Origin of the sequence: Haloarcula vallismortis ATCC 29715 (assembly GCF_000337775.1) — an archaeon.
In the GTDB taxonomy this organism is placed as follows: domain Archaea; phylum Halobacteriota; class Halobacteria; order Halobacteriales; family Haloarculaceae; genus Haloarcula; species Haloarcula vallismortis.
The window spans coordinates 55,246-170,588 of record NZ_AOLQ01000038.1 but is presented as its reverse complement, the minus strand read 5'-3'; the positions used below and the strand labels follow the sequence as shown (position 1 = coordinate 170,588).

At 63.9% G+C, this 115,343-nt stretch carries 105 protein-coding genes and 3 pseudogenes (2 of these 108 only partly in view); 47 read left to right on the top strand and 61 right to left on the bottom strand.

All coding sequences use genetic code 11. The features are described from left to right. Window positions 1–1,135: the 3' portion of a thiamine pyrophosphate-binding protein gene (locus tag C437_RS09550; protein ID WP_004516740.1), read on the top strand. The gene continues 515 nt to the left of window position 1, outside the view; 1,135 of the gene's 1,650 nt are visible here — the last part of the coding sequence; its start codon lies off the left edge, out of view; its stop codon occupies window positions 1,133–1,135. Between the two features lie 34 nt (window positions 1,136–1,169). Continuing rightward, entirely contained in the window at window positions 1,170–1,871 is a 702-nt protein-coding gene (locus tag C437_RS09545) for an SOS response-associated peptidase (protein ID WP_004516739.1), read from the top strand. Between the two features lie 19 nt (window positions 1,872–1,890). Here the strand turns inward: C437_RS09545 and C437_RS21095 are convergent, their stop codons facing one another. Then, window positions 1,891–2,016, bottom strand: coding sequence for a hypothetical protein (locus C437_RS21095; protein WP_004516738.1), 126 nt, complete (start codon window positions 2,014–2,016; stop codon window positions 1,891–1,893). A gap of 119 nt (window positions 2,017–2,135) precedes the next feature. On the opposite strand from C437_RS21095, the gene cysK reads away from it, so the two are divergent. Then, complete coding sequence (gene cysK, locus C437_RS09540; protein WP_004516737.1) at window positions 2,136–3,062, top strand: cysteine synthase A; 927 nt, start codon at window positions 2,136–2,138, stop codon at window positions 3,060–3,062. Window positions 3,063–3,096: 34 nt separating this feature from the next. On the opposite strand, the gene C437_RS09535 is transcribed toward cysK, so the two are convergent. After that, window positions 3,097–3,708, bottom strand: coding sequence for a translation initiation factor IF-2 subunit beta (locus C437_RS09535; protein WP_004516736.1), 612 nt, complete (start codon window positions 3,706–3,708; stop codon window positions 3,097–3,099). Window positions 3,709–3,805: 97 nt separating this feature from the next. On the opposite strand from C437_RS09535, the gene C437_RS09530 reads away from it, so the two are divergent. Then, on the top strand, window positions 3,806–4,177 hold the full coding sequence (locus C437_RS09530; RefSeq protein WP_004516735.1) for a DUF7344 domain-containing protein: 372 nt from the start codon (window positions 3,806–3,808) through the stop codon (window positions 4,175–4,177). A 10-nt stretch (window positions 4,178–4,187) separates the two neighbouring features. Next, the gene (locus tag C437_RS09525) at window positions 4,188–4,907 is read left to right on the top strand and encodes a DICT sensory domain-containing protein (RefSeq protein ID WP_004516734.1); all 720 of its coding nucleotides are present in this window, start codon (window positions 4,188–4,190) and stop codon (window positions 4,905–4,907) included. 41 nt (window positions 4,908–4,948) lie between these two features. Here the strand turns inward: C437_RS09525 and C437_RS09520 are convergent, their stop codons facing one another. Further along, a complete protein-coding gene (locus C437_RS09520) occupies window positions 4,949–6,076 on the bottom strand; it encodes a CapA family protein (protein ID WP_004516733.1) in 1,128 nt (375 codons plus the stop codon). Between the two features lie 120 nt (window positions 6,077–6,196). On the opposite strand from C437_RS09520, the gene C437_RS09515 reads away from it, so the two are divergent. Next, the gene (locus tag C437_RS09515) at window positions 6,197–6,568 is read left to right on the top strand and encodes a hypothetical protein (protein ID WP_004516732.1); all 372 of its coding nucleotides are present in this window, start codon (window positions 6,197–6,199) and stop codon (window positions 6,566–6,568) included. A 36-nt stretch (window positions 6,569–6,604) separates the two neighbouring features. On the opposite strand, the gene C437_RS09510 is transcribed toward C437_RS09515, so the two are convergent. From C437_RS09510 to C437_RS09485, 6 genes are all read right to left on the bottom strand, one after another. Continuing rightward, window positions 6,605–8,431 (bottom strand): L-aspartate oxidase, encoded by a 1,827-nt coding sequence (locus C437_RS09510; protein ID WP_049919720.1) that lies wholly within the window; start codon window positions 8,429–8,431, stop codon window positions 6,605–6,607. A gap of 107 nt (window positions 8,432–8,538) precedes the next feature. Then, complete coding sequence (gene arcD, locus C437_RS09505; RefSeq protein ID WP_004516730.1) at window positions 8,539–10,014, bottom strand: arginine/ornithine antiporter ArcD; 1,476 nt, start codon at window positions 10,012–10,014, stop codon at window positions 8,539–8,541. 202 nt (window positions 10,015–10,216) lie between these two features. Further along, window positions 10,217–11,329, bottom strand: a complete 1,113-nt coding sequence (locus tag C437_RS09500) for an ABC transporter ATP-binding protein (RefSeq protein ID WP_049919715.1) — start codon at window positions 11,327–11,329, stop codon at window positions 10,217–10,219. 25 nt (window positions 11,330–11,354) lie between these two features. Continuing rightward, complete coding sequence (locus C437_RS09495) at window positions 11,355–13,211, bottom strand: ABC transporter permease (protein WP_004516728.1); 1,857 nt, start codon at window positions 13,209–13,211, stop codon at window positions 11,355–11,357. A gap of 12 nt (window positions 13,212–13,223) precedes the next feature. Beyond that, complete coding sequence (locus C437_RS09490; protein WP_004516727.1) at window positions 13,224–14,348, bottom strand: thiamine ABC transporter substrate-binding protein; 1,125 nt, start codon at window positions 14,346–14,348, stop codon at window positions 13,224–13,226. A gap of 64 nt (window positions 14,349–14,412) precedes the next feature. Next, entirely contained in the window at window positions 14,413–14,805 is a 393-nt protein-coding gene (locus C437_RS09485; protein WP_049919714.1) for a hypothetical protein, read from the bottom strand. Between the two features lie 122 nt (window positions 14,806–14,927). On the opposite strand from C437_RS09485, the gene pdhA reads away from it, so the two are divergent. From pdhA to C437_RS09465, 4 genes are all read left to right on the top strand, one after another. Next, entirely contained in the window at window positions 14,928–16,040 is a 1,113-nt protein-coding gene (pdhA, locus tag C437_RS09480; RefSeq protein ID WP_004516725.1) for a pyruvate dehydrogenase (acetyl-transferring) E1 component subunit alpha, read from the top strand. Between the two features lie 42 nt (window positions 16,041–16,082). Next, on the top strand, window positions 16,083–16,805 hold the full coding sequence (locus tag C437_RS09475) for a hypothetical protein (RefSeq protein WP_004516724.1): 723 nt from the start codon (window positions 16,083–16,085) through the stop codon (window positions 16,803–16,805). Window positions 16,806–16,979: 174 nt separating this feature from the next. Continuing rightward, entirely contained in the window at window positions 16,980–18,305 is a 1,326-nt protein-coding gene (locus C437_RS09470) for a divalent metal cation transporter (RefSeq protein WP_004516723.1), read from the top strand. Further along, on the top strand, window positions 18,302–18,856 hold the full coding sequence (locus C437_RS09465) for a hypothetical protein (protein WP_004516722.1): 555 nt from the start codon (window positions 18,302–18,304) through the stop codon (window positions 18,854–18,856). The genes C437_RS09470 and C437_RS09465 overlap by 4 nt, the downstream gene beginning before the upstream one ends. Before the next feature lie 37 nt (window positions 18,857–18,893). On the opposite strand, the gene C437_RS09460 is transcribed toward C437_RS09465, so the two are convergent. The 3 genes from C437_RS09460 to C437_RS09455 form a co-directional block, all read right to left on the bottom strand. Then, window positions 18,894–19,142 carry a DUF7861 family protein gene (locus C437_RS09460; protein ID WP_004516721.1) on the bottom strand — a complete coding sequence of 83 codons (249 nt, stop codon included), beginning with the start codon at window positions 19,140–19,142 and terminating at the stop codon, window positions 18,894–18,896. Between the two features lie 19 nt (window positions 19,143–19,161). After that, the gene (locus C437_RS20610) at window positions 19,162–19,317 is read right to left on the bottom strand and encodes a hypothetical protein (RefSeq protein WP_004516720.1); all 156 of its coding nucleotides are present in this window, start codon (window positions 19,315–19,317) and stop codon (window positions 19,162–19,164) included. 77 nt (window positions 19,318–19,394) lie between these two features. Then, window positions 19,395–21,311 carry a beta-CASP ribonuclease aCPSF1 gene (locus tag C437_RS09455; protein ID WP_004516719.1) on the bottom strand — a complete coding sequence of 639 codons (1,917 nt, stop codon included), beginning with the start codon at window positions 21,309–21,311 and terminating at the stop codon, window positions 19,395–19,397. 268 nt (window positions 21,312–21,579) lie between these two features. Here C437_RS09455 and C437_RS09450 point away from each other — a divergent pair, with 268 nt between their 5' ends. Next, window positions 21,580–22,062, top strand: coding sequence for a hypothetical protein (locus C437_RS09450; protein WP_004516718.1), 483 nt, complete (start codon window positions 21,580–21,582; stop codon window positions 22,060–22,062). Between the two features lie 475 nt (window positions 22,063–22,537). Here C437_RS09450 and C437_RS09445 read toward each other — a convergent pair whose 3' ends face one another. Next, window positions 22,538–23,596, bottom strand: coding sequence for a twin-arginine translocation signal domain-containing protein (locus C437_RS09445; RefSeq protein ID WP_004516717.1), 1,059 nt, complete (start codon window positions 23,594–23,596; stop codon window positions 22,538–22,540). A 110-nt stretch (window positions 23,597–23,706) separates the two neighbouring features. Between C437_RS09445 and C437_RS09440 the strand changes: the two genes are divergently transcribed. Beyond that, complete coding sequence (locus C437_RS09440; protein WP_004516716.1) at window positions 23,707–24,189, top strand: hypothetical protein; 483 nt, start codon at window positions 23,707–23,709, stop codon at window positions 24,187–24,189. Between the two features lie 9 nt (window positions 24,190–24,198). On the opposite strand, the gene C437_RS09435 is transcribed toward C437_RS09440, so the two are convergent. From C437_RS09435 to C437_RS09425, 3 genes are all read right to left on the bottom strand, one after another. Beyond that, window positions 24,199–25,464, bottom strand: a complete 1,266-nt coding sequence (locus C437_RS09435) for a DUF7405 family protein (protein WP_004516715.1) — start codon at window positions 25,462–25,464, stop codon at window positions 24,199–24,201. An 81-nt stretch (window positions 25,465–25,545) separates the two neighbouring features. Continuing rightward, window positions 25,546–26,049, bottom strand: coding sequence for a winged helix-turn-helix transcriptional regulator (locus tag C437_RS09430; RefSeq protein WP_004516714.1), 504 nt, complete (start codon window positions 26,047–26,049; stop codon window positions 25,546–25,548). Continuing rightward, window positions 26,046–26,381, bottom strand: a complete 336-nt coding sequence (locus C437_RS09425) for a DUF7471 family protein (RefSeq protein WP_004516713.1) — start codon at window positions 26,379–26,381, stop codon at window positions 26,046–26,048. The genes C437_RS09430 and C437_RS09425 overlap by 4 nt, the downstream gene beginning before the upstream one ends. A gap of 81 nt (window positions 26,382–26,462) precedes the next feature. Here C437_RS09425 and C437_RS09420 point away from each other — a divergent pair, with 81 nt between their 5' ends. The 3 genes from C437_RS09420 (at window position 26,463) to proS (ending at window position 29,599) form a co-directional block, all read left to right on the top strand. Beyond that, on the top strand, window positions 26,463–27,185 hold the full coding sequence (locus C437_RS09420) for a hypothetical protein (protein ID WP_004516712.1): 723 nt from the start codon (window positions 26,463–26,465) through the stop codon (window positions 27,183–27,185). A gap of 96 nt (window positions 27,186–27,281) precedes the next feature. Further along, window positions 27,282–28,058, top strand: coding sequence for an SAM hydroxide adenosyltransferase (locus tag C437_RS09415; RefSeq protein ID WP_004516711.1), 777 nt, complete (start codon window positions 27,282–27,284; stop codon window positions 28,056–28,058). Window positions 28,059–28,144: 86 nt separating this feature from the next. Beyond that, a complete protein-coding gene (gene proS, locus C437_RS09410; RefSeq protein ID WP_004516710.1) occupies window positions 28,145–29,599 on the top strand; it encodes a proline--tRNA ligase in 1,455 nt (484 codons plus the stop codon). A gap of 6 nt (window positions 29,600–29,605) precedes the next feature. Here the strand turns inward: proS and C437_RS09405 are convergent. After that, a pseudogene (locus C437_RS09405) lies at window positions 29,606–30,565 on the bottom strand (patatin-like phospholipase family protein). A gap of 481 nt (window positions 30,566–31,046) precedes the next feature. Between C437_RS09405 and C437_RS09400 the strand changes: the two are divergent. The 3 genes from C437_RS09400 (at window position 31,047) to C437_RS09390 (ending at window position 37,320) form a co-directional block, all read left to right on the top strand. Next, window positions 31,047–31,460, top strand: a complete 414-nt coding sequence (locus C437_RS09400) for a CBS domain-containing protein (RefSeq protein ID WP_004516708.1) — start codon at window positions 31,047–31,049, stop codon at window positions 31,458–31,460. 154 nt (window positions 31,461–31,614) lie between these two features. Continuing rightward, on the top strand, window positions 31,615–36,162 hold the full coding sequence (gltB, locus tag C437_RS09395) for a glutamate synthase large subunit (RefSeq protein ID WP_049919713.1): 4,548 nt from the start codon (window positions 31,615–31,617) through the stop codon (window positions 36,160–36,162). A gap of 183 nt (window positions 36,163–36,345) precedes the next feature. Then, window positions 36,346–37,320 (top strand): prohibitin family protein, encoded by a 975-nt coding sequence (locus tag C437_RS09390; protein ID WP_004516706.1) that lies wholly within the window; start codon window positions 36,346–36,348, stop codon window positions 37,318–37,320. A gap of 123 nt (window positions 37,321–37,443) precedes the next feature. On the opposite strand, the gene C437_RS09385 is transcribed toward C437_RS09390, so the two are convergent. Then, on the bottom strand, window positions 37,444–38,004 hold the full coding sequence (locus C437_RS09385; protein WP_074654899.1) for a type IV pilin: 561 nt from the start codon (window positions 38,002–38,004) through the stop codon (window positions 37,444–37,446). Window positions 38,005–38,215: 211 nt separating this feature from the next. Between C437_RS09385 and C437_RS09380 the strand changes: the two genes are divergently transcribed. Beyond that, entirely contained in the window at window positions 38,216–39,199 is a 984-nt protein-coding gene (locus C437_RS09380; protein WP_004516704.1) for an NAD-dependent epimerase/dehydratase family protein, read from the top strand. A 3-nt stretch (window positions 39,200–39,202) separates the two neighbouring features. Here C437_RS09380 and C437_RS09375 read toward each other — a convergent pair whose 3' ends face one another. Both C437_RS09375 and C437_RS21225 read right to left on the bottom strand, forming a co-directional pair. Then, window positions 39,203–40,273, bottom strand: coding sequence for a TrmB family transcriptional regulator (locus C437_RS09375; protein WP_004516703.1), 1,071 nt, complete (start codon window positions 40,271–40,273; stop codon window positions 39,203–39,205). Between the two features lie 182 nt (window positions 40,274–40,455). Then, window positions 40,456–43,029 (bottom strand): annotated as a pseudogene (locus tag C437_RS21225) (beta-glucosidase). Between the two features lie 143 nt (window positions 43,030–43,172). Between C437_RS21225 and C437_RS09365 the strand changes: the two are divergent. Continuing rightward, complete coding sequence (locus C437_RS09365; RefSeq protein WP_004516702.1) at window positions 43,173–44,231, top strand: NAD(P)-dependent glycerol-1-phosphate dehydrogenase; 1,059 nt, start codon at window positions 43,173–43,175, stop codon at window positions 44,229–44,231. Here the strand turns inward: C437_RS09365 and C437_RS09360 are convergent. The 3 genes from C437_RS09360 to C437_RS09350 form a co-directional block, all read right to left on the bottom strand. Further along, window positions 44,228–44,746, bottom strand: a complete 519-nt coding sequence (locus C437_RS09360; protein WP_004516701.1) for an NUDIX hydrolase — start codon at window positions 44,744–44,746, stop codon at window positions 44,228–44,230. The two genes, C437_RS09365 and C437_RS09360, sit on opposite strands and share 4 nt — an antisense overlap. 116 nt (window positions 44,747–44,862) lie before the next feature. Further along, window positions 44,863–46,674 carry a S9 family peptidase gene (locus C437_RS09355; protein ID WP_004516700.1) on the bottom strand — a complete coding sequence of 604 codons (1,812 nt, stop codon included), beginning with the start codon at window positions 46,672–46,674 and terminating at the stop codon, window positions 44,863–44,865. An 83-nt stretch (window positions 46,675–46,757) separates the two neighbouring features. After that, entirely contained in the window at window positions 46,758–48,548 is a 1,791-nt protein-coding gene (locus C437_RS09350; RefSeq protein ID WP_004516699.1) for a DUF2339 domain-containing protein, read from the bottom strand. Window positions 48,549–48,665: 117 nt separating this feature from the next. On the opposite strand from C437_RS09350, the gene C437_RS09345 reads away from it, so the two are divergent. Beyond that, the gene (locus tag C437_RS09345; protein ID WP_004516698.1) at window positions 48,666–49,724 is read left to right on the top strand and encodes a glycosyltransferase; all 1,059 of its coding nucleotides are present in this window, start codon (window positions 48,666–48,668) and stop codon (window positions 49,722–49,724) included. Between the two features lie 48 nt (window positions 49,725–49,772). Here the strand turns inward: C437_RS09345 and C437_RS09340 are convergent, their stop codons facing one another. Then, complete coding sequence (locus C437_RS09340) at window positions 49,773–51,512, bottom strand: Na+/H+ antiporter NhaC family protein (protein WP_004516697.1); 1,740 nt, start codon at window positions 51,510–51,512, stop codon at window positions 49,773–49,775. Window positions 51,513–51,614: 102 nt separating this feature from the next. Here C437_RS09340 and C437_RS09335 point away from each other — a divergent pair, with 102 nt between their 5' ends. Further along, complete coding sequence (locus tag C437_RS09335) at window positions 51,615–53,480, top strand: DEAD/DEAH box helicase (RefSeq protein WP_004516696.1); 1,866 nt, start codon at window positions 51,615–51,617, stop codon at window positions 53,478–53,480. 13 nt (window positions 53,481–53,493) lie between these two features. Here C437_RS09335 and C437_RS09330 read toward each other — a convergent pair whose 3' ends face one another. From C437_RS09330 to purH, 7 genes are all read right to left on the bottom strand, one after another. After that, entirely contained in the window at window positions 53,494–54,102 is a 609-nt protein-coding gene (locus C437_RS09330) for a class I SAM-dependent methyltransferase (RefSeq protein ID WP_004516695.1), read from the bottom strand. 96 nt (window positions 54,103–54,198) lie between these two features. Next, window positions 54,199–55,692 (bottom strand): globin-coupled sensor protein, encoded by a 1,494-nt coding sequence (locus C437_RS09325; RefSeq protein WP_004516694.1) that lies wholly within the window; start codon window positions 55,690–55,692, stop codon window positions 54,199–54,201. 127 nt (window positions 55,693–55,819) lie between these two features. Next, entirely contained in the window at window positions 55,820–58,273 is a 2,454-nt protein-coding gene (gene folP / locus C437_RS09320; protein ID WP_004516693.1) for a dihydropteroate synthase, read from the bottom strand. 114 nt (window positions 58,274–58,387) lie between these two features. Next, on the bottom strand, window positions 58,388–59,098 hold the full coding sequence (locus C437_RS09315) for a hypothetical protein (RefSeq protein ID WP_004516692.1): 711 nt from the start codon (window positions 59,096–59,098) through the stop codon (window positions 58,388–58,390). Between the two features lie 42 nt (window positions 59,099–59,140). After that, window positions 59,141–59,680, bottom strand: coding sequence for a hypothetical protein (locus C437_RS09310; protein ID WP_049919711.1), 540 nt, complete (start codon window positions 59,678–59,680; stop codon window positions 59,141–59,143). Window positions 59,681–59,716: 36 nt separating this feature from the next. Beyond that, window positions 59,717–60,703 (bottom strand): formate/nitrite transporter family protein, encoded by a 987-nt coding sequence (locus C437_RS09305; protein ID WP_004516690.1) that lies wholly within the window; start codon window positions 60,701–60,703, stop codon window positions 59,717–59,719. Window positions 60,704–60,844: 141 nt separating this feature from the next. After that, window positions 60,845–62,425, bottom strand: coding sequence for a bifunctional phosphoribosylaminoimidazolecarboxamide formyltransferase/IMP cyclohydrolase (purH, locus tag C437_RS09300; protein ID WP_004516689.1), 1,581 nt, complete (start codon window positions 62,423–62,425; stop codon window positions 60,845–60,847). Window positions 62,426–62,570: 145 nt separating this feature from the next. Here purH and C437_RS09295 point away from each other — a divergent pair, with 145 nt between their 5' ends. From C437_RS09295 to C437_RS09275, 5 genes are all read left to right on the top strand, one after another. Further along, window positions 62,571–63,125, top strand: coding sequence for a hypothetical protein (locus tag C437_RS09295; protein WP_004516688.1), 555 nt, complete (start codon window positions 62,571–62,573; stop codon window positions 63,123–63,125). A gap of 250 nt (window positions 63,126–63,375) precedes the next feature. Beyond that, window positions 63,376–64,443 carry a zinc-dependent alcohol dehydrogenase family protein gene (locus C437_RS09290; RefSeq protein ID WP_004516687.1) on the top strand — a complete coding sequence of 356 codons (1,068 nt, stop codon included), beginning with the start codon at window positions 63,376–63,378 and terminating at the stop codon, window positions 64,441–64,443. 167 nt (window positions 64,444–64,610) lie between these two features. Further along, window positions 64,611–65,993, top strand: a complete 1,383-nt coding sequence (purB, locus tag C437_RS09285; RefSeq protein ID WP_004516686.1) for an adenylosuccinate lyase — start codon at window positions 64,611–64,613, stop codon at window positions 65,991–65,993. Between the two features lie 90 nt (window positions 65,994–66,083). Further along, complete coding sequence (locus C437_RS09280; protein ID WP_004516685.1) at window positions 66,084–67,391, top strand: MFS transporter; 1,308 nt, start codon at window positions 66,084–66,086, stop codon at window positions 67,389–67,391. Window positions 67,392–67,483: 92 nt separating this feature from the next. Beyond that, complete coding sequence (locus C437_RS09275; RefSeq protein ID WP_049919710.1) at window positions 67,484–68,128, top strand: phosphoribosyltransferase; 645 nt, start codon at window positions 67,484–67,486, stop codon at window positions 68,126–68,128. Between the two features lie 16 nt (window positions 68,129–68,144). Here C437_RS09275 and C437_RS09270 read toward each other — a convergent pair whose 3' ends face one another. Together C437_RS09270 and lysA are read right to left on the bottom strand one after the other, a co-directional pair. Continuing rightward, entirely contained in the window at window positions 68,145–69,272 is a 1,128-nt protein-coding gene (locus C437_RS09270; protein ID WP_004516683.1) for a M20 family metallopeptidase, read from the bottom strand. Continuing rightward, a complete protein-coding gene (gene lysA / locus C437_RS09265) occupies window positions 69,272–70,507 on the bottom strand; it encodes a diaminopimelate decarboxylase (RefSeq protein WP_004516682.1) in 1,236 nt (411 codons plus the stop codon). The genes C437_RS09270 and lysA overlap by 1 nt, the downstream gene beginning before the upstream one ends. A gap of 195 nt (window positions 70,508–70,702) precedes the next feature. Between lysA and C437_RS09260 the strand changes: the two genes are divergently transcribed. Beyond that, window positions 70,703–71,821 carry a bactofilin family protein gene (locus C437_RS09260; RefSeq protein ID WP_004516681.1) on the top strand — a complete coding sequence of 373 codons (1,119 nt, stop codon included), beginning with the start codon at window positions 70,703–70,705 and terminating at the stop codon, window positions 71,819–71,821. A 24-nt stretch (window positions 71,822–71,845) separates the two neighbouring features. On the opposite strand, the gene C437_RS09255 is transcribed toward C437_RS09260, so the two are convergent. Further along, the gene (locus C437_RS09255) at window positions 71,846–72,373 is read right to left on the bottom strand and encodes a hypothetical protein (protein WP_004516680.1); all 528 of its coding nucleotides are present in this window, start codon (window positions 72,371–72,373) and stop codon (window positions 71,846–71,848) included. A gap of 235 nt (window positions 72,374–72,608) precedes the next feature. After that, on the bottom strand, window positions 72,609–73,439 hold the full coding sequence (locus C437_RS09250; protein ID WP_004516679.1) for a 2,3,4,5-tetrahydropyridine-2,6-dicarboxylate N-succinyltransferase: 831 nt from the start codon (window positions 73,437–73,439) through the stop codon (window positions 72,609–72,611). A gap of 179 nt (window positions 73,440–73,618) precedes the next feature. Here C437_RS09250 and C437_RS09245 point away from each other — a divergent pair, with 179 nt between their 5' ends. Continuing rightward, on the top strand, window positions 73,619–76,840 hold the full coding sequence (locus tag C437_RS09245) for a glycoside hydrolase family 97 catalytic domain-containing protein (protein WP_004516678.1): 3,222 nt from the start codon (window positions 73,619–73,621) through the stop codon (window positions 76,838–76,840). 363 nt (window positions 76,841–77,203) lie between these two features. On the opposite strand, the gene dapB is transcribed toward C437_RS09245, so the two are convergent. The 3 genes from dapB to C437_RS20165 all read right to left on the bottom strand — a co-directional run bounded on the left by dapB (window position 77,204) and on the right by C437_RS20165 (window position 79,197). Further along, window positions 77,204–77,953 carry a 4-hydroxy-tetrahydrodipicolinate reductase gene (gene dapB, locus C437_RS09240; RefSeq protein WP_004516677.1) on the bottom strand — a complete coding sequence of 250 codons (750 nt, stop codon included), beginning with the start codon at window positions 77,951–77,953 and terminating at the stop codon, window positions 77,204–77,206. Continuing rightward, the gene (gene dapA / locus C437_RS09235) at window positions 77,950–78,870 is read right to left on the bottom strand and encodes a 4-hydroxy-tetrahydrodipicolinate synthase (RefSeq protein WP_004516676.1); all 921 of its coding nucleotides are present in this window, start codon (window positions 78,868–78,870) and stop codon (window positions 77,950–77,952) included. The genes dapB and dapA overlap by 4 nt, the downstream gene beginning before the upstream one ends. A gap of 129 nt (window positions 78,871–78,999) precedes the next feature. Next, a complete protein-coding gene (locus tag C437_RS20165; RefSeq protein ID WP_139175302.1) occupies window positions 79,000–79,197 on the bottom strand; it encodes a hypothetical protein in 198 nt (65 codons plus the stop codon). 551 nt (window positions 79,198–79,748) lie between these two features. Between C437_RS20165 and C437_RS09230 the strand changes: the two genes are divergently transcribed. Further along, the gene (locus C437_RS09230; RefSeq protein WP_004516675.1) at window positions 79,749–80,246 is read left to right on the top strand and encodes a LabA-like NYN domain-containing protein; all 498 of its coding nucleotides are present in this window, start codon (window positions 79,749–79,751) and stop codon (window positions 80,244–80,246) included. Window positions 80,247–80,396: 150 nt separating this feature from the next. On the opposite strand, the gene C437_RS09225 is transcribed toward C437_RS09230, so the two are convergent. Further along, window positions 80,397–80,579 carry a hypothetical protein gene (locus C437_RS09225; protein ID WP_049919709.1) on the bottom strand — a complete coding sequence of 61 codons (183 nt, stop codon included), beginning with the start codon at window positions 80,577–80,579 and terminating at the stop codon, window positions 80,397–80,399. A gap of 581 nt (window positions 80,580–81,160) precedes the next feature. Here C437_RS09225 and C437_RS09220 point away from each other — a divergent pair. Beyond that, a complete protein-coding gene (locus tag C437_RS09220; protein WP_004516673.1) occupies window positions 81,161–81,628 on the top strand; it encodes a PUA domain-containing protein in 468 nt (155 codons plus the stop codon). 36 nt (window positions 81,629–81,664) lie between these two features. After that, window positions 81,665–82,150 carry a hypothetical protein gene (locus C437_RS09215; protein ID WP_004516672.1) on the top strand — a complete coding sequence of 162 codons (486 nt, stop codon included), beginning with the start codon at window positions 81,665–81,667 and terminating at the stop codon, window positions 82,148–82,150. Here the strand turns inward: C437_RS09215 and C437_RS09210 are convergent. Then, window positions 82,151–83,097, bottom strand: a pseudogene (locus C437_RS09210) (AEC family transporter). It lies immediately after the preceding gene. 146 nt (window positions 83,098–83,243) lie between these two features. Here C437_RS09210 and C437_RS09205 point away from each other — a divergent pair. The 4 genes from C437_RS09205 (at window position 83,244) to C437_RS09190 (ending at window position 85,025) form a co-directional block, all read left to right on the top strand. After that, a complete protein-coding gene (locus tag C437_RS09205; protein ID WP_004516671.1) occupies window positions 83,244–83,633 on the top strand; it encodes a nascent polypeptide-associated complex protein in 390 nt (129 codons plus the stop codon). Window position 83,634: 1 nt separating this feature from the next. Beyond that, window positions 83,635–84,357 carry a methyltransferase domain-containing protein gene (locus tag C437_RS09200; RefSeq protein WP_004516670.1) on the top strand — a complete coding sequence of 241 codons (723 nt, stop codon included), beginning with the start codon at window positions 83,635–83,637 and terminating at the stop codon, window positions 84,355–84,357. 75 nt (window positions 84,358–84,432) lie between these two features. Continuing rightward, a complete protein-coding gene (locus C437_RS09195) occupies window positions 84,433–84,642 on the top strand; it encodes a hypothetical protein (protein ID WP_004516669.1) in 210 nt (69 codons plus the stop codon). Window positions 84,643–84,644: 2 nt separating this feature from the next. Then, a complete protein-coding gene (locus C437_RS09190; RefSeq protein WP_004516668.1) occupies window positions 84,645–85,025 on the top strand; it encodes a hypothetical protein in 381 nt (126 codons plus the stop codon). On the opposite strand, the gene C437_RS09185 is transcribed toward C437_RS09190, so the two are convergent. The 3 genes from C437_RS09185 to C437_RS09175 form a co-directional block, all read right to left on the bottom strand. Then, window positions 85,006–85,617 carry a hypothetical protein gene (locus C437_RS09185; protein WP_004516667.1) on the bottom strand — a complete coding sequence of 204 codons (612 nt, stop codon included), beginning with the start codon at window positions 85,615–85,617 and terminating at the stop codon, window positions 85,006–85,008. The genes C437_RS09190 and C437_RS09185 overlap by 20 nt on opposite strands. A gap of 9 nt (window positions 85,618–85,626) precedes the next feature. Beyond that, window positions 85,627–85,953, bottom strand: a complete 327-nt coding sequence (locus C437_RS09180; RefSeq protein WP_005535365.1) for a transcription factor S — start codon at window positions 85,951–85,953, stop codon at window positions 85,627–85,629. Between the two features lie 118 nt (window positions 85,954–86,071). Beyond that, window positions 86,072–87,109: a DUF7139 domain-containing protein gene (locus C437_RS09175; RefSeq protein WP_004516665.1), complete on the bottom strand. Its 1,038-nt coding sequence runs from the start codon at window positions 87,107–87,109 to the stop codon at window positions 86,072–86,074. A gap of 133 nt (window positions 87,110–87,242) precedes the next feature. Between C437_RS09175 and C437_RS09170 the strand changes: the two genes are divergently transcribed. Both C437_RS09170 and C437_RS09165 read left to right on the top strand, forming a co-directional pair. Then, window positions 87,243–87,530 (top strand): DUF5789 family protein, encoded by a 288-nt coding sequence (locus C437_RS09170; protein WP_004516664.1) that lies wholly within the window; start codon window positions 87,243–87,245, stop codon window positions 87,528–87,530. A gap of 159 nt (window positions 87,531–87,689) precedes the next feature. Continuing rightward, window positions 87,690–87,890, top strand: a complete 201-nt coding sequence (locus C437_RS09165) for a hypothetical protein (RefSeq protein ID WP_004516663.1) — start codon at window positions 87,690–87,692, stop codon at window positions 87,888–87,890. A gap of 93 nt (window positions 87,891–87,983) precedes the next feature. Here C437_RS09165 and C437_RS20605 read toward each other — a convergent pair whose 3' ends face one another. The 10 genes from C437_RS20605 to C437_RS09125 form a co-directional block, all read right to left on the bottom strand. Next, on the bottom strand, window positions 87,984–88,148 hold the full coding sequence (locus C437_RS20605) for a hypothetical protein (protein ID WP_004516662.1): 165 nt from the start codon (window positions 88,146–88,148) through the stop codon (window positions 87,984–87,986). Window positions 88,149–88,237: 89 nt separating this feature from the next. Next, on the bottom strand, window positions 88,238–88,402 hold the full coding sequence (locus C437_RS20600) for a hypothetical protein (protein WP_004516661.1): 165 nt from the start codon (window positions 88,400–88,402) through the stop codon (window positions 88,238–88,240). A 75-nt stretch (window positions 88,403–88,477) separates the two neighbouring features. Beyond that, window positions 88,478–89,248, bottom strand: coding sequence for a creatininase family protein (locus C437_RS09160; protein ID WP_004516660.1), 771 nt, complete (start codon window positions 89,246–89,248; stop codon window positions 88,478–88,480). Window positions 89,249–89,327: 79 nt separating this feature from the next. Continuing rightward, window positions 89,328–91,052 carry a glycoside hydrolase family 13 protein gene (locus C437_RS09155; protein WP_004516659.1) on the bottom strand — a complete coding sequence of 575 codons (1,725 nt, stop codon included), beginning with the start codon at window positions 91,050–91,052 and terminating at the stop codon, window positions 89,328–89,330. Then, window positions 91,049–92,758 carry a glycoside hydrolase family 13 protein gene (locus C437_RS09150; RefSeq protein WP_004516658.1) on the bottom strand — a complete coding sequence of 570 codons (1,710 nt, stop codon included), beginning with the start codon at window positions 92,756–92,758 and terminating at the stop codon, window positions 91,049–91,051. The genes C437_RS09155 and C437_RS09150 overlap by 4 nt, the downstream gene beginning before the upstream one ends. A gap of 96 nt (window positions 92,759–92,854) precedes the next feature. Beyond that, complete coding sequence (locus tag C437_RS09145; RefSeq protein ID WP_004516657.1) at window positions 92,855–93,937, bottom strand: M24 family metallopeptidase; 1,083 nt, start codon at window positions 93,935–93,937, stop codon at window positions 92,855–92,857. Window positions 93,938–94,067: 130 nt separating this feature from the next. Next, window positions 94,068–95,027, bottom strand: a complete 960-nt coding sequence (locus C437_RS09140) for a nucleoside hydrolase (RefSeq protein WP_004516656.1) — start codon at window positions 95,025–95,027, stop codon at window positions 94,068–94,070. A 117-nt stretch (window positions 95,028–95,144) separates the two neighbouring features. After that, window positions 95,145–96,158, bottom strand: a complete 1,014-nt coding sequence (locus C437_RS09135; RefSeq protein ID WP_004516655.1) for an alanine dehydrogenase — start codon at window positions 96,156–96,158, stop codon at window positions 95,145–95,147. Window positions 96,159–96,237: 79 nt separating this feature from the next. Next, window positions 96,238–96,510: a DUF7513 family protein gene (locus tag C437_RS09130; protein ID WP_049919708.1), complete on the bottom strand. Its 273-nt coding sequence runs from the start codon at window positions 96,508–96,510 to the stop codon at window positions 96,238–96,240. After that, window positions 96,507–98,060, bottom strand: a complete 1,554-nt coding sequence (locus tag C437_RS09125; protein WP_004516653.1) for a Na+/H+ antiporter NhaC family protein — start codon at window positions 98,058–98,060, stop codon at window positions 96,507–96,509. Before C437_RS09125 ends, C437_RS09130 begins: the two co-directional genes overlap by 4 nt. 330 nt (window positions 98,061–98,390) lie before the next feature. Between C437_RS09125 and C437_RS09120 the strand changes: the two genes are divergently transcribed. Continuing rightward, complete coding sequence (locus C437_RS09120) at window positions 98,391–99,143, top strand: IclR family transcriptional regulator (protein WP_004516652.1); 753 nt, start codon at window positions 98,391–98,393, stop codon at window positions 99,141–99,143. Window positions 99,144–99,248: 105 nt separating this feature from the next. Here C437_RS09120 and C437_RS09115 read toward each other — a convergent pair whose 3' ends face one another. Continuing rightward, complete coding sequence (locus C437_RS09115) at window positions 99,249–99,995, bottom strand: helix-turn-helix domain-containing protein (protein WP_004516651.1); 747 nt, start codon at window positions 99,993–99,995, stop codon at window positions 99,249–99,251. 135 nt (window positions 99,996–100,130) lie between these two features. On the opposite strand from C437_RS09115, the gene C437_RS09110 reads away from it, so the two are divergent. Continuing rightward, complete coding sequence (locus tag C437_RS09110; protein WP_004516650.1) at window positions 100,131–101,174, top strand: DUF1611 domain-containing protein; 1,044 nt, start codon at window positions 100,131–100,133, stop codon at window positions 101,172–101,174. Beyond that, on the top strand, window positions 101,171–102,250 hold the full coding sequence (locus C437_RS09105; RefSeq protein WP_004516649.1) for a dipeptide epimerase: 1,080 nt from the start codon (window positions 101,171–101,173) through the stop codon (window positions 102,248–102,250). The genes C437_RS09110 and C437_RS09105 overlap by 4 nt, the downstream gene beginning before the upstream one ends. 42 nt (window positions 102,251–102,292) lie before the next feature. On the opposite strand, the gene C437_RS09100 is transcribed toward C437_RS09105, so the two are convergent. Further along, window positions 102,293–103,393: a polymer-forming cytoskeletal protein gene (locus C437_RS09100; RefSeq protein ID WP_004516648.1), complete on the bottom strand. Its 1,101-nt coding sequence runs from the start codon at window positions 103,391–103,393 to the stop codon at window positions 102,293–102,295. 202 nt (window positions 103,394–103,595) lie between these two features. Here C437_RS09100 and C437_RS09095 point away from each other — a divergent pair, with 202 nt between their 5' ends. Beyond that, window positions 103,596–104,441: a DUF7537 family lipoprotein gene (locus tag C437_RS09095; RefSeq protein ID WP_004516647.1), complete on the top strand. Its 846-nt coding sequence runs from the start codon at window positions 103,596–103,598 to the stop codon at window positions 104,439–104,441. Between the two features lie 19 nt (window positions 104,442–104,460). Here the strand turns inward: C437_RS09095 and C437_RS09090 are convergent, their stop codons facing one another. Beyond that, window positions 104,461–105,921: an alpha,alpha-trehalose-phosphate synthase (UDP-forming) gene (locus C437_RS09090; RefSeq protein WP_004516646.1), complete on the bottom strand. Its 1,461-nt coding sequence runs from the start codon at window positions 105,919–105,921 to the stop codon at window positions 104,461–104,463. Between the two features lie 329 nt (window positions 105,922–106,250). On the opposite strand from C437_RS09090, the gene C437_RS09085 reads away from it, so the two are divergent. After that, window positions 106,251–106,943, top strand: coding sequence for a 6-hydroxymethylpterin diphosphokinase MptE-like protein (locus C437_RS09085; protein ID WP_004516645.1), 693 nt, complete (start codon window positions 106,251–106,253; stop codon window positions 106,941–106,943). A gap of 15 nt (window positions 106,944–106,958) precedes the next feature. Here C437_RS09085 and C437_RS09080 read toward each other — a convergent pair whose 3' ends face one another. Further along, the gene (locus C437_RS09080) at window positions 106,959–107,957 is read right to left on the bottom strand and encodes a TIGR04024 family LLM class F420-dependent oxidoreductase (RefSeq protein WP_004516644.1); all 999 of its coding nucleotides are present in this window, start codon (window positions 107,955–107,957) and stop codon (window positions 106,959–106,961) included. Window positions 107,958–108,207: 250 nt separating this feature from the next. Here C437_RS09080 and C437_RS09075 point away from each other — a divergent pair, with 250 nt between their 5' ends. Beyond that, on the top strand, window positions 108,208–108,540 hold the full coding sequence (locus C437_RS09075) for a DMT family transporter (RefSeq protein WP_004516643.1): 333 nt from the start codon (window positions 108,208–108,210) through the stop codon (window positions 108,538–108,540). Between the two features lie 108 nt (window positions 108,541–108,648). Further along, window positions 108,649–109,329, top strand: coding sequence for a haloacid dehalogenase type II (locus tag C437_RS09070; RefSeq protein WP_004516642.1), 681 nt, complete (start codon window positions 108,649–108,651; stop codon window positions 109,327–109,329). 95 nt (window positions 109,330–109,424) lie between these two features. Here the strand turns inward: C437_RS09070 and C437_RS09065 are convergent, their stop codons facing one another. From C437_RS09065 to C437_RS09055, 3 genes are all read right to left on the bottom strand, one after another. Further along, window positions 109,425–111,662: an amino acid permease gene (locus C437_RS09065; RefSeq protein ID WP_004516641.1), complete on the bottom strand. Its 2,238-nt coding sequence runs from the start codon at window positions 111,660–111,662 to the stop codon at window positions 109,425–109,427. Continuing rightward, window positions 111,659–112,090: a universal stress protein gene (locus C437_RS09060; protein WP_004516640.1), complete on the bottom strand. Its 432-nt coding sequence runs from the start codon at window positions 112,088–112,090 to the stop codon at window positions 111,659–111,661. The genes C437_RS09065 and C437_RS09060 overlap by 4 nt, the downstream gene beginning before the upstream one ends. A gap of 101 nt (window positions 112,091–112,191) precedes the next feature. Continuing rightward, the gene (locus C437_RS09055) at window positions 112,192–112,845 is read right to left on the bottom strand and encodes a potassium channel family protein (protein WP_004516639.1); all 654 of its coding nucleotides are present in this window, start codon (window positions 112,843–112,845) and stop codon (window positions 112,192–112,194) included. A 212-nt stretch (window positions 112,846–113,057) separates the two neighbouring features. On the opposite strand from C437_RS09055, the gene C437_RS09050 reads away from it, so the two are divergent. Continuing rightward, complete coding sequence (locus C437_RS09050; protein WP_004516638.1) at window positions 113,058–114,512, top strand: APC family permease; 1,455 nt, start codon at window positions 113,058–113,060, stop codon at window positions 114,510–114,512. 3 nt (window positions 114,513–114,515) lie between these two features. Then, window positions 114,516–115,169 carry a potassium channel family protein gene (locus C437_RS09045; RefSeq protein ID WP_004516637.1) on the top strand — a complete coding sequence of 218 codons (654 nt, stop codon included), beginning with the start codon at window positions 114,516–114,518 and terminating at the stop codon, window positions 115,167–115,169. A gap of 124 nt (window positions 115,170–115,293) precedes the next feature. Here C437_RS09045 and C437_RS09040 read toward each other — a convergent pair whose 3' ends face one another. Further along, window positions 115,294–115,343, bottom strand: partial view of a dihydropteroate synthase gene (locus tag C437_RS09040; RefSeq protein ID WP_004516636.1) — the 3' portion only. Its footprint extends 1,108 nt past the window's final position; the window shows 50 of its 1,158 coding nt (coding positions 1,109–1,158); its start codon lies beyond the right edge, outside the window — the gene reads right to left on this strand; it ends in the stop codon at window positions 115,294–115,296.

The window sequence follows — 115,343 nt, the reverse complement described above, 5'->3', positions numbered from 1 at the left end:
TACACCCGCACCGCCGTCTCCCAGCGAGGTCCCAGAGCAGGAGGTCACAGCCGCCGCCGAGCACCTTCTCGCGGCCGAGCGGCCGCTTATCTTGGCTGGCGGTGGTGTTCGAGCATCGGACGGGACAGCGGCGCTCCGAAGCCTTGCCGAGCGACTTGACGCGCCCGTCGTGACGACGTACAAAGGCAAAGGTGTGCTCCCGGAGGACCACGACCTCAGTGCCGGCGTCCTGAGTGGGAGTGCAAGCCCCGAACTACTCGACTGTCTCGCCGACTCCGATGCTGTGCTCGCTGTCGGCTCCGACCTCGACGCACACGGGACACGCGGGTGGTCCGTGGAACTGCCTGAAACGCTCGTTCACGTCACGATTGACGCTGACGACCTTGGCACGGGCTATGACCCGACCGTCGGCATCCTCGCAGATGCCGCGGACGCGATGACGGCAATCGAGAACAAAATCGCGGCTGCTGATACCGCTCCCGTCTCGAAGATGGACGGCACCGAACGCGCACAGGCTGTCCGTGCTGCCACTGCACGTCGTATCGAACCGCTCGTCGATTCGGAACCACCGCTTACCTCTGTCCACGTGTTACAACTCCTCCGGGACGCAGTCCCTTCGGATGCTATCACGGCTGTCGACGCCGGGGGATTCCGCGTCTGGGCGCTGAATACGTTCGAGGCATACGGACCACGCAGCTATGTCAATCCCGGGTCGTGGGCGACGATGGGAACCGGACTGCCGTCGGCGATTGGGGCACAGTTGGCGAACCCGGACACGCCTGTCGTCGCGTTGACTGGCGACGGCGGCCTCATGATGTGCGTGCACGAGCTCCATACTGCGGCCGCCGAGGACCTCCCGATCACCGTCGTCGTCCTCAACAACGACGATTACGCAATTATCAGCGAGGAGGCCGGCCGGAGTTACGACCTCGGTCACCAGGCGTACGGATGGGACACGACGCCGATTGACTTCGGCACCGTCGCCGCCGGAATGGGGATGGAAGCCGTGCAAGCCGACACGCCGTCTGAAATCCACACAGCGGTCCGCGAGGCGGTTCAGACCGACGCGCCGACACTCGTCGAGGTCAGAACCGACCCGACGGAGCCACAGGCAAGTGAGTGGATGCGCGAGTAGTGGATTTATCCACCGGCGACGACAAACGGAGGCTATGTGTGGCCGCTACAGTCTGTTTTCACCCCGCGAAGACATCGAGGCGCGGTTCGACGCCAAGTTCGCCTTCGCCTACGAATCGCGATACAACGCCGCTCCAAGTCAGAACCTGCCGGTCATCACCGACGAGTCGTCCGGCACAATCCAGCGGATGGAGTGGGGGCTGATCCCGTCCTGGGCTGACAACCGCACGGACCACGGCCACATCAACGCCCGCGCCGAGACCCTGACCGAGAAACGCTCGTTCGCCGAGGCATACGAGTCCCGGCGCTGTCTGGTCCCGGCTGACGGGTTCTACGAGTGGGTCGAAACGAGCGACGGCAAGCAGCCGTACCGCGTGGCCCTGCCGGACGACGACCTGTTCGCGATGGCAGGGCTGTACGAGCGGTGGGAGCCGCCACAGCGCCAGACCGGGCTGGGGGAGTTCGGCGGGAGCGGCGGCGATTCGGGCGGAGAGGACGAGGTCATCGAGTCATTCACGATTGTGACGACCGAACCGAACGACGCCGTCGCCGACCTCCATCATCGGATGGCCGTCATCCTCGACCCGTCGGAGGAGTCGACGTGGCTACGCGGGAACGCCGATGACGCGACTGCACTGCTCGATCCGTACGACGGACCGATGCAGACCTATCCGGTTTCGTCAGCGGTCAACAGCCCTGCCAACGACTCGCCGGAGTTGGTCGAGCCGGTCAAATAACGACGACTGTGCCGCGGCGTTACTCGCTGGCGGCGTGTTGTCGCTTGAACTGGTGCAGCATCTTCCAGAGCGTATCTTCGTCGACCTGGTTTTCGGCGGCGGATAGCTGGCGGTACAGGCCCTCAGAGACGGTAATCTCGGGCATTACTGGAACGCTCGTACGGAGACAATATAAGCTTCTGGAGACTCGGAACCGAGTGAATGTATTCGACCCGCAGTATTCTGGGTACTCCGTTAGGGGGACCACTCGTCTTTTCCCGATGTATGCAGTCGTACGCACAGCGAGACGACGGCACTGTCGCAGCCAGCGTGACTGAGCTCATCGGTGACACGCCGCTGGTTTGTCTCGACAGCTTCGCGGACAATCTACTCGGCAAGATCGAAGCGGCAAACCCCTACTCGGTCAAGGACCGCATCGCGCTGTACATGGTCGAGGCGGCCGCCGAGTCCGGTGACCTCCCCGACAACGGGACGGTTGTGGAAGCGACCAGCGGCAACACCGGCATCGGGCTGGCCGCTGTCTGTGCCGCACGGGGGTACGACTGCGTGCTGACGATGCCCGAATCGATGAGCGAGGAGCGCCGGCAGTTGTTGTCGGGACTCGGGGCGGAGCTCGAACTCACGCCGGCCGACGGCGGTATGAGCGGCGCAATCGAGCGCGCGAACGAACTCGCGGACGCACCCGGCACCGTCCGCGCCCGGCAGTTCGAGAACAAGGCGAACCCGCGGGCCCACCGCGAAACGACCGGCCCGGAAATCTGGGCGGACACCGACGGCGACGTAGACGCCGTCGTCGCCGGTGTCGGGACCGGCGGGACGATTACCGGCATCTCGGAGTACATCGAAGAGGAGGTCGGCGCGGACCTCACCTCCGTCGCCGTTGAACCGGACCAGTCCAAACTGCTTTCGGCGGATGACCCGGACAGTCACGACATTCAGGGTATCGGTCCCGGTTTCGTTCCGGACATCCTTCGGCGCGACCTCGTCGACGAAGTGCGGACCGCGAGCAAGGCGGAATCGATGGAGGCGTCCCATCGCCTTGCCAGCGAGGAAGGGATTATGGTCGGCATCTCATCGGGCGCGGCGCTGCACGCGGCGACGGAGTACGCTGCCGAGAATCCCGAAGAAACTGTCGTCGTCGTCCTGCCGGACACCGGCGAACGGTATCTCTCGACGGATCTCTGGGAATAAACGAGAAACGCAGGTATACGGCGGAAAACAGCCTTCAGGCGACGCGACCGAACGCCAGCGTACCGCTGATGCTCTCGATGTAGGCCTCGACGACCTGTCCTTCGCGTGCGCCGGAGACGAAGATGGTGTACTTCCCCTTTTCGGCGACACCGTCGCCCTCGCGGCCGGTGCCGGTGATCTTGACCTCGTATGTCTCACCCTCTTCGAGCGTCGGTCGATCCTGCTGCGTGTTCGAACTCGCGCCCTTGGCGACCGGGCGGAACGCACCACAGGCCTGACAGCGCAGCATGTCGACGCCGTCCTCGTTTTTGAGGACGGTGTCGGGCAGGCCACACTCGGAACAGGTGACGTACTCGGCGACGTACGCGTCGATGGCGGCTCCGAAGTCAGCGGTGTCGAACGAGCCGTTGTAGCGGGCTTCGCCGCCGTCAAACTGGCCGTTGGTCCCGAACTCGCGCTGGATGGCCCGGTGGAGGTGCTGGGCGTCCCGCGAGACGGCGTCAGCGATTGCTTCCAAGTTTGTCAGGCGTGTGAATGCCCCGTCGGTCTGGCCTTCGGGGTCCGGAATCGAGAGCCGTTCACCGGCTTCCCGAGGCTGGTCTGGTAGCACGTCGTACGCACGCTGTAGGGCGGACTCGTAGTTCATACGATTTAGACGGCGCTGACACGTAAATGGATTCCGTCACATCTGTGACTAGTTCTCGACAAATGATATTAATACTGAGAGTGGATAATTGAGTAGTATGAACCAGTACGAACAGCCTGCAGAGACGCCGGAACTCTCGTCCGAGCGACTCGATACGCTGTTACGCGCGCTGGCAGCCGAGCCTCGACGGATGATATACACCTACCTCGCCGAACACGATTCGGCCACACTCACGGACCTCACCGATGTGGTCGAAGGCTGGACCAGGGCGCGTGGGCGCGCCACCGATGCCGACAACTGGGACGATACCCGCACTGCGCTCCACCACCGGCACCTTCCCGTTCTCGACGACGCTGGCATTGTTCGCTACGATGTTGCTCAGCAGACTGCGACGCTGGCACCGCTGCCGCCGTCAACGACCCAGGTTCTTGCAACGATAATCGATCTTGAGATAGATTACGGGGACTGACGAGCGGCCGATGACAGTCAGCACGCTTCTCCGACGCTTCGAGAGCGCGGAGGTAGCGATGACTGTGTACGGCCCGTCCGAAGCGACGGCTGTGGTTGAGCGTCTGGCAAACCAGGGCATCGATGCCACGTGGCGAAAGCTCCCGACCGGCGAGCAAGATGCGTTTGTGGTCGTCCGTCGAGACGGTGTGTTCGCCGGGACCATCCCGCTCACCGCGCTGCAGGCGTTCCTGTGCAAACCGACAGTGGGCTCCACAGACAGCGGACCGCCTGACAGTGATCCGAGCAGGCAGCTTCTCTCCTCGGCGCTTGCGAACACGCTTCTGTCATCGCTCACGCCGGCACAGCTGCTCGCAACGTCCCACGAGTTCGAGGATAGAGCCTACCGAGTCGGAGAGGGGACCCTTCGAGTGAGCTTCCAGTCGCTGTCGATTTTCCGCTCTCAGCGCAATCGGTACGAGACGCTTGCCCGCGACACGGCCCTCGACATCCATGTGTACGGACGGGCCGACTGGGAGCCGCCGACGATATCCGGAATCACGTTCCATCCGCTCACGGACGAGGCTCTCGAACAGGTGTGGCTGCTGGCGTTCGACGCCGCCGGGGACGACCAGAACAAGTGCGCGCTCGTCGCCGAGGAAACGGAAGATGGCCCGTTTCGGGGCCTCTGGACCTACAACCCACGGCTAGTAGACGAAATCATGGCGACGGTTGCGGCAGTCGACGAGTAGCGGCCGAAATCGTGGCGGTCTGCAAGAACACACGGCGGCTGCTACTGCTGACACGTCAGCGGCACTCGAAGCCCCAGTCCGTCACGCTCGATAGCCGTTCCGAAGGGCCGAGAGCGCGCTCGCAGTGTTTCTCGGAGCCACTCCGCCTCCGCTCCGTCGGCGCGTCTGACCTCGGTGTACGCGTTCTCGACCGGCGTGAGTTCGAGCGCGGCCAGCCGTCCGTTCTCGACTCGGAGTTCGAACAGGAAGCTCCGGTCGTTGCGGTAGCCGTCCTTGATCGCGTAGTCGTCGACGAAGTTGCCGGTGTCGTACATGATAGGGCGACCGCGATACACCTCAATGCCCTGGATGACGTGGGCGCTGTGGCCGTGAACTACGTCGGCCCCGTTGTCCACCAGCCAGCGAGCGAAGGCCTGCTGTGTCTCGTCGGGCTCCGTCACCCAGTTCGGCCCCCAGTGGGCGGTGACGACGAGCAGGTCTGGGTCGGCGTCGCGGGCCGCCGCCAGCGCGCCCCCGACGCGGCGACGGGTCAGCGGATGGTTCGGGTCCAGTGGGGCGTAGGCCGTGCCGGGGTTATCATCGTCAGCCGCGTAGCTCGGCGACTGGTCGGTCACCGAAACGACGGCGACCGAGAGCCCCGCGATGTCGACCAACGCTGGCTCGAATGCTGTCGCTCTATCGACGCCGGCCCCGGCTGCGGCGATGCCGCTGTCGGCGAGATGCGCCGGCGTGTCCGTAAGCGCCGCCGGTCCAAAATCGAGCAGGTGGTTGTTCGCCAGCCCCACACAGGAGACGCCAGCGCGGTTCAGTGCGGGGACGGCCCATCCGGGACTCGCACGGAAGTGGAACGTACGGCCGGGTCGTGGCTCGCCGCGGTCCGAGAGGCAGCATTCGAGGTTCACGACCAGCCCGTCGAGTGGCTGGAGTCGGTCGAGCATCGACCCCCAGACGGCCGTCGGCCCGTTTGGGTCGTCGCGCCAGCGCTCGTCGACGCTCCGACCCAGCATCACGTCGCCGACGAAGCCGATTCCGAGCGCCTCGTCGGTCGGGACTGACGGCGGGCACGACACGTCTGCGTCGCCAGCGGTACCCAGACACCCCGAAACGGCGGTGAGGCTCCCAAGTGCGGGGCCGCCGCTGGCGAGGACGGTTCGACGAGTTGGTGCCACAATAGTACACTGTCGGCTGGGGCCGTGTTGAATCTCGGTGACTCAAAAAAGTATCTGGGGTGTGTTGTATCGAGACACACTCCGGATGGTTACTTTTAGTTACCTACCGTCTGTCCAGACATGTCAAGTGATACCACGAATGACGACGACACGGATGAAGAGTGTACGACCACGGAATCGTTCGCCGACCACGGCCTCGACGACGGGAGCGTCCTCATTAGCCGGACGTACAACCGAATCGCGGCGGATGGCGAACCAACGTTCGAACCGACCGCGGCGTTCTTCGACACGCTGGAGGCGGCGTTCATCTGGGCCTACATCGGCACGATCGACGAGCCCGGCGTTCCGCCCCACGTCGAAGCGGCCATCGAAGACGCGCGGGCGTTCACGCGTCGGGAGTTCGCGAACGATCCCGATGCGGACCTCCGAACGGACGTGATTCCGACCTTCTATCAGCAGGTCGCCGGCTTCCATTGCGCCTATCGAGACTGAGAAACCGGGCGAGTCCGGACCACACCACAGGAAACGTTATTCGAGGTGGTGGTAGTCGAGTTCGTATCCCACGTCGACTGCCTCGCTGACGGCCTCGCTCGGTTCAGCGACGCCGCGGGTCGTCAGTTCGAGTCCGGTGTCGCCGCGGTCGGCAAGGATGTTCCGCCGCCAGTCCGGGTCCACGTCGGGCGCGTCGGTGCGGTAGTGTGCGCCGCGGGACTCGTCCCGTTTGCGCGCGCTCAGCAGCAGTGCCTCGGCGACCGTGAGGCTGAAGAACAGATCGACAGCGAGTTCGAACGATAGGCTGGTGCGGTCACCGTCGACGCCGATGTCCCCCGTCCGCTCACGGAGTTGCCGGAGCTTTTCCAGCCCGTCCGACATCGACTCCTCCGTGCGGAGGATGCCGGCGTGCTCCCACAGCAGGTCGCCGAGGTCCGCAAGGAGCCCTTCGGGTGTTTCGTCGCCGTCCGACGCTTCCAGTTCTATCAGCGACCGGAACTCACGCTCGGCGATGGCACGCTGGCCGTCCGGTAGGCTGTCGCCGCCGCGGTCGTCGCCTGTCACCTGCGCCGCGACGTGGTCGCCGACGAGCGCGCCGATGGCGACTGTCTCCGCAAGGGAGTTTCCGCCCAGCCGGTTCGCGCCGTGAACCCCTGCGACCGTCTCGCCGACGGCGTAGAGTCCACCGACGCCGGTTTCGCCGGTCTCGAAGTCGATGTCGACGCCGCCCATCGAGTAGTGGGCGGTCGGCGCGACTTCCATCGGCTGCTCCGTGATGTCGACGCCGAGGTCCATGAACCGCTCGTACATCCGCGGGAGCCGCGATTTGATGTACTCATCGTCGCGGTGGGAGATGTCCAGATAGACGCCGCCGTTCTCGGTCCCACGGCCCTCGCGGAGCTCCTGTGCGATGGCGCGGGCCACCACGTCTCGCGCGTCGAGTTCCATCTGGTCCGGCGAGTACTCTTCCATGAATCGCTCGCCATCGGCATTGAGCAGCCGACCGCCTTCCCCGCGGACCGCTTCGGTGACGAGGCGACCATCCCAGTCCTCGCCGTAGCGGTCGCCGACCATCCCCGTCGGGTGGAACTGGACGAACTCCATGTCCATCAGCGACGCGCCGGCGTCGAGCGCCAGCGCCGGGCCGTCGCCGTTGTTCTCCTCGTCGCGCGAGGAATGGCGGTTGTACAGCGCGGAGGACCCCCCGGCCGCGAGGACGACGTGGTCCGACTCGAAGAGGATGAACTCGCCGCTCTCCATGTCGTAGCCGGCCGCGCCGTAGACGCGCTCGCCGTCCGAGAGCAGCCGCGTAATCATCACGTTGTCGCGGTAGGGGATTTCGAGCGACTGGGCCTTGTCGACGAGCGTGTCCAGCATCGCCTCGCCCGTGCGGTCGCCGACGAAGCAGGTCCGCCGGAACGACTGCGCGCCGAAGTACCGCTGATTGATTTTCCCGTCGTCGGTGCGGTCAAAGGGCATCCCCCAGTCGTCGAGTTCCCGGATGCGGTCGGGCATGTGCTTGGCCGTTAGCTCGACCGCTTTCGGGTCGTTGATGAAGTGCCCCTCGTCCAGTGTATCCGCGGCGTGGATGGTCCAGTCGTCCTCGGGGTCAAGCGACCCAAGCGAGGCGTTGATGCCGCCCGCCGCCCACGTCGTGTGGGCGTCGCCGTGGTCGCGCTTGCCGATGACCAGCGGTTCGACACCGTTCTCGGCAAGTCCGATAGCGACTCGCGCCCCGGCAGCGCCAGCGCCGACGACCAGCGCGGGTACCGACACCGTTTCGTAGTCGACCGCCGGGCCTGCATCGGCTGCCCGACCGTCAACAGCCTGCTCGCCGTCAGCGGATGGCTTCTGTGGTGTCATCATGTACTGTAGGCGCTGCGGACTTATGAGGGCTTCGCGCGCACGCGCACGCACACGAGCGCTCGCGAAAGTCTGGCCAACCACCACGGTCAGTGGTGCTGGGCGAATCAGTCCTCGCCTGCTGTCACTGACCCGACACCACCGGACTGTGCAGCCGTATCTTCCGCGTCAGCGCGGTCCGCATAGACGATCTGCCAGCCGGTGACGCCCATGAACAGCAACACGAGCGGCGAGAGAAAGCCGAAGAAGTAGTACGGCGCGTATTCCAGCGTCGGGACGCCGAGCGTTCCGGCCATGAACAGTCCGCCGCTGCTCCACGGAATAAGCGCACTCGTGGTCGTTCCCGACGCTTCGATAGCCCGGGAGAGATTCTGACTCTTGAGTCCCTGTTCGTTGTACAGATTCCCGAGTGTCATCCCCGGCACGACAATACTCACGTACTGTTCCGCCGCGAGAATATTCATCGAGACAGCGGACACAGCGGTCACGCCAGTCAGGCTCGCGACGCTGTGGCAGAGTCGCCCGAGATGGTGGGAGAGCACCGCGAGCACACCAGCACGTTCAAGCAGTCCGCCCAGCGCGAGCGCGGCAATCGCGATGGTCACAATCCACGCGCCGCCGGTCAGCCCGCCGCTCTCTAAGAGTCCGTTCACGAGCTCCATGCCCGTCTCCGGCGCTGTCCCGGACTGTGCCGCAGACCAGGCAGCGCCGAATCCGGTTCCCTGTACGAGCATCGCAGTTCCGACGCCCGCGAAGACGCCTGTCCCGAGGGTCGGCAGTGCAGGGATGCCGCGCAGCGCAAGTCCGAATGTCACAACGACCGGCAGAAACACGAGCGGCGAGACGACGTACGTACTCTCGATTGCTGCCTGGATGGACGCAACGCGGTCAGCAGGAATAGTCCCGGCGGCTTGTAGCCCGAGGCCGGCGTACAGGAGGACGGCAATCGTGAACGCGGCGAGCGTGCCGGCCCGCATCGCGTTGATGTGCTCGTACAGGTCCGTGTCCGTCACCGCGGCGGCGAGGTTCGTCGTATCCGAAAGCGGGGATTGTTTGTCTCCCGTGTAGGCCCCGCTGAGAATCGCGCCGGCAGTCATCGGCTCCGAAATCCCCAGTCCGGAACCGATACCGATGAGCGCCACTCCGAGCGTCCCGGCTGTCGTCCACGAGGACCCAACGGCGAAGGAGATTATGGCAGCGAGAATCGCCGCCACCGGGAGAAACACCATCGGCGTGAACAGCTCTAAACCGAAGTACATCAGGCTGGGAATCGTGCCCGCCTGAATCCACGACGCGATGAGCGCGTAGACGGTGAACATGATGAGAATCACCCGCATCCCCATGAGCAGGCTGCTGGCGATGCCGTCGTACAGGTCCTCCCACGACAGCCCGAGGTGATACCGTGCGAACAGGCCGGTGAACGCAATCCCCCAGAACAGCGGGAACTGCGGGTCCAGATCGAAGGCAATGAGGCCCACACTGAGAAACACGATCATTCCCGCGATTGGGACGAGCGCGGCACCCAGCGACGGCCGCTCAGATGGGTCAATATCGTCGAACAGTCGGGGTTCGAACTCGACCATCACCGCACCCCGTCGCGCTTCTCCGGCAGGACGCCGGCATGGCTCTGGTCTGGACCCAGTGGTTCCCGCCAGCGCTGTCGACACGCTCCGATACGCCTGTTTCGAACAGTTGCGACGGCCCCGCGTGTCATACTGATATCGGCGATAGCCACAGGTGACTTAAATCAGACTCCATTCCGGCGTCGACGTGGGGGTTGGTAGCTTACGACTGTCTGTCGACGATGTGTGCGTCCGTCGGGGCAAAGCCGACTGTCACGGTGCCAGTCGGCGGGTCCTCTGCTCGTAACAGGAGTTCTCGGCCCGCCCAGTCGAGATGCACGCGCGTAGTCTCTCCGAGGAACTCCGCGCTCGTGACTGCCGCCGTCAGCGCGTTCGGGTCGCCGTCGACGGAGAGTCGCTCCGGCCGCACACAGAACGTGAGTCGGTCCCCGGGCGAGACAGCGGCCGGGTCGCTGTCACCACCCAAGGCAACTGAGAGCGTGGTGTCGTCGATGGTCACGTTCGCGGTGGACTGGCCACTCTCGTCGCCGGAGTCATTGGCATCATCGGTCGACTGTACCGCTGTCACTTCGCCACTGAGAACGTTGTTGTCGCCGACGAAGGTGGCGACGAACTCCGTCGCCGGCTCGCGGTAGATGGTTCGCGGCGGCGCGACCTGTTCCGGCGTCCCGTCGCGCATGACAGCCACGCGGTCTGAGACAGCTAAGGCCTCCTCTTGATCGTGGGTGACGTAAATCGTCGTAATGCCCAGTTCCTGCTGTATCTCGCGGACCTGCACACGCAACCGCTCCCGGAGCTTCGCGTCCAGCGCGCTCATCGGCTCGTCGAGCAAGAGCACGTCGGGACCGGGAGCCAGCGCACGGGCCATCGCTACCCGCTGCTGTTGGCCGCCAGAGAGTGTGTCGGGGTCGCGGTCCGCCATGCCACCGAGGTCGACCAGCTCCAGCAGGTCACGGACCCGCGACTCGTCGCTGTCGCCGTCGGGTGGGTCGGAGAACTGGAGCCCGTAGGCGACGTTCTCCCCGACGGTCATGTGGGGGAACAGCGCGTAGTTCTGGAAGACGACGCCCACGTCGCGGTCCTCCGGCGGGACGCCGGTGACGGACTCGCCGCCAAACCGGACTTCGCCCCGCGTGGGGTCCTCAAAGCCGGCGATGAGCCGGAGCGTCGTCGTCTTCCCACAGCCGGAGGGACCGACCAGCGTAAAGAATTCGCCTTCGTGTACAGAGAGAGACAGGTCCTCCACGGCGGTCGTCTCGCCGTAGCGTCTGGTGACGCCGTCGAGTTCGACGGCCAGCGGGGCTGTCCGGTTCACGGCAGCACCGTCCGACGGCGGTTCCTTAGAACCCAACGTCGTCACCTCCCAGTCGGTCGATGAGCAGGAAGCTCGCGCTGGTGACCACGAGCAAGACGACGCCCATCGCTGTCGCGGGGCCGAGCCGTCGGCCGATGAACCGCTCGATGGCGATTGGCATCGTGAACTGGTTCGTCCCGGAAGCAAGTACAATCGTCGCCGAGAACTCCCCGATAGAGATGGCGAACGCGAAGGCGGCCCCGGCGACGACGGCCGGCCACACCAGCGGGAGTTCAATGTCGAGAAGCACTCTGGCGCGCGGCGCGCCGAGCGCGCGGGCTGACTCGACGAGCGTGTGGTCGATACTTTCGAGGCCGGGCGCGACGGTGCGGACGACGAACGGGTAGCCAGCGACGGCGTGGGCGGCGATGATAGCGAGGCCGCCGCCGACGGCGAGGCGGGACCCGCCGATTTCGACGCCGAAGACGAGGCCCCGAAGGAGGCCGAGGCCGACGACGATGCCCGACACGGCCAGCGGGGCCATCGCGACGGCGTCGACGAGCTTTCGGCCGCGGTAGTCTCTGGTGGTGAGGACGGCCACGACGACGCCCATCGGCAGGGCAACGGCGAGCGAGGCGACGCCGAACAAAAGCGAGTTCCTGACCGCGTCCCACGGCTGGACCTGAAACGACGCGCCGGTCGTCTGTCGGTCGATGAGGAACTGGTAGTTCGCCAGCGTCAGCCCCTCTGGCCCGCTGAGGCTGGCCAGAACCATGCTCGCTATCGGGGCAACGAACACCGCCAGTGCGACGACAGCGTAGACGGCAAGCCCCATTCTGGGGAGCAGTTCACGAACCGAGAGCGATGGCGGCGTCAGCGGCCTACGCGGGAGCGGCCGAATCCCCCGTGACTGAACGGTGTGGCGCGCTTCGTACCGGAGATACGCGTACAGCAGCCCCAGCGAGATGCCGAGCTCAATCAGCGCGAGGGCGGCCGCCTCGGCGTACTCCAGGTCGCGGATGAGCCGATAGACGAACACCTCGACGGTCGCTAGCTGGAACCCGCCCAGAGCGAGGACAATTGGGAACGTGCTGAAGGTGAACACGAAGGTCAGGGCTGCGCCCATCAGCACCGACGGGTACAGTTGCGGGGCGACCACATCACGGAACGCCCGGAACGGGCTCGCGCCGAGGCTCCGCGCCGTCTCGACAGCGCTGGCGTCGACGGACTCCCAGGCGGCGGTGGTCACCCGGGCAACGAGCGGGGCGTTGTAGAACGCGTGAGCGATGACGACGGCCTCCAGCGTGAACAGCAGATTGACCTGGCCGAGACCGAGCGCGCCGAGCACGGCGTTCAACGTTCCGTTCCGGCCGAACGTGGCGACGAAGCCCACCCCGACCATTATTGACGGCAAGACGAAGGGGAGAATCGTCAGCGACCGGAGTGTGCGTCGTCCCGGGAATTCGAACCGGGCCAGCAGATACGCCGCTGGCAGGCCGAGCGCAACGCTGGCGACGGTCGAGAGGGCCGCCTGATACGTCGTGAAGCCGATGACGCCCAGCCGCCGGTCCGGCGAGCGGATGCTTTCGATGACAGCTCCCACTGGTTCGCCGGAGAGCAACCGGGCCAGTTCGCCGAAGTAGAACGGGTCCTGCAGTATCGAGACGAACACCTGGGCAGTCCAGCGGCCGTCGACGAGCACGCTGTCGATAAAGACTGTCGCCACCGGGTAGTAGAAGATGCCGAGCAACAGCGCGATAGTGGCGACTGCGAGTCCGACAATCCCCCGGCGTTCGATAGTGTTTCGAACGGTCCGGCCCTGTTCGCGGGACGGACCACTCGCTGTCTCTGTCGCCGTTTCGCTGTCGGCACCGTCCGTGTCGCCGTCGAAATCTCGGGCCACAGTCGGTCGTGGTCAGTTCGAGGCGAACTGCCGTTCCCAGTCGGAGATCCAGCCCGAGACAGAGCCCTTGAGTTCGTCGTAGCCGAAGGTGACTGGCTCCGGTGGCTCCTGAGCCAGTTCGGCGTAGTCCTCGGGGAGGTCGGCGGATTCGGTCGCCGGGAACTGAACGTTTCGGACGGCGATTTCTCCCTGAATCTCCGGGCGCAGCAGGAAGCTCATGAACTCTCGGGCGAGGGCAGGCGTGTCCGCGCCTTCGAACACCGCCATCCCCTCCGGGTTGGCGTAACCCTGGTCGTTCAGGAAGCGAATCTGGTGTTCCGCCATGTTCGCGTCGTTCTGGTCGGCGAACACCTGGTCGGTGGAGTAGGAGACGACCATCGGCGCTTCCCCGCCCGACCACGCGCCGTAGGCGTCACTCCAGGAGCCAAGCACCCGAACGTCGTTGTCCTGCAGGTCGCTCCAGTAGTCCAGATAGCCGTCCGGGCCGAACTGCTTGACCGTGTGCAACAGGAACGCCCGCCCGGTTGCCGAGCTGGCTGGGTTCTGCGTGATGAGGTCGCCAGCGTGCTCCTCGGCCAACAGGCCGTCGAAGGTCTCCGGCGCTGTGGTCGCCGTCCCGTCGAACACCAGGCTGATGTAACCGGTGTCGTAGGGGATCGCCCGACCGTCGGGGTCGAACTGCAGACCCGGCTTGATGTCGTCCTGTCCGGCCACGTCGCCGACATCGGCGAACAGACCGTCGTCGAGATTCTCGTCGACTCGGACGAGATGGTCCGTGTTCAGCCCGAGGTACATGTCGGCCTCGATGTCGACGCCGGCGTTCCGGCGTTCGATGTAGTGGTTGACCTCGTTGCTCGGCGTCTGCCAGATCAGGCGGGCGTCGAACTCCTCCTCGAAGCGCTGTTTCACCCACGCGCCGGGGCTCGTCGACGGCGAGTCGACGAACGCGCTGTAGGTCCCAACGACCAGCGTCTCGTCGGCACTGCCGGCGTCGCCGGTACTCGTTCCGTCCGCAGTCGACTCGTCCGTACTCGACGCTCCGGTGCTCGCTTCGTCGTTGCCGCCCAGCCCGGCACAGCCGGCAACGGAGACGGACACCGTCGCGCCGGCCGCTGTCAGGAAGGAACGTCTATCCATTACTCCGTGGTCACACCCAGTGGTACTTAACCCCGGTGTTCCCGAGTCCTAACGCGTCAGCCCCTCAAAGCACCGCAATAGCCGTTATTACTCCACGGTACTGCAAGATGGTGACTGAGTTGTAGGCGACGACTGCGAGTGTGACCACGGCGAACAGGGCAAGAAAGACCGTCGCGTTGCGCTCGGAGAGCAGTCGCCACCCGGCGACCAGCCACAGCATCGCCCCGAACTTCACCAGCCAGAGCCCAGCCAGCCCGAACTCCGCAAGCATCGTGCTGACGACGACGTTCCCCTCCTGCAGTCCGACCGTGAGCCTGGTCATCGTCAGGAGGATGTCACCCACTGTTGCGACGAGGATGACAATCCAGAGCACCGCATGAGTGGGCGACAGGTGGTGTTCCAGCCAGACCGTCACCCGCTCACTGTCTGCCTCTGGGCTCTCTTTGCCGAGCATCATGGATACGTTGGGCGGAAACGGCATGAATACTCGGGCCAGAATGTCGGTGTGTGCTGGAGTGGCTCGACTGACCCAAGCTGAACACAGCTTTTTGACGGTCCTCTCCGAGTGTAGGGTAGGAAATGACTCAGGACGTTCTCAATCGGGCGCCCGACGACCGCATACAGGCGCTCGATTCTGACGGTGAGATCGTCGACCCGGATCTTATCCCTGACCTCTCTGACGAGGCGCTGGTGTCGATGTACCGGGATATGCGCTTTGCTCGCAAGTTCGACGAGCGGATGATAAGCCTCCAGCGGCAGGGCCGACTCGGTACCTACGCCTCGCTCGCCGGTCAAGAGGGGTCACAGATCGGGTCGACGTACGCGCTGGCCGACGAGGACACGGTCTTCTATCAGTACCGTGAACACGGCGCGCTCGTCGCTCGCGGGCTCCCCTGGGAGTACGTCCTCTACTGGATGGGCCACGAAGCGGGCAACGCTGCCATCGGCGATGTGAACGTGTTCCCGCTGAACATCTCCATCGGCGCGCACCTGCCCCACGCCGTCGGGTGGTCGTGGGCGGCAAAGCGAAAGGGCGACCAACGGGCGGGTGTTGTCCACTTCGGCGACGGGGCCACCAGCGAAGGGGACTTCCACGAGGCGATGAACTTCGCCGGCGTGTTCGAGACGCCGACAGTGTTTTTCTGCAACAACAACCAGTGGGCCATCTCTGTGCCGCGGGAGCGCCAGACCGCCAGCCAGACGCTGGCACAGAAAGCCAACGCGTACGGCTTCGACGGTGTGCAGGTCGACGGCATGGACCCGCTGGCAACCTACACGGTCACCGAGGCCGCAAGAGAGCGGGCTGTGGGTGCAAACGGCGAAGCTCAGCAACCAATGTTCATCGAGGCCCTCCAGTACCGCTTCGGCGCGCACACGACCGCCGACGACCCGGACGTGTACCGGGACGACGCAGAGGTCGAGCAGTGGCGCGAGCGCGACCCGCTGGACCGTATGGAGGCGTTCCTTCGGAACTGCAATCTACTGGACGACGGAAAAATCGAGGTGATGGATGACATTATCGACGAGCGACTCGGCGAGATTATCGACAACGCCGAGGGTCACGCCGCCGAGCCGACGGACCTCTTTGCTGACGTGTACGCGGAGTCGACCCAGAACATCGACGAGCAGCGCGAGTACTTCGAGGACCTCCGCGAGCGCCACGGCGACGACGCATTGCTTGAGTCCGAGTAGCCGACCGAGCCTGTTATTGCTGTCCCGTCGCTTCCGTCTACTGTGACAGAGTGGCCACCGGTCGACCCCGCCGACGCAACGGCCGTTGCACAGCAGCGCGACGAACTGGTCGCGGCGGTCCGGGACCACGCCGGACAGGTCGCCTACCAGCTCGCCCGGCTGGAGGGCGGCGACTACGGACAGGCGGACATCGAGACCGACCGCGGCGAGTGGACGGTAAAATACGAGGGCGGCGATCTGGAGTACCTCCGGTTCTCGCCCTCGCGTGGCTCCGATGTGTACGTCATCTCGACCAAACAGCCGCCGGAGCCCGAACCGCTGGCCGACGCGCTGGCCGACTACGACGCCTTCGTCGAAGGGTTCAACGCCTACGTCGGGTCGCTTGACGGCGTGCTCGACGATGTATCGACCGAGTTCCCGGACATTGCGACGACTGACGGCGTCGTGGCCGAGCGCGACCGCGTCTTGGGCCGCATCCGAGAGATCTGCGACCAGATCGCCCGGGAACTCCAGCGCTACGAGGGCGGCGACTACGGCACTTTTACCGAACGGATCAGCGGGACGCGGTGGGAACTGAAGTGGGACACCGACGGCGCGTCGTATCTCCGCGTCGGCGGGAGCAACGGCCTCTATCTCCTCTCGCAGTACGAACCGCCCTCCGCGGCCGACATCCGCGAGTACGCTCCGCAGTTCGCGGATTTCGTCGACGCGTACAACGACCACGTCGACGAACTGGAGTCGGACCTCGGAACCGTCAAACTCTGAGTTGGGCAGTCCGTACCGATTCTGGTAGCGTTTCCCTTCAGTCAGCGGAGAGTCTGTCAATCAAGGCAGCGGCGCTATTTCTTGATAACCGCAGTACAGCAGTCGAATTACTGTAGAATACCACCGAAAGATATGTCGGCAGGGTTTTCAGGTGGCCTCACCCAAGCCGGAGGTATGAGTTCAACCGAAACCGTCGACAGTTCGGCTGTTAGCAAGGGGACAATCGGTGACTACGTCGAAGCGATGGGGCCGTCCTGGATCGCGGGCGCAATCGCCGCCGGCCCGGCGACGATTGCCAGCCTCGTCACCGCGGGCGGCGCGTTCGGCTACAGCCTCCTGTGGGTTGTCGTCCTCTCCGCGGGAGCGGGAGCGCTGGCCCAGTATCTCGCGATGCGGCTGGGACTGCTGACCGAGCGGGGTATCGTCGCCGTCGTCGAAGACCACCTCGGCGACACGTGGGCGTGGCTGCTTGTCGGCGACGCCGTGCTTGCGGCCGGGGTGGCACAGCTGGTAATCATGAAAACTGTCGCCACGGTTTCGGCGACGGTGACGGGCATCGACGCGCGAATTTGGGGCGTCGCTTGGGCGCTCATCCTCGCGGCGGGCTTGGCCGGCGGCGGCTACCGGTTCCTCGAACTGGCAGCGAAAGTCCTCGTCTTGCTCGTGGTCGTCGCGTTCGTCGCCAGCCTGTTCGTCGTCCCCATCGACGCTGGCGCGGCGGTGACCGGACTGGTTCCGTCCGTTCCGTCCGGGAGCGCGCTGGTCGCCGCCGGCATCCTCGGCGGTGCGGTCCATATCACGCTCATCACGATGCACTCCTACACGATGCGTGCTCGGGGCTGGACCCGCGATGACTACGACCTCGCGACGGTCGACGTCGGAGCGTCGATGCTGGTGGCTTTCGGGGTCTACAGCCTCGCAATCTTTCTCGTGACGGCGAGCGTGCTCACCTCCGGCGACCTCACGACGGTCGGCGCTGCGGAGGCGCTTGGTCCACTGGTCGGTGACAGCGCCCGCTGGCTGTTCCTGCTCGGCCTCTGGGGCGCTGCCGTGTCGACGCTCGGGGGCAACACCATCGTCCCGCCGTTCCTGCTCGCCGACAAGCTCGGCTGGGGCACCACCATCGAGGACAGCCGCTACCGCGGACTGCTCGTCGCCGTCGCGCTTTTGTCCGCGCCGGGCGCGTTCATCGGCGGCAACGTGCTCGGCCAGCTCGTCCTCGTGCTTGCGCTTGGCACCGTCGGCACGCCTTTCGTCATCGCGCTCGTCCTCTACCTCCTGAACTCCGACGCGGTGCCGGAGTCGAACTCACTGCTGGCTAATATCGGCGGCCTAGCCCTCATCGCCGTGTCGGGTGGACTGGCCGCGAACTTCGTCGTCGAACAGCTCGGCGGCGGTGTCGGTCCGCTCTCCGGGTTCGTGCTGGCCTTCGCCGTCGCGCTCGGACTCGCCATGGCCGGCCTCGGCGGGAAGTTCTTGCGGGAGGAACTCCTCGCGTGACCGGCGTTGAGTTCCCGCTGTCCGGGTCGACACTCGTCACCGGTCCCTCGAATGCCGGCAAGACGCGGACGACCGCGGCCGCCATCGACGCCTGGCTCGATCGCGAGGGAACAGCGGGCGTCGTCGTTCTCGATTTCGCGCCCGAACTCGAACGGGACGGAACCGTTCTGGGCGGTCGCCTCGACCGGTTCATCACTGTGCCGGAGACGGTCTGGGCTGGCCGAATCGATGCCAGCGCACCGCGCGCCGAGAGCGGGACTGACGAGCAGGCTGTCGCACTCGCTCAGGAGAACGCCCGTCTGGCCCAGCGCGAGATGGACCGCCTTCCGCCGAATCCCCGGGCGGTGTTCGTCAACGACGCGACGATACCGTTCCAGTACGATTCCGTTGCAGTCTGCCGGCTCACCGAATACTGTGACGGGGCGGACGTGGCCGTCCTCAATGCCTTCGACAGTGACGAACTGGGCCTCGATAACCCCGTGTCTCGGACCGAGCGGGACGCCGTCGACCGGCTTCGGGCCTGGGCCGACCGGACCGTCGACCTGTCGTAGCGACAGTCAAACCCGGACCGAACGCGTTAGCGGCTCGTTACTGCCCGCCGCGTTGGCGGAACCAGACGCGCTCGCCGACCGGACTTTCATCGTCACCGATGTCCAGCCGACTGATGAACAGGTCGCGAATGGCCATGGTGACGACGAGTTCAGTTGACTCGCCGGACTCGTCTTCGACAGTGACGACACAGTGACCGTCTCGCCCCGTTATCCCGGTGATTGTGCCGACGGTCCAGCGGTCGCGGTGGTGTGACGGTTCCTGTGCGTGAATGCGGTCGTGGTTCATAGATACTGCTGTCCGTGTCTCACCGGTTCCACTCGTAGAACCACCACGCCCCGCCCAGTACCATCAAGCCGATTCCGAGCGTCGAGGTTGCGGGCTCCGGGATGATGAACAGTACGAGTCCAATGAGTACCATCCCAACCGGTTCGAGTTCGTCGAGATACCGGATGATGTCCATATCTGGCCCTTCACCCGCCTGCCGTATAGAGGTTTGTTCGGCTATCGGTGGATAATAGACCGAGAACAGCGACCGGATCAGCGAAAGCGGAACGTTTCGAGGTTCTCCGGCGCGAAGGTCCGGATGTTCTGGTCGTGGTACAGCGACGAGGAGAGGTCCTGTGTCGCGGATTCGTCGCCGTGGACACAGAGAATTTTCTCCGGTCGGGGGTTCATCGTCTTCACGAAGTTCTCAAGCCCCTGTCGGTCGGCGTGGCCCGAGAAGCCGTCGACCGTCTCGACGGTCATCTCCAGTGGGACCGTCTCGCTACGCCCGCTGCCGCCGACGGGCACCTCGTCGATGCCGCGCTGGATTCGCTTCCCGAGCGTTCCCTGCGCCTGATAGCCGACGAACGTGAGCGTCGAGTCCGGGTCGGGGCCGAGGTCTTCGAGCCAGGACATCACGGGGCCCCCGGTGAGCATCCCGGACGTAGAGAGGATGATGGCAGAGTCGCCGGCAGCGATTGCTTCCCGTTCCTCGTCGCCGCCGTCGATAGGGTTGAACTGGTCGGCCAGGAACGGATTCTCCTCTTCGTCGAAGATGCGGTCCTGCAGGCCGTCGCGGAGGTACTCGGGATAGGTCGTGTGAACGGCCGTTGCCTCCCAGATCATCCCGTCGAGGTGGACCGGCATCTCGGGGATGTCGCCCTCCCGCATCGCCTCTTCGAGGACGAGCATGAGCTCCTGTGACCGCCCGGCGGCGAAGGTCGGAATGAGCACCTTCCCGTCGCGGTCGTAGGCGTTCTGGATGATCTGCTTGAGCTTTCGCTCGGAGTCTTCCTGATCGGTCTGGTAGTCGTTGCGGCCACCGTAGGTCGACTCCAGCACGAGCGTCTCCACCCGCGGGAAGTCATTGACCGCGCCGTCGAACAGGCGCGTGTCGTCGTAGTGGATGTCCCCGGAGAAGGCGACGTTGTACAGCCCGTCGCCGACGTGGAAGTGACACACCGACGAGCCCAGAATGTGGCCGGCGTTGTGCAGTGTGAGCTTGATATCGGGCGCGATGTCGGTCACGTCGCCGTACTCGAGCGGGATGGTGTGTTTGATCGCCTCGCGAACCATCTCGGAGTCGTACGGCGGGGTCCGGCCGTCGTCCGCGGCGGTGTCGAGGTAATCGAGCGTCAGCAGACCCATGAGGTCCCGCGTCGGCTCGGTGCAGTAGATGGGGCCGTCGTAGCCGTACTCGAACAGGAGCGGGACCAGCGCGGAGTGGTCCAGATGCGCGTGGGTCAGGACGACGGCGTCGATACCGTTCGTCCCGGCTCCGAACGCCTCCGGGATGTCGAGATACGGCTGTTCGCCGTTCGCGCCGGGCTTGTTGCCACAGTCGATTAGGATCCGCGTGTCCGGCGTCGAGAGAATAAACGCGGAGCGGCCGACCTCCCGACAGGCCCCCAGGGTCGTGATGCGGACGTACTCGTCGTCGGACATTGGCTCGCGGTGGATCTGTCGGCCGACGCGTTCGAGGATGTCACGACGGTCCTCCCGTTCCTGTTTGAGGAAGTTCCGGACGTTTTCGACCGTCGAGGACTCGATGGGGGGCGTCCGAACGACTTCGGGTGTCCAGCCGACCTCTTGCGTGATCTCACGCAGCGTCTCGCCGCGTCGTCCGATGACGACGCCGGGCTTCTGTGCCTGGACGACGACTTCGCCGGTGTCGGCGTGGAAATTCAGGTCCATGACGCCGGCTTCCTCGGGGATGAGTTCCCGAATCGCCGCCTCGGCCTCGGCCGGCGGGGACAGAACATCCGGGTCCGGGCGAACCGTGATACGTTTACGGAGTTTCGATGCGAGCCGGCGAACGAGGTCGCTGTTCGCGGCGAACTCTTTCGGGTCTCGCGTGTATATGACGAGTTCCGGTCCCTCGTACGTGACATCCGAGACGGAGATACGGCGCGGGACTTCCTCGTCAATCGTTGCCTTCACGTCTTCGAGTTGCTTGTCTACAGTGCTCATAGCTCAAAACGGGGTGTCATCCCAGTAGCGGGGCCGTCCACGGCTAGTGCGGACTGGCCTGATGCCGCGGGATGTACGCTCTCTAATAAAGTCATCAGTTATCGGTGAGTTGCCTCCGGACGTGGAGAACTGTCCGGAAAACCGTCCTCTATTTCTCAGTATCCCCCTCGTGTTATAAAAGCCTTCGCAATACGGCGGTCCGAACTGTCCTGCAGTCGCCGTTGCGTGTGTCCACAAGCGGTAAGCGGCCTCCACGTGAGACGACGGCATGCGACTGACACCTGAAACCGTCGACGAGGAGTACGAGTGGGTGCAGGACCGAGTGAGCGATGTCGTCCCGCTAATAAACGAGACGCGAGCCCACCTCGGGTCTCAGTTCGGCGTGGATGTCGACACCCTCACAGATGAGGCCTACACGGCTGCTATCGACGAGGTGTTCGCCGACGGCGACCGCGCGGTCAACGTGGCTGCGCTCGTTCGACTCCTGCGTGAACTCGATGTCGAGGACGATTACCCCGGCTTCGTCGTTGACGAACTGCTGGGCCGTGAGCTGGCAGCCATGATCGCTGGCGAGCAACCGCTCCGTCTGCTCGCAGAAGCCACCTTTCACGTCGCGGACGTGCGAGCTCACGGGAACGACACGGACACCGCCGGCGCTGACGATCTCGACGCCGCGCTGGCGGCCGGAGTTCAGACCCGGGTCCCGGGCTGGCCGTGGCAACAGGCGGCGAGTCCGTTCGCTGTGGAGTAACACCGCTGGGGAGTACAGTATCGGACTCGTTGCCAGGCTCAGCCGCTGCGTCTCACCCGGAAATACGTTATATTATGTGCTTTGGGAAACAAATATTATGGCAGAAGGTCAATCTGGCAACTACACGGATGGCACTCATACATGTTTGATGAGCAAGTTCCGAGCCAGTGTCCAGAATGTGGGTCGGTGGACGTCCGGATAAATAGGGTGGCACCCTCTTCGCACGAGCGCGGAGACGAATGGAGTATCCGTGCTGAGTGCCGCAGCTGCGACGAGTACACCGAGTGGTTCGACTAGGGACCGCGGCGGTACGGGAGGTGATCAGAGGTGGTACACAGGCCATCGGCGTCACGTCATCTCTAACAGGTGACGCCGAGTCTCCGGAGCCCCAACTGCTCTCGGCGAGGAGCTCCGAGGGAGTGTCCGGAGCGACGGCCAAGCGAGTCACATTAAGGGTCCGGTGCCCTTGGGCGGCTCAGTTGCCCCCAAACGAGAACGACGGCGTCGTCAGGAACGCCGTCTCATACCCCTCGTGACGAGACACCTGTGGTGGGGCAACGACGTCGATACCGACAGACGGCTCCTGCGCTGTTGTCTCGACGATGGCCCCGTAGTGATATCCGAGTTCAGAGTGGACCGCGGCGGTCAGCGCGTCATCAAACACCGTTTCGCCGTCGGACTCTACGGTGCCGTCGAGCGACATCATCGGCAGGGGAACGCGGTTGTACGGCGTCCGAGCAGACACAGCGAGATACGACTCGCTCTCGGCGAGGAACCCGGCGTCCTGTAGCCACGTGACGGCGTAGACACCGTCGCTTCCCTTGTCCGTCCCAAGGACTGTCCCGGGCAGCGCAGACACCTCCGGGACTTGCGAGGTCGGCACCATGTCCATGTTCATCAGGTCGACTGCCGCGCGTTCGCCCTGTGTCTCGGGAAACTCCTCGAAGGAGAGCTGGTCGCGGGTGTTCCGTGCGAAGTCGAATTCGACCGTGGCCTCCCCGGCCTCGCCGAACCGCCCCTCGAAAGCCCCCAGTCGGCGTTCGCCCATCCCGTTGACGCGGACCGAGAGCTGGTAGACGCCGTCGCCGTCGAGCGCGTAGTTGTCGCCGTAGTGAAAGCCCATGTTTTGTGATATCATTGGCCACGGAGACTTGTCGGCGACCGTCTCGCCGTCGCGCTCGACGGTAATCGAGAGTCCGGCCGAGACCGGGAGGACCATCTCGGTCTCGGGGTCCCAGACAGTCGCCATCAGGTGGACGCTGTCTTCGCTCCGGATGTCGACCTTCTCGGCCGTCGTCCCGGTGACCGTCCAGAAGCGGTGAGGAAAGGAGTAGCTCAGCCCGACCATGTACTCGCCGGCCTGTGCCATCCCGGCCATTCCCATCCCCTCGGCGTGGGTGGGACGGTACGTGGCGTCGGGGCGGTCCTCGACCAGCGGGGGTGCGCGCGTCGACTGGGAGCTCAGAGAGCCACATCCTGCCAGGACTGTCGCGCCAGCGAGGCCGGCCCCGGCGAGGAACTGTCGGCGATTCATGGACCGGCTTTAGGCCCTCGTCTGAAAGACCGTTCTGGTACGATAGCCGAATCCCGCGGCGGGAACTGTGCGGCACAAAACACTTGCCACCGGTCGGTGCATTCACGGGCGTGCCCGCCAGAACTGCCCGCATTGCAGTCCTCGGTTTCGTAATCCTGACCGCAGGCTGCTTCGGTGCGCCGTCGCCGGGGTCACCTCCATCGTCAGAAACAGCAACGACCGCTTCGCCCCCAACAGGAACAATCGAGTTTCATGACGGTCCGAAAGACCGACCCGACCAGCCCGCGACGCTGACCGAGTCATCGGTCAGTGAGTTCGTGTACGAGTACGAATACCGACACGTCTACAACGGTCTCTGGCAGGGCGAGCATACCCAGATGACGCTCGCTTGCCGCATCGACGCTGTCACAGACCAGTCGTGGGGATACGACGTCATCGTCACCTGTACTGGGTCATCAACGACTGACCCGCCGGCCGGTTCGACGGCGACTGAAGGCCCGATAGCCGACTACTTCACCCAGTCGTACCGCTACAGTGTCAGCGCCGACGCGCTCGAACGCGAGTCAGTTGAGAACCGCGAGCCGGTGTCCTGACCAGACCGGTCAGGCCGGGTCGGCCGGCGGCAGCGCCCGCAGCGAACGCGGCGGGAGCAGGTAGTTCCCGCGTCGCGTGACCGTCATGTACTGGAGGATGCCGTTGTTCACCCGCTGGCCGACGGCGGAGTCGTTGGCGACGTCCGTCCCGTTCATCGCCTGTTTCGTCGCGACGAAGTCGGCGATAGAGCGCTGCAATGAGAGGAAGTGCAGCCCTGCCTCGCCGCCGTCGGTCGAACTGAAGTCCCGGCGGAGAATGGTCGGCGTTCCGTCTTCCCTGACGCGAGACATCTTCTGTGCGTGCCCGACGACGCCCTCTCGCCGACCGCTGTCAACCACGTCTTCGGGACACTCGCCAGCACCGTTGTCCGTGCCGAGGTTCTCGCCGACACCTTCGACCTTATCTTCGGCAGCGTGGGCCGGACAGAACATCTTCGAGACACGCTGGTCCCGTGAATCCTGTTCGTACCACTGCTGGAGTTGCAGTCGGATCTTCGACAGGTGCTGTGTCGCGCCGCCGGCGAACGGCCCCGAGTCGACCGTCACACGGTCCTCGGAGGCCTGATTCTCCTTGAAACCGGACTTGAACCCCATGAACAGCGGGGCCTCCTCTGGAACCGGCTCGGAGTCCGGAACGCCGTCGACGTCTTGATTCTCGGCGGGCAGGCCGGCCCCGACGAATCCCGTCCGGCGCTCTGCCTCCTGTAGGACGCCCTCGAAAGTAGCGCTCATTTCGTGCTCGTTCGCAGTGTCCCGATTGCCCTTCAGCGCTTCTTCGGCCTCAATGACGGCGCGCTCGTCGTCACTGGCGAGGTGAAGCAGGGCGTCGGGCGTGTCGAGTTCGGGGTCTTCGAAGGGGGCAAGCGCCATTGGTTCGGGCAGGTCGACGCCGGCGATGTCGGCCTCGAAGCGGTCGAAGTAGGCCGGACTGTACCCGAGCGTGAACAGCAACCCTTCGTTGCTCCACTCGTATGCCTGTTCTAGGTCCTGAAGCGCCGTCTCGACCTGCTCGCGGTCGGCGTCCGTCGGCGTCCCGTCGCCGGCGTAATCCAGTAGCAAGAGGACGTGGTGGCGCGACAGTCGGTGGTTCCCCGCGTCGTCGGTCGCCAGCGACGCGTCCCAGGCGTGCTGGCGCTCCGGGAGCGACGCGGGGTCGTCGGTTCCTTCGGGTACTGCTCCCGACCCGCGGTCGAGACACGCGGCCAGCGCCGCGGTGCCGCCGATGGCGACGGCGCTCTTGGCGAACTCGCGTCGGGAAATCCCGCGTTCAGTCATCACCTACTCTATGGACTGCCCGTGCAATTGGGTTGTGGTACGGGACTCGAAATCGGCGGGGCTGCCGTGCCAGTCATCGGGCTACCCACTCTCGAAGAGTCGGTCGAGCAACCGGGTGAAGCGGTCCGACAGGCGCTCGGAGGCCGTGGGGTCGACCGCTGTGAGCAGTTCGACAGTCAACTCCGGCCGGCAGAGCGCCAGCGTCACCTGTCCCTCGCTCCGGCGCTTCTCGACGATATCGTGTTCAACCAAGCCGCTGAGGTGGTGTTCGAGCGTACTCCGGGCGATGTCGAGGTGGTCGGCCACCTCGTCGGGGCGGGCTGGCTCGCACTCTATCAGCGTCACGAGGATATCTCTCGCTGTCTCTCGGCGGAGGAAAGCGATGGTGCGGCGTTCCCAGGAATCGAACGACGCCGCATAGTAGTGTGTGCGCCCGTTGACCGACTCGCTGTGCACGCGGTCGAGTCGAGCCAGATGGTACTGGACCTGTCCTGTTGCGAGGTCCAGCGCCCGCGTTAGCTCTCGGAAGTGGACGCCTGGATTGGACTCGATATGGCGGTAAATCCGCGCTCTGGTGTCGTTCATACTCCCTCCTCGTCGAGGCGCTTCTCGACTGTTCGCGCGTAGTACACTGCGCCGAGGACGAGGACGACAAAGAGGGTATCGAGCGCGTGTTCGAGTAGGTGGTGTGTCGGTCCCGAGACTACGGAAAAGCCCGACAGCACTGCGACGAGTGGACGGACAAACAGCGCGGTGAGCGCGAGCGCAATCAGCAGATATGCACGAGTCCCGCGCTGTCGGTACGCGGCCAGGGCGAGCCCACACAGAACTGCTCCGGCCACAGCAGAGAGGACAACAACGGCGGCGATGTCCCAGCCCCCGGTGCCGAGGTGGCTCCCAATACTGAGCGGTGTCATCAGACATCAACTTCGGAATCACGATGCCTCAGTCGTTCGGTTTTGCGCGACTTTTTTATCGGCCCGCTGAGACGTGGCGGTATGGACTGCATCGGCTTCATCTGCGAGCCTGAACACCCGGTGTTCGGTGCCGTCGCAGAGCGGCTCTCCGCACGGGGGTTCGACGTCCAGTTTCTCCGCCCCGGAAACCCGGTGGCCAAAGCCGATATCGACGACCTGGCTGCACTTGTCAACACGACGCTCCGCCCCGAGTCGTTTAGTGCACTGTGGTACGCTGACAGGGCTGGCATCGAGACGTGGAACGGATTCCTGCCGACGACGGCGCTTGCCTGCCGGCTCGTCGCCTTACACGGGCTGGAGCAGGTCGGTTGTCAGGTCCCGACCGTCTGGTTCGAGAAGCCGGACTGTGACTACGTTGCCCGGACTCGCTACTCGTGGGACGGTGTGCCAGCGGATAGCGACGAGGGCGATTTCTATCAGGCTCGGGTTCGTGAGGAGCCGGTGGAATACAAGTACTTCGCCGTCAACGACGGCCGTGAGACCCATCTGCGAGCGATTCAGGTCCGGTCGGAGGTCACCGGGCTGGACCACGTCATCAGCGAGGAGACCGTCGAGGTGACGCTCGCGGCTCGCGTCCGGGAGTTACTGGACCGCTTCGGTGCGCGCGCACTTTGTGTCGAGTTCGTCGAAGACGAATCGGAGTTTTACGCACAGGCCGTCGACCCTGCGCCGGGATTTACCGGGACTGGGATGCAACGCCGCGTCGCCGACTCAATCGCCTCACTGACGACGATTGGGGCCTGAGAGAGCGGCCCCGCTGAATCCGGCCGATACCGCGTCCTTGTCACCGAGGCACAAGATTATACAGGCGCACCGACGTGGTAGCGACCAGAGCTTCACATGAGCACGTTCGTCCATCTTATCGCGGATTACGGTCCGGCCGACCCGGCCTTCTCGGAGGTCGTCCACCGCCTCACCGCCGCCGACCCGACGATGACCGTCCAGTCGACCGAGGTCAAGCCGTTCTCGACGGTCGCCACGGGCTTTTGGATCGCACAGCTCGGGATCCACAACCCCTCGTTCGACGACCTGCTGATTTACTCTAACACCGCGCCACGAACCACGGAGTCGACGCCTGAGCGGGCCGACACCGGCGGACCTTTGTGCTATCTCGAACTGGACAACGGCGTCCCCGTCGTCGCTGTCGACGCCGGCTACAACCTCTCGTTTATCGCCGACCACGCCACGACCTTCCGCGAGGTCGAACTGCCGGCCGACACCGGCCAGTTCCGCTCGCGGGACGTGTTCCCGCGCCGAGTTGCCGAGGTCGCAAACGGCAACCGCGCCGCACTTGGGTCGGAGCGGTCGCTTGACGACGTGCCCACCCCGCCCGAGTCCGTCGTCTGTCACGTCGACGGGTACGGGAACGTCAAGACCTCGATTCGAACCTCGGAGTTCAATCCGGCGGGGGAGACGGCGACCGTCGAACTCAACGACGAGTCCCGGGATGTAGTTGTCAGAAACGCTGTGTCGGACGTTCCCGAGGGCTCTCTCGCCATCGTGCCCGGCTCCGCAGGCGGCGGGGACCCCTATCAAGAACTGTTCCTGCGCGGCGGCTCTGCAGCGGCGGCCTTCGGCCGGCCGGAGCCGGGCAACGAACTCACGGTCCGGGTATAACAGTGCTCACGCCGGCTCCAGTCGGCGTGCCAGCGACTCACCACCCTTCGGGGAGTTTATTAGCGCCGTGGGCCACGACACACCTAATGAGTAGCGAGCAGGAACTCGGCATCACCGAGAGCAAGGAGCATTCACCCGGCGAGTGGTACGCCGAGGTCGTCCAGAAGGCCGGCCTCGCGGACTACGCCCCTATGGGCGGGTTCATCGTCACGCGTCCACGCGGCTACGCTATCTGGGAGCGTATCCAGAACAACCTCGACGGCTGGTTCAAGGACACCGGCGTCCAGAACGCCTACTTCCCGCTGTTTATTCCCGAGAGCTATCTGGAGAAGGAGAAAGATGTCGTCGAGGGGTTCGACCCCGAGGTCGCGTGGGTGACACACGGCGGCCACAACGAACTCGAGGAGCGCCTCGCCGTCCGGCCAACCAGCGAGTCCATTATCGCTCCGTTCATGGCCCAGTGGACCCGCTCACACCGGGACCTCCCGATGCGACTGAACCAGTGGTGTTCGGTCGTCCGGTGGGAGGCCACCGAGACAAAGCCGTTCTTCCGCACGAAGGAGTTCCTCTGGCAGGAGGGCCACACCGCCCACGCCGACGAGGACGGCGCGTGGGAGGAGACGATGACCCGTCTGGACCAGTACGCCCGCCTCTACGAGGAGGTCATGGCGATGCCGCCGCTGAAGGGCCGCAAGCCCGAACACGACAAGTTCCCCGGCGCACACACCACGACCACCATCGAGACGCTGATGCCCGACGGCAAGACCGTCCAGGCCGCCACCTCTCACTACCTCGGGACCTCCTTCGGCGAGGCGTTCGATATCACCTACGCCGACGCCGACGAGGAAGAGAACACGGCCCACACGACCTCCTGGGGGCTGTCCTGGCGTGCGATGGGCGCGCTCATCATGACTCACTCCGACGACCAGGGGCTCGTGCTCCCGCCTGCACTCGCACCAGACCAGGTCGTCGTCGTCCCCATCTGGCAGGAAGACAACAAGGACGAGGTTGTCGACTACGCCGCCGACCTTGCCGCCGAACTCGACGAGGCCGGCGTCCGCGTCGAACTCGACGACCGCGAACACCGCAATCCCGGCTTCAAGTACAACGAACACGAACTCCACGGCGTGCCGCTCCGTGTCGAAATCGGCCCTCACGAGGTCGAGGACGGCGAGGCGACGCTCGTCCACCGGCCCGACGGCGAGACCGAGACGGTCGACCGCGATGGCATCGCTGACACCGTCACCGACCACCTTGACACCGTCCACGCCAAGCTGTACGCCGAGGCCGAAGAGACGCTGGAGGGCGAAATCCGCGAGGCCGAGTCCCGCGAAGAGATTCTAGGTACTATCGGCCAACACGGCGGCTACGTGAAGTGTGGCTGGTGTGGCGACGAGGACTGCGAGGAACCGATCAAGGACGCTATCGCGGCCGAGATTGTGATGGTCCCGCTGGACCGCGACGAGGAGCCGATTCACGACGACTGCGCTATCTGCGGCGAGGACGCCGAGGAGACGGCGTACTTCGCAAAGAGCTACTGAGGGCCGTTACCCCGGCAACTGATCCAGAAACGCGTCGGCTTCAGCTCGACCCGTTTCGATAAGGGCCTCGATGAATTGGGGGTCGCGGTCACGTTTCGAGGCTGCTGTCAGCTTCTCATCGAGGGTCAGTCGCCGAATCTCTACGTGCTTGAACTCATCGGGGAGATACCCTTTTTCGACCCACTCGTTGACTTTCCGGACGAAGAACAGCTCCTGGTTCAGCGAGAGATTCCCGGACAGTTCCTGCCGACGGTCGGTGATCTCTGCCAACGATGTCGGCCGGTCCTCCCGGGTCTGTGGTTCAATCTGAATAATCCACATTTCGTCTGGTTTCGGCCGGTCGCTGGTCAGGAACTCCCGAATCGGCGGATTCTGTGAGAACAGGCCGTCCCAGTGCCAGTGGCCGTTCAGTTCGACGGCCTTGTACAGCAGCGGGAACGCAGCCGATGCCAGAACGGTGTTTGCTGTAATGGCGTTGTCGGTGAACGTCTCGAACACGCCGCTGTTGACGTTGACTGTGCCGACAGTCACGTGTGGCGGTGCCTCGTCGGCGAGGCTGTCGAACTCCTCGAACGCGATGTGGCGGTCAAGCAGCGATAGGTACCAGTCGTGGCTGACGGCGCTTGGCGTCGCGTAGGGCGAGATATCGGCCGCGGGGAGCATTCGGTTCTGCAGTCGCTTGTGCCACACGAGAGATTCGTTCAGCAGGAATGAGGGCGGCGTCGTCGCGGCGACATCATACCAGACGTCCTCCAGTAGCTCCCCGGCATAGTCGGGGCCTTCGCTGAGCAGGCCGTACTAGGCGGTGACCGCACACAGAGCGCCACCGGAGGTGCCACTCAATCCCACGAGATTGTGCTCGGCGTCGACCGCCGGCAGGAGTCGCTGCAGCGCACCGGCGGTAAACGCACTGTGGCTGCCGCCACCCTGACAGGCGATGGCGACGCTGGGACCCTGAGTAGACATGATTTAATTCATATACGAGGGGCTTGCACAGATAACTGCCGGGCCGCTGCTACTGCCGGCTGTGCTCGCATGAAACATGTTGTCACCTACAGGTGATACATATATTCACGACGCAGGCAGTATGAAGGAAGGATGGGGTCGGGGAGCGTGTGACATTTTCCTCCGTGCCCCCAATGACTACTGCTGTCCCTATGTATATAAATCGCCGTCAGACTAGGGTCATACAAACGCCAAACGGCGAACAGATACCCTCGTGAGTACTATGTCTCATCGGGCAGCTCGCATCAGCAAAAAGACATAAACAGTCTTGTGATTTCTGACTGGTCGAGGTAGATTACCTGAGATAGCGGGCGACTGTTCGAGCGAATGAATACATCACAGCGAGAGCAGAATATTAACACCTTATATATTTCTCAGTTGGTGAGATGTGTCGATATCCGGAACCAACACGGTTATATGCCGTCCTATGTTACCGAATGTCATGGACGACGTATTTGTCGGACGAATTATGTCATCGCCAGTCACCACTGTTGCCGCAGATGCGAACGCGAAAGCGGCCGCCAAGCGAATGCTCGACGAGAACATCAGCTCTGTTGTTGTCGTCGATACTGACAGAGAGTTGCGGGGGATTCTCACCTCCACGGATTTCGTCGAGATCGCCGCCGAGGATGGCGATACGACGGGGCTAACTGTGTCTGATTTCATGACGACGGACCCGGTCACAGTAACGGCAAACGACCCCGTCGAGGCGGCCGCAAGTCTGATGCTGGACCACGGCGTCCATCACCTTCCGGTCGTCGACAAGACGGAAGGTGTCGTCGGCATGTTGACTACAACTGACATGACGGCCTACGTTTCGGGTATCGAGCAGTCACCTGCACCCGTACTCGGCTGAGCACCGTGTAAACCGACATCCCTCGGACAACGGTTTATAAATGATGATACAGTTCAAACAATCGTGAGGAATATATACACCCTAATGTGGGGTTAAACAACACTAATACCATTAGGATTACCCTCTTATAGTGGCATCCCAAGTCATGAAACACATGGTTGAGCGACAGACAGGTCTCTCTGCAGGCGACGCCGGGCTTGCAGATCCTACGGACGAACGGTCGAACTGTGGTGTCGGGGTCGTCATGGACCTCGACGGCGACAGCGACCACTGGGTTGTATCGGACGGACTCGAACTCCTCGACAACCTCGAACATCGAGGGACGACAGGAGCCGAGCAAGACACGGGCGACGGAGCAGGCATCATGCTCCAGATTCCACACGAGTTTTTCGCTGCCGAAGTCGACGCCGACTTGCCACCCGCTGGCGAGTACGCCGTCGGCACGCTCTTTCTCCCGCAGGACGATGAGGTTGCCGAGAGCCTGAAAGACCTCGTCGAGACAGAACTCGCCGCTGAGGGCCTCGACATCCTCGACTGGCGCGACGTTCCCACGGACAACAGCGACCTTGGCGCGACGGCGCTCGAATCAGAACCCGACATCGTCCAATTTTTCGTCACCTCTGCGGCGGGCAAGACTGGCGACGCCTTCGAGAATCAGCTGTACATCGGTCGCCGGGCGCTCGAAAACACTGTTGAGGAGAAAACACCGCCGGGCCACGAGCGCTTCTACGTCGTCTCGCTCGCAACCGACGTGGTGGTGTATAAGGGCCTGCTCAAGGCCGAACAGCTCGAGGACTACTACCCAGACCTGGAAGACGAGCGCATGCAGTCGACGTTCGCGATGGTCCACGCCCGATTCTCGACGAACACACTGGGCGCGTGGCACCTCGCGCACCCCTATCGCCGCGTCATCCACAACGGCGAGTTCAACACGATTCAGGGGAACATCAACTGGATGCGCGCTCGGGAGACGGACATCCAGAGCGACGAGTTCGAAGGAGATCTGGAGAAAATCAAGCCCATCATCGACGACCCCGAGCAGTCAGACACTGCGAGCGTGGATAACGCGCTCGAACTCCTCCTACAGGGCGGTCGTGACCTCCCCCACGCCCTGCGGATGCTCATCCCCGAAGCCTGGCGCGGTGAGATGAACGACGTGACCGGCGACCGGCGTGACTTCTATGACTACCACGCCTCGCTGGTCGAGCCGTGGGACGGCCCGGCGCTCGTCGCCGCGACCGACGGCGACCGCATCGGCGCAGTGCTGGACCGCAACGGTCTCCGCCCGTGTCGCTACGACGTGCTAGAGGACAACACGCTCGTGATGTCGTCCGAAGCCGGCGCACTGGAACACGATGCTAGCGAAATTCAGGAGCGCGGCCGGCTCCAGCCCGGCCAGTGTTTCCTCGCTGACCCCGAAGAAGGGCGTGTCATCCCTGACGCCGAAGTGTTCGACGACATCACCGACGACAAGTACGGCGAGTGGGTGGCCGAGGAACAGGTCGATCTCGGCGACGTCGCCGACCGCGAGGACAACGCCCCACGCGACCCGTCGGACGCGCTCCGGAGCCACCAGGCGATGTACGGCTACACCTACGATGAGGTCGACCACCTCATCGAGCCGATGGCCGAGAAGGGGAAAGACCCCGTCGGCTCCATGGGTGACGACACGCCGCTGTCGGTCCTTTCGCAGTTCAACCGCCCGCTGTTCACCTACTTCAAACAGCTGTTTGCCCAGGTGACCAACCCGCCGCTTGACTACATCCGCGAGGAACTCGTCACCTCACTGGAGTCCCGACTGGGCCACCAGCGCAACATCCTCGACGAGAGCCAGGGCCACGCCCGACAGCTCGTTCTGGACTCGCCGATCCTCACCGACGAGGAGACCCAGTCGATCAAGGACCTCGACGCGAACGACATGTCGACGAAGGTCCTCGACATCACCTACGAGGAGGGCGGCGACCTCCGCCAGGCCGTCGAAGACGTGCGGGCCGAAGCCGACGCTGCAGCGAAGGAACACGACATCCTCGTCCTCTCGGACCGGAACGCCGGCGAGGACCGCGTGCCGATTCCGAGCCTGCTCGCCGTCGGTGGCATCCACCACCACCTCGTCCGCAACGGCCTCCGCAACCACGTCGGACTCGTCGTCGAGTCCGGCGACCCGCGGGCAGTCCACCACTTCGCGACGCTCATCGGCTACGGGGCTGGCGCGGTCAACCCCTACCTGGCCTACCAGACCATCGAGGACCTCGTCGCCGGGCCGGACGGCGCAGACCTGGCCGACGCTATCGACGCCTACATCACTGCCGTCGAGGACGGCCTCCTGAAGACGATGGCCAAGATGGGTATCTCCACGGTCGAGTCATACCAGGGAGCCCAGATTTTCGAGGCCGTCGGCCTCTCCTCTGATTTCATCGCCGAGTACTTCGAGGGGACGACCTGCCGAACTGAAGGTATCGGCATCGAAGAAATCGAGGACGACCTCACCCAGCGCCACGAGATTGCCTGGAGCGAGGAAGAGCCGGATATGCCCCGCCAGGGCGAGTACGAGTTCCGCTCGAACGGCATCCATCATCAGTGGAACCCCAACACGGTCGGTAAGATTCAACAGGCCGTTCGGATGGGCGACTACGACACGTACAAAGAGTTCGCCGAGCTGGTCAACGACCAGAACGAGGAGCTCCAGACCCTTCGTGGCCTGCTTGAGTTCGACTCCGACCGCGAATCCATCCCAATCGAGGATGTCGAACCGGTCGATGACATCGTCGAGCGCTTCGAGACCGCGGCGATGTCGCTCGGGTCGCTATCACCCGAGATGCACGAGAACAACGCCATCGCGATGAACCGGCTCGGCGCGAACGCCAACACCGGCGAAGGCGGCGAGCCCCCCGAGCGGTTCGACACCGAGAAGGAGTGTACGACCAAGCAGGTCGCGTCCGGTCGCTTCGGCGTCACCTCCGATTATCTCGCGTCGGCCGACGAACTCCAGATTAAGATGGCCCAAGGGTCGAAGCCCGGCGAGGGTGGCCACCTGCCCGGCAAGAAGGTCAACGAGATGATCGCCCACGTCCGCTATGCGACGCCGGGCGTCGGCCTCATCTCGCCGCCGCCGCTGCACGACATCTACTCCATCGAGGACCTCAAGCAACTCATCCACGACCTCAAGGCCTCGAACCCCGAGGCCGACATCAACGTCAAGCTGGTCTCCGAGGACGGCATCGGGACCATCGCGGCCGGCGTCGCCAAGGCCAACGCTGACGTGGTCCACATCTCGGGCCACGACGGCGGGACCGGGGCGTCGCCCAAAACCTCGATCAAGAACGCCGGCCTCCCGTGGGAGCTCGGTGTTTCGGAGGCCAACCAGATGCTCCGGGCGACCGGCCTGCGCTCGCGCATCAAGGTGACCACCGACGGCGGCATGAAGACCGGCCGCGACGTGGCCGTCGCCGCCCTGCTCGGTGCTGAGGGGTACACCTTCGGGACCGCTTCGATGGTCACCTCCGGCTGTGTGATGGCCCGGCAGTGCCACGAGAACACCTGTCCGGTCGGCATCGCCACGCAGAACGAGAACCTCCGCGAGCGGTTCCCGGGCGAGCCCCAGCACGTCATCAACTACATGACGTTCGTGGCCCAGGAGCTCCGCGAAATCATGGCCGAGCTCGGATTCGAGACCATCGACGAGATGATCGGTCGACCGAGCGTGCTGGCACAGCGCGACGACGTGTCACAGCCGAAGGCCCAGAAGCTCGACCTCTCCGCTGTTATCGCGGAGCCGGCCGACAACGACGGCCGCTACAAGCAACGCGAACAGACCCACGAGGTCGACGAACAGCTCGACTGGGACCTCATCGATGCCGCTGAGGATGCCATCTACAGCGGTGACCCGGTCGCTATCGACACCGACATCACCAACGTCGACCGTGCGGTCGGGGCGACGCTCTCGAACCGCATCTCCCGCGAGCACGCCAGCGACGGCCTTGCGGACGACACCATCCGGGTTGACTTCGACGGCACGGCCGGCCAGTCCTTCGGGGCGTTCCTCGCACAGGGCGTGACGATGGAGCTGACCGGGACGGCCAACGACTACGTCGGCAAGGGCTTGTCGGGCGGAAAACTCATCTTGAACACGCCTGAGAACGCCCCCTTCGATCCGACGGAGAACATCGTCATCGGCAACGTCGCGCTGTACGGCGCGACCCAGGGCGAGGCCTACGTCAACGGCATGGCCGGCGAGCGCTTCGCCGTCCGCAACTCCGGGGTCAAGGGCGTCGTCGAAGGCGTCGGCGACCACGGCTGTGAGTACATGACCGGCGGCGCAATCGTCGTGCTGGGCGAGACGGGCAAGAACTTCGCGGCCGGGATGTCCGGCGGCGTCGCCTACGTCTACGACCCCGACAGCGAGTTCGCGGCGAAGGCAAACACCGGCATGGTGTCGCTCGACGACACGCTGGAGGGCAAGGACCGCCAGATGATCACCCGCCTCGTCGAGAACCACGCCGCCTACACCGACTCCGACCGCGCGGCGGAACTACTGGAGAACTGGGACGCCGAAGTGGAGAACTTCACGAAGGTGATGCCCGACGCCTACGCCGAGGTCATCGCTGACCGCGAGCGCGACGACGTTCGCAACGAACCGCCGGCAAAGGCCGCGCCAAGCGCCGGCGCGGCTGAGACTGATTTCGTCGCCTCCACCGACGACTGAAGCGCTGTTTTCATTTCTTCTGGACAGCAGTCGGCTACCGACCGATTCTGACCGCAATTGAGGGGGTAGTCTGTATGCCGTGATGAGATACCGTGACAATCAACCGCTGGCCCTATAGCTGTCGGGCCAAAGTGCGTGATATGGTCCCTGTAAACCAACCGTGGTATCGAATCGGAGCACAGCATGAGTGACATCCCCGGCCCTGACCCTGATTCCGGCTCGGACATAGACCTCGATTTCGGTCGTGGCCTCCGTGTCGCTGTCACTGTCGTGGCCGCCCTTGTCGTCGCGACAGCGCTGTTCGGTGGCTATCATCAGGTCCCGGAAGGCCACGTCGGCGTCCAGAAGTCGTTCGGTGCGGTGACTGGCGACGAACTCCAGCCGGGCGCACACATCATCGTGCCAGTCAAGGACTCCGTTCAAGACGTAGAGATACGGCCACGGACCTACACCATGGCAAGTACCCAGGGCGAAGGGAACAGAGCGGTACAGTCTGACGCGGTGACCGTCCAGACGATCAACGGGACAACAGTCGATATCGACATTACCGTCCGGTACAAGGTCGAGGAAGCGGACGCAGCAGGGTTCGTCACCGAATGGCGGAACGTCAGGCAAGCAGAAGAGCGACTTATCCGACCGTCTGTGCGGTCACAACTCCGTGACGAAGCCGCCGGTATCCAGACGAGTGAGATATACACGAGCAACGGCCGCGAACGGCTTGGTGAGGCGGCACAGCAGAAACTCGAATCCGCGTTCGAGGGTGAAGCGCTCGTCCTCGAAGAGGTGCAGGTCCGTGACGTCGACCTCCCGGACTCGTACGATCAGGCGCTCAACGATAAGGAAATCGCAAAGCAACGCGTCGAAGAGAAGCAGTTCGAGATTCAACAGGCCGAAGCTGACAAGGAACGGAAAGAGGTCCAGGCCGAGGCCGATGCCCGGGTTATCGAGATTCGTGGTGAAGCGCTTCGGGACAACCCGGTCGTGCTGAAACAGCAGTACGTCCAGAGCATCGATGACTCGGATAAAGTCATTCTGGCGACTGACGACGAAGGAACACCGATAATCCTGCAGACCGGTCGGAGCAGCGGCGGCGGCAATTCTTCCAGCGCTGACACCGGGTTCTCGACGAACGTGACAAACGCGACGAGCGGGAACTGATCGCAGGCACGAGGGAGCGCCTCGGTCGCTTTTATTCCGCTGTGTCGCTCGCCGGTGATGACGACTGGTTCGTGCACGGCGGCGTATCGATATCGGGACGGGCCGTACAGCGTCCCTACCGAGTCATACAGTTAATCCCTGTCGGATAATAACCGCGTTCGACGGGGTGTGCACCACTCGAACGGTCACCGTATCGCCCGACAGTAAGTCACAGTCTCCGCCTGCTATCCGGAAGACAATCACGTCTCCGGGGCGGAACTCGTCTGTAACCAGCGCCCCGGTATCATCGGAACCGCGCTCCGTGAGCGAGCCAGAACTCTCGTCGAAGATATCGTCGCCCTCGATGTTGTCCCCCTGTGGCCGGTCACCGGATTTTGCCGGGAGATTGACTAACCGCCCGTGTTTTTCAGTCCCGTCGCCGCTACATTCGGCACTGACTGCCACTTCGATTTCCGAGACACGGACGACATCTCCCGCGACGTGCGTGATGCGGACGATGCCCCCGTCGAACCCATCCTGTGTGGCGAACTCGCCCTTCGATTGGCCGATTACAGGCGCTGTATCATCCAGTTTCTCCGCGAGGCCAAGCGTCGCCACTGACAGCACTGCCGCAAGAACGACAGTGACCGCCACGAGGAGGATAACTGAAATGACCGAGGACACAGCACGCGAGTTACCTGCCACTGGGCGTATTACGCGCTGGGTACGTAAAAATCTCCACGACGGAAGCGGGGTGAGATACCGACCTGAATGGAGACCTCGGGCCACAGTGTCCCGTTCTGCGGAGAAAACCGGCTGCTCGTCGCCCTGATACTAATCGTCGTCAATCGATGGACCCGCGGCAGACGCTGACGGTGAGCCACACTGTTTTGCTGGTCCCGTCCGAGCACGGTGTATGGAGAGTGTCCTCGTCATCGGCGGCGGTCGGTTCATCGGTCGACACACAGTCACAGAGTTTCGCGACGCAGGGTACGACGTGACGATTCTCACCCGCGGACAGCGTTCAAACCCGTTCGCGGACACCGATGTCGCCCACGTCGAAGGCGACCGGCGCGAGCGGGTCACACTCGAAACTGCTCGCGACCAGGTCGAACCGGATGTCGTCGTCGACTGTGTGGCGTACTTTCCGGACGACGTCCGGGTGGCGACCGACGTGTTTGCCGATGTCGACGCGTACGTGTACATCTCAAGCGGCGCGGCCTACGGTGCCGAACGGACGCCCAAACGAGAGGCAGAGACGCCGCTTGCAGGCTGCACTGCTGAACAGGCCACAACCGATAGCGCAGAGACCTACGGGCCACGGAAGGCTGAAGGCGACCGCGAGGTGTTCGCCGCCGCCGAGGACGGTGTGCGGGCGATGAGCGTCCGGCCGACCGTCGTGTACGGGCCCCACGACTACACCGAGCGCTTTGCCTACTGGGTGGACCGTGTGGTCGAGCACGAGCAAGTAGTTGTCCCCAGCGACGGCCTCAGCCTCTGGCAGATGGCCTACGTCGAGGACGTGGCGAGTGCGCTCCGCCTCGTTGCGGAACGCGGGACGGCCGGCGAGGCGTACAACGTTGGTGACGAGCACGCGCCGACGCTCCGGGAGTGGGTCGACCTGCTCGCCAGAGTGCACGACACGTCCGTCGAGGCCATCGGCGTCGGCGAACGCGAACTCGCGGCGGCGGGGCTCGCTCCTGATGACTTCCCTATCTACCGCGACTCACCCCATCTGCTATCGACGGCGAGACTCCGCGACCTGGGCTGGTCGTCGACGCCCCATGAGACGGCGCTGGCCGTGACCGTCGCCGAACACCGGGAGAACGACCGGACCGGCCGGGAGTACGGGCCCGACCGCGAGGTGGAAGCGGCGCTCATCGACCGCCTGACCGAGTGACTCCTACGCTCGGTGCAATGTTGTATGCTTGACCTCGTAGTCTTCGAGGAACGCGCCGTACCCACCGACAGTGATCCGCTCCTGTCCCGTGTCGATGACCAGCGAGTTCTCGAATCCGAAGTCGCTGCTGCTTGGGTCGAGGAGGTTCTGCCGGACATCGACCACGTCGCCGGTCAGCACCTCGAACTCGTTGTCTGAGCCTGTCGGCCGGGCGTACAGATCGGCGACGACCGACTCGCCGGCCCGGAGTGCGAGCGTTGTCGTGAACACGACAGGACGGAACATGTCGTACCGGGCCGGGAGCGACGGCGGCCGCGAGACGAGAACTTCCTCGCCGATAGGCCAGTAATTGCCTAGATAGGAACCGACCAACACCGCCGCGACGGCATCCTGTGTGAACGTGATTGCGTTCGTTTCGTCGTGGTCCCAGCTGAGCATCGTCGACGGGGAGACGAACCCGCGTTGCTGGTCCGTCGCGAGCAATGAGGGCGAACCACCGAGGCCGAGCCGAACCGCGTTGGCGACGCCGTCCAGTTCCAGCGTCATCGACTCGGCGTCGTAGCCGGAAAGTGTCAGAAGTACGAGAACACCTCGCTCACGGGCGCGACACAGCGGCTCGCGAAGATCGGGCAGTCGGCGAGCCGGGAGCTGGAGTACGACCTCGCAGTCGGCGGCGTCGATGTGTTGTTCCAGTCGCTTGACGATGGTCGGTCTGGACTTGACCACCTCGAAAGAGTTGTCGTCTGTCGAGGGATCCTCGTACCGGGATTGGACCGCCGTTTCCAGCGTGTCGAGTTCCCGTTTCAGCGCGCCGAAGGCCTCCGACGGGGGCGTCGCACGGATGACTGTCGGCGTTCGGTGGTCGTCGACGGTGACGAAGCCGGTCGCGGCCAGTGAATCACAGATGTCGTACACGTAGCTCGTAGAGATTCCTGCAGTTTCGGCCACTGTCCGGGCCGTTGCCGGTCCCCTTTCGACGACGGCGAGATACGTGTCGGCCTCTGTCTCGGAGAGTCCGTACTGCTGGAGTCGGTCCCGAACTGTCGCGTTCGGCTGGCGTGTGGAGTCAGGCATAGTGAACGGGTCAGAGCATGTCGATTGGTTCCATCTTACAGGGTTGCCGTGTCAGGTCGTGTCTCCGAGAGTATATAACAACTAGTGGGAGCTGGAGCGGGCCGACATGTGTCGACGCTGGGTAGTGGTCTACGGGACAGAGCTGTCCCCGAAACAGGCGGTATTAGACCGCGACGGCCCCCTCAGGAACGCCGGCGAACCTCATCGAGGAGGTCGACGACGTCTTCCATCGTCGGATCGCGGTTGCTGCTATTCCCGTTCTCATTCCCGTTCCCACTGTTTCCATTGCCCCGACCGGGGTTGCCGCCAGACCCGTCAGGGAGGCCCGGAACGGGGTCCGGGTCAGTGATGCTCGCCGTGTTCTGGACAGTCAGCGTTGTCGTTGGGCCGTTCTGGCCCACCGTGAGTTCGTACTCTCCCGCTTCGACGACCTTCGGGGCGAGTCCGAGCACGTCACCCGGCACGACTTCCAGCGCCGTCAGGTCAGCAGTCACATCCACCGTGGTGGATTCGCCAGAATCCAGTGAGACACGCTCGTAGCCCAGCAGCCGGCGCATCGGCTGGAGTACCGAACCGTAGGACTGGGTGTTGAACACCTCAACGATGTGTTCGCCGGCCATGTCACCGGTGTTTGTCACATCGACGCTGACGGTCACCTCGGATTGATTGGCCGGGTTGCCGACGGTGGGCTGTGTGACCGAGACGCTGCCGTACTCGAAGTCGGTGTAGGAGAGTCCATGGCCGTACTCGAAGACGGCTGTGTTGTCCGTCCCGCCCGTCGAGGTCGGGTCGTAGCGGTCGTACTGTACGGGCGCGGTGCCGACGTTCTCGGGCCAACTGAACGGGAGTTTGCCGGACGGATTGGACTCGCCGACCAGCGTCTCGGCGATGGCGACCCCGCCGTCGCTGCCGGGCTGGCCGGCAAACAGGAGGGCGTCGAGGTGGCTGAATGTGTCCGGGGACCCCCGCGGCGCGCCGGCGAGCATGACGCCGAGGATCGGCGTCGAATCGTCGGTGGCGTCGACGACGGTGTCGAGGAGGGTTTGCTGGGACTCGTCGAGGGCCAGTTCGTCCCGGTCGCCAAAGCCCTCGTTGTGGGTCCCCTCGCCGAGCACCACGACGACAGCGTCGGCTCCGGGAGCCGCTGACTCGACCTGAGAGCGCTGTTCGTCGGTGAAATCGAAGTTCCCGTTCTCGTCGCTCTGCTGGTTCTCGCCGTCGCCCTCGCCAGCCCACTAGGTGGTGTTCTCGTACGACGTGGGGACATGGGTGAGACTGCCGACCCGAGCGCGGAGCTCGTCTTCGAGAAGGTTCTGACGCGGATACGGGCCGCCGGCGCTTGCCCCCTGCCAGCCGAGCGTCCAGCCGCCGTGTTGCATCAGCGCGCGGGTGTTGTTGCCGTCGCCGTCGACGCCGGGTCCGGTCAGCAGGACGCTCTCGTCGCCCGAAAGTGGGAGCGTGTCCGCGTCGTTTTTCAGAAGGACCAGCGACTCCTTGGCCATCGTCTCCGATGCCTCCTGTGCGCCGCCGAGCACGTTTCCGATGCGGGACTCGTCGACCGTCGGCTGTTCGAACAGACCGAGATCGATCTTCAGTTCGAGAATCCGGCGGACCGCTTCGTCGATGCGCGCCATCGGAATCGCCCCGTCCTCGACGAGGCCCACCACGGTGTCGATGAACTGGACCGGTCCCGGCGCGTCGCCACCGTTGCCGATCATGTACATGTCGATGCCGGCGTTGATCGCCATCTCGGTCGCCGTCTCGAAATCGGGCGCGTAATCGTGGTTCGTGATCATCCGGTTGAGATCGTCCCAGTCCGAGACAACCATCCCCTCGTAGCCGTAGGTGTCTCGGAGCAGCGTCGTCAACAGCCAGTGGGAGGCGTGGGCCGGAATCCCGTTTATCGCGCCGCTGTTGACCATCACCGTCCCGGGTTCGGACTCCAGTGCCTCCCGGTACGGCGGGAGGATGTTCGTCCGGAGGTCGCGCATGGACGTCGAGGCCGGGGCGCGGTCGTTGCCGTTGTTCGGGATGGAGTAGGCCGCGAAGTGCTTGACACACGCCGTCAGCCGGTCGTCGTCCTCCAGTGCTTGCGCTCGGACCCGTGAGACATCCGCTTCGAGTTTCGGGTCTTCGCTGATACCCTCGAAGAAGCGCCCCCAGCGGGGGTCCCGTTGAAGGTCCGTCGTCGGCGCAAACGTCCAGTGAGCGCCCATCGACGCCGCCGCATCGCTCGTGTGGCGCTCGGCCTCCGCAATCAGATCTAGGTCTCGCGTCGCACCCATGTTCAGCCGCTGGGGGAACACCGTCGCTCCCTCCAGCAGGCCGTTCCCGTGTGTCGCGTCGACGCCGTAGAGGAACGGGATGTCGTGGTCTGCGTTGTTCAGGTTATACTCCTGCAGGGCGTTGATACCCTGAGCCACCTCGTTGGCGTCGAAGCTCGGTGGCTCAGCTCCGCCGGAGAGTATCGACCCGATACCGAGTTCGCTGAAGTACTCGCCGACTGTGTCGACCCCAAAACTGTCGGGAACGTTTGATTCCGCGGGCTCTGCCTCGAATGAGCTGATTGCGACCTGCGTCATCTGGGCCGCTTTCTGCTCCAGTGTGAGGTTTCCGATGAGTGAATCGACGTCCGGTTGCGCTGTGGCGGTCCCAACACCTGCGCCGGTCGTGGCCGCCGCCGTGGCCACCCCGGTCGCTTTCAGAAATGCCCGCCGAGACGCTCGCATGCCGTCGTCAGTCGTGTCATGTGCCATGACAGGCGCACCCAAACGGTGATGTTAATAATTGTTTTTGGAAAACTGCTGTGTGATAGTTGTCAAAGGATTTCAGTTGCCGCCGCAGTCGAAGCCCCAGTTACACCTAAACTGTTTTCACGCGTGCCCGGGGACAGGCTACCATGTTCGAGAAACGCACCTGGATCCGCTTGCCCCGCAACGTCGTGGTCGGGCACGGGGTCCTCGGGCAGACAATCGAGGCCGTCAGCGAACTCCACCTGACCGGCCGGCCGCTCATCGTCTCCAGTCCGACGCCACACGACGTCGCCGGCAAGCGGGTCGTCGAACAGTTCGAGGACGCGGGGTACGACCCCTCTGAAATCGTCATCGAGGAGGCCAGTTTCGACGCTGTGCAGCAGGTCATCGACCACGCGAGCGACATCGACGCTGGCTTCCTACTGGGGGTCGGCGGCGGGAAGGCCATCGACATTACGAAGATGGCCGCCGACGACCTTGGGCTGGGGTTCGTCTCGGTCCCGACGGCCGCAAGCCACGACGGCATTGTCTCCGGCCGGGGCTCGGTCCCCGAAGGCGATACGCGTCACAGCGTCGCCGCCGAACCGCCGCTGGCCGTCATCGCCGACACCGAGGTGCTGGCGGAGGCCCCCTGGCGGCTGACCACCGCCGGCTGTGCCGACATCATATCGAACTACACTGCGGTTCGGGACTGGCAACTGGCCCACCGGCTGAAGAACGTCCACTACTCCGAGTACGCTGGCGCGCTCTCCCAGATGACCGCCGAGATGCTCGTCGAAAGCGCCGACTCGATAAAACAGGGGCTGGAGGAGTCGTCATGGATCGTCGTGAAAGCGCTCGTCTCCTCCGGCGTTGCGATGTCCATCGCCGACTCCTCTCGGCCGGCAAGCGGGGCGGAACACCTGTTTTCTCATCAGTTGGACCGTCTCGTCCCCGACGGCGCGCTCCACGGCCACCAGGTCGGCGTCGGCTCTATCATGACGGAGTACCTCCACAGCGGCCAGAAAGGCAAGTGGAAAGACGCCAGAGACGCGCTGGCGGCCATCGGCGCGCCAACGACGGCAGATGGACTCGGCATCGACGACGAGACGGTGATCGAGGCGTTGACGACGGCCCACCAGATTCGCGACCGCTACACCGTACTCGGGGACGGAATGAGCGAAGAAGCGGCGATAGAGGCAGCGACAGTCACCGGCGTTATCTAAACCAGTTCTGCGACCGCGACGTCACCGGCGTCGTCCCATCGAATCGACGCCCCGTCTTCCTCGGCTATCTCGGTGCTATCGCTGTCGTCGAGCGCCGTACTGTTGATTTCGGCGTCGAACACGATACTGAGCCGGTACACCGTCTCGGCGTCCGGGTCACCCTCGTTTCGCACGCCACAGATGGTCGCCCGAACCGCGTCCCGAACCGTACACGCGACGCCGGCGGTTTCGGCGACGACCCGTTTGACCGCTCCCGCCGGTCGTTCGGCCCCCTGCGTCTGGCCCGTGGGGACCTCCCAAGACCCGTCAGCGTTGCTCAGCAACACGTCGCCCGACTCATTGTGGACGAACGCGTGGACATCCACCTGTCCCTCTCGTGAGCGCTCGACAGCGCGCTGGTACGCCTCCGTACCCACCGAAAAAGTGGTCTGGTCCACCGGCGTCGAGCCGAACTCCTGTTCGAGCCGGGCGAGGCGCTCCTGCACCCGCGCCCGCGAGCGCTCGGCTATCTCCATACGAAACGGTGCTTCGGCAGCGTAATAAATCCGCCTGAACGCTCTCACGGTTTGAAACTACCCTGTAGCCGGCTGTGATTCCCCGTAATACCCGCTACAGTATTCGGCCGGACAGATCAGACGTGCTCGTTGAGAAACTCGACGACAGCGGTGTAGGCCTCGATGCGGTTCGCCCGCTTGCTGATGCCGTGGCCCTCATCGTCGAAGACGAGTTTCTCCACGGGAACGCCCTGCTTGGCCGCCTGTTCGGCGATCTGTTCGGCCTCGCCGACGGGGACACGCGGGTCGTTAGCTCCGTGGAGGACGAACAGCGGCGCGTCGATACGGTCGACAGTGTTGATTGGCGAGATAGATTCGAGGAACTCCCGATCCTCGTCAAGGGAGCCGTACTCGGCTTCGCGGAGTTCGCGCCGCCAGTCGCCAGTGTTTTCGAGGAATGTCACGAAGTTGGCGATGCCGACCACGTCGACGCCGGCCGCCCAGAGGTCGGGGTACTCCGTCAGCGCTGCGAGCACCATGAACCCGCCGTAGGAGCCACCCATCGCCACGATGCGGTCCGGGTCAACGGCCGGGTGGCCGTGGAGCCAGTCAACACCGGCCCGCAGGTCCTTCACGGAGTCCATCCGCTTTTCCACGTCATCGAGGTGCGTGTAGGCCTTCCCGTAGCCGGTCGACCCGCGGACGTTGGGCTCGAAGACGGCGTAGCCCCGCGAGAGGAAGTACTGTGTCAGGCCCGAGAACGACGGGCGGCGTTGGCTCTCCGGGCCGCCGTGGATATCGACGATGACGGGCGTGTCGCCGTCGGCAGCTGCCGACTCGGAAACGGTGGCCGGCAGCGAGAACAGCGCCGGAATTTCTCGCCCGTCGAAGGATTCGAACCGAACGACTTCGGGCCCGATGAACGACTCACGCGGGATGCCGGCTGTCGAGGCGGCCGTCCATTGCTCGCTCTCGCCGGTCTCGGCCTCGACGACGAACACGTTGGTGTTGACCGTCCGCCCGGTGACGCTGACAGCGAACCGTTCGGCGTCAGGTCCCCAGGAGACGCCGCCGGCCAGCCCGCCCGGCAGGTCCGGTGCCGGGAACGTCTCGATGGTCGTCGGCCCCGCCAGTTCGCCGACGGTGAGTTCGTTGTAGCCGTCGACGTTGCGCGAGTACACGAGGCGGCCGCTGTCTTTGTCCAGTGCGACGCCGTCGATGTTCCACTGGTCGTCCGAGCGTACGATGTCGAGGTCGCTGTCGAGCGAAAGGCGGGCCAGTTCGAGCGTGTCGCTCTCGGCGTCTGTGACGAGATACACCGCCTCGCCGTCCGGCCCCCACGAGGCGCTTGTGTAGCGGACCTTCCCCTCGTGTGGCGTCAGATGGCTGAGGGTCCCGCTGTCGATGTCCAGCACGTAGATGTCCTGATCGAAACTGGAGTGGGCTTCGCTGACCAGCAGGCGCTCGCCGTCGGGAGAGAAGCCACCCACCGAGAGCCAGCCGTCGCCCTCCCAGACCAGTTCTGCGTCGTCGCCGGTCGCCTCGCGATCCTGCACGTAGATGTCGAAGACGGCCTCATCGCGGCGGTTCGACGCGAACGCGAAGCGTTCGCCGTCGGGCGACCAGCCGCCCCAGCGGTGTTTCGCGTCGGGCATTCCGGTGAGTTCGTGGACGTGCCCGTCCGCGTCGAGGCGATACAGTTGCGCCCGCTCGTTGCCGCCTTCGTCCATACCGAAGACGAGCTCCTGTCGTTCGGGCGAGTAATCGACGAAGCTCACAGTGTCGTCATAAAAAGTCAGTTGCTCGGGCCAGCCGTGGGGTTCGGTAAGCGACCAGGCCTGGGCGATGCCCGTCGTGTTCATCAGGAAGGCGAGCGTCCCGTCCGGCGCGAACGAACTGCCGTAGGCGCTCCGGACGTTCAGATAGCGAGAGAGGTCGTACGCGGTCACGACTGAACGGACGGCAGGAATCGGCAAAACCCTTTGTGGCGACCGCGGCTTTCGATTCGTATTGGTCGAGGTGGAAACGGCTGCTATCCGGAAAGCCGCCTGAGCGGCTCCTCACCCTGCCATCGGGCGTACGCGTACGAGGCGACGAGGAGAATACCGCCGAGCACAAGGAACGAGAGGGTCCGGGCGAGCGTATCGAGTCCCTGCGTGTCATAGAGGAACACTTTGGTGGTTACCAGTCCGAGGACGACGACGCCCTGAAGCCGACGGCTGCGGTCGTCCAGCGCGAGGCCGACCCCGACGAACGCGAGCCCCAGAACCGCCCACGCGACAGACAGCCCGGCCCCCGAAAGCTCCAGTCCCAGGAGCACCACCGCGAGTCCGGTCGCTGTCCAGGTGTACGGAGTCGCCACCGAGAACTCGCGTTCCGTGGCAGGGACCGTCGCCGATACGCCACCGGACCACCGGGCAAGCGCGTAGAAGACCGCGATACTGAGCAGGTAGGCGGCGGGCCGTCCCATCGCGGTCGCCAGCGGGTCCGCGAGTGAGAACGCCGGTAATCTGGTAGCGTCTACAGCGAGCAGTTTGGCGACCGTTCCGACGGCGACGAGGTGCCCGCCGAGACGGACCGCTCCGGCGTTGCGCCGGGAGCCAACCACCAGTGCCCCACTGAGCAACAGGAGCAGGCCGACGGTCGCGAGGAACGGGTCGGCTGCGAGGACGACGCTGACCGCAAGCAAAGCGACGGCAAGCACTCCGGCCGCACTGTCCCGCTGGCCTAACCGTGACTCGGTGACGGCGTAGACGCCACCCAGAGCGAGTCCGACCGCGCCGACAGCTACTCCGTCCGGTGCCGTCGGGACGAGATTAGGAACCGTTCGTTCCAGCAGGACTGCAGCGAACACAGCATTGAGTCCGGTCGTCGCGTCCACCAGTCGGCGGTGCCATCGGTCTGTTCGGTCGCTTGCACGGAGCGCGTACACACCAGCAGCGTAGATAGCGAACGTCGCGACGAGAACGGCGGCGGCGACCGACTCGGGCGGTTCGACCGTCTCCAGCCAGGCGATGTGGAGCACGTACGCCGGGAGGACGCTGCCGAGGACAAGCCGGCTCCATGGCCGGACGGCGGCGATGGTTACCAGCCCGGCCGTGAGAAGCACGACGTAGGCGGGCGAGACGACGAAGGTACTGGCATCGAGTCCGACGTAGGCAGTGACGTAGCCCAGCAGGAACGCCTCGCCGGCGACGGCCGGCGCGTGGTCCCGGACTGAGAGAGCCGCGGTGGCGGCCACGAGGACCGTCAGGGCGAGCAGGACCGTCCACAGCGGGGTTCCGATAGCGGTCCGGTACGACTCGAACCCGTAGGCCGCGTAGACGCTGAAATACGCGATTGCGAGCCCGGTTCCCGCGACAAGTCGGCCCCATCGGTCGTAGCCCTGTCGCTCGGCGGCATACCGACCGCTAGCGAGCAGCACGGGGCCGCCTGCCGTGCCGGTGAGCACGCGCCCGAGTGGGCCGAGATACCCCGCCTCGATAGCCAGCCGGATGAAGAAGACGACGCCGACCACCAGCGCGAGGCCGCCGACCCCGCCGAGCCACTTCATCCCGATGTCGCGCTCCCAGTTCCGCTCGTCGGGCGGTGTGTCGCTGTCGGCTGTTTCGCTCGTCTCTGGTGCTGGCTCCGAACCGTCCGGGGACCCCGATTTGGCTTCCACCGTATCCGACTCGACTGCTGTACTGGCCGCTTCGTCCTCTGTTGACGGCGGCGGGTCCGTGTCGAGTGCCGATTCCAGGGCGGTGATGCGTGTGTGGAGGGCATCGACCTCGTCTCGGAGTTCCCGCACCTCCGCTTCGAGGTCGTCATCGTCGCTCATACACTGACACGTTACGGAGTCGGTGTAATAAGTTTCCAGTCGAGCAACAGCTTTCGCCGTCCATCAGCTTCAGATACGAACGGGTGGATTTTTGAGCGGTCACGTTGTCGCCCCTGTATGCGTGTCGCGGTCGTCGCCATGGAGACGAGTCAGTACCGGGACACAGTGGGTCGAACCCGGCTGGAACGGGTGGCTACCGAACTCGCCGCTGCCGGCCACGACGTGACCGTGTTCTGTTCGCAGTGGTGGCCGGGGTTCGACAATCAGCGCGAACGCGACGGCGTTACGTATCGCGCCGTCACCGTCTCGCCGACCGTCCCCTCCTTCTGTGTCCGCCTGCCGGTCATGCTCGCGCGGTTCCGCCCAGATGTCGTCCACGTCCACCCGACACCAGCCTCGGTCGCACTCGCGGCCAACGTCGGCGCGACGTTGTCGCGTGCACCGCTGCTCACGGAGTGGTACGGGGACGAGGACGTGCCCGAGAGCCGCCGGGCGGACCTCGCGCTTCGGGCGTCGGACTGTCTCATCACGCCATCGGAACTCGTCCGCACGCGGGTCCGCGAGCGCGGGGCGACGGCGGGCCAGACGGTGATACTCCCACAGAGCATCGACATGGACCTCGTTAGAGAGGCCGATGCCGACGAGGAGATCGACGTGGTGTACGCCCACCGCCTGGATGGCAGCGCGAACGTCGAGTCGCTCCTGCTCGGCCTCGCGGAACTCAGGCAGAAAGGGTGGTCGGCGACGATCATCGGCGACGGCCCGGAGCGTGCGTACTACGAGCAGGAGGCGGCCGACCTCCGCATCGACGACCGCGTGACCTTCGCGGGCCCGTGCGACGTCGAAGACCGCGTCTCGATTTACAAGGGCGCACACGTCTTCGTCCAGACGGCATTTCGAGAATGCTTCGCCACGGACCTCCTCTGGGCGATGGCCTGTGGCTGTATCGGCATCGTGGAGTATCAGGCCGAATCCTCAGCCCACGAGCTCATCGAACAGCGCGACCGCGCGTTCCGGGTGACAAACCCACAGGAGATCGCCGATAAAATCGCCGAGTCGGCCGGCTTCGAGCGCCGGACGGTTGACGAGTCCTGCGCCGAGTTCGACCACGCACAGGTCCGCGCTGAATACGAAGCCCTCTACGAGGAGCGAATCGAGGACACCGGCCTTCTCTAATCGGAACAGCACACGGACGTGCTAGCGACGAGGACAGATTGCCGCCAGTCAGTACGGGATGACGCGGAATCCTTCGGGGAGCACCAGCCCGAACACGAGGAACAGCACGGCCGCGACGCCCGCTGCGATGAGGGCATACGGCGCTTGGCTCCTGACGTGAACCATGTGGTCGCTCCCGCTTGTCGACGACGCCAGAACGGTCGTGTCGCTGATCGGCGAGGTGTGGTCGCCGAAGATGCCGCCGCTGAACACCGCGCCGAGGACGAGCGGGAGGTTCGCCCCAGTCGAGAACGCCAGCGGAATGGCGATGGGGAACATGATGCCGTAGGTCGACCACGACGAGCCATCGGAGAAGCTGACGAACGAGGTCGCGAGGAAGACGCCGACCGGGACGACAAAGGCCGGCACGCCGCCGAAGACGTTCGTCACGAACGACGAAATCCCCAGTATCGTTACCGCGTTCTGGATGGAACTGGCGAACATCAGGATGACAGCCGCAAGGAGGATGCCCTTGAAGCCGACCATCATCGCGTCCGTCGCGTCGTCGTTCGACGGGATGTCGCCCTTCCAGCGATACAGCAGGAAGGCGACGATAAGCGCAGAGAACGAGGCGAGACCGAGCTGGACGCCGCCGATGTTGAACGCCCACGGCCCGCTCGGCGGCGTAATTAGCTGCCAACTGCCGAGCTGGAGCAGTGTGGCCCCCATCCCTTCCTTCCCCTTGACGTAGATGACGGGGCTGGCCCGCCAGAACATCGCGCCGAGGCCAACGACGATCATGGTGAGAATCGGCCAGGCGAAGTTCCGCCAGTCCGGCGTCGCGGTTTCTGACACCTCGTACTCGTCCATTTCCGCAGAAATCATCGGGTCCGCGTCGTCGCCGACGACCTTCCCTTCGTTTCTCGCCCGGGACTCCTCCGTCCCCATCCCGTAGATGTTTGGCACGAATTGCCACGCGACAAGGCCAGCGAGGCCGAGCGCAATCCACGAATAGAAGCCGGTAAACAGCGTGTTGAAAAACAGCGGCCAGACGGCACCGGTCGCCGCGGTGACCTGCTCGCCGCCGGTGTTGACGAAGTTGGTCATACCGGACGGCAGCGTTCCCTGACGCTGTGCCTCGACGAGGCCGCCGCCGATGAAGCCGACCATCGCCGCCCCCCACGTCGAGTAGAACGCGAGCCGGGACGCTGGCGACCCCGCTGAGTCGACGTAGTAGGCCAGCTTGGCCCGCGAAACGTCGAACTTGTCGGTCAGCGGCCGCATCATCGAGCCGACTACGAGGCAGTTGAAGTAGTCGTCGATGTGGATGGCGATCCCGGCCAGGAACGCGGCCTTCTCGGCGTCTGCGGCGGAGTCGGCCCGCGCCACCAGCGCCTCCAGCACGCCCTGGATTGCCCCGGCTCGGATCATCAGTCCGATCAGCCCGCCGATGGCGAAGATAGCGAGCAGGACGTTCTTGACGTACCATTCTCCGAACAGTGGGGCCGTGGCGATTATCTCCGGAACGAGCTTCAGCCCGAAGATACCGCCAAGTACGATGCCACCGATGCCGACCGTCCACGGACTCCCGTCCTCGGCCTGTGGCTGGACGGTCGCCACCTCGCCGCCGGCAGTAATCAGGTCTGACGGGACCCCGACTGCCTGGGGGTGTAACGCGCCGACCAAAACAGCTGTAGCGACGATACCCACGAACAGCCCGATGAGGGCGTCCCGGGTGTACCAGGCCAGACCGATTGCGATGAGTGCTGGAACAATCGACCACGGTCCAGCCGCGATTCCCTCAACCATGCCGGCAGGTCTAGGTGGCGCTATATTAAGGTATGTATTCGCGCCCGTCTCAGGGATTGTCCAGACGAAACCCGTTTGAGCGTCGACACCCTCCAATCAGTAGTGACAGTCGAGGAGCCAGCCGACCGAGACGACGACTCGGACCCCACCACGGAAGTCGAACTTGACGCCGTCTACGACGCTATCGACGCTGTCGGCCGCCCACATCTGACGGCGACAGAGTTCTCCCGGAAGACGGACCTGACGCCCGACGAGGCGCGGGCGGCACTGGAGCGGCTCGCCGCCGACGGCGACATCGAGCGTCAGGACGTGTCCGAGGTCGAGTCTGTATGGTATCCGACGGATATCGCCGAGGTGACCGACCGCGAGCGCGTCGTCCTGTTTCCCGACCGCCGTGAAGTGGTCGTCGAACACCCCGACCAGTTCACGCGGGCGCAGCTCTCGCAGTTCGCCCGCCTGCAGGACACCAACCGCTCGGGCGGCTACGTGTACGAACTCCGCGAGGAGGACATCTGGGCCGCGCCACACGAGTCTCTGGACGACCTGCTTACGACGATGCGAGACGTGCTGGGCGAGCGCTCGCCCCATCTCGAAGAGTGGGTGACGAGCCAGTGGGAGCGCGCCCGGAAGTTCCGTCTGAAGACCCACGAGGACGGCTACGTCGTGCTCGAAGCCGAGAGCGACGACCTGATGGGCAACGTCGCCCGGCCGAAACTCGACGACGACCATCTCCGGGCCCCCATCTCGGACTCGGAGTCGTGGGTCAACGAAGACGCCACGGCCGAAATCAAGCGCACCCTCTACGAAGCGGGCTATCCGGTCCGGGACGACCGCGACCTCGAAACGGGCGACGCCATCGAGATGGACCTCCGCCTGCGCCTCCGGGACTACCAGCAGGACTGGGTCGAGCGGTTCACCGAGCAGGGCTCGGGCGTGTTCGTCGGCCCGCCCGGGTCGGGCAAGACCGTCGCCGCGATGGGAGCGATGGCCGCCATCGGCGGCGAGACGCTGATTCTCGTCCCCTCGCGAGAACTCGCCACCCAGTGGCGCGACGAACTGGTTCGCCACACCTCGCTCACTGACGACGATATCGGCGAGTACCACGGCGGGGAGAAGGAGATTCGGCCGGTCACCATCGCCACATACCGAACCGCCGGGATGGACCGCCACCGGAAGCTGTTCGACCAGCGCAAGTGGGGCCTCATCGTCTACGACGAGGTCCACCACGTCCCCTCGCCCATCCACCGTCGGAGCGCGGACCTCCAGACCAAACACCGCCTCGGGCTGACCGCCACGCCGACCAGAGAGAGCGACGACGAGGAGGAGATATTCACGCTCGTCGGCCCGCCAATCGGGACCGACTGGGGCAAACTGTTCGACGAGGGCTACGTCGCCGAACCGGAGGTCGAAATCCGGCTCGTCCCGTGGGGGAACGAAACCGAGCAGTCCGAGTACAGTTCCACGTCGGGCCACGACCGCCGGCAGGCCGCCGCGAGCAACACCGGGAAAATCGACGAGATACGGTATGCGCTGGCCGAGAACCCCGCGGCCAAGGCGCTTGTGTTCATCGAGTACCTCGACCAGGGCGAGGCCATCAGCGAGGCCATCGACGCGCCGTTCATCAGCGGCGAGACGCCACACGCCCGCCGAGAGAAGCTGTTCGACGAGTTCCGCCGAGGCGAACTGGACACGCTGGTCGTCTCCCGCGTCGGCGACGAGGGCATCGACCTGCCGGACGCCGAACTCGCGCTCGTCGCCTCCGGGCTGGGCGGGTCCCGGCGGCAGGGCGCACAGCGGGCCGGGCGGACGATGCGCCCGGCCGGTGACGCCCGGATGGTCATTCTCGCGACGCGGGGGACGACCGAGGAGGACTTCGTCCGCCGCCAGATGCGCCACCTCGCTTCGAAGGGTATCCGCGTGACAGAGACTGAGGCCGAGGCCGTCGCGCCGCCGGCCGAGATGGAGTGAGCAGGCGATGAGGCTACGCTTGGGCCCGGAAAAACGCGAAAACCCCACCGAGTTCGTCGTCGACGGTTTCGACGCCGGTGACGGAGAAGCCGGCCTCGGTCAGTAGCTCGCGATTACGCTTCCGCCCGTGGAAGCTCCAGGCCATCTCGGTATCGGTCCCCAGCCAGTTCTCGTTGTTGCCCTCCCACTGCTCGTCGCCCAGCGCGGCCAGTAGTCGCCCGCCCGGTTCGAGCACGCGCTCAAACTCGGCGAAGACGGCGGCGTGTTCCGCTCGCGGGACGTGGATGACCGTGTGCAGTGAGACCACCGCATCGAAGGTGTTTGCCGGGAACGGTAGTGCTGCCAGATCGCCTTGACAGAACTGCGGTCCCAGGCTCTGATCGCGCGCCGTTCGCAGTTGCTCGCGAGAGATATCCAGTCCCGTGACAGTGTGATCGGTTGCGAGAACGTCCATTGCGGGCACCCCAGCGCCACAGCCAGCATCGAGAACCCGACTCTCGGCAGGCAGACGATCCGCGAGACCTGCGACCAGATCGCGCTCGCGACCCTCGCCGTCACGCTTGGCCGCGTAGGTCGCGGCGATATCGTCGTACCCCTCGCGGACGATGTCGCGTCGATTCATACTCGGTGCTCTCGATAGTCCGGAATAGCTCTTTGGGTGGTGTGTGAACGGGTCCAATCCGGACTCACCCCGGCGCTATGTGACTGGCAATCGAGGTTACGCCGTATCTGTGTCGAGTCGACGCGCGGTCTCGGCCACGTCCTGAATCTTCGCCGTCTGTTCTTCGTTCGTCGCCGCGAGGTCATCGAGCTGTGCCGACATATCGTCGATGCCGCTCGACAGTTCGTCGATCATACTGGCGACTTCTTCGGTCGACGCCGCCTGATCGTCGGTGGCCGCCGAGACCTCCTGTATGCCCTGTGATGCCTCGTTGACTGCAGACACGATCTCTTCGAGGCGTTCTGCCGCCGTCTCTACTTGATCGATGCCCTCCGTCACCTGCTCGGTCACGGTTTCGAGGCTCTCGACGGCGTCGACGGTCTCGTCCTGAATCTCCGTGACGGTGTCCTCGATCTGGTTCGCGTGATCCTGTGAATCTCCGGCGAGCGTCTTGATTTCGTCGGCGACGACGGCGAACCCGTCGCCCGCCTCACCGGCGCGTGCGGCCTCAATGGACGCGTTCAGCGCGAGCATGTTGGTCTGGTCCGCGATATCGTTTATCACTTCGACGATGTCATCGATCTCGTCGGCCTGTTGCTGTAGACCGGCGATGTCTGAGGACACCGTATCGACGGCGTCGTCAACATCGTTCATCATGGCCGCGGCCTGCTGTGCGGCTTCGTTCCCGCGTTCAGCCTTCCGCTCGGCCGATGTGCTCGTGCTGGCAACTTCCTCGGCAGTCGAGGCGATTTCCTCGATGGTCGCGCTCATATCCGCGACTTCGCCCGCCACTTCGTCCATCGACTCGGACTGTGTCTCGGCTGTGTCGGTGATTTGCTGGTTCGTTTCAGCGACCTCCTCGGCTGAAGTACTCAGTTCATCAATGGGCTGCCGGAGTCCGTTTTCGACCTCCGCCATCAGTGCCTGCTGGTCGTCGATTGCCGACTCAAGCCGCTCGCTGTAGGAGTCGATGTAGGTGTCCATCGCGACCTGCTGGTCGAGGTTGAGGAGCTTGAACACGGAGAGTGCCCGCGACTGCATTTCCTCAAGCGCTTCGTCCCGGGTAGCGTCACCCGATTGCAGATCCTCGACGATTGTCCGCAGAAAATGCTCGAAATAGATGCTGTAGGCCCCGAGATAGATTTTCGGGCCGAGGTCGAGCATGTCGTGGATTTTCCCGATACGGGCCCGGTTCTCGAAGTACTGTTTGTCGTAGCTCCCGGCGACGAGGTCGCGGAGGTACTGCGTCTGCGTGTTTTTGAGCTGGTCGACTGACTTGGTGGAGCGGCCAAAAATCTCGACGGTCTCATCGAACGACTGGAGATGATCGTAGAAATCGTCAACGACAGATTCGGCTCGGGCGTTCGTCTCGTCTGCCATCGCGGTGAGATTGTCGACATCCGATTCGTCAAATCCAGTAAACTCTTTCCGCCAGCGTATCTCTCCGTCGTCTAGTCCGATACGGTCGGTCAGCGTCCCGCCGTCGACGCCAGACCTATCAGATTCAGTGATACGTTTTCGAGAGCCCGTACTCTCGCTCTGGAATGCCATGGCGAGGAGTCTACCGACACAGGGGTTATATGTTCGCCCCCGATTCTCATCATTGAGAAATATAAATAGGCAACCAAAAATTTGGGGTTGACAGTCACGTCCGGCGATTTGTCCCCCGGCTGTTTGGCTATTCAAATCCGTCTTTGAATTTCTGTGGGTCACGGGTTGCCTCGGCGACGCGGACGGCGGCAACGTTTTCAGGCACATCGTGGACGCGAACGATGTCGGCCCCTCGCTCGGCCGCTAGTGTGGTCCCGGCGATAGTCGCCTCCAGACAGTCGCCCGCCTCCTGCCCGGCCAGCGTGAACAGCGACTTGTGGGAATGGCCGACCAGAATCGGACACTCAAGCGCCTCGAACTCCGGGAGGCGGTCGAGTAGTTCGAAGCTCTCTGTGGCCGATTTCCCGAAGCCGATGCCGGGGTCGACAATGATCTGGTCGCGGTCGAGCCCGGCCTTTTCGGCGAGTAAGACGCGCTCGGTCAACTGGTCGATACAGTCCTCGACCACGTCGTCGTAGTGGATGTCGCTATCCGGGTCAACCGGCGTCTCGATGGAGTGCATCACGACCACCGGTACGTCGTACTCGGCGGCGACGAGGCGCATCTCGGGGTCTTCGAGCCCCGAGACGTCGTTCAGAATGTCTGCACCAGCATCGAGTGCTGCTCGCGCGACAGGGGCCTTCCGCGTATCGACAGAGATGGCGACGTCCAGCTCCGAGAGCGCCTCGATAACCGGGACGACACGGTCGATCTCCTCTTCAACCGGGACCGGTTCGGCACCGGGCCGGGTCGACTCCCCGCCGATATCGAGAATGTCCGCGCCCGCCTCGACCATCTGTTCGGCGCGGGCAACGGCGTCTTCGACGGCGTTATACTCGCCGCCGTCGTGGAACGAGTCCGGCGTGATATTGCAGATGCCCATTACGGCCGTCCCGTCGTCCCACGGGTGGGCTGTCGACGTGTCTGACTCAGGCTGCTGGATGGATAGCGCTGCCCGTAGTTCGTCGGCAAAGGACGCGAGCCCGTAGGGCTGGCCGTCGAGTTTCTCCGTGAGACGCCTGTACTGGGCCATCGTCGCCATCATGACCACATCGAGGGCCTCCTCATCCTGACTGCTCAGTCCGGAAATCGCACATTCGCCGCCCAGCGACAGCAGCTCCTCCTTAAGATACTGGGCCTGTCGTGGCTGGACGCGGGTACGCAGGACGCGGTGGACGCCCTTCCCTCGCATCCGCTGGGCCCCGGCCGCGGTGACGTGGGCGCTCTCGATAGTCTCGCGAGCCTCGGCCAGCGAATCGACCTGTTTGGGGACCAGCGAGCGCGACCAGTTGGTTCGGGCCTCCCGCACGGCGTACAGCGACCCCACCACGAGGACCGCATCGCCGGAGTCCGCGGCGTCGAGCGCGATATCGAGCGCCCCTGTAACGTCGCTGCGCGTCTCGACCGTCGCGTCTGTCGCGTTTTCCACTGCGGTCGCAACAACGTGGTGGGACTCGGCCCGGTCGACGTTGGGCTGGCAAGCGACGACGTGGTCCGGGTCCGGTAACGCCGCGGCGATGCGCTCGTGGTCCTTGTCGACCATCGCGCCGATGACGACGTGGAGGCCGTCGTAGTCGAACGTGGACAGCGTCTCCGCGGTGCGCTCGATGCTTCCGGGGTTGTGTGCCCCATCGAGGACGACCAGCGGTGACTCGTTCATCACCTCGAACCGTCCGGGCCAGTGAGCGTTTCGCAGACCGCGTTCGAGTTCCGTCTGTGAGACGTCCGCGACTTGCTGGCACAGCGTGGCCGCGATTCCGGCATTTTGTGCCTGGTGTGCGCCCAGCAGCGGGAGGTGGGTGTCGACGCTCCAGTCAGGCCCATCGACCGAGACCGCCCCCTCTAGCCCCTCGCGACCGCCATACACCGCCGTCACGTCGGCGTCGTCGCCCTCGCCGACAGTTACAACATCGTCTGCGACCGCACGGACAGCCGCGAGCGCATCGCCCGTCGTCCCGGTCACCAGTGGTGTGTCGTCAGGAGCGACGTGGGCCTTGTCGTGGGCGATTTCCTCGACGGTGTCGCCGAGGATGTGGGTATGTTCGAGCGTCACAGACGTGACGGCGCTGGCGACCGGGTCGACGACGCTCGTGGCGTCGTACCGGCCGCCGATACCGACCTCAAGCACTGCGACGTCGACGTCCTGACGGTCGAACTCCCACAGCGCCATCGCTGTCATCGTTTCGAAGAAGGTTGGCGAGTCGTTGGCCGCACCCTGTTCAGTCACGTACGTTCGAATCGATTCAACGAACTCGACGAGGGCGGCCTCAGAGAGCTTCCGGCCGTTGATACGAATCCGCTCGCGCACGTCGTCGAGATGCGGCGAGGTGTACAGCCCGACATTGAGGCCGGCTTCCCGCAACGTTCGTTCGACCATCCGCGCGGTTGACCCCTTTCCGTTGGACCCTGCAATCTGGACACAGCGAAGCCCCTCCTGTGGGTCGCCGAGCGACGAGAGCAGGTCCTGCGTGGCAGCAGTACCGGGTCGTGGGGCGAACCGGCGCAACTCGAAGAGGAAGTTCGCGGCCTCGTGGAACTCCATGGTCGGGCTATCGGAGCCGTTTGCTTTAGCCTGTCGGACTGTTGCGTGTCTTCGGCGCGAACACCACGAACAGCCCGTTTACCCGACTGGTCCCCACTGGCCTGCCGGCGACGATTACGCCTGTTCGCTCCGGTCGCGTGTGGCCCACCGACCGACCGCGCTCGACAGAATCAGGAACGCGGCACCCAGCAGCGGTGCCGGGTCGATATTCGCCCCCGGTCGTTCGTCCGTGTCTGTCTCACCGTGCTCTGGTTCCCCCTGCGCTGGTGGCTGGGCCTCCGCTCCGGTGACACCAGCCGGCTCGGTATCGCCCTCGCCGTCCTGCTGCCGGTACCCGGACTCAGTCCGTGGCATCTCTCCGGCCAGGGCAGTTTCCTGCCCCTCCGAATCCGGCGTGTCCTCGGCTTCTGCTACCGCTGCTGGCGGCTCGAACGCCGTGTCGGCCGGTGATGGCGTGTCGACCGTCGGTTCAGCCGGCGGTGGCGTCTCGCTTGGACCTTCCGTGGCCCATTCCGACGTGCCTTCGTTGGTGCTCTCGACAGCCGTATCGTCAGCGTTGCGGCGGCGGTACCACCAGAGACCGGCCGTAGCCGCGCCCAGCGCGATGAGGGACAGTCCAGTACCAAGCAGCCCCCACTGTCGCCACAGCGACCTGAGACGGGCCGTGAGACTGGGGCCGGAATCCGCTGCTTCATCCGGCCCCGCCAGTCCAGATGAGGGGACCGAAGTGGCGTCCTCGACAACGGCGACGCCGGGGACGGCATCAAGCGCCGAGGCGACGGCGTCGCGCTCCACTTCGACTTCAAGAAACGTGGGTGCATCCATACTTGACCCGTCGTCGGGCGAGCATGTAAAACCCGCTCAGTATTATTCTCGGGCCGCTTCGGACTCGGCGTCGGTCGCCGTGGTCCGCGACAGGTCGGTCTCGATATCGGCGTCATCTTGCGGTTCCGCCCTCGTATCCACGTCTTCGCTGAGAAGCGCCCGCAGTTCCCGCTCGTATTCGGCTTCGGAGAGGTCCCCCTCGACGTACCGGCGCGTCAACGCCTCGTGTCGCTCCTCGACTGTCGGCTCCGGCGGCGCGAACACGTCTGAGAGACCGAGCGACGCGAGAGGGGGCACAACGGATTCGAGGCGACCGACTCCATCGGCGACGCGCTGGCTCTTTGGCACCGATGCCCGCCGGGCGAGTGCACGGACCAGCGCGACGGAAAAGACGATGTCGACGCCCACAAGCAACAGTGTGCCAAGCAGGAATCCGGCGACGGTCTGGACGACCGCGCCGCCACCGAGAAGCGCCCCGACCGTTGCGACGACACCGACGATTCCCAGCCCGACAGCCCCCAGTGTCGTCAGAACGACGGCGGCAAACAGAAGCAACAGGCGGTTATCTCTCACCCAGTTCACACATACGATAGCCGGAGGGCGTTGAAATGGTTTGTGTCAGCGCTTGTTCTCTCGCGATTCCGGATCGCTTCGGGGGATCTCGTCGGTCGCCGGCACGTACGAGCGGCCCGAAGCGGACCACCCGCCCCAGATCCACTCCCGGATGGTGAGTTGGCGCTTGGACCCTTGGTCCCGTGCTGTTTCGAGCCGTCGTTCGGTCGTATGGAAGTAGTTGACGACGGTCACGAGCACGACGCCGCCGACGGAGTTGCCGACCAGCACCGGCAGGACGAACTCCCAGAGACCGACGGACAGCGCCAGCTCGCCGATGAACACCAGATAGAACATCTCCGTCGCGGAGACGACGACGTGATAGAGGTTCCCGAACGGGATCGCCAGAAAGGCGATATAGATCAACGCGAGCCGGGAGATGCTGTCCCGCAGCGAGTAGTCGACCCAGACGACGCCGGCAACGATGAGACCGGCGAACACGGCTTTCGAGAACAGTGTTATCTGTGAAGTCTCGATGGCCTTCTGTGCGAAGCCAGCGGCAGCGACAGATGCGTCGGTCGAGAGCACGTCAGTGAACGCCAGCGCCGCCGCCCCTAGCATCCCGCCGAAGACGTTTGACACGAGGACGACGACCCAGATACGCAACAGCGACGGGACGCTCGACAGTCGTTCGAGAACGAGCGCGACCGGCGGGAGCGTGTTCTCGGTGTAGAGCTGGTAGTCCCCGAGAATGATGAAGACGAACCCGAGCGGGTACAGCAGTGCGCTCAGTATCGGGTCGCCGCCGGTCTTGGCGTACAGCGACGCGTACAGCATGAACGTCACCGTGATAGCGAACCCGCCAGCGATACCGGCAAAGAACAGTTCGCGGGTCCCGGACGTCACCTCCTCGTCGGCCGCGACGATGATACGCTGGAATATCTCGTCCGCCGAGAATCGGTCTCGGATGACGCGTCCGCCCGCTGGGGCACCACTCCGGGAGACGTCCACAGCGTCGCGGACAGCTTCTTCTCTGTCGTCGTTGTCTGCCATCGCCCGGGGATTCAATAGCCGGTATGAAACGTCTTTCGTTGCCGACAGTCTGCCCGGAGAAGACTTGCGGAAAAGCCCGCCGTCAGTCTGTCTACTACTCGATAGAGGATTACAAAGCCTAATCGAGTATTAGGCTGTCGCTCAGTCGTGTCTAAAGGACCGCTGGCCGGTGAACACCATCGCCATGTCGTGCTCGTCCGCGGCCTCGATGACGCTGTCGTCGTTTTTCGAGCCGCCGGGCTGGATAACCGCCTCGATACCGGCGTCGGCGGCCTCCTCGATACCGTCCGGGAACGGGAAGAAGGCGTCTGAGGCCATCACTGCGCCCTCAGCGTCCTTGCCTTCGGCGTGTTCGTCGGCTTTCATCGCGGCGAGACGGACGGCGTCGACGCGGGAGACTTGTCCCATGCCGATGCCGACCGTCTCCGTCCCGTCGGCAAAGAGGATGCCGTTCGATTTGACGTGTTTGAGTGTGTGCCAGGCGAACAGCATCGACTCGACCTGTTCGTCGGTCGGCTCGCGCTCGGTGACGACCTCCAGATCGTCGGCCGAGAGGTGCTGGGTGTCCCGCTCCTGAACGAGGCGGCCGCCGACGAGCGGTTTCTCGGTCAGGGTATCCGTGACTTCGAAGTTCTCGTTCACGTCGAGCACGCGGAGATTGTCCTTCTCGAAGAGCACGTCGAGCGCGGCGTCGGTGTAGCCGGGCGCGACGACGACCTCCTTGAAGGAGTCGATAATCTGCTCGGCGGTGGCAGCGTCGCACTCGCGGTTCAGCGCGACGATACCGCCGAAGGCGCTCATCGGGTCCGTCGACAGCGCTTTCTCGTAGGCGTCAGCTACGGTGTCGGCGGTCGCACAGCCGGCCGGGTTTGTGTGTTTGATGACCGCGGCGGCGGGCTCCTCGAACTCCTTGATGAGATTCAGTGCTCCGTCGGCGTCGTTGTAGTTGTTGTACGACAGCGCCTTCGCGCCCTCGTTGAGCTGGTCGGCATGGACGACGCTGGCCTCTGAGACGGTCGTGTCGGTGTACAGTGCGGCGTCCTGATGCGGGTTCTCTCCATAGCGCAGGTTCGACGCGAGGTCGTCCGAGACGATGCGGCGGGCGGGGAAGTCGCCGCTTTCGTCGCCCTCGACCGAGACGGTGCCTTCGTTCCAATCGATGGTGACGCGGTCTTCGGCGAACCACTCGATTACGCGGGGGTAGGCGGTGAACTCGCCCTCATAGAGCACGCGCTTCTTGAGGCTCTCCTCGTTGTCGCCTTCGAAGACGGGGATCGGTTCCTGCGTGACGATTGGGCCGCCGTCGACGCTCTCATCGAGGACGTGGACGGTACAGCCGGTGACCTTCACGCCAGCGTCGAGGACCTGCTCGTGTGCGTTCGCTCCGGTGAAGTTCGGCAGGAGACTCGGGTGGATGTTCAGCGCGGTCGGTGTCTCGTCCAGAAACGCCTCGCTGAGGACGCGCATGTAGCCGTCCAGCGTGACGAGGTCGAAGTCGTACTCCGAAAGGGCGTCGAGAACGCGCTCTTCGTGGGACTCGCGCGACTCGTCAGCGTCACGCTCGACGACCTCGGTGGGGATGCCGCGCTCGGCTGCTGCTTCGAGTACTGGCGCATCCGCGTCGTTCGTCAGAACGACGGCGAAAGACGCCCCGCCCGGGGCGCGGTCCGCGATGTTCATGAGGTTTCGGCCGCGGTTGCTGGCCATACCGGCGAGTTTCATGTGCGACCGACGGACCGGCCAGTGCAAAGTTGTTGCGAAACCCCCGAGAACCTTGTCGCATGCAATCACGACACACAATTACTCTCCGTGATGGCGGCGTCTATCGGTCCGGTGCGCATTTGTAGCCCGCCACCAACTCGCCCGTATGGCGAAGCTTCGGTGTCAGCGCGCGGGTGCGGTCGCCGCCGTCGGTGGTCTCGTCTGGATCGGGTGGGCCGCGGCGCTGTCCGCGACCGGCTATACAGCCACGGCCCTGCCGATTATAGCCGGAACTATTGTCTCCGCACTCGGCGTTGTGGCCGGCCACTATGCCATCGAGGATTTCTATGGTGCGCGGATGAAACGGCCCGGGACTGCCGGCGCGTGGGCCGGCGGCCTCGGCGCTATTATCTTCGCGGCCGGACAGCTGGTCCGCCTCCTCAGCGGTGGTGGCGAACCGGTCATCGCGGTCGGTGTTCTCGTGCTGGTCAGCGGGTCACTGCTGGTCGCGGCCGGCCTCGTCAGGACGCGCATCCAGCCGCCGTGGCTTGGTGTGTTGCTCGGCCTCGGGACTATCGCGTTCCTCGGGTTCGAGATCCAGCCAGCGACGGCAACCGTCTACGGCCTCGCGTGGGCCGCACTCGGACAGGACCTCTACCGCTTTGACCCGCCGGATGGTCGCTTCGGCGAGGCCGACGGCAACTACGGCTGGCTGAACTGAGCGATTGTCCCGAACGCTCGTTTCTCGCCCATATCTCCCAGTTATCTTGGCCAGATACGGCTCCGTCTATTATATATACCTTTGTTTACCACTTTCCGAACTCGGTGGGATTTAACAACGAAATCTGATATATCATGCAAGGACGGGGAACTCCCCCTATACTGGGGACAATAGGAGTTTCAAGCCCGTTCTATAGTATAAATGGGAAATCATAATATTAATTAGTGAGATATCCTATATGTCTTCTGTAATGCAAGCAGTACTACTAGAAGAGTTTCAGGAGCCACTGACAGTACAGGACGTCGAACGCCCCGAGCCGGAGCCGGACGGCGCTGTCGCTGAGGTCATCGGCTGTGGTATCTGTCGGTCTGACTGGCACTGCTGGCAGGGGGACTGGGACTGGTTCGGCTACCGTCCTGACCCGCCACACGTCCTCGGTCACGAGCCGACAGGCCGAATCGTCTCCGTCGGCGAGGACGTCGAAAACGTCGAGGAAGGACAGGAGGTCGCCATCCCGTTCAACTTCGCCTGCGGGAGCTGTGACCTCTGTCGGAACGGGCGCGAAAACATCTGTGAGAACCACATCGGCCTCGGGTTCATGAATCAGGCCCCCGGCGCGTTCGCCGAGGAGGTCCACATTCCCAACGCCGACCTCAACGCCGTGCCGCTCCCTGACGATATCGACGCCGAGTCGGCCGCCGGGATGGGCTGTCGGTTCATGACCTCGTTCCACGCGATGGCTCACCGCGCACCGGTCAGTGCCGGCGACGACGTGGTCATCCACGGCTGCGGCGGCATCGGCCTCTCGGCGGTCCACATCGCGAACGCCCTCGGCGGCAACGTCATCGGGGTCGACCTGATGGACGAGAAACTGGACCGGGCCGAAGACCTCGGCGCTGTCGCGACTGTCAACGCGAAGGAAGTAGACGACCCCGCAAAGGAGGTCAGAGACATCACCGACGGAGGTGCCGACGTGTCCGCGGACGCGCTCGGTATCGCGACGACCTGCCAGAACGCGGTGAACTCGCTCCGCAAGGGCGGGACGCACGTCCAGATCGGGCTGACCACCAGCGAGGAGGAAGGAATGGTGTCGCTCCCGACCGACGAGTTCGTTGCCAAGGAGATCGACTTCAAAGGGTCGTTGGGCCTCCAGCCGTCGCGGTACAGCGAGATGCTTGACATGGTGGAATCGAGCAAACTCGACCCGACGGCGCTGGTCGAGGATACGGTCGACATCCATCAGGTCCCCGACGAACTGGCCGCGATGAGCGACTACAACACGGTCGGCATCCCGGTCTGCAACGAGTTTAGCAACTAACGTCGCGACCGCCCTTTCGATTCGCATTCCCGCTTCCGACCCTTTCCCGTCGTCGCGTCCACGCGTTGCTGTCGTATCGTGTCGCCGTCGCACCTCGTCGCTGCCCCATCGCGTCGCGGTTGGGGGAGAACGACACGCTTTTTCGCGCCTCCCGCGCACACTCGGGTATGACCGAGAGAGGGCCACTGGCCGCCGTCTCGCCGCTCGACGGCCGATACGCCCGCTACACCGAACCGCTCGTCCCGTACGCCAGCGAGCGGGCGCTGATGCGCGCCCGCGTCGAAGTCGAAGTCGAGTACCTCATCGCGCTCGCCGACCTCGACGCCACGCCGCTGTCTATTGACGACAGACAGCGTGCCACGCTCCGGGCGCTGTATGAGACGTTCGACGACGAGGACGCGAGTGTCGTCAAACAGCTCGAAACCGACGGCTACGGCGAGTATGCGGCGACCAACCACGACGTGAAGGCCATCGAGTACTTCATCCGGCTGGGAATGCCCGAGGACTTAGACGCCGCCAACTGGATTCACTTCGGGCTGACCAGCGAGGACGTGAACAACCTCGCCCAGCGGCTGCTCGTCAAGCCCGCCGCCGAGACGGTGCTGGTGCCCGAACTCCGCGAGATACGGGACACGCTCGTGGAGATGGCCCACACCTACGCCGACGTGCCGATGCTGGCCCGCACCCACGGCCAGCCTGCGACGCCGACGACCTTCGGCAAGGAGATGGCCGTCTACGCCTCGCGGCTGGGCCAGGCCATCACACGAGTCGAACGCGCCGCCGACGCCCTCTCCGGCAAACTCGCCGGCGCGTCGGGAACCTATGCGGCTCACGTGGCCGCCTACCCCGACGTGGACTGGCCGGCCTTCGCCGAGTCCTTCGTCGGCGACCTCGGTCTGGACCACGAACCGCTGACGACGCAGGTCAACCCCTGTGACGACCTCGCGGTCCTGTTCGATGCGCTGCGGGGCGCGAACAACATTCTGTTGGACCTCGATCTGGACGTGTGGCTGTACGTCTCGGATCGCTACCTCGGCCAGGAGGCCGTCGAGGGCGAAACGGGGTCGTCGACGATGCCCCACAAAGTCAACCCCATCGACTTCGAGAACAGCGAGGGGAACCTCTCGAAGGCTAACTCCGATCTGGTCTTCCTCGGCGACTACGTCACGAACTCACGGCTCCAGCGGGACCTCTCGGACTCGACGGTCAAGCGCAACATCGGGGCCGCCTTCGCTCACTGTCTCATCGGCTACAGCAAATGCCAGAACGGGCTGGCGAAGGTCGTCCCCAACGAGCAGGTAATGGCTGACGACCTCGCTGCAACGCCGGAAATCATCGGCGAAGCCGTCCAGACGATTCTCCGCCGCGAGGGGTACGCTGACGCCTACGAGCAGGTGAAGAAGGCCACGCGGGGCCGGGATGTCACCATCGAGGATTTCCACGACATGTTCGCCGACCTCGACGTGAGTGACGCGGTCCGGGCCGAACTGGGAGCGCTGACACCGACCGACTACACTGGTATTGCAGAACAACAGGCCGACGGCATCTGAGGGTCGCTGCCCCGACGCTGTTTCCGGGTCGACACGCGCTGCGGCGACGAACACAACTATCAGTAGTGTGGCCGCCTTCATCAGTGATAGATGGTCCTCGGCACTGACACGCGGGTTCTGACGCTGGCGTTCGCCCGGATGGCGGACGCACTGGGCAACTCGTTTCTCATCATCGTCCTTCCCCTGTACATCGCCAGCGGTCAGGTATCGCTTGCCGGTATCGCCGGTCAGCAGGTGCTCGGATTCACGCTCCAGACCGAGACGCTCATCGGGCTGGTGCTCTCCCTGTTCGGCCTGTTGAACAGTTTTGGCCAGCCTTTCACCGGGCGGCTCTCGGACCGGACCGGGCAGCGGCGGATTTTCGTCCTCACCGGACTGGTGCTGTTCGCTATCGGAAGCGCGGCCTATCCGTTCCTCTCCTCGTACTGGACGGTCCTTGCGGCGCGGGCGTTCCAGGGCCTTGGCGCGGCCTTTACGATTCCGGCGACGGTCGCACTGGTCAACGACTACGCCGCGAGTGACGCCGAGCGCGGCGGGAACTTCGGCGTGTTCAACACCTTCCGGCTCATCGGCTTCGGCTTCGGGCCGATTGTCGCCGGCATCGTCATCACCGGCGGGCTCGCCGCGAACGACGTGGTGACCTACCGCGTCGCCGGCACCGCGATTTCCGGCTTCACCGCCGCCTTCGCTATCGCCGTGCTGGGTGCTGTCGTGAGCTTCGCCCTCGTCTGGGCGCTGATTCAGGACCCGCAGCTCGATTCCGAGGCGGGCAAAGACCTCTCGATAGCGATTCTGGACCGGAGAGGGAAGGGGCTGGACCCGGTGTTCGTCCTCGGCGTCGGCACGTTCATGATGGCGTCCACTATCGCGCTGTTTGCCACCCTCGAAGGCCCGGTTCGGATGCGACTGAACGAGTCGACGCTGTTTTTCAGCGTCCAGTTTGCCGCCGTCGTCATCGCGAACGTCGTCTTTCAGGTACCCATCGGCCGAGCGAGCGACCGGTTCGGTCGGCGACCGTTCATCGTTGCCGGGTTCGTCATTCTCGTCCCGTCGGTGTTCGCACAGGGTATCGTGACAGGCCCGTGGCTCATGCTCCTTGCGCGGTTCGTACAGGGCATCGCCGTCGCGCTCGTGTTCGCCCCGTCGCTCGCTCTTGCCGGGGATCTGGCCGGCGCACGCGGGTCCGGAACGACGCTGTCTGTCCTGACGATGGCGTTTGGCCTCGGCGTCGCTATCGGGCCGCTGGCGTCAGGCCTGCTGTACAACGTCGGCTCGTTCAGCACGCCCTTCACCGCCGGTGCCGCGCTCGCGTTCGTCGGACTTGTCCTGACGTACACACAGGTCGAAGAGACGCTGGATCTTAGCTCGGAATCAGACCAGCCAGCACCACAGGATTGAGCACGCGCACCCCGGCGGACTGCTTGGGCGGCCACCAGCCACAGAGACAGCTAACCGGAATGATTACGATGCGCGATCCCTTATCATGTTACATGTTCACAGACCGCTCGGATGCGGCGCAACAGCTCGTGGCCGCGCTGCGCCGGCGGGATGTCGTCGGCGATGTCGTCGTCACGCTCGCACCGAACGGCGTCCCTGTCGGCAACGTGGTCGCCGACGCGACTGACCGTCCGATGGATGTCGTTGTCATACAGCGTATACAGGCCCCGAACCACCCGGAACTGACTATCGGGGCCGTCGCGCCAGGGGGCTTCTCGTGGATCAACAGCCCCATGATGCGGTTCCTAGAGGTGAACTGGGAGTACGTGCAGGAGGCGAAGATGCACGCGAGCGACACCGTCGAGGCGCGAGCGGTCGACTACGGCGAGACGTGGGGGCCGCTTGACGTGGCCGGCAAACGAGTTCTGCTTGTCGACGACGGGATTCCGACGGGCGCGGCGATGCGCGTCGCCACCCAGCGACTGCGGAAGGCGGGTGCCGACGAAGTCGTCGCCGCCGCTCCCGTCGCACCGCCGGACGTACTTGAGGAGGTGCAGCAGTGGGCCGACGACGTTGTCGTCCCGCTACAACCGGCGGCGTTTCAGGCCACCGCCGACTACTACGAGGAGTTCGACAGCGTGACCGACGAGGAAGCGACGACAGCGCTCTCGGATCTCGTCCAGCGGCGGTCGGCGTAGGCTGTTACTTTCCGCCTCAGACCAGCCGTTCGACCGTCTCCCGCACCGCTCGCGCGGCTGTCCGTACCTCCGAGAGACGGACGTACTCGCGTTTCGAGTGGGCGACAGCCCCTATTTCGTCGCTCAGGTCGCCGGGTCCGAACACCACTGTCGGGCCGTTGCTCGCAAAATACGACGCTTCTGTTGCAGCCCCGAACTGCCGGACGCCGCCGCCGCTGGCTTCCTGCAGCGTGCGGACAAGCTCTGTGTCGGTGTCGGTCGCGAACGCCTCGGGGAACGGCGTGTCTGGACGGATGAGTCCCACAGTGAGGGCCATCGAGTCCGGGAGCCACTGTTCGAGGTGCGCCTGCAGGTCGGCACAGAAGGACTCGCTCGTCTCCGGCGGGACGCTCCGCCGGTCGAACGTGATGGTGCATTCGGCCGGGACCTGATTGGTCGCCTCGCCGCCCTCTACCATCGACGGGGTGAGAATGGGATAGCCCAGCGTCTCGTGTTCGCCGGGGCCTTTCTTGTCGTCGTATGACTCCATCGCCTGCAGAATCGGCGCGGCGGCCCGAATCGCGTTGTGGCCGCTACCGGGGTCAGCCGCGTGGGCGCTCTCGCCGTGGATGGTGACGGTCCCCTCGAACTGCCCGCGGGCGGCGGTACACACGTCGAGGCCGGTCGGCTCGCCGACGATGTAGCCGTCGGCGTCGATGGTCTCGGCGAGGTGTGCGCCACCGGTCTGTGTCGTCTCCTCGTCGGTGGAGATCGCCAGCGTGACTCGGCCGTCGTCGGGTGTCACGGTGAGAAACGCGTCGAGGAGCGCCGCAAGCGGGCCTTTCGCGTCGCAGGCCCCGCGGCCACAGACGATGTCACCTTCTCCGTCGCCGCCGGAGCCATCTACGGTCTCGTCCGGCCCCGGCGGCTCCGTCCGCCGCTCGTAGGGCAGATGTGGCGGGACAGTGTCGATATGCGTGTTGAGCAGGATATGCCTCCCGTCGGTGTCGCCCCGGGACACGACGACGTTCCCGCGGTCGTCGATCTCCGGGTACTCTCCGGCGTCTTCGAGCGTGTCGACCAGTAGCGAGCGCATCTCGTCGATGCTCTTATGAGAGGGCGTCTCGACGGCCTGCCGGTGGAACGAGGGGATATCGAACGCCATTACTGTTCCATGCGGGTCACGTCCGCCAGCGTCTCACGTTCCCGCACGACTCTCGTCTCGCCGTCCTCGAAGGCAACTTCGGCGGGTCGTGGCTGGGAGTGGAACTGATTCGCCAGTTCGTAGCCGTACGCGCCGGCGTTGCCGATGGCGAGCAGGTCAGTCCGCTCGGGTCGAGCGACAGGTCGGTCGGTACAGAACACGTCGGCGCTCGTACAGCAGGGGCCGCCCACGGACACCGGTTCGGCCTCGCGCTCGGGCGCCGTGACGTTCCGAATCGGGTGGTAGGAGCCGAACATCGCCGGCCGGATGAGCGTCGCCAGCGAAGCGTCGACGCCGACGACGGTCGCCGCCGGCGTTTCCTTGACAGTATTGACCGCCGTGAGGATGCACTCGGCGTCGGCGACCACGTAGCGACCGGGTTCGAGCTTGACCTGCGCGTCGAGGTCGCCGACGGCCTCGCGGAGCTTCTCGCCAACGATGTCCATGTCGAGCGGTTCGACAGTCTCCCGGTAGGGGACGCCGAAGCCGCCGCCGAAGTCGACAAAGTCGAGGGCCGCGCCGTCGGCAATGACCTCTCGGCCCATATCCGCAACCTTGGCGATGGCCCGGCAGTGGTCGTCTAAGTCGTCGTGGAGGACGCCGCTGCCGGCGTGGGCGTGCAGACCGACGAGGTCGAAGCGCTCGCGCACGTCCGCGGCGACTTCGGGTACCTCATCGTATGGGATACCGAACTTCGCGTCCTTGCCGGTGGCGACCTTCTCGTGGTGGCCCGTGCCGATGCCGGGGTTAATCCGAATGGCGACCCGACCGTCGTAGCCCCGCTCTTCGAGGCGGTCGAAGGTGTCCCGCGCACCTCCCGTAATCGTCAGCCCGGGATGCTCGGCGGCTAGCTCTACGGCACGGTCGAGGTCGCGATCCGGCGGATTGACGGCCGTGTACTGGAGCGTGTTCGGGTCCGCGCCGGCGTCGATGGCCCGCTGGAGTTCCCCCCAGGCTGCACACTCGATGTCCGCGCCCGTCTCAAGCAGTTTCGACAGAACGGCCTGCCCGGTGTGGGCCTTCGCGGCGTACATGACGTGGGCGTCGGGAAACGCCGCAGCGAACCGCTCGTAGTTCTCGGCGACGCGGTCGAGGTCGACGACGTACAGCGGCGTGCCGTGTTCGGCAGCCACTGCCTCCAGACGCTCGTGGTCCCAGTCTGCGAGGCGGCGGACCGGCGGCGAGTCGTGGCTCATTGGGGGAACAACGGTGTCGACGGCTAACAAGGGTTCCGTTTCGATACTCGCGGTCTGAATCCAGTCCTCTCAGGACGCTTTCCGGCCGCGTTGGACAAAGTCTCATGACGTGTTCAGTGGATTCGACGTGTCTGGAAAACTCGATTCAGTGATATGTCAGTATAGATTTATTACACTTCCGATAGCGGTGTTCGTATGGTCACTACAGCCTCACAGAATGTGGCGCGGGCCGCCGCTTTGCTGGTCGCAGTCGCTCTCGTCCTCTCACTCGGGGCCGGCGTCGCCACCGCGCAGTCGTATCAGGGCGCGGCCGGAACGATTGTCGTTGGCCCTGACGAGACGTACGACAGCATCGAAGGAGTTGCCGGGACGATAATTGTTCGGGGAACAGTAACTGGCGATATCGCCGCAGCCGCAGGGACGGTTCACGTTACGGAAGGCGGCCAAGTCGGCGGTGATATCGAAACCGCGGCGGGTGCTGTCCGCATCGATGGAACCGTCACCGGTGACGTAAGCGTCGCCGGCGGCACGGTCGAAATCGGCGAAACGGCACAGATCGGCGGTGACCTCGATGCGGGCGCCGGCTACGTCGCTGTCCACGGGACTATCGACGGCTCCGTCACTGCCGGCGCGGAAGAACTCGTGCTTGGACCGACGGCGTCGGTCGGCGGTGATTTCCGGTACGACGCCGCCTCCTTCACTCGCGATTCCGGGGCATCCGTCGGCGGAAGCGTCGTTCAAGACGACAGCATCGGCGGCGATGCCGGTCCAAGTCCGGACCAGTTCACGCTCCCCTCGTGGGTCGGGGTCGTCTACGGCCTGCTCGTGAACTTCCTGCTCGGTGCACTTCTCCTGGCCGTCTTTCCTTCCTTTTCGGCGCGTGTCGCCGACCGTATCGCGGAAAGCCCCGTGAGATCTGGCGGTGTCGGTCTCCTGACGCTCATCGCGGTACCGCTCGTCCTCGTCGGTCTCCTGCTCACAATTGTCGGCATTCCGCTCTCCCTCGTCGGCGCTGTCGCATTTGGGATCACTGTCTGGGTCGCTACCGTCTATGGCCAGTTCGCTGTCGGAACGTGGGCGCTCTCGGTTGCTAAGCGTGACAACCGCTGGCTCGGGCTCGCTGTCGGCCTCATCGGGTTCGCACTCCTCGGTGCGGTTCCGGTCGTCGGATGGGTGTTCGAACTGCTTGCGCTTTTGCTCGGCCTCGGCGCGCTCGCGCTCACCCTCAGAGAATCCTACCAGCGGCGTGGCAGCTCCGTAGACGGTCGGCAAACAACACTCGACGAGGCCGGCGGCGACACCACCACGATCTGAAACCGAGAGACAGGCCGGCGTTGGCTACCCTCCAGCTACGGTCGTTTCCGGGGCCTGATAGGATTTGACCCTCGCGTACGCTGTCCCCAGAATCAGGCCGTACACCAAGTGCGCGACGCCGACCGAGACGATGACGAGGAAGGTCCCGAGCATCCCCGGCAGCGGCACCAGCGGCTCAGGGAACGACTGGACGCCGAGCACGTTCATCGATATCGGCAACAGGATGCCGGTCGATACCAGTCCGATAGCGGCCGCGTACACGACCCCCGCGGCCACGGTTTCCGCCGTGGAGGCAGTTTGTTCTCGCAGAATCGGCCGGGAGATGATGACCGCGAACAGCAGGCCGGCAACAACGCTGTTTACCAGGTGGACGACCCACCCGCCGACGACCGTTGGCCACCCGTACAGCGCCCCGATGAACGGCATGAGGTTCGCGCCTGCGTGGAAGACGGTTCCCATGCCGACACCGGCGATCAGCCCGCTCACCGCTCCGGCGACCCATCTGAACTGCAGCAGGTTCGCAACGCGAGTCCCGGTGTGTCGCTGACTCATGCGACACACTGTGTGCTATGGTACCAAATAACAGCCGATAGTGTAACGTAGGTAACCTGGCCTTACAGACCCACTAGCCTCAATTACCTATGAGAATCAGGTCCGTGGACTCATGCTGGCGTACATCACTTTGTTGCTGGCCTCGGCTCTCCTTTTCAGGGAGCATCCTCGCTGCTCACGGCTCGCTCCGCTCACCGCTCGCGTATCGAGATTCTTCGCGTCGCTCAGAATCTCGCTACTCCCGAAGCGCGTCTTCTCTCTCTGTCGCTTCTAGCGTCTCCTCCTCTACGTCAGTCGCCACGACGGCCGGCTTGTACGCCCCGCCGGGGATGAGGTCGTTCTCGCCGACCGAAGAGTCGACGAAGCGCTGGAACGCGCGCCGCTCCGGCGGGAGTTCGCCGTACAGCACCTCGTCCTCGACGAGGTCGTAGACGGGAATTCGTGGCGTCAGGAGCGTGTTCTCGCCGACAATCGAGCCCTCACCGACGACAAAGCCGCTGGTGACGCGACAGCCAGCGCCCAGCGAGACCTCGTCCTCGACGATGACCGGCGCGTTCTCGACTGGTTCGAGGACGCCGCCGATGAGCGTGTTCGCGCCGAGTTTGACGTTCTCGCCGATCTGGGCGCAGGACCCGACGGTGTCACAGGAGTCCACCAGTGTTCCGTCGCCGACGTACGCCCCGATGTTAACGAAGGAAGGCGACATCATGATGCAGTCCTCGCCGAGGTACGCGCCACGGCGGATTGTCGTGCCGTCCGGCGTGTTGCGGGTCCCGCGCTCGCCGAGGTCCGCCGTCTCCCGCAGCGGAAGTACGTCGTGGTAGTCGACGCCGCCGTACTCGCGAGCGACAGTCTCGCGCAGGCCGAAGTTCAGGAGGATGCCCTGCTTGACCCAGGCGTTGGCCTCCCACTCGCCGTCGGACTTCTCTGCGGCACGGACCTCGCCGGCTTCCAGCGCTGCGAGGAACTCATCGAGTACGGTGAGATGGTCGTCTGTCGCGTCTGCCGCTGAGAGACCGTCCTGTTTCCGTTGCCAGAGGTCGTCGATATCGGATTTGAGGCTCATGAGTGTCACTATTTCTCGGATGGTATTACTTGTCGGGGTTTCGATTCGAACCAACTGCTTCTGCGCAGTCACTGCCGGGACCGAAAAATAGTTTGGACGCTGATATAATCGCCAGACTACACGGCTGTCAGCTGATATAAAGAAAAGTTTATTATGATTATTGTAAATTTACAACACGGATGACTGACGACGATTGGCACGATCGTTCGGTGAATCGGCGTGACTTCCTCAGCGGCCTCTCAGGGCTTGTAGCAGCCGCAGCATACTCCAAGGAAGTCCCCGAGGCGGTGGCAGCGCAGGTAACCGCCGGTGACAGCTCAGATACCCAGCAGGTGACGTCTCCAGATGGCACTATTGGGGTGACTGTCGATGTCACTTCGGGCGTCCCGCAGTACGAGGTGGCTTTCGGCGGGACGACGTACATAGCTCCGTCCTCAATAGGGTTCGAGTTCGTGGACCAGGCGGCATTTGGCACAGCCGTCAGCGGGTCTGGACCGGATATCACTGTCACTGGAAGCGAGACCGGCACCGCCACAGAGACGTGGGTACCGGAATGGGGTGATTTCGCAACGGTTTCAGAGGAGTACAGTTATCTCCGGGTCGGCCTCGAAGAGACGGCGAGCCCCGGACGGTCGGCGAACATCGAAGTGCGTGTGTTCAACGACGGCCTCGGCTTCCGCGTCGCGTTCGACGACGAATTCGGTGATTTCACCATTAGCAGCGAGACGACGGAGTTCAATTTCAGCGGCGACTACACTGCCTGGTGGATTGAAAACGAGTACGTCAATCCCCGCTTCGAGCAGGAGTACACCGAGAGCGCGCTCAGCGATATTCCGGCCGGGAATAAGACGATTCGTCCCAACGACAACGTTGTTCGCGCCGGGGCACACACCCCGCTGACGATGGCGGCCGGTGACGGCACGTATCTCAGCGTTCACGAGTCGAACCTCGACGACTACGCGTCGATGGCACTCGCGTCCCAGTCTGACAGCGGGAGCAAGGAGATGGCCGTCGACCTGGCCCCGCTCCCGGACGGAAACAAGGTGTCGGCGTCGGCACCGCACGTCACGCCGTGGCGGACCGTCCAGATTGGGACTTCGCCCAGTGACCTCGTCGAATCGCAGTTGGTGCCACTGCTCGCTGACCCGCTGGATGAGGGTGCGTTCCCGACGAACTCGGACGGCACCGTCGATACCAGCTGGCTGGAAAACGGTCGGAAGTACACCGGTATCTGGTGGACGATGATCGCAGGCAGCGCGAACTGGGAGTACAAAAGCGACAGCGAAATCGAGAACAACGGCAACAACCCTGCCGAATACGTCCACGGGGCGCGGACCGAGCGGATGAAGCGGTACATGAAATTCGCCGAGGAACACGGTATCGATAGTGTTCTGGCCGAGGGATGGAATCAGGGCTGGGACACCTACCCCGGAGACGGTACTGGGTTGGAGATGGCCGTCGAGGAATCCTATCCGGACTTCGACGTTCAGGCGGTCACTGACTACGGCGAAAGCCTATCGAATCCCGTTGAGATGACGATGCACAACGAGACGGCCGGAAACATCGTCACCTACGAGGACGAAATTAACACCGACAACATCTTCTCGGGCTACGAAAACGCCGGCATCCGTTCTATCAAGAACGGCTACGTCTCAGACCCCGGACTGGGCTTCGATGGCGACGGCTCGACCCCGTCGCACAACCAGCACTGCCAGACCTCCGTCAACCACCATCGCTTTGTCATCCAGCAGGCGGCCGCCAACCGGCAGATGCTGGAGATTCACGAAGGTATCAAGCCAACGGGAGAAATCCGGACGTATCCGAACGTCGCGGCCCGCGAAGTCGTCAAGGCCCAGGAGTACGACGGCTTCGACTCGTTGGGCGCAAACGTCGGCCGGGACCACCACGTCCTGCTCCCGTTCACCCGGATGCTGGCCGGTCCGACGAGCTACCAGCCCGGCATCTTCGACATCACGTTCAACGACACCGAAGGCGACCAGATTCAGACCACGCGCGCCAAACAGCTCGCGATGTACCCGAACTATCTGGGCGGTATCCAGATGGCTGCCGACCGTATGGAGGCCTATATCGACGAGTCGTTCGGCGTCGGTGAGTTCATCCAGGCCCAGTCAGGCACACTGAACGGCATGATTACTGCCGACCGCTGGCGCAACGCCTTCGGCGCGCACTACGTTCCGGTCGACCCGAACCGCGAGCCAGAGGGCGCGGCGGTGCGTTTCACTGTGACGGATGTCCCCAGTGCCGGAACCTACGACCTCCACCTGCGCTACGCCGCCGATCAAGAAGACAATTCGACAGCAGTTCAGGACAACGGGGGTCCCGAAGCAACTCTCCTCGTCAACGGCACAGCGCAGACGCTTACGCCGTCGTTCACCACGTACTGGGACACCTGGGACATTCACACAGTTTCAGTCCAACTCGACGCGGGCACGAACAGGCTCGCTATCAAACTCGGGCCGAACGACGCCGGCGGCTTCAACGTCAACACTGTCGGCGTTACCGACCAGGGCGCCGCTGCACCGTTCCCGGCCGCCTACACCGACTTCACCGACAGCGTTGCCGCCGCCGAGAACTACGACACCGAACCGGAGTTCGATTACATCGAGAACGTTCCTGTCAGCTGGGACGAGACGGTCGCTGTCGACGGCCAAATCGGGGACTACGTTGTCACGGCGAAGCGCAGCGGCAGCGAGTGGTATCTCGGCGCGATGACCGACGGAACCGCCCGCGACGTAACCATCCCACTCGACTTCCTGTCGAGTCAGAGCGACGGCTGGACCGTCACCGAGTACGCCGACGCTGCCGAGGCTGATGTCGACAATAACCCGACAGCGGTCGTCATCAGTGACTACGACGTGGCTGCGGGTGACAGCGTAACGATTTCGATGGGCGCAAGCGGCGGGACCGCGATGCGAATCGTTCCGTCCGACGGCAGTGACACGAACGACATCGTCTCCGGTGAAGCGTACGTACTCCGGAACGAGAACAGCGGGAAGGCGCTTGACGTCGAGTTCGCCTCGACCAGTGACGGCACGAACGTCCACCAGTACGAGTACAGCGGCGGCGAGAATCAGCAGTGGGTCGTCACTGATCTCGGCACCGGCTACTACAAACTGGAAGCCGTCCACAGCGGGAAGGCGCTGGACGTCGAGTCGGCCGCGACCGGTGATGGCGCGAACGTCCACCAGTACGAGTACAGCGGCGGCGAGAACCAGCAATGGGCTATCGAGGAGACGGCCGACGGAAGCTACCGCCTCCTAGCCCGCCACAGTGGGAAGGCGCTGGATGTCGAGGCAGGCGCAACAACTGACGGCGCGAACGTTCAGCAGTACAGCTACGTCGGCGGCGACAACCAGAAGTGGACGTTCGAACAGCTGTAACCCTCGTATCGTCGTCCGTCGACACGTAACCGTACCGCTCGCAGCTTTGTTCCGATGCGGTCGACTGCGAGTAGTGCAACCGAATCGGGTCGCGGCCGGATATCAGTGCTTTGGCGGCAGCTACTACCGCTTCAGTCGGCCCCGTGACCGGGAATGTAGCCGCACTCTGGACACATACTGATTTGTGGGGCCGTCGCTTCAAACGAGGTTGCACATCGGGGACAGTCGGACGCTGGCAGTCGGACGGATCGGCTCGTAGCCATACAAGAGTGTCACGCAGACCGATATATAAGGCTGATTCTAATATTTATCGCAGTGTACTAGGCAATATCATTGAATATGTATACTCCAGTGTAGGCCGTATTACGCGTCTACAACGTCGCCGAACTCGTACCAGCCGGCGTCGTGTCCGACGAGCCACGTCGCTGCGTCCAGTGCGCCGGCGGCGAACACCCCGCGGTCCTCGGCCCGATGCGAGAGTGAGAGGACTTCGTCGTTGCCGGCCAACACGAGTTCATGCTCCCCGCGAATGTCGCCGGCCCGTCGGGCAAGCACGCCGATTTCGTCGTCCTTGCGGGGTGTATGTCCCTCCCGACCGTACACCGGCTCCACGTCGCGCTCTTCCTGAATTACGTCGAGAATACTGTTGGCTGTGCCCGACGGGGCGTCGACTTTGCGGTTGTGGTGGGTCTCCATGAGTTCGAGGTCGTAGTCGTCGAGCGTGCCGACCGCTTCGCTTACGAGGCGCTGGAGGACCTGAATCCCCTGCGAGAAATTCGTGGCCTTCAACAGCGGGATCTCCTCACTGGCGTCTTGCAGGCGAGCCAGCCCGTCCTCGTCGAATCCGGTGGTCCCGACGACCATCGGGACGCCCGCGTCAACGCAGGCCTCGGCGACGATCAGCGCGCCTTCGGGGACGGCGAAATCGACCACGACATCCACGTCGTACTCCCGGAGCGCCTCGGCAGCATCAGCCGGGTGGACGACTGGAACGCCGTCGACTGCGCTCGTCTCGCTGGTCGCGAAGCCGACCACGACCTCGCTGTCGGTGGCGGCCTCGATGACGGCCCCGCCCATCTGGCCGGTGACGCCGTTGACCGCCACCCGCGTCATCGCTCGGCCTCCGCGTACTCGTCTTCGAGGTCCTCAGTTTCGAGGGCCGCCAGCACGTCACGCAGGTGGTCGAGGTGTTCGTCTGAGAGGCGAGTCAGCGGCGAGCGGAGGTACGCCGGGCCGTACCCGCGGATTCGCATGGCCTCCTTGACCGGGATGGGGTTGGTCTCGACGAACATCGCGCGGAACAGCGGGCCGAGTTCGTGGTGGATCTGGCGGGCGCGCTCGAAGTCACCGGACAGCGCCGCGCCGACCATCGCGCAGGTGCGCTCCGGTTCGATGTTGGCCGAGACGGAGATACAGCCGGTGCCGCCGACCGACAGCACCGGCAGCGTCATGCCGTCGTCGCCGGACAGCACCGCGAAATCCTCGTCCCGGGTGCGTTCGATAATTTCGGAAATCTGGTTCATGTCGCCGCTTGCAGCCTTGTACGCCCGGATGTTCGGATGCGAAGCGAGTTCGACCGCCGTGTCTGGCTCGATGTTCTGGCCCGTCCGCGAGGGGACGTTATAGACGATTTGCGGCAGGTCGACGGCGTCGGCCAGCGTCGTGTAATGGTCGATGAACCCCTGTTGTTCGGGCTTGTTGTAGTACGGCGAGATGAGCAAGAGCGCGTCAGCGCCGGCCTCGGCGGAGCGCTGGGATAGCTCCAGTGCCTCCTTCGTGTTGTTCGAGCCCGAGCCGGCGATGACCGGCACGTCGTCGACCGCGTCGATGACCGCCTCGACGACTTCGATGTGTTCGTCGTGTGAGAGTGTCGCCGATTCTCCGGTCGAGCCGACGGGAACGAGGCCGTCGACGCCAGCGGATTCGAGTCGCTGAGCGTCTTCTCGGAGGGTTTGGAAGTCGATACTGCCGTCTTGATGGAACGGCGTGCACATCGCCGGGAACACGCCGCGGAAGTCGATTGCTGTCATTGCTGTGTCTGGTGTCGTTGTGGGGTGGGTTGTCCGGTCGGAAACGGTGCGGTGACCAGCCGAAACGGCCGGCTGTTGGTTGTCAAACGACCCGACCCGAGACGGAGGCGCCACGTCCGCCACGAGTCACTAAAACGTTGGTTTGCGCTTTGCGCGGACGACGCCCTCACCGGGGAGCCACGAGGCGGTTCCGGACTGAAGGCGTTGTCGCATGGTCGAGTAACTGCGTGTGACCGACTTAGCTTTTGTGTTCTCGCTGTCGCCTTGCAGAATGGCTTCGTAGCGCATCGGGGTATCGCTGTAACAACTGCGGGGACTGTTACTCATGTGGCAACTCGTCGGCGCTGTCCTCGGTTTGTGCTGGGGACACCGTTGGTGAACCCTGGTGCGTGAGTGAGGAACGGACCATCGGTAGAAGCGAACGCGTTAGCGTATCATGTACCAGCGGTACCCTGTTAGCAGAAGCGACTGGTCTTTATTTATCTGAAGACTATTTGGAACAATCAGTCGGTATGTGTACCCAAGAACCATCAGCTACTGGAGAATACTGCCCAATATGAAAGCTATTGCTGGGGTTCTATTATTTATAGCTGGGATCACAGGATTCGTTTGGCCTGAAGCGACCCCCCGATACTGGTTTTTCGGAGCGCTAAATGAGAGTTCGTTGTCTGATAGTGGAATGGTATTTTTTCGAGCATTGGGGTTACTGTGTATGTTTATCGGTTTATTAGTCTTTGTCGGCGGCTGAACTGTATTGATACATCGCTCCACTGCTGGAACTGACGAATCCACAACAAATGGTTAGTCGAGCTGTAATTATGCCGCTGTTTCACGGTTGTATCCCGAAAGCATATTTCGCCCGATAGTCAATACCTGCTATGACAGTTTCCCAGCCGGGACAGCGCGTGGCCGTACTGGCCGACGCGCAAAACCTCTATCACACTGCCCGGAGTCTCTACTCGCGGAACATCGACTACGAGGCACTACTGGAAGAGGCCGTTGACGGCCGCGAACTGACTCGCGCTATCGCCTACGTCATCCGAGCGGACTCGCCCGAAGAAGAGTCGTTTTTCGAAGCACTCGTCGACATTGGCTTTGAGACGCGCATCAAGGACATCAAGACGTTTCAGGACGGGTCGAAGAAGGCGGATTGGGATGTCGGGATGAGCCTCGACGCGGTCTCGCTGGCGAATCACGTCGACACGGTCGTGCTCTGTACCGGTGATGGGGACTTCGCTCGTGTGTGTCGGTACCTCCGGCACGAAGGCTGTCGTGTCGAAGCGATGGGCTTCGAGGAATCGTCCTCCGAAGACCTCAAAGCGGCCGTTGATGGGTTTATCGACATGAGCGACGATTCCGACAGGTTCCTTCTGTAGCCACCCCAGTGGGTTGTGGCCGCTCTGTCGCTGTGTCCACTGCTGGTCTAACTACGTAGCCGACATACCCGTTCGCGGCTTCCTGTGGTTCGGCGGGCTCACCGCTCTTTGTTTCTGGGTTATCATCGAAGCAAAAGCGTCTCTCGGCGGTTAGACCGGACGACCGTCTTCTGACGTTCCAACGAGGAGGGCTCCGGCGGCCAGCCCCAGTGCAGCCAGCGCTCCGGCAGCGGCCGGGATGCCGATGTCGATTGCCCCTGTACCAAGGATGAGCACAGTGCTGATTACCAGCAGCGCAGCGCCCAGAATCACTTTTCGCGAGTCGGTAGCCATATCACCCATTACTTGGAAGTCATCCGGTATAAATTTCCCCAAAATCGACGGAGAAAAGTATGTTACAGGTCAGCAATGACCATGTTCTAGAGGCACGCTACCGCTCCGGTCCGGACAGCGGTATCCGATGCCCACCTGCATAACTGAAGCAGCACATACATCCCCTCGTAGTGCCCCCAACCAGTTGGGTCACAGAGACGGCGTGTTGCCACGTGCTGAGGATAGTCGGGACACCTCGCGGCTGCTCGTCACGGGCCAGGCGCGAGACGGAGACCCACTGCAGTTCCAGGCATCGTAGCCGGTCCTCCGACCACAGAGCAGATACAGAGGCACGCGCCCCGTGTACTCGGGCCGGGGCGATTGACGGGGCGAACCAATGGCATTCCGGTTCGGGTCCGTCGTCGGACTGGACCGTTGATTCGGAGCGGATCGGGGGGAGTGGCATTCAACATCGCCACACGATTTCGGTCGGCCGTGGTCCGGGCAGCCACGGTCGGGCACATATCTCATTTCGGACGGTACCGAACAGTGGTACGGATAGAACCGAAAGGCGGTTTATCACCCGGCATCGAACACGGGCAATGAGTGACGACGAGTTCCGCGGGCTCCGGCGTGCGGCTGACTACCAGTTCGGCGGCAGTGGCGGGACGGCGCTGTTTGCCGGCGCTGACGCCCTCGACGTAACACACACTAGTTCTGGCCGCCCGCGCCAGATCCACACCGCGGACGGCCGTATCGCCACGTACGGCGACGACGGACGCTTCCGACTCGGACTCGCCGGCGGGAGCAGACTCCTCGATGCGTTCGACGGGCCGCGACACCGCGTGGTCGTCGGCGACGAGAGCGAGCCGTTCATCCGCGAGGGCCGCAACGCCTTCGCGAAGTTCGTCCAGTCTGCTGACAGCGAACTCCGCCCGGGCGACGAAGCCCTTGTCGTCCACGAGGACGGCTATCTGCTCGCCGTCGGCCGCGCGGAACTGCCCGGCAGCGGCATGGACGACTTCGAGACGGGCATGGCCGTGAAGGTCCGACAGGGCGCAGAGGACTGACAGAAAGCATTTGTCGCTCCCTCCGAGACGAGCGATATGCGCCGCCGTACGCTCCTCGCGACACTCGCGCTCTCTCCAATCCCCGGCTGTGTTTCGCCCGGTGATGACCCGTCGACGACCGACTCAACCTCACCGACAGCCACAACGACGCCACCGGAACAGTCGACAACAGCGGTAACCAGTACACCACAGGACACGCCCACACCGACAGTGACACCCGCTCCCGACGACCCGATTCTATTTATCGTCGACAACGGCACGGACGGTGAGCAGACTGTCACGCTTACTATCACGAGAGACGAAGCGACTGTACTGGACGAGACGACGACGCTGGCGGCCGGTGAGTCGGTCGAGTATGACCCAATGATCGGTGCAACCGGCGAATACGCGATTACCGTCGCGGTAGACGGCGGGCCTACCCGGACCATCGACCGGAACATCGGCCGGTTCGATGTCAGAAACGGCTCGAATCACTTTGTCGACATCACTGCTGAGGAGATACGGATATACTGGGAGGAGTAGTCACAGCATCAGTCCGGCCTGCAGCAGCCACACGAGAACCGTCACCGTCAGCGCGCTGACGACGGTTGTCAGGAACACCGTCGCGCTGACGAGTTCGCTCGGCGAGTGGTCCGTAGTCTGGTGACTGAATGCGCCGACGAGGATGATGGTCGTCACGCCGGTCGGGGTCGCCAGCAGAAGCACGACCACCCGCGCGACTGTCTGGTTCTGGAACCCGACCGCGAGTACCGCGGCGAACGCGACCACTGGAGCCAGCAGGAGCTTCATCCCGCTGGCGATACCGACGGACTGGAAGTCGCTGTTCCCGTCGACATTCGACAGCTGGATGCCCAGAATGAGTAACATCACCGGAATCGAGGCGTTGCCCAGCAGTTCCAGTGTCTGCATCACCGTCGAATCGGTCGGCGGCACCGCGCCGAGCCATCGGAGTGCAAGCGCCACGACGACGGCGTAGACGAGCGGGACGCCGAACACGCGGCGCATATCCGCAAGCGGACTGCCACCGCTACCACGTGCGGCGATGTAGATGCCGACGGTGTAGAGTAGCACGCCCTGCAGCGCGGTCACGAGGACGGCCGTGCTCCGCCCGGTCGGCCCGAAGGCGAAATCCGCCAGCGGAATGCCGTAGTTCCCGGTGTTCGGGAAGATAGAGACGAGGACGAACGCACCGAGCAGCGGTTCCGAGTGCCCCGTGAGGCGGCCGACGCTTTCCGCGATAAGGAGGCCGCGGTGAACAGCGCGACGGCGAGGACGACGCTCAGAATCGTGTTGCCGGCCAGCGTCGACGTGGTCAGACTGTGGACGACCAGCGCGGGCGCGAGGACGTACACTGTGATGGTGTTGAGCGCGTCCGGGTCCGTACCGTTCACCCGACCGAGCGCGAAGCCGGCCGCAGCGACGGTGACGACCGGGAGGATGGCTGTGGCGAAGATGGTCAGCAGTGACACGACGGGGCTGCACGGGCGAGCCTTAGAACCGTTACGAAGCCGCGGGAGCGTGCCGGTTTCCGCCGATGGATGGCCCCGTACCGCGCCGAACCCCGGTCCGAGTCCGGGTCGCTACGCTTTTCTGCCCTGCCCCGCCAGTCCTACGTATGTTTGGCGGAGGCGGCGGGATGAACCCGCGCAAGATGAAGCAGATGATGGAACAGATGGGCATCGACATGGAGGACATCGATGCGCAGGAAGTAATTATCCGCACACCCGAGGAGGAGCTCGTCTTCGACGACGCGGAGGTCCAGCTGATGGAAGCTCAGGGCCAGAAAACGTACCAGGTCGTCGGCGAACCAGAGAGCCGCGAACTCGGCTCCGGCGAGGGCTCGACCGCGGCCGACGACGCCGACGAGGGTAGCAGTGACTCCGGTGTCGACGAGGACGACGTCGAACTCGTCGCCATGCGGGCCGGCGTCGACGAAGACACCGCGCGGGAGGCGCTCGAAGCCAACGACGGCGACCTCGCGGACGCGGTCGACGAACTGGAGTAACGTGGCGTACCTCTTCGTCCACGAAGACCGCGAGTACCTGCTGGACCCCGGCGAGCGCTTCGAGTCCGACCTCGGCATTCTGGAAGTACCCGAGGACGTGGAACCGGGTGACGTCGTCGAGACCCATCTGGGCACCGGGTTCACCGTCCGCCGGCTGCGCGGCCCGGACCTGTTCACCCATCTCGAACGCACCGGCGCGCCGATGATGCCTCGCGATGTGGGGCTGGTCGTCGGCAAGACCGGCGTCGCCGCCGCTGACCGCGTGCTCGATGCCGGCACTGGGACTGGCATCCTCAGCGCGTACATGGGCCGCATCGGCGCTGACGTGGTCACCTACGAGCAGGACCCGGAGTTCGCCGAGGTCGCACGACAGAACATGGAGATCGCTGGCGTCGCGGACACCGTCGAGGTCCGGACCGGCGACATCACCGACGACCTCGACGACCTCTCGGGCTTTGACGTGCTGACTCTCGATACCGAGGACGCCCCCACGGTTGTCGAGCGAACGCCCACGCTGCTTGACCGTGGTGGGTCGCTGGCTGTGTACTCCCCGTTCGTGGAGAATACGCGTGCGGTCGTCGAGACAGCCACCGAGGTCGGCCTCGACGGCGTCGAGACGCTTGACACCATCCAGCGGGAGATGGACTTCGACGACCGCGGCTCACGCCCCTCGACCGGCGGTGTCGGACATACCGGCTACCTGACGTTTGCCCGGCGGCCCTGACGGCCTTCGTCGGTCCGCCGAACCCCTGTTGTTGGGGTCGGTTTTAAACATGTAGTAGTACGTATGGTACACTGCATGAGCGAATCAGAAACGCCGATGGAGACGACAACCTGGCCAGACCTCGCAATCGGACTCTACGACCGCCTGACTGGGCGCAATGCCGAGATAACGTACGACTTCGAGGACATGGAAGTCGACGTCCCGAGCAAGGCCGGTGAGGACGCCGAACACGCTCGCTGGCGGGTCGATGGGACGCTGACTATCACGACACGCGATAACGACTGACAGTGGTCACCACGGCGAAGGCGGTCGGTGATCTGTTCGACCTGATCGAGCGAAAGCCGGACCTCCTCGTCGACGCCGACCTGACCGTCGAGCGAGACGGGGTCGCGTTCACCGTCCGCGGGTACGACGACCTCGTCGCCGTCGACCTGCCGTCGCTCGGGGCGGCGTTTTCCCTCTGGCGGGACCGACCGGTCCAGGGACGGAGCGTGGCCGCAGCGCTGGCTGCTGCTGGTTTGACGGCTGAAATCCGTGTTCGCGGCGCGCCCGTGGCCCGCCTCGGCGCGGACGCCGTCCCGAGCCCGCTTGCGAAACGGCTCGGTTTCGGCCCGGTCCAACTGTTCCTCGACGGCGCACTGCTGGCGATTACGCCACGGCGCGGATGAGAGCGAGTAGTTCTGCTCGGTAGTCAGACGGCGTCCGCTGGAGCGCTTCCGGCGGATTCTCGATCGCAAGCAACGACGACAGCGACTGGTTCGGATACGCACCGGCGGCGATGCGGAACCCGTCGCTGTGCCAGACGCCGACCCAGCCGGTAATCGACAGCGTCGCGTCGGCCGCTTCGAGGTCGAGTTCGGCGCTGTAGGTCCGGAGTCGGGCGCGGTCGCCGCTGTCGACGCGGACGCGCTCTCTCCGCCCGCGCTCGACCGATTTGAACCCCCTGTCAGCCAGTTCGTCGGCGAAGGCCGACTGGGCCTCAGAACGGACCGTCGGGAGAATCATCGCCGGGCCGATACCCGGCGCAAGCGGCGGCGTGAACGACAGCGCGGTCGCGAAGAAGAACCGCCACTGGTGGTCGAGCCCGATTGCATCCCGAACGGCCTCGCGCGTCTCGGCAGCGTCGTACACCTTTGTCGCCCCTTCGACGCGAGCCGTCGGTAGCTGAAAGACCGTTTTGACGCTCTCGTCGACGAGCTCCCAGCCCCCGTCGCGTAACTGGTCGACGGGCACATCCGGGAACGCGGGGTCAGTGGGCACGGGCTTGCCTCAGTGGTCGTCCTCTCGCCACTTGTGTTCGCACTCGGTACAGGTGAAAAAGCGTGTCTCGGACTCGTCAGCCGCGCGTATCTGCTTCATCTCGTAGAACGCTCGCTCGTTGCCACACTCGGGACAGCGAGCGCCCGTTGTCGGTCCCATGTCTTCGGCGTCGACCTCGGAGGTGTCGACGACTTCCGACTCCTCTTGGCCCTGCGTCGTAACGGCCATTTCCTGTTCGGTCTCGGCATTTCGAGCCTTTTCGTAGCCGCAGCTACCGCAGACCCAGCGCTCGTCGTCCGTTTTCATCATCGAACCGCATTCGTCGCAAAACTCCATTGTAGTACCATCGTTTGCTTGCCGACTGTGTTAAACGCCCGGTTTCGCCCGGCCCGTTCTGTCTCTCCGTATCGCCCTGTACTGTGAAACGAACAGCAAAACCGGAACGGCGACCGTCTCAGTCGTTGCGAACCCACGCCGAGCAGGCTTCCATATCATCCATGACCTCACCGTGGAACGAACAGTACGGCTCGATGTCGCCGTCCTGCATCACGTACTCGAAGTGCCGGCAGTTCCCGCAGTAAGTGTCCGGTTCGCCCTGATGGACTGCCGTCTCGGTAATCGTGTCGTGCCCCGTCGTCGCCGTGCCGCCGTCGGTCGACGGCGAGGCTTCCGGGCCGGCCGCAGCTACTTTCGGGTCGAGCGCGTTCTCGGACGGGCCGGTCTGGCCCGTCCCGCGCGATTCCGTGTTCGAGCGAGTGGTCGACTGCCGACCCGACTGTCGCTCTGTCGCTGTACCGCTGTCTGACCGTCCTGAGGACTGCCTGCTGCGGTCGGACTGCGCGTTGCCCGAGTGCTGTCCGGTCCCGCCGTCGCTGACAGCGCCCTGGGTACCTGCCCCCGGTCGGTTCGTCTGCGTCTCGACCCCGCCGTCCGGGTCCTGTCCGAAAAACCCGATGCCGCCCAGCCCCGGGAGCGTTCGGGCTTCCTCGACGAGGCGAATCGTCCCTTCCTCTGTCACTTCCATGCGTGCCGTCCCCCCGGGGTCGTTTCGCGTCTTGAACGTCGCAAGCGACGCGAACAGGCACCAGAACGTCGTCACGATACCAGCAAAGTAGACGGCGCCGGTAAGCAGTGCCAGCAGCGGGTCGCTGCTGGTCCAGCTGTAGGGGTACAGCGACTGGAACAGCCCGACGCCGACTGCTGCGATAGCCGTGCCGCCAAGGGCAGTCAGCCGGATTCGTCGACTGGCTGGCAACACTGCAAACACACCGAGGATAACCGACGGGAGCCCGAGACCGGCGATGATGCCGGCGATTTGTCTAGCTGCGTAGGCGTCCAGCCCGTATCTGTTGCCGACGGCTGTCGTTGCGAGTGCGATTGCCCCGACGAGTCCGGCAACACCAACGAGAAACAGGGCCGTCCCGACGAGTTGCTGTCGGCGCGATGCGACGCGCCCAACCTCCCCTTCGTACACGTCGGTGAGACTAGTCATGCAGTACACTACTGCTACATCCGATAAAACTACCCGTCAGACATACGCATGACGCGGGCACGCGCGTACGCACCCCAACGGACACGCGAGCCGTTCCGAAAGCACTAATCGGACCCACGGGCACTGTTCGGGTATGAGCGACGACGAAAGCGAGGACGCGGAGGAGCCGGCTGTCGAACTCGGCGACGGACCAGACGTTGCTGGTGCGCCGCTGGCCCGTGTCTCGGCCCGGCTCACCTGGGGCATCGAACACAGCACCATCGTCGACCGCGAGGGTGACACGGCGATCCGGACGCCGGACGGCCCGCAGGAGCTCGCAACGGTACTCGAAGATGTCGACGTGCCGTATTTCGCGGACCGGCAGGAGTTCGAGAACGCGGTCCGAGACGCCATCGGGACCGGTCCCGTTCCGACCGAGTAAGCTGGATCGCGAATCTCTGTCTGGCTAGGCATGTCCACACTAACTGGTCAGGCAGCGGCTCGGCTGACCACGTGACCAGTGTATTCCCTCTGTCCACGAGGCAATCCGCTACCGTGTTTGAACCACAGGGTTTGATACCGTTTGTTGTGGAGACAGCGTATGTTCCGTAGGAGGGGGATGTCTTGGAAAGAGGGAGCCGCATTCGCTATCTGGGTACTCGGGGTCATCATCGTTCTCCGGACCCTGTACGACGTATTCGGCGTGGCGGGGCGCGAATTAGCTATCGTGGCCGTTGTCCTGTTCTTTGGCTCGTTCTACGGCGTGTTCATGCCAGTCTGGCGGCGGTTCTCAGCGGAGTGACACAGGAGAAAACGCCTCTACAGACACAACGGCGTCACCGTTTCGACGCAGTGCGACTGGCTGTTATGTCACAGCACAACAGCTTGCTACCTGTTACCGCATATTTTCGAGCGCACACACCGTGTCGGAGATAATCCATTCCGTCTCACAGTCGGCATGCTCGATACTGAGCGCGTTGAAGGTCTCTCGTCCGTCATCGACCGTTATTTCGAACGCTCGGCTACGAAGCGACTCCGAATGGGGACTCGGTGGGGACACACATTGCCATCATAGGGAGGGACCGATAAACGAGTCGATTCGCGGCGAGAGGGCCGTAACGCGCCGATTGGCCGCCGTCTGGCGATTGGTTACGAATCGCCTGAGTCGCCCATCTCGGCTTTGCCGCGGCGCTTGCCGAACAGGTACGCAGCCACGATGAGTGCGAGGGGAACGACGAGGAACAGTCCCATCATGATGAGGAGGATGACCAGTTCGACAGCTCCGGGCATACCGGGAAACAGGAGAGGGACCATACGCCCCGTACACCCGGCTGTCGCAAAAATCCACCTGCAACGTGAGCGCCGCCGGTCGCTCCTGTGGTAGCAGGCTCAGACGTGTGGCTCAGGCAGCAGGTCGTCGAACGCTTGCGAGTCCAGCCACTCACAGAGCCTGACGAGCTGTTCGGTTGCCGCTTCGAACATCTCCGCGCCCTTTTCGGCCGTGGCGTCGGTCTGGTCGCCCAGAACGCCATTGGCGGTGTTGTCGGCGGCGTCGTAGAAGGTTCGCGAGCCGTACTTCTTTGTCTCCGCCGCCTCGACGCTCGGAATCCCGCCGTCCCGCGCGTCTTCGAGGCGGTCGTCGTGAACCAGTTCGGAGCGCAGGTGTTGAATCATGGCCGTTTCTTTCGGGCCGCCGTGTGGTCCGTTCTGTTCGAACAGGTCGTCTACGAGGTCCGGGATGCTCTCGTCCCACATCCACTCGATTGCGTACAGGACTTCGTCGTCCCGGAGCCGACGGCCGACCTCTCGCAGGTGTTCGACGTTCCCGCCGTGGGCGTTCACGTAGATGACCCGGTCGATGCCGTGGTAGGCCAGATTCCGGGTGAACGACTCGACGTAGTCGCGAAAGACTGGCGCGTCGACCCACATCGTCCCGTTGAACTGTCTGTGGTGCGGGCTCACGCCGACGTTGATCGTCGGGGTACAGAGATAGCCAGTTCTGTCGGCAGCTTCCCGGGCGAAGGCTTCCCCGATGAGGTGGTCTGTCGCCAGCGGGAGATGCGGCCCGTGTTGTTCAGTCGACCCCAGCGGCACGAGCGCGAGCGACTCCGTCTCGAAATAGTCGCCGAGGTCCGGCCAGGTCTCGTCGGCAAGGTACATACCAGTGCTGGTGACGGGTGCGTCTTGAATCTGTGCCTCAGCACCGTCCCACGGTGAGAGTCGGGGCGGGAAAACAGACTCAGTCGAACAGTTCGTAGACGCGAGCCTCGTACGGCGCAAGCGTCACCATCTCCGGGTCCGTGTCGTCGCGGTCGTAGTTACACTCACGTAGCGTCGCATCGGCGTACTCGACCGGAAGGTCGATAGTCTCGGTCCCGTCGTCGAAGTGCAGGACGACGAGGACTCGCTCGGTTCCCGCGTCCGTCGATAGCGACCGCGTGAACGCGAAGACGGTTTCGTGGCCGGGGAGCAAGTCGGTGTAGTCTCCGTACACCAGTACGTCCCTGTCAGAGCGCAACTGGATGAGTCGCCGGTAGTAGCTGTAAACGGACTCTTCGTCTGTTCGCTGGGCAGTGGCGTTGATCTCTCTGTAGTTTGGATTGACCTTTATCCAGGGGTCGCCGTCGGTGAAGCCGGCGTTTCGGGAGTCGTCCCACTGCATCGGCGTCCGGGCGTTGTCGCGGGTCCGGTAGCCGACGACCTCTCTCACGTCATCGTACTCATCGACACCGTTTCGCTCGAGTAGCTCCCGCGCGTGGTTGATGGCGTCCACGTCACGGAGGGCGTCCATCGTCTCCCAGTCGGCGTTAGTCATCCCGAGTTCCTGCCCTTGGTAGATGTAGGGCGTTCCACGGAGCGTGAGGACGAACGTTCCGAGCAGCGTCGCGGACTCCCGGCGGTAGTTCTCGGGGTCGCCGTAGCGGGAGACGCTACGTGGTTGGTCGTGGTTCTCCCAGTACAGCGTATTCCAGCCGTCCGCCGCCAGCCCGTCCTGCCAGCGGTCGACGATGGTTTTCAGCTCCGGCAGGCTCCAATCGCCGACCGACCATCGCTCGCCGTCGTCGTAGTCGAGTTTCGTGTGCTGGAAGTGAAACGCCATGTCCAGCGGGCCGTCTGTGCCAGCGTATTCCCGGGCCGACTCGACGGTGAGCTGTGGCATCTCGCCGACGGTCATCACGTCGTAGTTCGACAGCACCGCCTCGTCCAGCGCCGTCAGATACGACTGCATCTCCGGGCCGTCAATGAAGTGCTCGGAGCCGGTCCATTCGCTGTCCGGGTCGCCGTCGGGCAGTCCCTCGACTTTCGACAGGAGGTTGATGACATCCATCCGGAAGCCGTCGATGCCCTTCTCCAGCCACCACTCGATGGTGTCGAAGACATCCTGTCGGACGGCGTCGTTGCGCCAGTTCAGGTCCGGCTGTGAGGTGTCGTACAGGTGGAGGTAGTACTCGCCGCGCACCTCGTCGTACTCCCAGGCGGAGCCACCGAAGAACGATTCCCAGTTGTTCGGCGGCACTGGCTCGCCGTCCTCGTCAGTGTCGCCCTCGCGCCAGATGTAGTAGTCCTCGTATGCCGGGTCGCGCTGTCGGGACTTCTGGAACCACTCGTGTTGGTCTGACGTGTGGTTGACGACGAGGTCCATGACAAGCCGCATGTCCCGGTCGTGGACTGCTTCGAGGAGCGCTTCCCAGTCGGCCATCGTCCCGAACTCGTGATAGATGGTCCGGTAATCGCTGATGTCGTAGCCGTTGTCCTCCTGTGGAGAGTCATAGACTGGGTTGAGCCAGATAACGTCGACGCCGAGGTCGGCGACGTAGTCCAGTCGGTCGATGATTCCCTGTAGGTCGCCGACGCCGTCGCCGTCGCCATCGCTGAAACTCCGTGGGTAGATCTGATAGACGACTGCTTCTTTCCACCATTCGCGGTCCAGTTCGCCGTCGGAAAGTATCTGCGATGACATCATTGTTGCTCTGAGAGTTCGTAGAGGCGCGCTTCGTACGGCTGCAATGCCGCGTCTGTGACATCGTGGCTGCCGGATTCGGTCGCCGTGTCCAGTTCGTTCCCGAACAGCGGTGTTGCCTCGGCCTCGACCGGGACCGAGACGCGCGTGGCCGTCGGCGAGATGTTTAACACTATCAGAACGTCGTCGACATCGACCGCCGGGTCGTCGAGCGTGCGCCGATAGGCGTACACCGTTTCGTGGTCGGGCAGTAGCAGTTCGTACTCGCCGTAGACGAGCACGTCCAGGTCGCTCCGGAGGTCGATGAGGTCACGGTAGTACGACAGGATGCTGTCCTCGGCTGCTTCGGCCGCGGCGACGTTCACGTCCTCGTAGTTCGGATTGACTTGTATCCAGGGGTCGCCGTCGGTGAAGCCGGCGTTCCGGGAGTCGTTCCACTGCATCGGCGTCCGGGCGTTGTCCCGCGACCGGAACTCGACGACCTCGCGGGCCTCGTCGTAGTCCTCGATGTCGCCCGATTCTAGGGCGAGTCGGACGCGGTTCGTCGCGTCCGCGTCGCGCATCTCGTCGATGGACTCCCATGGGCAGTTCGTCATGCCGATCTCGTCGCCTTGGAACAGGAACGGCGTCCCCTGATGCGTAAGCAGGAACGTCGCCAGTAGTTTCGCCGACTCCTCGCGGTACTCCCCGTCATCGCCGAAGCGGGAGACGATTCGGGGCTGGTCGTGGTTGCCCAGATAGACCGTGTTCCAGCCGTCGAGGTCGGTCTGCCACTCGGCCATCACCGACTTCAGCTCGGGCAGCGACCAGTCTTCGATGGTCCACCACCCCTCCTGCTGGTCGAGGAGCATGTGTTCGAAGTGAAACACCATGTCCAGTGGCCCGTCGGCGCTGACGTAGTCCCCGGCGGTGTCGACGTCGATGTCGACGCACTCGCCGACCGTCATCGAGTCGTAGTTGTCGAACGTCTCGGCGGCCATCTCTTCGAGGAACTCCTGTGCTCGGGGGCCGTCGGCGAAGTGCTCGATGCCGACCCATCCTTTGTCCGGGTCGCCGTCGGGCAGCCCCTCCGGCTTGGAGATGAGATTGATGACGTCCATCCGGAAGCCGTCGATGCCCTTCGCCAGCCACCAGTCGATCATCTCGTAGATGTCCGACCGGACCTCGGCGTTCTCCCAGTTCAGGTCCGGCTGGCGCTCGTGAAACAGGTGGAGGTACTGTGTCCCGACCTGTTCGTCGTCGGTCCAGGCTGACCCGCCGAAGCCGGTGGTCCAGTTGTTCGGCGGCACTGGCTCGCCGTCCTCGTCGGTGTCGCCCTCGCGCCAGATGTAGTAGTCGCGGTAGCCGTCCTCGTCTCGGCGCGAGCGCTGGAACCACTCGTGGTCGTCGGAGGTGTGGTTGACCACGAGGTCCATAACGAGTCGCATGTCCCGGGCGTGAATCTCGTCGAGCAGTTCCTCCCAGTCGGCCATGGTCCCGTACGCCTCGTGGATGGCGCGGTAGTCGCTGATGTCGTAGCCGTTGTCGACCTGTGGCGACTGGTACACCGGATTGAGCCAGATAACGTCGACGCCGAGGTCGGCGACGTAGTCCAGTCGCTCGATGATACCTTGGAGGTCACCGACGCCGTCACCGTCGCTGTCGTTGAAGCTCTGTGGGTAAATCTGGTAGACGACCGCCTCTTTCCACCAGGCGCGCTCTGCGGTCATACACAGGGGTAGCTTGACCCGTTGCTTAAACCTACGGATTCATACAACACCCGTTGTAAACATCCGGGCGAGGTGGACGAGAAGGGTCCAGCGTCGCTACAATTCCAGCACTGTGTGTCGCGGCAGTTCGAGGTCGTAGCCGACCGCCGAAACCGTCTCAGTCGGCCAGTCGCCGGTCTCGGACAGCAGTTCGATGTCGTCACCAGAGACGAGATACGTGTCCTCGCTCTTCGTGCCGGCAATAGTCGGGTTCCAGGCGTACCCCTGCGGCAACGTGACCTCAGCCTCGCTTTCGGGCGTGGCGATCCACTCGCGGCCGGCGAAGCCCGTCGCGCCGCCCTGATGATGGTTCTGCCACTCGCCTTCCCAGCCCACCTCGGCGTAGGCGTCCTGTATCGCCTCGAACACGTCGCCCGCTGTGTCGCCATCCCGGCCAGCAGCCTGTGTCGCGGCCAGCGCAGTGGTCTCGACGCGGGCGGCCTTGCGAGTGCGCTCCATGAGCCACTCTGGCGGGTCGAACGCGACCGCCCGGGTGGTGCTGACGTGAAGGCCGTTCCGCTGGACAGTCACTGAGATGAGCGCATAGTCACCGATTTCAGTGTCAGTCGAGGTGTAATGGCGGTAGGATTGCGCCCGCTCGGCACTGCCGACGAGTACGACTGGTGTGGCGATGCCGCGACCTTCGAGTTTCTGTCGGAGCACCGCGGTTACATCGAGTTCGGTGTGGGACGGCTCGACGTTTCGCGCGACAGCCTCGACTGCGTCAGCCGTGTCCCGCGCGAGGCCACGACACTGCTCGATCTGGGTCTCGGTCAGCGGCTGCCGGAGCTGTGTGGCAGCAACCGATTCGAAGCCAGGGATGTCGAAATCTGCGGCCGCCGGGGTTGGACTCGCTTCGGCGACGGCGTCAGCCAGCGACCCCGCGTGCCAGTCGAACGTCTCGACGGCCACGTCGCTGTCGAGTTCCTCGTCACGGAGCCGCGGCGCTTCAATGTTGTCGGCGACGACTCGGATTTCGTCACCGTCGTAGCCCGCTGCGGCGACGCCGATGTCGCCCTCCCGGTCGACGACGTTGTCTCCGCCGCCGGTGAGCCACGCGAAGGAGTTCGGCCGGGCGAACCAGACAGCTTCGAGTCCCGCTGTCCGGAGGTACTGGTCGAGACGGTCTGTGAGCGTCATACCCCGACATGCCGCCGGCCGCCAGTAAAAACCAGGGACAACACGCGGCAGCAGGTCTGCTGGCACATCCCGCACAGCGGCAACTACGACGCACACCGTCACTACTATCGCATTTGGCTCCGGCTCCGACTCACTCCGCGATGCCGCTATCTGGGTCCCGGGACTGGAGCAGCGAGTACATGACTGACTGGAAGGCATCGCTGTCGACGGATTCAACCACGTGCGTGTTCGGCTCCCCGTCGGTCACACCGTTGACGTCGACGCTGGTGTACCCGCGGGTGAGTCCCTCGCGGTCATCGACTGCGACGTGGTACGTCGACACCGCGTCGCGGAGCTCCGGATACGCAAGCAGCGCGGCGGTGACGCTGTCCGGGAGTGCCGTCCACCCGGGGTCGTGTGACCCCTCGCTGTTGAACGCTCGGGCCCGCTGTGTAACCGACTCGAAGAACGACGCCAGTTCAGTGTCGAACGCCGATACCGCCTCGAACTCCGGCGAGCTGAACACCGCGTCCCGGAGACACACGCCCCAGTCGACGAGCGTCACCTCGAAGGCATCGAACACGCGCCTGGCAGCATCGGGGTCGACCCACAGATTGAATTCCGCGGCGGGGGTGATGTTTCCCTCGCAGTTGACGTTCCCGCCCATCACCCACAGTTCATCGACGAGGTCTGGCAGGTCGGGTTCGCGGGCGTACGCCAGCGCTATGTTGGTGAGCGGCCCGATACAGAGCAGCGTGATCTCACCCGGGGCCGCCCGACAGCGGTCGACGATCTCGTCGGGACCAAACCCCGCCGCCGACTCGATGCCGGTGTCGGGGAACACGTCCCCGCCGAGGCCGTCCTCGCCGTGGATGTCCGTCGCGTGCTCGAACTCCTTGAGCAGGGGCTGTCTTGCCCCCTCGTAGACGGGTACGTCCACGGCGCCGGCGAGGTCCAGCGTGTACTTCGCGTTCTCCACCTCCCGGTCGAAGGGCACGTTGCCGGCGACAATCGTGAGTGCCTCGACGGTGACTCGGTCGCTGAGACAGGAAAGCAAAATCGCCTGCGTGTCGTCGCCCGCGGTGTCCGTGTCGATGATGACGCGTCGCATACGCCTTCGTCGTATGGGACGTATAAATCGTTCCGGGCCACAACCCGTGCCACAACCACATATGCCCGATTCGATTCCGATGGGTGACCGACGAAACGACGATGTCGACCGTCGGAGTTACACCATTTCGAGGCGGTGGCCGCTGTCGTCACCGAGCGATTCGTACACGATGCGTGCGGCAGCGATGTCCTGAATCGCGAGGCCGGTCGAGTCGAAGACGGTAATCCCGGACAGCTCCTCGCGGCCCGGCGCGTTCCCGACGACGATCTCGCCGAGTTCGGCGTCGATATCGGACTCGTCGATGTCGCCCGCGCTCCAGGGGACGTTTATCTCGCCGGAGTGGGTCGTCTGTTCGAAGTCGTCGATGACGAGCGTCGCCTCGCGGATGACCTCGGTGTGGAGTTCCTGCTTTCCTTCGGCGTCGGCACCCATGGCGTTGACGTGCGTGTGCTCCCCGAGATCGTCGAGCGTGACGATGGGGTCCTCGACCGGCGTGACCGTCGACAGGACGTCACACTGGGCCGCCTCGGAAATCGTGCCCGCTCGCACGTCGAACTCATCGCCGAAGGTGTCGATAAACCGCTGGACGCGCTCGTCGTCGAGGTCGCTGACGACGACAGTCTCTATCGGTCGGACCTGCGAGATAGCCTCCAGTTGCGTATAGGACTGGACGCCGGCCCCGATGATGCCGAGCGAGGACGCGTCCTCGACGGCGAGGTGGTCCGTCGCCACGGCGGCGGCCGCGCCGGTTCGTTTCATCGTCAGCGTCGTGGCGTCCATCACGGCAAGCGGGAAACCGCTCTCGGGGTCCGTGTACACGAGCGTTCCCATCACCGTCGGCAGGTCGAACTCGTCGGGGTTGTCCGGGTGCACGTTTACCCACTTGATACCCGACGCCTCCCAGTCGTCCGTTTCGAGGTAAGCCGGCATCGACCGGAAGTCCCCGTTGTGCTGTGGCAGGTCGATGTAGGACTTCGGCGGCATCTGCGCTGTGTCGTTTTCGTATGCGGCGAACGCGGCCTCGATAGCCGGTACGAGATCCGCCATCTCGACGGCCGCCTCGATGTCCGTACTGGGAACGATAGTCGTCTGGTTGTCCTGTCGTGCTGTGGAATATAGTGAGTTGCTCATAGTCGTGTGAATCTGTTATATGGATTTCGTCGGTCGCGCTATACTGGCTCGTCGCACTGGTTGGCTCTCTGTGGCAATCTCAGAACGACCCCCGAGACAGCGTCTTGAGGTGGGTGAGACGGCCGCGGTGCTCGGTGTCGTCGAACGATTCGACCTTCGCGAGAACACGACAGCCGACGATGTCTGTCTCGCCGTTCTCGAAGTGGAGACGGGTCTCGCCGACCTGTGCGACCAGTTCGCCGGACTCTTCGTCGAGCTCCGTGACGTACACCTCTATCTCTTCGCCTGCCTCGAATGTCGGCGTGGTCGACCTGAAGGACATTCCTGTCAGGAACTTACTGAACATGCTCATAGACGGGTCACATCCTTGGATTTGCGGTCAGTGGTGTACTCTAGCCCGAAGCCGGTCAGCGCACAGAGCAGGAACACGCCGAACAGGAACCAGCCGTGGAAGACGTACGGCCAGACATCAATGGGATTGACGACCATTGCATCAGTGAACCACTCGTACTGGTTCGGGAGGCCTTGCAGCGTCGCAAAGCCGATGAGTACGCCGCCGCCCCACGGGAAGATGTACCCGAGTGCGGAGGTGTTCGCATCGAGGATATTCGCCCGGCGGTAGCTGTTGATGTTGTACCGCTGACCGATACGGGCGATGTACGGTGCAATCGCAATCTCCGCCGCCGTGTTGATCGTAATCATCGAGTTGACCAGGGCGGTACCGACAACCATCGTCGTTTCGGCCTTGCGGACGCCCGTGGCGACGTTTTCGAGGAGCCACTCCTGTATCGCCTCGAAGCCACCGCCACGGATCATGATCTCCGATCCGGCGACGATGAGCAACACGAGCACGATAAGCGGGAAGAACCCGGCAGCACCGTTGTAGATCGAGCCGGTGACGCCGGCGTTTTCGGCCGCGACCACTTCCGCGATGGGAAGCGAGCCGGCCCAGCTCGCGGCTGCCGACGTTTCGGGAACTTTGAACAGCAACACGTCACTCAGCGGTGCGAGGTCGAAGACGATGTTGAAAGCAACGGCGACGACGAGCCCCCACGAGATCGCCTCGATGATATGTCGGCCCATGACTGCCGTCACGATGACGACGAGCATGGAGATGAGATGCAACAGTCCCGCCGGTTCGCTGTTCTGGACGAACAGGTCCTGTGCTTGCTGGGAAATGTCCAGCCCAGGCATCGCGTTCCCAGCGAAAACGTACGCCGCGAGCGCCAACACCGCAGCGATGATGGCGTACTTGAACCGTGAGGCGACGACACCGCCGATGTCGGCGTCCTGTGTCACCGCACTCACGATTGTCGTGTCACTGACTGGTGCGAGATTGTCGCCGAAGACGGCCCCGGAGAGAATCGCCCCAAACAGCAGTACCGGGTTCGCCCCGAGCAGGATGCCGGCCGGGAAGAAAAGCGCTGAGAACGCGACTGCCGCGCCGTAGCCAGTACCGATACCGGTCGTGAACAGCGCCGCGAGGATGAAGCTGGCCGCCGGAAACAGTGCGCCCCCGACGTTGGCCGCGTTCGCAGCCCAGACGAGTCCGCCGACGAAGCCACCTGCCTGAAGGGTGTTCGAGAACATCCCCGCCCAGAGCCACGCGACGACTGCCGTCGCGGCGACTCGCTTCGTCATCCCATCGAAGATGGTGTTCGCGTAGTTCTTCCAGTCTCCTTTGGCGAAGAACATCCCGACGATGAGTGCCACGAGCATTCCCGCGACGAGTCCAGTCGTATCTCCGATACCGAACAGGCCACTCTGGACAATCGCCCACAGGATAAACAGCCCTATGGGAATAACGCTCATCCACCGTCCGCCGTAGAACTCGATTGCTTCGACATCCGGGCCAGAGATCTCATCGATCTCTGTCCCATCGCCACTATCCGTGTCTGACATGCATTCTGTGCCTCGTCAAATACACACGCAAAAGTTCATGATAATAGCTAACTCCGCGGTAACAAATCATCGGAGTCGCCTCTGGCAAATTCTCACTTCGTTGCGGTCGCTGTACGTGTATAAAAGTCCACTTCTGATGGAATTCGGGTAGTGTACTACCCCTGAATATAGCCCACATTGAACTGAGAGATGATGGTTTCAATTATAGATGGTAGAAATATAATTGAAGGTAATCTGAACGCCACTGGCTATCAAAATCCGGTATAATACCGCCGAAACCTGTTCCACTATGACCGGACTTTTTTATGTTAGTCCCAAGTCCACTGTGGTATGGACAGCTCTAGCGGTCGTCGGCTCCAGACGACCGAAACCTCCCTCGCGATCATTGATGCGGTAAACGAGTTGGGGGAGGCTCGAATGAGTGAGCTTGCGGACCGGCTGGACCTCTCGACGAGCACCATTCACGTCCACCTCAAGACACTTCTGGATCAGGAGTATCTGGTCAAACGGGGCGAGCAGTACCGACTCGGCATGAAGCTGTTCCACCTCGGAGAGGGCGCTCGGACCCGAAACGAGTGGTACGAGGTCGCCCGTCGCAAAACGCATGAACTCGCCGATAGCTGTGGCGAGGAGGTCACATTCGCCGTCGAGGAGTACGGGCGTGCGATAACGCTGTTCAACGTCGTCGCTAACGTCCCGTCGAAAGGATTCCAGGTGGGTCGGTACTACTATCTGCACAACTCAGCAGTCGGCAAGGCGATTCTCGCTGCGTTGCCAGAGACCCGAGTCAACGAGATTCTCGACCGGTGGGGACTGCCCGCCGAGACGGAGTATACCGTCACCGACCGCGAAACCCTCATGGAAGACATCGAACGCACGAACGAGCGTGGCTACTCGGTGAACGATCAGGAAGCGGTCGAAGGGCTTCGCTCGGTCGGCGTGCCGGTCACCGCTCCACACGGCGGCGTTCTCGGTGCGCTCGACATCTCCGGCCCTCTGTACCGACTGCCACCGAACGAGGAACTCGCATCGATGCTGCAGGATGTCGTCGAGGAACTGGAGTCGGAGCTCGGGGTTCAGTAGCGCTCGGTCGGGCCTGGAGTCGCAAGCGAGGAGCGGCTGTGTGACACCGGGTCTGTGACAGTAGACACGACAAGTGGCAGTGTGGGCCAAGGCGCTGTGCTGTCGTCAGTCCCGGTCGGCGTCTCTCGGGCCGAGAAGCGTGGCCTCGACTTTCCGGAGGTGTTCGTGAAACGTCGTCTTCGCGATACCGAGTTCGTCGGCTAACTCGCTCCCGCTTACGTCCCTCGGGTAGTCGTAATAGCCACGCTTGCGGGCCAGTTCAAACACTTCGCGCTGCCTGTCGGACAGCTGCCGGACCGCCAGTTCGTCCCGCTCCATGCTTCCGGTGGGCGCGGACGTAATCTGGGTCACGGTTATGGTCGCGTCCTTCTGTGCGCACACGGCGTCGAGTTTCTCCTGTATCGTCGCCCGCGAATCGTCGATAGCGACCGTCCAGTACTCGGTCCCGTCACGGATTCGGATCGGCTCCTGATTCATGAACCCGTGTGAGACCAGCGCGTCGTGGATGCTCTCTTCGGGGCCGTATTCGACGAGAAGCGTGCTCGTCGCTTTGTTCACCGGTGCCGATATCCCGCCGAAGCTACGACGGGTATCCATTTCCGTAACCGCATGAGTGTGGTCAGACGCCCGGGTCGCGGCAACGAGCGCCTCGACCGCGGCCGCCGACTCCGCGTACGCGACGACGTGGGCCTTGACCTTCTCGTCGACCAGATACGCCGCGTTGACCAGCAGCTTGGCCGAGGTTGCCGCCGTCACTTCCCGCATCCAGCAGTCGGGATGCTCCAGTTCGAGGGCCAACTGGAGACCGCCGCCGGACGGGGACGCGGTCATCTCGGAGCCGTCAGTATCCATCGCTCTCTCTGTGTTCTCCGACGCGATAGCGCTCACCTGTTCTCGCTTTCATTCCAAATCTTTCTCCAGTGTCCTCACTGGGTGCCACACATGTAAGGCTCTGGTTTGTCAGTCACGCCTGCGGTGTCTCCCAGTATGGACTTGCGGCGAAAATACGACGAAGGCACGCCCGCCGTTGTACTCGCAGAGGGAGAGTTCGGACAGCCGGAAGGCAAGACGGCCAACGGTATCGTTATGCACGGCGAACTGTTCGACGCGCAGGCCGTCGTGGACTCGACGTGTCCGAGCCCCAGCGCCGGCTCGGCCCTTGATTGGCCTGCTGCCGACGATGTTCCGGTCGTCGAAACCGTCACCGAAGCGCTGGATCAAGCCCCAGACGCCGCCGTCCTTGTCATCGGCGTCGCACCCGCTGGCGGTGAGCTCCCGAAGTCCTGGGTTGAAGCAATCACGCACGCGATGGAGCGGGGCTGTGATGTCGTCTCCGGCTTGCACGTCTTCCTGAGCGAGCGCACAGCCTGGACCGAGCGCGCACAGCAACACGGTGTCGACCTCGTCGACGTTCGGAAACCCCCTGCCGTCGCCGATCTAACGCTCGGTGACGGTCGCGGGAGCGAGGCCGACGCGGATGTCGTCCTGACGATGGGGACCGACTGTGCGGTCGGGAAGCGAACGACGACCTTCGAACTGTACCGGGCGGCGACCGACGCCGGACTCGACGCCGGGTGGGTCGCGACGGGACAGACCGGCATCCTCGTCGGCGCAGACCGCGGTGTCGTCATCGACCGGGTGCCGGCCGATTTCGTTTCGGGCGTCGTCGAGGATATGGTGCTCGATGTCGCAGCGGACCAGGATATCGTGTTCGTCGAAGGGCAGGCCGCGCTCACGCACACCGCCTACGGCGGGGTGACACTCGGCCTCCTGCACGGAGCGGCCCCTGATGCCGTGGTGCTGGCCGACGACCCCTCCAGGGAGGCCCGCTCGCACTTCGACGACCTCACTGTAGCCGGTGTCGAGGCCGAACGCCGCGCGATTACGGACCTCACAGGGACGACAGTCGCCGCCCTCTCCACGTGGGGTGACCCAGAGGCAGAAACCGACAGAACAGGGCTCCCGGCGGCGAACATCTACGACGATGACGGCCCAGAGGCACTCCTTGCGGCCGTTCTGGAGTCCCTATGACCCGTATCGACCGTGTCTCTGTCGAACCACTCGACCGCGAACTCCGCGAACCGTTCGAAATCTCGCTTGGCACCCGGGAGAGAGCGCGGAATCTGGTCGTTGCAGTGGAGACGGATTCAGGCGTCGTCGGTCACGGAGAGGGGTCCCCGTTGCCGCCGGTGACCGGTGAGACACAGGCAGCTGCTGTGGAAACCGCACGGTCGGTAACGTCGATGCTTGACGGGGCTCCCCTCGCCGACTACCGCGAACTCACCCGCGACCTGCGGGCCGCAATCCCCGGAGCGGTTTCGGCACTGTTCGCCGTCGAGACGGCACTCCTTGACGCGTACTGTCGTGACCGCGGTATCCCGCTCTCGGAACTGTTCGGTGGAGCCCCGACCACAGTTACCACCGACATCACCGTTCCGATAGTCTCGCCCGACGCGGCAGCCGAACGAGCCACGCGCGCCGCGGCTGCCGGCTTCGACCACATCAAGGTCAAAACCGGGGGCGAGATCGACGCCGACGTGGCCCGAACGGTTGCAGTCGCGGACGCAGCGCCCGACGCGACGATTACAGTGGACGCGAACCAGGGCTGGACGCCGAAAGCCGCGGCGACGTTTGTCGAGGAGGTGACCGCGGCCGGGGTCGACCTCGCTCTGGTCGAACAGCCGACGCCGAAAGACGACATCCGCGGTCTCGGGCGGGCACGCGACAGACTTCCGGTCCCCGTCGCTACGGACGAGGCTGTATTCACGCCCGCGGACGCGACCGCTGTGGTTCGCGACGGGGCTGCCGACGTGATCAATATCAAACTCGGGAAATCGGGACTCCTCGGGGCAGCGGCCATCGCAAACATCGCCGAGGCCGCCTCGATTGATTGTATGCTCGGCTGTATGCTCGAAGGCGCAACCGGGATTGCGACGAGTGCTCACCTTGCCGCCGGGCTCGGTGCCTTCGACCACGTCGATCTGGATGGCCACCTGTTGCTCGATGAAACTCCGCCGTCGATGTCGTTCGGTCCACGTATCAATATCGACGGACCGGGACACGGCGTCTCACCGCCAGCAGCGGTGAGTGATCTGACTGAAAACTGACGCTGTGGGAGGCAGTTTCTCACGCAAAATGGCGTCCGAACGTTACTCTGCGGACTCCGCCGCCTCTTCGACGTCGGGGTCCGTTTCTGAACTATCGCTGCCAGTCGTCGCTCCGTCTCCGTCGCCGCCGTTGGTCGCTGTGCTGTCCGCAGAGGCATAGTTATCGTCGGGTGGTGCATCAACTGTCGGCTCAGTATCGTTGGAATCGCTCTCTTCGTTCGTTGGCTCCGTAGTGTCAGTGTCAACTTCGAGCGATTCGGCCATCTCCGCCATCGCCACAGCGGACTCGTCCGGTCGGTCCAGCACCTCCTCGGTGTGCATTTGCATCTCCTCGCTGGCCCGGATTGTCCCGTCGACCGTCGCGTTCTCGTGGAGTTCGACGGTCGTCCCCGAGATGTCGCCCCAGACCTTCGCGCCCGGGCCGACGCGGACGGTGCCACTGCGGGTCGTTACATCCCCTTTGATCTCTGTTCCCCGGCCGACCACGATGTCGTCTTTCGCACGGAGGCTTCCGAAGACGACCGTGTCACGACCGACTTCGAGGGCCTTCGCGCGGATGTTGCCGTGGAGCCGGCAGTCGTCGCCGACCGTCGCTGGCGTCGAAACGCGCCAGGCGTCGTCCGAGACGCTCGCACCGCGTGGAATCAGAACCGGGTCGTGCTCGTCGCTGCCGTCGTCTAGCATCTCGTCGATGACTTCCTCGGCCGCGTCTTCCTCGCCGATGCGGAGGAGTTGTGAGAGGTACACGAACAGGAAGACGATGGTCGGCATCGGATTGCGGATGACGATCCAGCCGTTCGCCTCGAACCCGTTCTCGATGTCTACGTCGTCGCCGATATCCAGATCGCCCGCGACCCGGAGTTCGCCGCCGATGTGTACTCGTTCGCCGATGTAGGCGTCCTCGCCGACCAGCACGTTGTCCGCGACGTCACACCACATGTCCAGCCGGCAGTCACCTTCGGCTTCGATGTGGCCGCCAAAGCGGACTCGTTCGTCGGCGATGACCGTCCGCCCGCGCACGCCGAACTCCACGGTCGACTGGCCGCCGACGATGACATCACCGTCGGTTACCAGGTCGTGTTCCTCGACAGTAGTCCCGTCGGGAATGTCGAGTTCGGACAGCGGGTCAGAGCCGAGAGGCACGGTTGCTATAGCGGTTTCGTTCGTATTAAACCCTCATGGCGCGCATGACGGGCGTCTGACGCTGGTCGGACGGGCCGGCACGAGTCATGGTTGCGCGACTGGGCGGTGCAGTCAGCGAGGGTCTGTGCGAGTCCCGCTGACGCCGAGAACGTGACAGTTGAACGGCCATAAGGAACTAGTTCGCTGATACAGTGGCTCCGGTATGTTACTCGAACGCCGTCACCTCTCGCTTGTACTCGTGTTGTTACTGACAGCATCCGCCGGCTGTACCGGCTTGCTTGGCTCTGAACCGGGAGCGGGCGGCGCAGACGCGAACGGGACAGCGACGCCGGCGGACGCCAACGGCCCTGCGCCCGGGTCGTCCGGGTTCGATGCGGCAGCCATCGAGCGCGGACACTTCGAGACGCTGTCCGATTCGTCGTTCACCACCTCGCTGTCGTTCCAGCTCTCGACGGTCCGCGACGGCGAGAACCGGTCGGTGTTCATCAACCGAACCGTCGCTATCGACCGCGAGAACGGCCGGTCGCTGGCGACGGGCGAACTGGTCCGGGCCAGCGGCGACACGCTGGCGACGACGACCTACACAGCCGACGAAACCACTGCCGAGCGAAGAGTGCTCACCCGCGGCGACGACACGATGACGGATTACCGCTCCGCGTCGCCCCCCTACGACGGGCAGGTCCGACCCGTCAACGAGAGCAGTGTCATCGACCGCTCGCTGCTCCAGTCGCTCGGGACAGACATCAACTGGACCTACGCCGGAACCGGGACCGTCGACGGTGACAGCGTCTCGCGGTTCGAAGCGACCGGGGGCGAGGTGACCGGTTTCGCAGCCGATACCGCCGTCTCGACGAACGTCTCGGCCAACGGAACGACAGAATCTGCCAGTGCGACCGTCCTCGTCGATGAGGACGGTGTCGTCCGGTCGTTCCAGTACCGCGTGACGACCGAACGCGACGGCCAGCCGGTGACGGTGACGCTGTCGCTCTCTGTCTCGCAGGTCGGCGACACCACCGTTGCGGAACCGGACTGGCTGTCGAACGCGTAACGCCGCCAACTGACGGCCCCTATGGCGACTGTCCGGCGCTGAACTGTCTGGCGACCCACTGTGCACTGTCGAGCGCCTCGACGCTGTGTTGCAGGCGTGACAGCCGGTCACTCGCGTCCGCTTCATCCAGTTCCAGCGCCCGCTCGATGGCGTCTGCAATCGCCTCGATATCGTGCGGATTGATCGTGAGCGCGCCGTCGAGATGCGTCGCCGCGCCGGCCAGTTCGCTCAGTACGAGTGCGCCGTCGCCGTCGACACAGGCGACCGGGTACTCGTGGGCGACAAGGTTCATGCCGTCGCGATGTGGCGTCACCAGTGCGACCTCGGCGGCCCGGTACAGCCCGGCCAACGTCTCGTTGTCGAGGGTGGCTTCGGTGTAGACGATGGGCTGCCAGTCGTCGGTTCCGAAGCGGTCGTTGACGCGTTCGACAGCCTCCATCACGTCTGTCCGATACCGCCGGTAGGCGGCGATACCCTCTCGCGTTCGGCTCGCCTTCTGGACGTACGTGAACTCGCCTCGCAGGTCCGGCCGCCGGTCCCAGAGGTGTGCCAGCGCCTCGATTCGTTCGGGGATTCCCTTCGAGTAGTCGAGCCGTTCGACGCCGAGTGCGAGACGAACGGACGTGTCCGACCGACTACCGCCAAGCACAGTATCTCGGACACTGCCAACGTCGGCGGTCCGCGCCCGGTCCCGAACCCCTTCGACATCGATACCCAGCGGGTTCGCAACGACTCGCGTCAGCTCGTCGTTCCGGGTGACTGTCCCGGCGTCCGTATCGACGGTCGCCGCGGAAAACGCGTTGTCGACGCAGTGCAGGAACTGCTCGGCGTACCCTGCTGTATGAAAGCCAATGACGTCACAGGCCAGTAGTCCGTCAAGAAGCGCGTCACTGTGCGGACAGTGCTGGAACACCGACGGCGCGGGCCACGGGATGTGCCAGAACTGCAACAGCGTCGCCGCCGGCCGTCGCTCCCGGACCAGTCTGGGCGCGAGCGCCAGATGATAGTCCTGAAACCAGACCGGCTGGCCCGGGTCGGCGACTGTATCGACAGCCTCAGCGAACTGCTCGTTGACGGCGCGGTACTGCTCCCAGTATGTGGGTTCGGCCCACATCCGGCCCGTGTCCTCGTGACAGAGCGGCCAGAGTACTTGGTTGGCGTAGCCGTAGTAGTAGCCCTGGACTGCCGCTTCTGAGAGCGGGACACGTTTCAGGTCGTAGGCAGGGTCCGATGGCGGCACTCTAACGATGCCCTCGTCGGCGACAGCCATATCGGCGTCGCCGCTCCCCCAGGCGACCCAGGTGCCACCTTGTGACTGCATCACCGGGTCGAGTGCGCTCGTCAGCCCGCCCGCGGCGGACTGTACCCGTATCTCGCCGCCGTCGCCCCGCTCGTGGCTGTACGGTTCGCGGTTCGAGACGACCACGAGCGAGTCCGGAACTGCATCGCCGTGTACTGTTTCGGACAGCTCCGGGGCCATTTGTCCTCCGTAAGGACTGCCCCGTCTTGAGGCTGTCGTGGAGCGCTGGCGTAGCTGCATAGGGGACCAACTCATCGCCGCCCGTGAGGCCTGCCATTCGTGTCTGACGGTAAGAGAAAACTTATACCGGAGGCCTCGAAAGAAAAGGGTGAAAGCCGAAAGGGCACCCGGGTAGGGGTACACGGACGTGCCATTTCGGCTCAACTCGGTTTATCTGGACACAAATCCGACAGCGACAGCAGCGTTCCGGGCCAGTGACAGCGTGGTGCGGTGTGACTGAACAGGGAAACAAGACAGAAGCACGTCCACTGCGTGGTGTCTGACAACAGATGGAATTTCACACCTGGGAGCCAGTGTACGCGGACATCCTCGACGACTTCGGCTACCCCCGTGACGGCGACGAACGCGCCTGTGACCGCTTCATCGAACTGCTCGGCGACGATAGCACGTACGACCCGACAGCACTCGGACTCGACGGTGCAACAGTCGCTATCGCCGGGGCCGGCCCGTCACTGGAAGCTGAGGCTGACCGTGCAGCCGACGCCGACGTAGTCCTTGCGGCGTCCACGGCCGCCGACCGTCTCCAGGCGGCAGGCGTCGCCGTCGACTGTATGGTCACCGACTTGGACAAGAACGCCGATACCGGCCGGGAGCTGACTACCGCCGGGACGCCGGTCGTCGCCCACGCCCACGGCGACAACATCCCGGCACTGGAGGCACATATTCCGACCTACGAAAGCGAGTTCGTCGTGCCGACGACGCAGGCGACACCTGCACCGCCGGTCCGCAACTACGGCGGCTTCACCGACGGCGACCGCGCCGCGTTCCTCGCGGATCACTTCGGCGCTGGCTCGCTGGTCTTTCCGGGCTGGGACTTCGACGACCCGTCAGTGACCGACGAAAAGCGACAGAAACTCCGCTGGGCCGAACGCCTGTTGTTCTGGCTGGAGCAGCGCCGCGACGAGCGTTTCGGCGTGCTCGACGGCCGTCGTGACGCCATCGAGCCAGTAGCGGCCAACTGAAAACGACTCCCCGACTCAGGGCGCTAACACGTCGATGGTCGTGTCGATAGTGTCCCGCTCAGCAGCCCGGGGGAACGAGATGTTGATTGCGTCTACGCCATCGATGTCCTCGAACTTCGCGATGCGGTCGCGGCATTCCTCGGGCGTGCCGGCGACGGCAATGCTGTCCAGTAGCTCGTCACTGATCGCGTCGACGGCAGCCGCTTTGTTGCCTGACCCCCACTGCTCGGCAATCTCATAGGCGGTGTCTTCGTATCCCTGCCGGGCCAGCGCGTCGCGGTAGAACGTCCCCATCCCGCCGATATAGAACGCGACGTGCTGCCGGGCCAGTTCGCGGGCCTGCTCCCGGTCGTCCATCGCACAGCACGTCAGCGACAGTGTCACTCGCTGGTCGGCGCGGTCGCGGTCGCCGAGGTCTGCGCCGTGCTCGAAGTCTTCGAGCCGGTCCCGCAGTCCGTCAGCGGTCAGCATGAGCGCGTGCCAGCCGTCGGCGAAGCGACCGGCGAGTTCGACGGACTTCGGACCGAGGCCACCGGCGTCCACGGGTGGGGCGGGTTCGGGCGGTTCACAGCGCAGTCGGAACCCGGACAACGAAAAGATGTCCCCGTCGTACTCGACCGTGTCCCCGGCGAGCACCAGTTTCATGATATCGACAGTCTCCCGCGTGTACTTCAGCGGGCTTTCGAACTCACGGCCGTGCCAGCCCTCGATGACGATAGGCCCGGACGGGCCGACGCCAGCGCGGAAGCGGCCATCCGAGACTTCCTGCAGTGTCGCTGCGGTCTGGCCAAGCAATGCCGGCGACCGCGAATACACGTTCAGAATCGATGACCCGAGGCCGACCGTCGACGTGTGTTCGGCGATGCTGGTCAGTGTCGTCACCGCGTCCCGGCCCCACGTCTCCGGGAGCCAGACCCGGTCGTAGCCACTGTCCTCGGCCTGCTGGCTCATCTCGACCAGCGTGTCGACCGACGGCTGTGCCGCGACCGGGAGATACACGTCTCGCGCTGTCATCTGTCGCCCTCCACGCGTCGAGCGATGACTAGCTGGACGCCTGTTAGCGACTGGAACGTCTGTGCCTGAGACATGGCTCGCAGTGCGGCCGCACGGGAGATAAAGCCACATGAGAGGGGGAGTGTCGCCCGTTGTCCGCGGTTTATTCACAGGACGGTGACCGGGTCGTCACCGACTCGGAAGGGCTACTCGGCACCGCGACGACAGCCGAAATGTATATTATCTGTCCACAATTCTCGGCGAGTGAACCGTGAACCCGTACGCCCTCCTCGGAGCCGCTATCGTGTCCGAACTGCTCGGGACAACGTCGCTGAAACTCTCAGAAGGGTTCTCACGCCCTGTCCCCAGCCTCGGCGTCGTCGTCGGCTACGGCCTGGCCTTCTACCTGGTGTCGCTGACGCTCGAAGACCTCCCCATCGGCGTCGTCTACGGCACTTGGGCCGCGCTGGGAATCGTCGGCGTGGCCGCCATCGGGATTGCCGTGTTCGACGAGCCAATCGACCTCCCCGGTGCCGTCGGCATCCTGCTTATCATCGTCGGCGTGTACTGTGTCAACGTCCTGTCCGAGATGTCCGCGCACTGAGCGGGGCCAGTCGCGTCGCACTCGGTGAGGTGAGCGCGCCGGGAGTTACGCCGGTCGACCCCCGCCTCGGCGACCGGCTATATGTGGCCGCCGGTTCTACGGGTGCCCATGCCGTTCGACCCGGACCGCGTGACGACGATTACATTTGACTCGTACAGCACTATCGTTGATGTCGAAGCGGCCCAGAACGCCCTCGCCGACCGGGTGGACGACCCCCGGCCGGTGTCCCGGCTCTGGCGCTCCCGCTCGCTGGCGTACACGTTCCTCGCCAACCAGATCGACGCCTACAAGCCGTTCTACGAGATGAACCGCGACGCGCTCCAGTACGCGCTGGACGTCCACGGGGTCGATATCACGACGGAGGAACGCGACGAAATTCTCGCGGTCTACCACGAACTCGACGTGTTCGACGACGTTCGTGACGGCATGAACCGGCTCTATGACGCCGGCTACGACCTCTATGTCGTCTCGAACGGCAACCCCGAAATGCTCGACTCCATGGTTGACTTCGCCGGCATCGGCGGGCTGCTCGAAGACACCGTCAGTGCCGACGAGATTCAGACGTTCAAGCCGGCTGCGGAGCTGTACCGTCACGCGGCGGACCGAACGGGGACCGATATCGAGGAAATCGCCCACGTCACTGCAGGCTATTTTGACGTGTACGGGGCGATGCACGCCGGGATGCAGGGCGTCTGGGTCAACCGCGATGACGGCCCGTGGGACTCGTTCGCCGGCGAGCCGGATTTCACCATCGGGTCGTTCCATGACCTTCACGATGAACTGATGTGAAGCGTCGAAAAGGCATGTCGCGGTTCTGGTCCCGTGGATAGGTCAGGCGTGTCAGGAGATGGCGTCGTAGACGTCTCAGAGAAAATACCGGTTACTCAGAACAGTCGCTCGAGCAGGCCACGGTCGCGGCGTTTCTCCGCCAGCAGGACCGAACACTCCACGTCGTCGACGACGTCCAGCACGAGCGATTTGGAGACGAGTCGGCGAAGCAGGCCCTCCTCGGTCGCGCCGATGAGGAGCAGCGTCGAATCGGTGGCAGCATTCCGGATCGCGGTCTCGACATCACCGGACTTGACGAGGTGCTCCGCGTCTTCAAGCCCCTGCTCGGCTGCCCACTCTCGAAGGAATTGCTTGCCGGCCTCGCGGTCGTCGTTGACGTTGAGCAATGTCACGTCGGAGTCGTATTCGGACTGTAACAGTTTCGCCACGGCGGCCGACAGCTCAGAGTCCGGCCCACCGGCTGTCGGGAGCAGGATGCGCGAGGGGTCGAACCCGCGGTCGCGGAGGACGAGGAAGTCACAGGGGACCGTCTCTGTGAGTTCGTCTATGGCCGACTCCGCCCGTCCGGGCGAGCCGTGCGCGTCTGGACCCCACCCCATCACGACGAGGTCCGCCGCCTGTGTGCGAGCGGCGTCGAAGATAGCCTCGTAGGACTTGTGCGAGAGGATGGTGTGTGTCTCGACATCGACGCCGAACGTCTCGGCGTCCTCGCGAGCGCTATCGAGCAGTTGCTGTGAGCTCTTGTCGATCTCATCGGATCGATCAGCGGCAGCCGAAAGCGCCGTCTGGTCGGGGACAGTGACGACATGGGTCGCGATGACAGTTCCGCCGCGCTGTTTGGCGATGGCGCTGGCGAGCGTGATGAGCTCCTGTTCGTGTGCGGGGTTCGCCAGTGGGACCATCACGCGGTACTCCCCGCCATCAGGCTGGACGCTAGTAGCCGCGCTGACGGCCGCGTCCGGCATCTCGCTGGACCGCGAGATGATGTGTTTCGACAGGATGCCCTGTTTCTCGGTTCGCGAGCGAGCGTAGAACCCGTACCACAGTACCGCCGCGGCGGCGATACCGAACGAGAGCAACAGCGCGTCGGCGGCGACGAACACAAGTAGCGCGAAGGAGAGCACGACGCCGAGAATCGGCAACAGCGGATACAGCGGGACCACGAAATCCGGCGTGTACTCCTCCGGATTCACGTACCGCATGACGATGAGCGCGACGTTGAGCAATCCGTAGATGATGAGATGCAGGCCCGACGCAGCGCCCGAGAGTAGCGTCAGATCCCCGATAATGATAAACAGGAGAATCAGGCCGCCGGTGATGCCGATTGCCCTGTACGGCGTCCCGTAGCGGGGGTGTATCTCGTTGAGGGCTGGCGTGACGATGCGGTCCCGCCCCATCGCGAAGTTGATTCGCGAGGACGCGAGGATAGAGGCGTTTGCGCTGGAGGCTGTGGCGAGCAATCCGCCGAACAGGAGCGCACCGCCCATCGCGGCCCCCTGAATGTAGTCTCCGACCTCGACGACGGCGATGGGGTTCTCGGCGTCTGAACTAATGATGTCTGCGATGAACCCCTGCGGGACGGCCGCGCTCATAATCACGAGGACGAGCGCGTAGATGACGGTCACGATGACGACGCTGCCGATGACCGCCCGCGGGAGGTTCTTGCCGGGGTTTTTGATTTCCTCGGCGACGCTCGTAATCTGGACGAACCCGAGATAGGAGACGAAGATGAGTCCCGTCGTCTCCAGCGTCGTAACCACGTCCGTCGCAGCCGGCAGGTTCGACGGCTCGGCCCGGAGCGTTCCGAGGAGTGTGAAAACGGTGAGAATGCCGATAAGCAGGACGACGATGATGTTCTGCAGCCGTCCGGTTTCCTTCGCGCCCACGTAGTTGATGAGGACGAAGAAGGCCCCGCCGACGAGTGCAATCAGTTTCACGACGGTGATCGATATCGGACCCACGCCGACACTGCCGGAGAGGCCGAAGATGCGGGCGATGTACCGGCCGAACCCGACCATGTAGAAGGCGCTGGCGAAGGCCAGCCCGAGCCAGTTGGCCCACCCGGCGACGGACCCGAACATCGGCCCGAGCGCGTGATTGACGTAGTAGTAGGCCCCGCCCGAGCGAGGCATCGCTGTGCCGAGTTCGCTAGCAGACAACGCTGTGAACATGGCGATGACGCCGCCCAGAACGAACGCCACGGACGCCAGTGACCCGGCTTTGAGGATGGCCTCGCCCGGGAGGACGAAGATGCCCGCGCCGATCATCGTCCCGACACCGATAGTCAGGGCCGCCAGTGGCCCGAGGTCCTTTGCGAGGTCTTCCTCGCTCATGTCTCGTCTCCCCGGGGGAGAGCGATGACGGGACGGTCCGTCTCGGTCACCAGTTTCAGAGAGATATCTCCGGAGAGAAACTGCATGAGACGGTTCCCGCCACGGGACCGATAAGCAATCGCGCTGGCGTCCACTTCCTCGGCTGCCTCGAATATCTTCGCCGCGACGTCTCGGCCGTACGCGGTGTGTTCGTCGGCGTCGGGAAACACTGTCCGGACGGCAGCGTACGCCTCTTCGGCCAGTTCCTCGGACTGTTCGACCGGCGTCTTATCCGGAACGCCACCGCCTTTTTCGACGACATGCAAGGCGGTCACGCTGCTCGGTTCATACGGTTCGAGCGCCTTTGCCGTCGCCAGCGCATCGTCTTCGGTAGCGACGGGAAGAAGTACGTGGCCGAGGAGACCCTCGTCCGTGGGCTCACTGCTCATACCGGTGGGTGAAGCTACTTGCTGTTAAGCGTGTGTATCCGCTTTCTCGCATGCGAATAAATAATAACAGATGGTGGATATCAGACTGACAATTCAGCCTGTTACCCGCGCATGAGATTCAGGACTTCGTCGACGACATCGGTTTCGACGGCGAGGATATAGCGCTTGTCAGGTTCCAGAACCATATCTGCGCCTGCGAGTTCCGTTCGGTCCGCCGTCGAGATGAGCAGGCTGCCGGACGGAAGCGCGATCTCGTCGAGCCGACGCCCCGCAACAGGGGCTGACGGGGCGACACTCACCTCGATGATATCGAGGTCAGCGGTCGGATAGACGAGCGTCCGGACATCCTCGCCGGTCAGTATATCAGCCGCGTAGTCCCCGCCGAGATATTCGGGTAACAGCGTCGCATCGACGACTTCGCCGTACTCCTGGTCCGTCTCCGTCTCTGCTCTCGCGATGGTCCGAATCGAGGGTGCGTACTGCTGGGCCTCCATACAGATGGCGAGGTTCGTGCCCGGCTCGTCGGTGAGTGCGGCGATGGCGTCTGCCTCCGACAGGTCTGCCTGTTCCAAAATTGTCGGGCGCGTGGCGTCTCCGTGGATAACGGGACCGATATACGCATCCGAGAGCGCCTCGACGCGTTCCGCATCGGACTCGATCAGCAGTACATCGTGCCCCTGATCAGCGAGGTTCTCGGCCGTTTGTTTCCCGACGCGGCCGCCGCCGGCGATGACGAATTGCTTTGTCCGGGCCATTGTCGTAGTGTTACAGACGTATTATCTTCAATGCCCCGCCAGTTCCAACCGAGCGAGAACACAACAAGCTGAATCAGAGGCCAGTCGGCAGAAGGCTTAATGAAATCCCATCACAGTTCTTATAATAAGAGAACGGTCCCTGATACTCATATGAACCGAGCGGCCCACATACAGCGTACGATGGACAGCGTGCCAGTTACGAACAGGATGAAATGAGCAAGAGCCAGACCCGGTCACCCGAGGCCGAACTCGGATTGCTTGACGCGACGATGATTGGGATGGGAGCGATGATTGGAGCCGGTATCTTCGTGCTGACGGGGTTGGCCGCCGAAATCGCCGGCCCAGCCGCGATTCTCGTCTTCACACTAAACGGCGTGGTTACGGCGTTTACTGGACTCTCGTATGCGGAACTCGCCGCCTCAATTCCCAAAAGCGGCGGGGGATACGCCTTCGTGCGGGAGATATTCGACGATTTCGCCTCGTTCATCATGGGCTGGATGCTCTGGTTCGCCTACATGATTGCGGGGGCGCTGTACGCACTGGGGTTTGCGCCGAACTTTCTCGAACTGCTGCACGTCTACGGCTTGGTCCCGTCACCGGACCAAGTCAGCGCCGTTGCAGTTCCGGTCATTGAGATAGCGCTCCCGCCGGCCTTTTTGCTGGCGTTTATTGCAGTCCTTGGTCTCGTGGCGCTCAACGCCGTTTCGACGGCCGCCAGCGGCAGTGTCGAGACGATTTTCACAATCATCAAAGTGTCCATTCTGGTCGTGTTCGTCGCGTTCGGGCTCGCGTCACCGATGTTTTCGGGGGCCGAATTCCAGCCGCTGTTTCCGGAAGGGAGCGGGGCGGCTGCCATCTTGCCGGCAATGGGGCTCACTTTCATCGCCTTCGAGGGGTACGACCTCATCACCACTGTCACGGAGGAGGTACAGAACCCGCGGGAAAACATCCCGAAAGCGATCTTTATTAGCCTCGCTGTGACTGTCGTCGTCTATCTGGCAGTTGTGACAGTCGCTATCGGGACGCTCGGAGCCGAGGGACTCGCTGACGCTGGTGAAGCCGGCATCGCTACGGCAGCGACGTCGTTCATGCCAACCGGGTTACCGATTATACAGAACGGTGGGGCACTCATCGTCTTCGGGGCTGTGTTCTCGACGCTCACCGCCCTCAATGCCGTCGTCATCGCGTCGTCACGCGTCGCGTTCTCGATGGGACGCGAAGGGCAGTTACTCCCGTCGATTGGCCAGATACACCACCGCTACGGGACGCCGTTCGTTGCCATCCTCACCAGCGCCATCGTGATGCTTGGCTCTGTTGCGCTGCCGACACAGAGCGCCGGCAATATGTCGAGCCTGTTTTTCCTGCTCTCGTTCATTATCGTCAACGTCGCGGTCATCAGGCTCCGCCGGGAACGACCGAACATGAACCGGCCGTACGAGATGCCGCTCTACCCCGCGCCACCGATAATCGGCATTGTACTCAACCTTATCTTGACTGGGGTGTTGGTAGCGTTCCTGCTCCGGACGGATCCATTAGCACTGGCGCTCAGTGTGGCATGGATTCTGCTCGGAGCGGTCGTGTATTTCGCTCTCAAACGGGTGAAACGGCAATCGGACCGCGAGCAGGAGACCGCCGCCAGCGAAATAACACCCGAGGCTGAAGACTAACTCATGACCAGAACACTCGACATTATCATCGCAGGCGGTGGCCGCGTCGGCTTCCAGACAGCCGAGATACTCGCCGACCGCGGTCACGACGTGACGATAATCGAACGCGACGAGCGGATGGTCTCGGAGATTGCCGACCAGTGGGTAGCGACGGTTATCCGTGGCGACGCGACGAATCCGGAGATCATCGAACAGGCAGGCATCGACAGAGCGGACGCGGTTGCCGCGCTCACCGGTGAAACCGGACTGAACCTCGCGGTCTGTTTAGCTGCCTCGGAGTTGACACCAGATATCCGGACGGTCGCACGTATCGACCGCACAGCCGGTGAAGCGTACACTCGATTTGTCGATGCGGTGGTCTTTCCCGAACAGGCTGGTGCGAGGGTGGCGGCGAACGAAATCCTCGGGAGCGATGTCCAGACGCTTGCCGACGTGACAGGCACCCTCGATATCATGCTCGTCCGCGTCGCTGACGGCGCTCCGGCCGCCGGAAAAGCACTTACAGACGTACGCTTCCCCGAGGGCACCCTCGTTGTCTCCGACGATAACGGTGAGCGAATCGCCCGTGCCGACACGACGTTGACACCAGGGAGCCGCTACGTTATCGCCGTCGAACCGGATGTCGTCGATGAGGTCCTGAATTTGATGCGCGGCTAGTGACCGCTTCCCTCGCAGACCGCTCCGCGTAGTTCGCTCGCCCCCACGGATAGCCACTGTCTGTTCAGACTGCTACACAGATACCCGTGAAAAATCGTCGCTGTGGTACGGCCCAGTTGCGCCACTACACGCGACGGGACAGGGACGCTCGCAGTTCACCGGCGAGGTCCCGAT

Coding starts and splice junctions, on each gene's coding strand:
- pdhA (WP_004516725.1), top strand. CDS start 14,928: ATGACTCAGGACGTTCTCAATCGGGCGCCCGACGACCGCATACAGGCG.
- C437_RS09150 (WP_004516658.1), bottom strand. CDS start 92,758: ATGACCGCAGAGCGCGCCTGGTGGAAAGAGGCGGTCGTCTACCAGATT.
- C437_RS09400 (WP_004516708.1), top strand. CDS start 31,047: ATGGACGACGTATTTGTCGGACGAATTATGTCATCGCCAGTCACCACT.
- C437_RS09195 (WP_004516669.1), top strand. CDS start 84,433: ATGAGCGAATCAGAAACGCCGATGGAGACGACAACCTGGCCAGACCTC.
- C437_RS09155 (WP_004516659.1), bottom strand. CDS start 91,052: ATGATGTCATCGCAGATACTTTCCGACGGCGAACTGGACCGCGAATGG.
- C437_RS09530 (WP_004516735.1), top strand. CDS start 3,806: ATGAACCAGTACGAACAGCCTGCAGAGACGCCGGAACTCTCGTCCGAG.
- C437_RS09445 (WP_004516717.1), bottom strand. CDS start 23,596: ATGAATCGCCGACAGTTCCTCGCCGGGGCCGGCCTCGCTGGCGCGACA.
- C437_RS20600 (WP_004516661.1), bottom strand. CDS start 88,402: ATGGTCCCTCTCCTGTTTCCCGGTATGCCCGGAGCTGTCGAACTGGTC.
- C437_RS09080 (WP_004516644.1), bottom strand. CDS start 107,957: ATGACAGCGCGAGACGTGTATCTCCCGGTCGCGGCACAGCCGTCGGTC.
- C437_RS09250 (WP_004516679.1), bottom strand. CDS start 73,439: ATGAGCCTCAAATCCGATATCGACGACCTCTGGCAACGGAAACAGGAC.
- C437_RS09255 (WP_004516680.1), bottom strand. CDS start 72,373: ATGAGTCAGCGACACACCGGGACTCGCGTTGCGAACCTGCTGCAGTTC.
- C437_RS09545 (WP_004516739.1), top strand. CDS start 1,170: ATGTGTGGCCGCTACAGTCTGTTTTCACCCCGCGAAGACATCGAGGCG.
- C437_RS09165 (WP_004516663.1), top strand. CDS start 87,690: ATGTTCCGTAGGAGGGGGATGTCTTGGAAAGAGGGAGCCGCATTCGCT.
- C437_RS09225 (WP_049919709.1), bottom strand. CDS start 80,579: ATGGCTACCGACTCGCGAAAAGTGATTCTGGGCGCTGCGCTGCTGGTA.
- C437_RS09090 (WP_004516646.1), bottom strand. CDS start 105,921: ATGGCCCCGGAGCTGTCCGAAACAGTACACGGCGATGCAGTTCCGGAC.
- C437_RS09415 (WP_004516711.1), top strand. CDS start 27,282: ATGAGCACGTTCGTCCATCTTATCGCGGATTACGGTCCGGCCGACCCG.
- proS (WP_004516710.1), top strand. CDS start 28,145: ATGAGTAGCGAGCAGGAACTCGGCATCACCGAGAGCAAGGAGCATTCA.
- C437_RS09375 (WP_004516703.1), bottom strand. CDS start 40,273: ATGCCTGACTCCACACGCCAGCCGAACGCGACAGTTCGGGACCGACTC.
- C437_RS09125 (WP_004516653.1), bottom strand. CDS start 98,060: ATGTCAGACACGGATAGTGGCGATGGGACAGAGATCGATGAGATCTCT.
- C437_RS09110 (WP_004516650.1), top strand. CDS start 100,131: ATGGACTTGCGGCGAAAATACGACGAAGGCACGCCCGCCGTTGTACTC.
- C437_RS09315 (WP_004516692.1), bottom strand. CDS start 59,098: ATGGATGCACCCACGTTTCTTGAAGTCGAAGTGGAGCGCGACGCCGTC.
- C437_RS09270 (WP_004516683.1), bottom strand. CDS start 69,272: ATGGCGTTCGATATCCCCTCGTTCCACCGGCAGGCCGTCGAGACGCCC.
- purB (WP_004516686.1), top strand. CDS start 64,611: ATGACCGAGAGAGGGCCACTGGCCGCCGTCTCGCCGCTCGACGGCCGA.
- C437_RS09470 (WP_004516723.1), top strand. CDS start 16,980: ATGAGTTCAACCGAAACCGTCGACAGTTCGGCTGTTAGCAAGGGGACA.
- purH (WP_004516689.1), bottom strand. CDS start 62,425: ATGAAACTCGCCGGTATGGCCAGCAACCGCGGCCGAAACCTCATGAAC.
- C437_RS09525 (WP_004516734.1), top strand. CDS start 4,188: ATGACAGTCAGCACGCTTCTCCGACGCTTCGAGAGCGCGGAGGTAGCG.
- C437_RS09220 (WP_004516673.1), top strand. CDS start 81,161: ATGAGTGACGACGAGTTCCGCGGGCTCCGGCGTGCGGCTGACTACCAG.
- C437_RS09135 (WP_004516655.1), bottom strand. CDS start 96,158: ATGAGCAACTCACTATATTCCACAGCACGACAGGACAACCAGACGACT.
- C437_RS09515 (WP_004516732.1), top strand. CDS start 6,197: ATGTCAAGTGATACCACGAATGACGACGACACGGATGAAGAGTGTACG.
- C437_RS09175 (WP_004516665.1), bottom strand. CDS start 87,109: ATGACTAGTCTCACCGACGTGTACGAAGGGGAGGTTGGGCGCGTCGCA.
- dapA (WP_004516676.1), bottom strand. CDS start 78,870: ATGACAGCAATCGACTTCCGCGGCGTGTTCCCGGCGATGTGCACGCCG.
- C437_RS09325 (WP_004516694.1), bottom strand. CDS start 55,692: ATGGCATTCCAGAGCGAGAGTACGGGCTCTCGAAAACGTATCACTGAA.
- C437_RS09115 (WP_004516651.1), bottom strand. CDS start 99,995: ATGGATACTGACGGCTCCGAGATGACCGCGTCCCCGTCCGGCGGCGGT.
- C437_RS09460 (WP_004516721.1), bottom strand. CDS start 19,142: ATGAACCACGACCGCATTCACGCACAGGAACCGTCACACCACCGCGAC.
- C437_RS09510 (WP_049919720.1), bottom strand. CDS start 8,431: ATGACACCACAGAAGCCATCCGCTGACGGCGAGCAGGCTGTTGACGGT.
- C437_RS09105 (WP_004516649.1), top strand. CDS start 101,171: ATGACCCGTATCGACCGTGTCTCTGTCGAACCACTCGACCGCGAACTC.
- folP (WP_004516693.1), bottom strand. CDS start 58,273: ATGGAGTTCCACGAGGCCGCGAACTTCCTCTTCGAGTTGCGCCGGTTC.
- C437_RS09065 (WP_004516641.1), bottom strand. CDS start 111,662: ATGAGCGAGGAAGACCTCGCAAAGGACCTCGGGCCACTGGCGGCCCTG.
- C437_RS09340 (WP_004516697.1), bottom strand. CDS start 51,512: ATGGTTGAGGGAATCGCGGCTGGACCGTGGTCGATTGTTCCAGCACTC.
- C437_RS09360 (WP_004516701.1), bottom strand. CDS start 44,746: ATGGAGATAGCCGAGCGCTCGCGGGCGCGGGTGCAGGAGCGCCTCGCC.
- C437_RS09350 (WP_004516699.1), bottom strand. CDS start 48,548: ATGAGCGACGATGACGACCTCGAAGCGGAGGTGCGGGAACTCCGAGAC.
- C437_RS09485 (WP_049919714.1), bottom strand. CDS start 14,805: ATGATGCTCGGCAAAGAGAGCCCAGAGGCAGACAGTGAGCGGGTGACG.
- dapB (WP_004516677.1), bottom strand. CDS start 77,953: ATGACGCGGGTGGCGGTCAACGGCGTCACCGGCCAGATGGGCGGGGCC.
- C437_RS09205 (WP_004516671.1), top strand. CDS start 83,244: ATGTTTGGCGGAGGCGGCGGGATGAACCCGCGCAAGATGAAGCAGATG.
- arcD (WP_004516730.1), bottom strand. CDS start 10,014: ATGGTCGAGTTCGAACCCCGACTGTTCGACGATATTGACCCATCTGAG.
- C437_RS09330 (WP_004516695.1), bottom strand. CDS start 54,102: ATGAATCGACGCGACATCGTCCGCGAGGGGTACGACGATATCGCCGCG.
- C437_RS09455 (WP_004516719.1), bottom strand. CDS start 21,311: ATGAGCACTGTAGACAAGCAACTCGAAGACGTGAAGGCAACGATTGAC.
- C437_RS09425 (WP_004516713.1), bottom strand. CDS start 26,381: ATGACACCGCTCAGTATTGGGAGCCACCTCGGCACCGGGGGCTGGGAC.
- C437_RS20610 (WP_004516720.1), bottom strand. CDS start 19,317: ATGGACATCATCCGGTATCTCGACGAACTCGAACCGGTTGGGATGGTA.
- C437_RS09535 (WP_004516736.1), bottom strand. CDS start 3,708: ATGAACTACGAGTCCGCCCTACAGCGTGCGTACGACGTGCTACCAGAC.
- C437_RS09260 (WP_004516681.1), top strand. CDS start 70,703: ATGGTCACTACAGCCTCACAGAATGTGGCGCGGGCCGCCGCTTTGCTG.
- C437_RS09145 (WP_004516657.1), bottom strand. CDS start 93,937: ATGACGCTCACAGACCGTCTCGACCAGTACCTCCGGACAGCGGGACTC.
- C437_RS09490 (WP_004516727.1), bottom strand. CDS start 14,348: ATGGATAGACGTTCCTTCCTGACAGCGGCCGGCGCGACGGTGTCCGTC.
- C437_RS09290 (WP_004516687.1), top strand. CDS start 63,376: ATGCAAGCAGTACTACTAGAAGAGTTTCAGGAGCCACTGACAGTACAG.
- C437_RS09130 (WP_049919708.1), bottom strand. CDS start 96,510: ATGAGCATGTTCAGTAAGTTCCTGACAGGAATGTCCTTCAGGTCGACC.
- C437_RS09045 (WP_004516637.1), top strand. CDS start 114,516: ATGACCAGAACACTCGACATTATCATCGCAGGCGGTGGCCGCGTCGGC.
- C437_RS09180 (WP_005535365.1), bottom strand. CDS start 85,953: ATGGAGTTTTGCGACGAATGCGGTTCGATGATGAAAACGGACGACGAG.
- C437_RS09305 (WP_004516690.1), bottom strand. CDS start 60,703: ATGGCAGACAACGACGACAGAGAAGAAGCTGTCCGCGACGCTGTGGAC.
- C437_RS09050 (WP_004516638.1), top strand. CDS start 113,058: ATGAGCAAGAGCCAGACCCGGTCACCCGAGGCCGAACTCGGATTGCTT.
- C437_RS09085 (WP_004516645.1), top strand. CDS start 106,251: ATGGAATTTCACACCTGGGAGCCAGTGTACGCGGACATCCTCGACGAC.
- C437_RS09435 (WP_004516715.1), bottom strand. CDS start 25,464: ATGACTGAACGCGGGATTTCCCGACGCGAGTTCGCCAAGAGCGCCGTC.
- lysA (WP_004516682.1), bottom strand. CDS start 70,507: ATGAGCCACGACTCGCCGCCGGTCCGCCGCCTCGCAGACTGGGACCAC.
- C437_RS09295 (WP_004516688.1), top strand. CDS start 62,571: ATGGCGAAGCTTCGGTGTCAGCGCGCGGGTGCGGTCGCCGCCGTCGGT.
- C437_RS09390 (WP_004516706.1), top strand. CDS start 36,346: ATGAGTGACATCCCCGGCCCTGACCCTGATTCCGGCTCGGACATAGAC.
- C437_RS09280 (WP_004516685.1), top strand. CDS start 66,084: ATGGTCCTCGGCACTGACACGCGGGTTCTGACGCTGGCGTTCGCCCGG.
- C437_RS09055 (WP_004516639.1), bottom strand. CDS start 112,845: ATGGCCCGGACAAAGCAATTCGTCATCGCCGGCGGCGGCCGCGTCGGG.
- cysK (WP_004516737.1), top strand. CDS start 2,136: ATGCAGTCGTACGCACAGCGAGACGACGGCACTGTCGCAGCCAGCGTG.
- C437_RS09140 (WP_004516656.1), bottom strand. CDS start 95,027: ATGCGACGCGTCATCATCGACACGGACACCGCGGGCGACGACACGCAG.
- C437_RS09430 (WP_004516714.1), bottom strand. CDS start 26,049: ATGAACGACACCAGAGCGCGGATTTACCGCCATATCGAGTCCAATCCA.
- C437_RS09215 (WP_004516672.1), top strand. CDS start 81,665: ATGCGCCGCCGTACGCTCCTCGCGACACTCGCGCTCTCTCCAATCCCC.
- C437_RS20165 (WP_139175302.1), bottom strand. CDS start 79,197: ATGAGTAACAGTCCCCGCAGTTGTTACAGCGATACCCCGATGCGCTAC.
- C437_RS09170 (WP_004516664.1), top strand. CDS start 87,243: ATGAGCGACGACGAAAGCGAGGACGCGGAGGAGCCGGCTGTCGAACTC.
- C437_RS09230 (WP_004516675.1), top strand. CDS start 79,749: ATGACAGTTTCCCAGCCGGGACAGCGCGTGGCCGTACTGGCCGACGCG.
- C437_RS21095 (WP_004516738.1), bottom strand. CDS start 2,016: ATGCCCGAGATTACCGTCTCTGAGGGCCTGTACCGCCAGCTATCCGCC.
- C437_RS09120 (WP_004516652.1), top strand. CDS start 98,391: ATGGACAGCTCTAGCGGTCGTCGGCTCCAGACGACCGAAACCTCCCTC.
- C437_RS09095 (WP_004516647.1), top strand. CDS start 103,596: ATGTTACTCGAACGCCGTCACCTCTCGCTTGTACTCGTGTTGTTACTG.
- C437_RS09450 (WP_004516718.1), top strand. CDS start 21,580: ATGCGACTGACACCTGAAACCGTCGACGAGGAGTACGAGTGGGTGCAG.
- C437_RS09275 (WP_049919710.1), top strand. CDS start 67,484: ATGTTCACAGACCGCTCGGATGCGGCGCAACAGCTCGTGGCCGCGCTG.
- C437_RS09245 (WP_004516678.1), top strand. CDS start 73,619: ATGACTGACGACGATTGGCACGATCGTTCGGTGAATCGGCGTGACTTC.
- C437_RS09160 (WP_004516660.1), bottom strand. CDS start 89,248: ATGTACCTTGCCGACGAGACCTGGCCGGACCTCGGCGACTATTTCGAG.
- C437_RS09420 (WP_004516712.1), top strand. CDS start 26,463: ATGGACTGCATCGGCTTCATCTGCGAGCCTGAACACCCGGTGTTCGGT.
- C437_RS09365 (WP_004516702.1), top strand. CDS start 43,173: ATGTTCGAGAAACGCACCTGGATCCGCTTGCCCCGCAACGTCGTGGTC.
- C437_RS09380 (WP_004516704.1), top strand. CDS start 38,216: ATGGAGAGTGTCCTCGTCATCGGCGGCGGTCGGTTCATCGGTCGACAC.
- C437_RS09070 (WP_004516642.1), top strand. CDS start 108,649: ATGCCGTTCGACCCGGACCGCGTGACGACGATTACATTTGACTCGTAC.
- C437_RS09345 (WP_004516698.1), top strand. CDS start 48,666: ATGCGTGTCGCGGTCGTCGCCATGGAGACGAGTCAGTACCGGGACACA.
- C437_RS09060 (WP_004516640.1), bottom strand. CDS start 112,090: ATGAGCAGTGAGCCCACGGACGAGGGTCTCCTCGGCCACGTACTTCTT.
- gltB (WP_049919713.1), top strand. CDS start 31,615: ATGGTTGAGCGACAGACAGGTCTCTCTGCAGGCGACGCCGGGCTTGCA.